This is a genomic window from Moorena sp. SIO3E8 (genome assembly GCF_010692445.1).
In the GTDB taxonomy this organism is placed as follows: Bacteria; Cyanobacteriota; Cyanobacteriia; order Cyanobacteriales; family Coleofasciculaceae; genus Moorena; species Moorena bouillonii.
In genome coordinates, this window is the sequence record NZ_JAAHHM010000011.1 from 1 (window position 1) to 89,732 (window position 89,732).

The 89,732-nt window shown below is 44.4% G+C and carries 103 protein-coding genes, 3 pseudogenes and 1 riboswitch; of the genes and pseudogenes, 62 read left to right on the forward strand and 44 right to left on the reverse strand.

Going from position 1 to position 89,732, the window contains the following annotated elements; genetic code table 11:
* Positions 1 to 435: 435 nt before the first annotated feature.
* Positions 436 to 690 carry a hypothetical protein gene (locus F6K46_RS06880; RefSeq protein ID WP_293066583.1) on the reverse strand — a complete coding sequence of 85 codons (255 nt, stop codon included), beginning with the start codon at positions 688 to 690 and terminating at the stop codon, positions 436 to 438.
* Between the two features lie 177 nt (positions 691 to 867).
* Between F6K46_RS06880 and F6K46_RS06885 the strand changes: the two genes are divergently transcribed.
* From F6K46_RS06885 to F6K46_RS06895, 3 genes are all read left to right on the forward strand, one after another.
* A complete protein-coding gene (locus F6K46_RS06885; RefSeq protein ID WP_293066580.1) occupies positions 868 to 1,218 on the forward strand; it encodes a hypothetical protein in 351 nt (116 codons plus the stop codon).
* 97 nt (positions 1,219 to 1,315) lie between these two features.
* The gene (locus F6K46_RS06890; protein WP_075902257.1) at positions 1,316 to 1,891 is read left to right on the forward strand and encodes a transposase; all 576 of its coding nucleotides are present in this window, start codon (positions 1,316 to 1,318) and stop codon (positions 1,889 to 1,891) included.
* Between the two features lie 718 nt (positions 1,892 to 2,609).
* Positions 2,610 to 2,756 carry a hypothetical protein gene (locus tag F6K46_RS06895; protein ID WP_293066578.1) on the forward strand — a complete coding sequence of 49 codons (147 nt, stop codon included), beginning with the start codon at positions 2,610 to 2,612 and terminating at the stop codon, positions 2,754 to 2,756.
* Positions 2,757 to 3,111: 355 nt separating this feature from the next.
* On the opposite strand, the gene F6K46_RS06900 is transcribed toward F6K46_RS06895, so the two are convergent.
* Positions 3,112 to 3,327 (reverse strand): hypothetical protein, encoded by a 216-nt coding sequence (locus F6K46_RS06900; RefSeq protein ID WP_293066576.1) that lies wholly within the window; start codon positions 3,325 to 3,327, stop codon positions 3,112 to 3,114.
* A gap of 531 nt (positions 3,328 to 3,858) precedes the next feature.
* Between F6K46_RS06900 and F6K46_RS06905 the strand changes: the two genes are divergently transcribed.
* The gene (locus F6K46_RS06905; RefSeq protein WP_293066574.1) at positions 3,859 to 4,299 is read left to right on the forward strand and encodes a hypothetical protein; all 441 of its coding nucleotides are present in this window, start codon (positions 3,859 to 3,861) and stop codon (positions 4,297 to 4,299) included.
* Here F6K46_RS06905 and F6K46_RS06910 read toward each other — a convergent pair.
* Positions 4,289 to 4,423 carry a hypothetical protein gene (locus tag F6K46_RS06910; protein ID WP_293066571.1) on the reverse strand — a complete coding sequence of 45 codons (135 nt, stop codon included), beginning with the start codon at positions 4,421 to 4,423 and terminating at the stop codon, positions 4,289 to 4,291. The two genes, F6K46_RS06905 and F6K46_RS06910, sit on opposite strands and share 11 nt — an antisense overlap.
* A gap of 189 nt (positions 4,424 to 4,612) precedes the next feature.
* On the opposite strand from F6K46_RS06910, the gene F6K46_RS06915 reads away from it, so the two are divergent.
* Complete coding sequence (locus tag F6K46_RS06915; protein WP_293066568.1) at positions 4,613 to 4,792, forward strand: hypothetical protein; 180 nt, start codon at positions 4,613 to 4,615, stop codon at positions 4,790 to 4,792.
* Here the strand turns inward: F6K46_RS06915 and F6K46_RS06920 are convergent.
* The 4 genes from F6K46_RS06920 to F6K46_RS06935 all read right to left on the reverse strand — a co-directional run bounded on the left by F6K46_RS06920 (position 4,770) and on the right by F6K46_RS06935 (position 9,470).
* Positions 4,770 to 5,780, reverse strand: a complete 1,011-nt coding sequence (locus F6K46_RS06920; protein ID WP_293066566.1) for a glutathione S-transferase family protein — start codon at positions 5,778 to 5,780, stop codon at positions 4,770 to 4,772. The two genes, F6K46_RS06915 and F6K46_RS06920, sit on opposite strands and share 23 nt — an antisense overlap.
* A gap of 602 nt (positions 5,781 to 6,382) precedes the next feature.
* Positions 6,383 to 6,574: a hypothetical protein gene (locus F6K46_RS06925; protein WP_293066563.1), complete on the reverse strand. Its 192-nt coding sequence runs from the start codon at positions 6,572 to 6,574 to the stop codon at positions 6,383 to 6,385.
* A 187-nt stretch (positions 6,575 to 6,761) separates the two neighbouring features.
* A complete protein-coding gene (locus F6K46_RS06930; protein ID WP_293066561.1) occupies positions 6,762 to 6,929 on the reverse strand; it encodes a hypothetical protein in 168 nt (55 codons plus the stop codon).
* Positions 6,930 to 9,470 carry a penicillin-binding protein 1A gene (locus tag F6K46_RS06935; protein WP_366510843.1) on the reverse strand — a complete coding sequence of 847 codons (2,541 nt, stop codon included), beginning with the start codon at positions 9,468 to 9,470 and terminating at the stop codon, positions 6,930 to 6,932. It lies immediately after the preceding gene.
* Between the two features lie 293 nt (positions 9,471 to 9,763).
* Between F6K46_RS06935 and F6K46_RS06940 the strand changes: the two genes are divergently transcribed.
* The gene (locus F6K46_RS06940; protein ID WP_293066558.1) at positions 9,764 to 11,380 is read left to right on the forward strand and encodes a radical SAM protein; all 1,617 of its coding nucleotides are present in this window, start codon (positions 9,764 to 9,766) and stop codon (positions 11,378 to 11,380) included.
* Positions 11,381 to 11,436: 56 nt separating this feature from the next.
* Here F6K46_RS06940 and F6K46_RS06945 read toward each other — a convergent pair whose 3' ends face one another.
* On the reverse strand, positions 11,437 to 11,595 hold the full coding sequence (locus tag F6K46_RS06945; RefSeq protein ID WP_293066555.1) for a hypothetical protein: 159 nt from the start codon (positions 11,593 to 11,595) through the stop codon (positions 11,437 to 11,439).
* Between the two features lie 97 nt (positions 11,596 to 11,692).
* On the opposite strand from F6K46_RS06945, the gene F6K46_RS06950 reads away from it, so the two are divergent.
* The gene (locus tag F6K46_RS06950) at positions 11,693 to 12,313 is read left to right on the forward strand and encodes a class I SAM-dependent methyltransferase (protein ID WP_293066552.1); all 621 of its coding nucleotides are present in this window, start codon (positions 11,693 to 11,695) and stop codon (positions 12,311 to 12,313) included.
* Positions 12,314 to 12,883: 570 nt separating this feature from the next.
* Entirely contained in the window at positions 12,884 to 13,063 is a 180-nt protein-coding gene (locus F6K46_RS06955) for a hypothetical protein (RefSeq protein ID WP_293053025.1), read from the forward strand.
* A 108-nt stretch (positions 13,064 to 13,171) separates the two neighbouring features.
* Here F6K46_RS06955 and F6K46_RS06960 read toward each other — a convergent pair whose 3' ends face one another.
* Positions 13,172 to 13,348: a hypothetical protein gene (locus tag F6K46_RS06960; protein WP_293053028.1), complete on the reverse strand. Its 177-nt coding sequence runs from the start codon at positions 13,346 to 13,348 to the stop codon at positions 13,172 to 13,174.
* Positions 13,349 to 13,604: 256 nt separating this feature from the next.
* Here F6K46_RS06960 and F6K46_RS06965 point away from each other — a divergent pair, with 256 nt between their 5' ends.
* The 5 genes from F6K46_RS06965 (at position 13,605) to F6K46_RS06985 (ending at position 16,130) form a co-directional block, all read left to right on the forward strand.
* On the forward strand, positions 13,605 to 13,961 hold the full coding sequence (locus tag F6K46_RS06965) for an SH3 domain-containing protein (protein WP_293053031.1): 357 nt from the start codon (positions 13,605 to 13,607) through the stop codon (positions 13,959 to 13,961).
* Between the two features lie 177 nt (positions 13,962 to 14,138).
* A complete protein-coding gene (locus F6K46_RS06970; RefSeq protein WP_293053034.1) occupies positions 14,139 to 14,321 on the forward strand; it encodes a hypothetical protein in 183 nt (60 codons plus the stop codon).
* 359 nt (positions 14,322 to 14,680) lie between these two features.
* On the forward strand, positions 14,681 to 14,854 hold the full coding sequence (locus F6K46_RS06975) for a hypothetical protein (protein ID WP_293053037.1): 174 nt from the start codon (positions 14,681 to 14,683) through the stop codon (positions 14,852 to 14,854).
* A 231-nt stretch (positions 14,855 to 15,085) separates the two neighbouring features.
* Positions 15,086 to 15,823 (forward strand): hypothetical protein, encoded by a 738-nt coding sequence (locus F6K46_RS06980; protein ID WP_293053040.1) that lies wholly within the window; start codon positions 15,086 to 15,088, stop codon positions 15,821 to 15,823.
* A gap of 118 nt (positions 15,824 to 15,941) precedes the next feature.
* The gene (locus F6K46_RS06985) at positions 15,942 to 16,130 is read left to right on the forward strand and encodes a hypothetical protein (protein WP_293053043.1); all 189 of its coding nucleotides are present in this window, start codon (positions 15,942 to 15,944) and stop codon (positions 16,128 to 16,130) included.
* Here F6K46_RS06985 and F6K46_RS06990 read toward each other — a convergent pair.
* Entirely contained in the window at positions 16,120 to 17,505 is a 1,386-nt protein-coding gene (locus F6K46_RS06990) for an aldehyde dehydrogenase (RefSeq protein ID WP_075903362.1), read from the reverse strand. The genes F6K46_RS06985 and F6K46_RS06990 overlap by 11 nt on opposite strands.
* Before the next feature lie 277 nt (positions 17,506 to 17,782).
* Here F6K46_RS06990 and F6K46_RS06995 point away from each other — a divergent pair, with 277 nt between their 5' ends.
* A complete protein-coding gene (locus F6K46_RS06995; protein WP_293053048.1) occupies positions 17,783 to 19,459 on the forward strand; it encodes an iron ABC transporter permease in 1,677 nt (558 codons plus the stop codon).
* Positions 19,460 to 19,506: 47 nt separating this feature from the next.
* Positions 19,507 to 19,665 (forward strand): hypothetical protein, encoded by a 159-nt coding sequence (locus tag F6K46_RS07000; RefSeq protein ID WP_158069795.1) that lies wholly within the window; start codon positions 19,507 to 19,509, stop codon positions 19,663 to 19,665.
* Here F6K46_RS07000 and F6K46_RS07005 read toward each other — a convergent pair.
* Both F6K46_RS07005 and F6K46_RS07010 read right to left on the reverse strand, forming a co-directional pair.
* Positions 19,635 to 20,690, reverse strand: a complete 1,056-nt coding sequence (locus F6K46_RS07005; protein WP_075903366.1) for a Fe(3+) ABC transporter substrate-binding protein — start codon at positions 20,688 to 20,690, stop codon at positions 19,635 to 19,637. The genes F6K46_RS07000 and F6K46_RS07005 overlap by 31 nt on opposite strands.
* 463 nt (positions 20,691 to 21,153) lie before the next feature.
* Entirely contained in the window at positions 21,154 to 21,360 is a 207-nt protein-coding gene (locus tag F6K46_RS07010) for a hypothetical protein (protein ID WP_143727810.1), read from the reverse strand.
* A 319-nt stretch (positions 21,361 to 21,679) separates the two neighbouring features.
* Between F6K46_RS07010 and F6K46_RS07015 the strand changes: the two genes are divergently transcribed.
* Complete coding sequence (locus tag F6K46_RS07015) at positions 21,680 to 21,838, forward strand: hypothetical protein (protein ID WP_158069796.1); 159 nt, start codon at positions 21,680 to 21,682, stop codon at positions 21,836 to 21,838.
* 405 nt (positions 21,839 to 22,243) lie between these two features.
* Here the strand turns inward: F6K46_RS07015 and F6K46_RS07020 are convergent, their stop codons facing one another.
* Both F6K46_RS07020 and F6K46_RS07025 read right to left on the reverse strand, forming a co-directional pair.
* The gene (locus tag F6K46_RS07020) at positions 22,244 to 22,378 is read right to left on the reverse strand and encodes a hypothetical protein (RefSeq protein WP_293053064.1); all 135 of its coding nucleotides are present in this window, start codon (positions 22,376 to 22,378) and stop codon (positions 22,244 to 22,246) included.
* 134 nt (positions 22,379 to 22,512) lie between these two features.
* Complete coding sequence (locus F6K46_RS07025; RefSeq protein ID WP_293116881.1) at positions 22,513 to 23,490, reverse strand: F510_1955 family glycosylhydrolase; 978 nt, start codon at positions 23,488 to 23,490, stop codon at positions 22,513 to 22,515.
* Positions 23,491 to 23,505: 15 nt separating this feature from the next.
* On the opposite strand from F6K46_RS07025, the gene F6K46_RS07030 reads away from it, so the two are divergent.
* The 12 genes from F6K46_RS07030 to F6K46_RS07085 all read left to right on the forward strand — a co-directional run bounded on the left by F6K46_RS07030 (position 23,506) and on the right by F6K46_RS07085 (position 35,116).
* The gene (locus tag F6K46_RS07030; protein WP_293053068.1) at positions 23,506 to 23,787 is read left to right on the forward strand and encodes a hypothetical protein; all 282 of its coding nucleotides are present in this window, start codon (positions 23,506 to 23,508) and stop codon (positions 23,785 to 23,787) included.
* 124 nt (positions 23,788 to 23,911) lie between these two features.
* Positions 23,912 to 24,202 (forward strand): type II toxin-antitoxin system RelE/ParE family toxin, encoded by a 291-nt coding sequence (locus tag F6K46_RS07035; RefSeq protein ID WP_293053070.1) that lies wholly within the window; start codon positions 23,912 to 23,914, stop codon positions 24,200 to 24,202.
* Between the two features lie 9 nt (positions 24,203 to 24,211).
* Positions 24,212 to 24,499, forward strand: a complete 288-nt coding sequence (locus F6K46_RS07040) for an addiction module antidote protein (RefSeq protein ID WP_293053072.1) — start codon at positions 24,212 to 24,214, stop codon at positions 24,497 to 24,499.
* Positions 24,500 to 24,678: 179 nt separating this feature from the next.
* On the forward strand, positions 24,679 to 24,912 hold the full coding sequence (locus tag F6K46_RS07045; protein ID WP_293053074.1) for a hypothetical protein: 234 nt from the start codon (positions 24,679 to 24,681) through the stop codon (positions 24,910 to 24,912).
* Positions 24,913 to 25,463: 551 nt separating this feature from the next.
* Complete coding sequence (locus F6K46_RS07050) at positions 25,464 to 25,679, forward strand: hypothetical protein (RefSeq protein ID WP_293053076.1); 216 nt, start codon at positions 25,464 to 25,466, stop codon at positions 25,677 to 25,679.
* 253 nt (positions 25,680 to 25,932) lie between these two features.
* Positions 25,933 to 27,285, forward strand: coding sequence for a cytochrome P450 (locus F6K46_RS07055; RefSeq protein ID WP_366664685.1), 1,353 nt, complete (start codon positions 25,933 to 25,935; stop codon positions 27,283 to 27,285).
* 274 nt (positions 27,286 to 27,559) lie between these two features.
* Positions 27,560 to 28,234 (forward strand): glutathione S-transferase family protein, encoded by a 675-nt coding sequence (locus tag F6K46_RS07060; RefSeq protein WP_293053080.1) that lies wholly within the window; start codon positions 27,560 to 27,562, stop codon positions 28,232 to 28,234.
* Positions 28,235 to 28,546: 312 nt separating this feature from the next.
* Positions 28,547 to 31,117 (forward strand): heavy metal translocating P-type ATPase, encoded by a 2,571-nt coding sequence (locus tag F6K46_RS07065; protein ID WP_293053082.1) that lies wholly within the window; start codon positions 28,547 to 28,549, stop codon positions 31,115 to 31,117.
* A 114-nt stretch (positions 31,118 to 31,231) separates the two neighbouring features.
* A complete protein-coding gene (locus F6K46_RS07070; protein WP_293053084.1) occupies positions 31,232 to 33,202 on the forward strand; it encodes a WD40 repeat domain-containing serine/threonine-protein kinase in 1,971 nt (656 codons plus the stop codon).
* A gap of 293 nt (positions 33,203 to 33,495) precedes the next feature.
* Complete coding sequence (locus F6K46_RS07075; protein ID WP_293066700.1) at positions 33,496 to 34,083, forward strand: Uma2 family endonuclease; 588 nt, start codon at positions 33,496 to 33,498, stop codon at positions 34,081 to 34,083.
* 129 nt (positions 34,084 to 34,212) lie between these two features.
* Entirely contained in the window at positions 34,213 to 35,007 is a 795-nt protein-coding gene (locus F6K46_RS07080; RefSeq protein ID WP_366510847.1) for a class I SAM-dependent methyltransferase, read from the forward strand.
* On the forward strand, positions 34,994 to 35,116 hold the full coding sequence (locus F6K46_RS07085; protein ID WP_293066697.1) for a hypothetical protein: 123 nt from the start codon (positions 34,994 to 34,996) through the stop codon (positions 35,114 to 35,116). Before F6K46_RS07080 ends, F6K46_RS07085 begins: the two co-directional genes overlap by 14 nt.
* On the opposite strand, the gene F6K46_RS07090 is transcribed toward F6K46_RS07085, so the two are convergent.
* Complete coding sequence (locus F6K46_RS07090) at positions 35,117 to 35,785, reverse strand: ATP-dependent Zn protease (protein ID WP_293066694.1); 669 nt, start codon at positions 35,783 to 35,785, stop codon at positions 35,117 to 35,119.
* A 226-nt stretch (positions 35,786 to 36,011) separates the two neighbouring features.
* Entirely contained in the window at positions 36,012 to 36,872 is an 861-nt protein-coding gene (locus F6K46_RS07095; RefSeq protein ID WP_293066691.1) for a M15 family metallopeptidase, read from the reverse strand.
* Positions 36,873 to 37,024: 152 nt separating this feature from the next.
* On the opposite strand from F6K46_RS07095, the gene F6K46_RS07100 reads away from it, so the two are divergent.
* From F6K46_RS07100 to F6K46_RS07125, 6 genes are all read left to right on the forward strand, one after another.
* Entirely contained in the window at positions 37,025 to 37,606 is a 582-nt protein-coding gene (locus F6K46_RS07100; protein ID WP_293040744.1) for a TetR/AcrR family transcriptional regulator, read from the forward strand.
* A 104-nt stretch (positions 37,607 to 37,710) separates the two neighbouring features.
* Positions 37,711 to 38,367 (forward strand): peroxiredoxin-like family protein, encoded by a 657-nt coding sequence (locus tag F6K46_RS07105; protein ID WP_293040741.1) that lies wholly within the window; start codon positions 37,711 to 37,713, stop codon positions 38,365 to 38,367.
* A gap of 179 nt (positions 38,368 to 38,546) precedes the next feature.
* Complete coding sequence (trxA, locus tag F6K46_RS07110) at positions 38,547 to 38,894, forward strand: thioredoxin (RefSeq protein ID WP_293066688.1); 348 nt, start codon at positions 38,547 to 38,549, stop codon at positions 38,892 to 38,894.
* Positions 38,895 to 39,040: 146 nt separating this feature from the next.
* Positions 39,041 to 39,640: a glutathione S-transferase N-terminal domain-containing protein gene (locus F6K46_RS07115; RefSeq protein WP_293066685.1), complete on the forward strand. Its 600-nt coding sequence runs from the start codon at positions 39,041 to 39,043 to the stop codon at positions 39,638 to 39,640.
* Positions 39,641 to 40,234: 594 nt separating this feature from the next.
* Positions 40,235 to 41,716, forward strand: a complete 1,482-nt coding sequence (locus F6K46_RS07120) for a hypothetical protein (protein WP_293066682.1) — start codon at positions 40,235 to 40,237, stop codon at positions 41,714 to 41,716.
* 161 nt (positions 41,717 to 41,877) lie between these two features.
* Positions 41,878 to 43,182, forward strand: a complete 1,305-nt coding sequence (locus F6K46_RS07125) for a pitrilysin family protein (protein ID WP_293066709.1) — start codon at positions 41,878 to 41,880, stop codon at positions 43,180 to 43,182.
* Here the strand turns inward: F6K46_RS07125 and F6K46_RS07130 are convergent.
* A complete protein-coding gene (locus tag F6K46_RS07130) occupies positions 43,119 to 43,268 on the reverse strand; it encodes a hypothetical protein (RefSeq protein ID WP_293066679.1) in 150 nt (49 codons plus the stop codon). The genes F6K46_RS07125 and F6K46_RS07130 overlap by 64 nt on opposite strands.
* 215 nt (positions 43,269 to 43,483) lie before the next feature.
* Between F6K46_RS07130 and F6K46_RS07135 the strand changes: the two genes are divergently transcribed.
* On the forward strand, positions 43,484 to 44,368 hold the full coding sequence (locus F6K46_RS07135; protein WP_293066676.1) for a fructosamine kinase family protein: 885 nt from the start codon (positions 43,484 to 43,486) through the stop codon (positions 44,366 to 44,368).
* 74 nt (positions 44,369 to 44,442) lie between these two features.
* Here F6K46_RS07135 and F6K46_RS07140 read toward each other — a convergent pair whose 3' ends face one another.
* Positions 44,443 to 44,730, reverse strand: coding sequence for a four helix bundle protein (locus tag F6K46_RS07140; RefSeq protein ID WP_293116885.1), 288 nt, complete (start codon positions 44,728 to 44,730; stop codon positions 44,443 to 44,445).
* Positions 44,731 to 44,791: 61 nt separating this feature from the next.
* Between F6K46_RS07140 and F6K46_RS07145 the strand changes: the two genes are divergently transcribed.
* On the forward strand, positions 44,792 to 44,983 hold the full coding sequence (locus F6K46_RS07145; RefSeq protein ID WP_293116888.1) for a hypothetical protein: 192 nt from the start codon (positions 44,792 to 44,794) through the stop codon (positions 44,981 to 44,983).
* A gap of 7 nt (positions 44,984 to 44,990) precedes the next feature.
* Here the strand turns inward: F6K46_RS07145 and F6K46_RS07150 are convergent, their stop codons facing one another.
* A complete protein-coding gene (locus F6K46_RS07150; protein WP_293052975.1) occupies positions 44,991 to 46,253 on the reverse strand; it encodes an ABC transporter substrate-binding protein in 1,263 nt (420 codons plus the stop codon).
* Between the two features lie 69 nt (positions 46,254 to 46,322).
* Here F6K46_RS07150 and F6K46_RS07155 point away from each other — a divergent pair, with 69 nt between their 5' ends.
* Positions 46,323 to 47,243, forward strand: a complete 921-nt coding sequence (locus F6K46_RS07155) for a hypothetical protein (protein WP_293052978.1) — start codon at positions 46,323 to 46,325, stop codon at positions 47,241 to 47,243.
* A gap of 216 nt (positions 47,244 to 47,459) precedes the next feature.
* A complete protein-coding gene (locus F6K46_RS07160) occupies positions 47,460 to 49,079 on the forward strand; it encodes an NAD(P)H-hydrate dehydratase (RefSeq protein ID WP_293052981.1) in 1,620 nt (539 codons plus the stop codon).
* Here the strand turns inward: F6K46_RS07160 and F6K46_RS07165 are convergent.
* The 3 genes and pseudogenes from F6K46_RS07165 to F6K46_RS07175 all read right to left on the reverse strand — a co-directional run.
* Positions 48,998 to 49,189, reverse strand: a complete 192-nt coding sequence (locus F6K46_RS07165) for a hypothetical protein (protein WP_293025392.1) — start codon at positions 49,187 to 49,189, stop codon at positions 48,998 to 49,000. The genes F6K46_RS07160 and F6K46_RS07165 overlap by 82 nt on opposite strands.
* Before the next feature lie 47 nt (positions 49,190 to 49,236).
* On the reverse strand, positions 49,237 to 49,656 hold the full coding sequence (locus F6K46_RS07170; protein ID WP_293025406.1) for a DUF29 family protein: 420 nt from the start codon (positions 49,654 to 49,656) through the stop codon (positions 49,237 to 49,239).
* Between the two features lie 109 nt (positions 49,657 to 49,765).
* Positions 49,766 to 50,680 (reverse strand): annotated as a pseudogene (locus F6K46_RS07175) (transposase); the annotation flags it as partial.
* A 502-nt stretch (positions 50,681 to 51,182) separates the two neighbouring features.
* On the opposite strand from F6K46_RS07175, the gene F6K46_RS07180 reads away from it, so the two are divergent.
* The 8 genes from F6K46_RS07180 to psbA (F6K46_RS07215) all read left to right on the forward strand — a co-directional run bounded on the left by F6K46_RS07180 (position 51,183) and on the right by psbA (F6K46_RS07215) (position 59,761).
* A complete protein-coding gene (locus tag F6K46_RS07180; protein WP_070393577.1) occupies positions 51,183 to 52,424 on the forward strand; it encodes a DUF3747 domain-containing protein in 1,242 nt (413 codons plus the stop codon).
* 895 nt (positions 52,425 to 53,319) lie between these two features.
* Positions 53,320 to 54,930, forward strand: coding sequence for an FG-GAP-like repeat-containing protein (locus F6K46_RS07185; protein ID WP_293053087.1), 1,611 nt, complete (start codon positions 53,320 to 53,322; stop codon positions 54,928 to 54,930).
* Between the two features lie 232 nt (positions 54,931 to 55,162).
* A complete protein-coding gene (locus F6K46_RS07190) occupies positions 55,163 to 55,348 on the forward strand; it encodes a hypothetical protein (RefSeq protein ID WP_293053090.1) in 186 nt (61 codons plus the stop codon).
* Between the two features lie 676 nt (positions 55,349 to 56,024).
* The gene (locus tag F6K46_RS07195) at positions 56,025 to 56,222 is read left to right on the forward strand and encodes a hypothetical protein (RefSeq protein WP_293053092.1); all 198 of its coding nucleotides are present in this window, start codon (positions 56,025 to 56,027) and stop codon (positions 56,220 to 56,222) included.
* 41 nt (positions 56,223 to 56,263) lie between these two features.
* Entirely contained in the window at positions 56,264 to 56,617 is a 354-nt protein-coding gene (locus F6K46_RS07200) for a histidine triad nucleotide-binding protein (RefSeq protein WP_366510659.1), read from the forward strand.
* 115 nt (positions 56,618 to 56,732) lie between these two features.
* Entirely contained in the window at positions 56,733 to 56,912 is a 180-nt protein-coding gene (locus F6K46_RS07205) for a hypothetical protein (protein WP_143727756.1), read from the forward strand.
* A 201-nt stretch (positions 56,913 to 57,113) separates the two neighbouring features.
* Positions 57,114 to 58,193, forward strand: a complete 1,080-nt coding sequence (psbA, locus tag F6K46_RS07210) for a photosystem II q(b) protein (RefSeq protein WP_070393396.1) — start codon at positions 57,114 to 57,116, stop codon at positions 58,191 to 58,193.
* Between the two features lie 488 nt (positions 58,194 to 58,681).
* A complete protein-coding gene (gene psbA / locus F6K46_RS07215; RefSeq protein ID WP_070393396.1) occupies positions 58,682 to 59,761 on the forward strand; it encodes a photosystem II q(b) protein in 1,080 nt (359 codons plus the stop codon).
* Between the two features lie 403 nt (positions 59,762 to 60,164).
* On the opposite strand, the gene F6K46_RS07220 is transcribed toward psbA (F6K46_RS07215), so the two are convergent.
* From F6K46_RS07220 to F6K46_RS07245, 6 genes are all read right to left on the reverse strand, one after another.
* The gene (locus F6K46_RS07220) at positions 60,165 to 61,271 is read right to left on the reverse strand and encodes a TRAP transporter substrate-binding protein (protein ID WP_293055627.1); all 1,107 of its coding nucleotides are present in this window, start codon (positions 61,269 to 61,271) and stop codon (positions 60,165 to 60,167) included.
* A 123-nt stretch (positions 61,272 to 61,394) separates the two neighbouring features.
* Positions 61,395 to 62,576: an RNA-guided endonuclease TnpB family protein gene (locus F6K46_RS07225; RefSeq protein WP_075902891.1), complete on the reverse strand. Its 1,182-nt coding sequence runs from the start codon at positions 62,574 to 62,576 to the stop codon at positions 61,395 to 61,397.
* The gene (locus tag F6K46_RS07230; protein ID WP_293055629.1) at positions 62,497 to 63,072 is read right to left on the reverse strand and encodes an IS607 family transposase; all 576 of its coding nucleotides are present in this window, start codon (positions 63,070 to 63,072) and stop codon (positions 62,497 to 62,499) included. Before F6K46_RS07230 ends, F6K46_RS07225 begins: the two co-directional genes overlap by 80 nt.
* Before the next feature lie 79 nt (positions 63,073 to 63,151).
* Positions 63,152 to 65,170, reverse strand: a complete 2,019-nt coding sequence (bchD, locus tag F6K46_RS07235; protein ID WP_293055633.1) for a magnesium chelatase ATPase subunit D — start codon at positions 65,168 to 65,170, stop codon at positions 63,152 to 63,154.
* Positions 65,171 to 65,405: 235 nt separating this feature from the next.
* A complete protein-coding gene (locus F6K46_RS07240; protein ID WP_293055636.1) occupies positions 65,406 to 66,215 on the reverse strand; it encodes a class I SAM-dependent methyltransferase in 810 nt (269 codons plus the stop codon).
* A 57-nt stretch (positions 66,216 to 66,272) separates the two neighbouring features.
* Positions 66,273 to 66,818, reverse strand: a complete 546-nt coding sequence (locus F6K46_RS07245; RefSeq protein WP_293055639.1) for a sterol desaturase family protein — start codon at positions 66,816 to 66,818, stop codon at positions 66,273 to 66,275.
* 171 nt (positions 66,819 to 66,989) lie between these two features.
* Between F6K46_RS07245 and F6K46_RS07250 the strand changes: the two genes are divergently transcribed.
* Positions 66,990 to 67,181, forward strand: coding sequence for a hypothetical protein (locus tag F6K46_RS07250; RefSeq protein WP_293055642.1), 192 nt, complete (start codon positions 66,990 to 66,992; stop codon positions 67,179 to 67,181).
* 62 nt (positions 67,182 to 67,243) lie between these two features.
* On the opposite strand, the gene F6K46_RS07255 is transcribed toward F6K46_RS07250, so the two are convergent.
* Positions 67,244 to 68,404: a class I SAM-dependent methyltransferase gene (locus F6K46_RS07255; RefSeq protein WP_293055645.1), complete on the reverse strand. Its 1,161-nt coding sequence runs from the start codon at positions 68,402 to 68,404 to the stop codon at positions 67,244 to 67,246.
* 131 nt (positions 68,405 to 68,535) lie between these two features.
* Between F6K46_RS07255 and F6K46_RS07260 the strand changes: the two genes are divergently transcribed.
* Positions 68,536 to 69,519: a YihY/virulence factor BrkB family protein gene (locus F6K46_RS07260; protein WP_293055648.1), complete on the forward strand. Its 984-nt coding sequence runs from the start codon at positions 68,536 to 68,538 to the stop codon at positions 69,517 to 69,519.
* Here the strand turns inward: F6K46_RS07260 and F6K46_RS07265 are convergent.
* Positions 69,472 to 69,618 (reverse strand): hypothetical protein, encoded by a 147-nt coding sequence (locus tag F6K46_RS07265; protein ID WP_293055651.1) that lies wholly within the window; start codon positions 69,616 to 69,618, stop codon positions 69,472 to 69,474. The genes F6K46_RS07260 and F6K46_RS07265 overlap by 48 nt on opposite strands.
* A 94-nt stretch (positions 69,619 to 69,712) precedes the next feature.
* A riboswitch (cobalamin riboswitch) is annotated at positions 69,713 to 69,857 on the forward strand.
* A 343-nt stretch (positions 69,858 to 70,200) separates the two neighbouring features.
* Here F6K46_RS07265 and F6K46_RS07270 point away from each other — a divergent pair.
* Entirely contained in the window at positions 70,201 to 70,887 is a 687-nt protein-coding gene (locus F6K46_RS07270; protein WP_293055654.1) for a HupE/UreJ family protein, read from the forward strand.
* A 19-nt stretch (positions 70,888 to 70,906) separates the two neighbouring features.
* Entirely contained in the window at positions 70,907 to 71,941 is a 1,035-nt protein-coding gene (gene cobW / locus F6K46_RS07275; RefSeq protein ID WP_293055657.1) for a cobalamin biosynthesis protein CobW, read from the forward strand.
* Here the strand turns inward: cobW and F6K46_RS07280 are convergent.
* From F6K46_RS07280 to F6K46_RS07290, 3 genes are read right to left on the reverse strand one after another with little or no spacing between them, the layout of a single operon-like run.
* Positions 71,915 to 72,124, reverse strand: a complete 210-nt coding sequence (locus tag F6K46_RS07280; RefSeq protein WP_293055660.1) for a hypothetical protein — start codon at positions 72,122 to 72,124, stop codon at positions 71,915 to 71,917. The genes cobW and F6K46_RS07280 overlap by 27 nt on opposite strands.
* Positions 72,125 to 72,151: 27 nt before the next feature.
* A complete protein-coding gene (locus F6K46_RS07285; protein ID WP_293055663.1) occupies positions 72,152 to 72,472 on the reverse strand; it encodes a hypothetical protein in 321 nt (106 codons plus the stop codon).
* On the reverse strand, positions 72,442 to 72,672 hold the full coding sequence (locus F6K46_RS07290; RefSeq protein WP_293055666.1) for a hypothetical protein: 231 nt from the start codon (positions 72,670 to 72,672) through the stop codon (positions 72,442 to 72,444). Before F6K46_RS07290 ends, F6K46_RS07285 begins: the two co-directional genes overlap by 31 nt.
* A gap of 77 nt (positions 72,673 to 72,749) precedes the next feature.
* On the opposite strand from F6K46_RS07290, the gene F6K46_RS07295 reads away from it, so the two are divergent.
* The 4 genes from F6K46_RS07295 to F6K46_RS07310 all read left to right on the forward strand — a co-directional run bounded on the left by F6K46_RS07295 (position 72,750) and on the right by F6K46_RS07310 (position 76,466).
* Positions 72,750 to 73,034 (forward strand): type II toxin-antitoxin system Phd/YefM family antitoxin, encoded by a 285-nt coding sequence (locus F6K46_RS07295; RefSeq protein ID WP_293055669.1) that lies wholly within the window; start codon positions 72,750 to 72,752, stop codon positions 73,032 to 73,034.
* Positions 73,035 to 73,205: 171 nt separating this feature from the next.
* Positions 73,206 to 73,604: a hypothetical protein gene (locus tag F6K46_RS07300; RefSeq protein WP_293055672.1), complete on the forward strand. Its 399-nt coding sequence runs from the start codon at positions 73,206 to 73,208 to the stop codon at positions 73,602 to 73,604.
* 41 nt (positions 73,605 to 73,645) lie between these two features.
* A complete protein-coding gene (gene lepB / locus F6K46_RS07305; RefSeq protein WP_293116892.1) occupies positions 73,646 to 76,150 on the forward strand; it encodes a signal peptidase I in 2,505 nt (834 codons plus the stop codon).
* Between the two features lie 166 nt (positions 76,151 to 76,316).
* The gene (locus F6K46_RS07310; protein WP_293063699.1) at positions 76,317 to 76,466 is read left to right on the forward strand and encodes a hypothetical protein; all 150 of its coding nucleotides are present in this window, start codon (positions 76,317 to 76,319) and stop codon (positions 76,464 to 76,466) included.
* On the opposite strand, the gene F6K46_RS07315 is transcribed toward F6K46_RS07310, so the two are convergent.
* On the reverse strand, positions 76,412 to 77,302 hold the full coding sequence (locus tag F6K46_RS07315; RefSeq protein ID WP_293063701.1) for an ABC transporter permease: 891 nt from the start codon (positions 77,300 to 77,302) through the stop codon (positions 76,412 to 76,414). The two genes, F6K46_RS07310 and F6K46_RS07315, sit on opposite strands and share 55 nt — an antisense overlap.
* Positions 77,303 to 77,595: 293 nt before the next feature.
* On the opposite strand from F6K46_RS07315, the gene F6K46_RS07320 reads away from it, so the two are divergent.
* Complete coding sequence (locus tag F6K46_RS07320) at positions 77,596 to 77,733, forward strand: hypothetical protein (protein WP_293063703.1); 138 nt, start codon at positions 77,596 to 77,598, stop codon at positions 77,731 to 77,733.
* On the opposite strand, the gene F6K46_RS07325 is transcribed toward F6K46_RS07320, so the two are convergent.
* Positions 77,707 to 78,666, reverse strand: coding sequence for an ABC transporter permease (locus F6K46_RS07325; RefSeq protein ID WP_366510795.1), 960 nt, complete (start codon positions 78,664 to 78,666; stop codon positions 77,707 to 77,709). The genes F6K46_RS07320 and F6K46_RS07325 overlap by 27 nt on opposite strands.
* On the opposite strand from F6K46_RS07325, the gene F6K46_RS07330 reads away from it, so the two are divergent.
* Positions 78,623 to 78,802, forward strand: a complete 180-nt coding sequence (locus F6K46_RS07330; RefSeq protein ID WP_293063707.1) for a hypothetical protein — start codon at positions 78,623 to 78,625, stop codon at positions 78,800 to 78,802. The two genes, F6K46_RS07325 and F6K46_RS07330, sit on opposite strands and share 44 nt — an antisense overlap.
* Positions 78,803 to 79,125: 323 nt before the next feature.
* Here F6K46_RS07330 and F6K46_RS07335 read toward each other — a convergent pair whose 3' ends face one another.
* Complete coding sequence (locus F6K46_RS07335; RefSeq protein WP_293116895.1) at positions 79,126 to 80,832, reverse strand: peptide ABC transporter substrate-binding protein; 1,707 nt, start codon at positions 80,830 to 80,832, stop codon at positions 79,126 to 79,128.
* Positions 80,833 to 81,140: 308 nt separating this feature from the next.
* Between F6K46_RS07335 and F6K46_RS07340 the strand changes: the two genes are divergently transcribed.
* Positions 81,141 to 81,353, forward strand: coding sequence for a helix-turn-helix transcriptional regulator (locus F6K46_RS07340; RefSeq protein ID WP_008185208.1), 213 nt, complete (start codon positions 81,141 to 81,143; stop codon positions 81,351 to 81,353).
* A 65-nt stretch (positions 81,354 to 81,418) separates the two neighbouring features.
* Here the strand turns inward: F6K46_RS07340 and F6K46_RS40045 are convergent, their stop codons facing one another.
* From F6K46_RS40045 to tyrS, 6 genes and pseudogenes are all read right to left on the reverse strand, one after another.
* Positions 81,419 to 81,649: a hypothetical protein gene (locus tag F6K46_RS40045; protein WP_366664687.1), complete on the reverse strand. Its 231-nt coding sequence runs from the start codon at positions 81,647 to 81,649 to the stop codon at positions 81,419 to 81,421.
* Positions 81,547 to 81,789 (reverse strand): annotated as a pseudogene (locus F6K46_RS40050) (hypothetical protein); the annotation flags it as partial. The gene F6K46_RS40045 and the pseudogene F6K46_RS40050, both read right to left, overlap by 103 nt.
* Positions 81,698 to 81,910: pseudogene (locus tag F6K46_RS40055) on the reverse strand (hypothetical protein); the annotation flags it as partial. The pseudogenes F6K46_RS40055 and F6K46_RS40050, both read right to left, overlap by 92 nt.
* The gene (locus F6K46_RS07350; protein WP_293116901.1) at positions 81,813 to 82,691 is read right to left on the reverse strand and encodes a hypothetical protein; all 879 of its coding nucleotides are present in this window, start codon (positions 82,689 to 82,691) and stop codon (positions 81,813 to 81,815) included. The pseudogene F6K46_RS40055 and the gene F6K46_RS07350, both read right to left, overlap by 98 nt.
* A complete protein-coding gene (gene pyrF, locus F6K46_RS07355; RefSeq protein ID WP_293063715.1) occupies positions 82,684 to 83,406 on the reverse strand; it encodes an orotidine-5'-phosphate decarboxylase in 723 nt (240 codons plus the stop codon). The genes F6K46_RS07350 and pyrF overlap by 8 nt, the downstream gene beginning before the upstream one ends.
* A gap of 103 nt (positions 83,407 to 83,509) precedes the next feature.
* Entirely contained in the window at positions 83,510 to 84,742 is a 1,233-nt protein-coding gene (tyrS, locus tag F6K46_RS07360; RefSeq protein ID WP_293063717.1) for a tyrosine--tRNA ligase, read from the reverse strand.
* Between the two features lie 687 nt (positions 84,743 to 85,429).
* Here tyrS and F6K46_RS07365 point away from each other — a divergent pair.
* Complete coding sequence (locus F6K46_RS07365; RefSeq protein WP_330359507.1) at positions 85,430 to 87,241, forward strand: penicillin-binding protein 1A; 1,812 nt, start codon at positions 85,430 to 85,432, stop codon at positions 87,239 to 87,241.
* 141 nt (positions 87,242 to 87,382) lie between these two features.
* On the opposite strand, the gene F6K46_RS07370 is transcribed toward F6K46_RS07365, so the two are convergent.
* Positions 87,383 to 87,706, reverse strand: coding sequence for a DUF1825 family protein (locus F6K46_RS07370; RefSeq protein ID WP_070394592.1), 324 nt, complete (start codon positions 87,704 to 87,706; stop codon positions 87,383 to 87,385).
* A gap of 117 nt (positions 87,707 to 87,823) precedes the next feature.
* Between F6K46_RS07370 and F6K46_RS07375 the strand changes: the two genes are divergently transcribed.
* From F6K46_RS07375 to F6K46_RS07390, 4 genes are read left to right on the forward strand one after another with little or no spacing between them, the layout of a single operon-like run.
* Complete coding sequence (locus F6K46_RS07375; RefSeq protein ID WP_293063719.1) at positions 87,824 to 87,976, forward strand: hypothetical protein; 153 nt, start codon at positions 87,824 to 87,826, stop codon at positions 87,974 to 87,976.
* 10 nt (positions 87,977 to 87,986) lie between these two features.
* A complete protein-coding gene (locus F6K46_RS07380; RefSeq protein ID WP_229415442.1) occupies positions 87,987 to 88,193 on the forward strand; it encodes a restriction endonuclease in 207 nt (68 codons plus the stop codon).
* A 48-nt stretch (positions 88,194 to 88,241) separates the two neighbouring features.
* Complete coding sequence (locus F6K46_RS07385; protein ID WP_330359458.1) at positions 88,242 to 88,688, forward strand: NINE protein; 447 nt, start codon at positions 88,242 to 88,244, stop codon at positions 88,686 to 88,688.
* A 5-nt stretch (positions 88,689 to 88,693) separates the two neighbouring features.
* Complete coding sequence (locus F6K46_RS07390) at positions 88,694 to 89,242, forward strand: ComEA family DNA-binding protein (RefSeq protein WP_075902943.1); 549 nt, start codon at positions 88,694 to 88,696, stop codon at positions 89,240 to 89,242.
* A 111-nt stretch (positions 89,243 to 89,353) separates the two neighbouring features.
* Here F6K46_RS07390 and F6K46_RS07395 read toward each other — a convergent pair whose 3' ends face one another.
* A complete protein-coding gene (locus tag F6K46_RS07395; protein ID WP_293063722.1) occupies positions 89,354 to 89,518 on the reverse strand; it encodes a hypothetical protein in 165 nt (54 codons plus the stop codon).
* Positions 89,519 to 89,732: the final 214 nt, after the last annotated feature.

Sequence of the window (89,732 nt, forward strand, 5' to 3'; positions counted from 1 at the left end):
AATCTAAGAAAAGAGAAGGCAGTGATAAATGAGTTCTTTTGGAGTTAGTTGCGCCGTGTACTTGGAGACTTGTTCGCACGGTGCTTAGGGGACGAAGCGGGGGTAACCCTGCTGACTTACCCAATCAAACATAGTGTTTGCTTGGGGATATAAGCCGCGCTTCCAGGTGGCAAGCTATAAGCGCGGCTTTTTGTCCAAGAATCTTATCGAAATAGCGGACATTTTTATTATTACTAATATCTTGGAAAAAGTCAAGAGTATTTTTTAAATTTTAATATTTATTTACAATTTTAAAAAATTGACTAGTTTGGGATTTTAAAAATAAAAATTAGTAATTTTGTTAGGTAATTTTTGATTTTTAATATAAACATCATAGGGTGGGCATTGCTAATGTGAATTCCGGAAGAATGGTAGGGTGGGCATTGCTGATAACTATCAAAATTGTTCCCTGATAAAATAAATGGGCAATGCCCACCAAGACCCAAGACTCGTAGGGTGGGCATTGCTGATAACTATCAAAATTGTTCGCTGATAAAATAAATGAGCAATGCCCACCAATACCCTAATGTGAATTCCGGAAGAATGGTAGGGTGGGGATTGCTGATAAATATCAAAATTGTTCGCTGATAAAATAAATGGGCAATGCCCACCAAGACCCAAAAGGCAATGGGTACCCTGGTTGGTGGGCATTGCTCAGGTGACTTTGGGCAGGTAGGCGAGTTGGAAACAGGCTTTTCCCACCCTACAAGCTACTCTGGTTGGTGGGCATTGCTCAGATCAATTCCGGCAGGATTGGGAGACCCAAGACTCGTAGGGTGGGCATTGCTGATAAGTATCAAAATTGTTCGCTTATAAAATAAATGAGCAATGCCCACCAAGACCCAAAAGGCAATGGGTACCCTGGTTGGTGGGCATTGCTCCGGTGACTTTGGGCAGGTAGGCGAGTTGGAAAAAGGCTTTTCCCACCCTACAAGCTACTCTGGTTGGTGGGCATTGCTCAGATCAATTCCGGCAGGATTGGGGGTTGGTTTCAAGCAATGCCCACCCTACAAAATGCTCTGGTTGGTGGGCATTGCTCAGATCAATTCCGGCAGGATTGGGGGTTGGTTTCAAGCAATGCCCACCCTACAAAATGCTCTGGTTGGTGGGCATTGCTCAGGTGAATTCCAGCAGGGTTGGGGGTTGGTTTCAAGCAATGCCCACCCTACAAAAGCGTAAGCTGAACCAGACAAGAATCCTAGGGTGGGTCTTGCTCAGCAAGTTCAACATTAGTTAGCCTAGAAATTAAATCCGCAATGCCCAGCAATCCACAACCATGCCCGAATATCGTCGAGCCTATGTCCCAGGTGGAACCTTTTTTCTGACTCTGGTAACCTACGACCGCACCCCTCTGTTTTCCGAACCCGAAACAATTGCTTATTTGCGTGCTGCACTTGCTAAAACTCGCACTGAGAGACCTTTTGAAATTACTGGTGCAGTTGTTTTACCTGACCATATTCATTTCTTGTGGACTCTACCCCCAGGGGATACAGCTTATTCCTACCGGGTTTCTCGGTTTAAGGTGTTGTTTACGCGATCGCTACGGGGTAAAAAATTCAAGCCACAGAATGTATCGGCATCCCGTCGTAAACACAGAGAAAGTAATGTTTGGCAGCGCCGATTTTGGGAGCATGTGATTCGAGATGAATCTGACTTCCAACAGGCTTTAGATTATATTCATTACAATCCGGTTAAGCATGGGTTGGTATCTTGTCCTCATCGGTGGGAGTATTCGAGTTTCACCAGATGGGTTGAAACAGGTCAGTATCAGATCGATTGGGGTTGTTGTTGCTGGGGGAGACAACCATTAGTTCCAGATTTTTCGGAAATTGGAGCCAAGGTTGGTGAGTGAATTATCAACGGTTGGTGGCTAGACAATCGTAGGGTGGGCATTGCTGATTGAGATCATGATTGAAAACCGATCAATGAAATGGGCAATGCCCACCAATAATGACAATCGTAGGGTGGGCATTGCTGATTGAGATCATGATTGAAGGCCGAGCAATGACATGGGCAATGCCCACCAATAATGACAATCGTAGGGTGGGCATTGCTGATTGAGATCATGATTGAAGGCCGAGCAATGACATGGGCAATGCCCACCAATAATGACAATCGTAGGGTGGGCATTGCTGATTGAGATCATGATTGAAGGCCGAGCAATGACATGGGCAATGCCCACCAATAATGACAATCGTAGGGTGGGCATTGCTGATTGAGATCATGATTGAAAACCGATCAATGACATGGGCAATGCCCAGCAATAATGACAATCGTAGGGTGGGCATTGCTGATTGAGATCATGATTGAAGGCCGAGCAATGACATGGGCAATGCCCAGCAATAATGACAATCGTAGGGTGGGCATTGCTGATTGAGATCATGATTGAAGGCCGAGCAATGACATGGGCAATGCCCACCAAGACCCAACCAGAATCGTAGGGTGGGCATTGCTGATTGAGATCATGATTGAAAACCGATCAATGACATGGGCAATGCCCACCAAGACCCAACCAGAATCGTAGGGTGGGCATTGCTGATTGAGATCATGATTGAAAACCGATCAATGACATGGGCAATGCCCACCAAGACCCAACCAGAATCGTAGGGTGGGCATTGCTGATTGAGATCATGATTGAAAACCGATCAATGAAATGGGCAATGCCCACCAATAATGACAATCGTAGGGTGGGCATTGCGGATCAAGACCATGATTGAAGGCCGAGCAATGACATGGGCAATGCCCACCAATAATGACAATCGTAGGGTGGGCAAATAGTGATGTCAATTCCGGAATGTTTGGGAGTTGGAAACCGGCCATAGGTACCCTGGTTGGTGGGCATTGCTCCGGTAAATTCCGGCAGGGTTGGGGGTTGGTTTCAAGCAATGCCCACCCTACAAAATGCATACTTTGTTGTCACCCCGTGAGGTTTCAAGCAATGCTTTGGGTGGGCAAAGTAATGGTGAATTCCGGAAGGTTTGGGAGGCATAGGTACCCTGGTTGGTGGGCATTGCTCTGGTCAATTCCGGCAGGATTGGGGGTTGGTTTCAAGGAATGCCCACCCTACAAAAGCTACAAAAGCGATCGCGTAGCGGCTCCAAAGGAGCATCGCACTACAAAATGCACCCTGGTTGGTGGGCATTGCTCCGGTAAATTCCGGCAGAGTTGGGGGTTGATTTCAAGCAATGCCCACCCTACTAAATGCTTACTGCTTGGTGGGCATTGCTCCGGTAAATTCCGGCAGGATTGGGAGTTGGTTTCAAGCAATGCCCACCCTACAAAATGCATACTTTGTTGTCACCCCGTGAAGTTTCAAGCAATGCCCACCCTACAAAAGCGTACGCACTAATCAATTCCGGAATGTTTGGAAGTTGGAAACCAGCAATGGATACCCTGGTTGGTGGGCATTGCTCTGGTAAATTCCAGCAGGGTTGGAGGTTGGTTTCAAGCAATGCCCACCCTACAAAAGCGTACGCACTCAGATCAATTCCGGCAGGATTGGGAGTTGGTTTCAAGCAATGCCCACCCTACAAAATGCGTACTACAAAATGCGTTCGCGTAGCGGCTCCAAAGGAGCATCGCACTAGAAAAATCTCCTGAGCCTGAGGGTCGAGCGAGGAAATATGGTGAAGGTAAAACAGTTCTTGAGTTTTCGGTGATGACGAAGGGAGTTAAACTAGGAAAATTTTTGGCATTGAATCGAGCTGCACCAGTTCACACTCAGGCTTTTGGTCACCTAGAGAGTCTTGAAGGTAAGTGTGGGAGGTGTGCTAAGTTGGGACAGTTTGGGAAGTTTGGGAATTCGACTAATTTCTAGTTATGAGAAATCCTAAAAAGCAGTTAACACTATTATCATGGACTCACTATATGTTTGGGGGATTTTTTGGATTTTACTCCCTGTTTATACTAATGTTGTATATCCCTTTTGGTCTGTTCATGATTGGTGCAACTGACTCAATTCCGGCAGACTTATCAGGAGAGTTATCAGAGTGGTTTAAGTTATCACGAAATGTGTCATCTGACTTGCCTGGCTATTTGCTGGTCATTTCTGGTGCCATACTTTTCATCCTTGGAGAAGTCTTTGCTTTTGCTATCATTCTCTCTGGATATATGCTCAGAAAAAGCAAGAATTATTGGTTTTCGTTTATGATAGCTTGCCTACTCTGCTGGTTCAGACCATTTGGCACACTTGTTGGAGTTTTAACGATTGTTGTTCTATCTCGGCAATCGGTAAAAAAATTATATCCTTTTAACTATTAAAAGGGAATCGGGAATCGGGAATCGGGAATCGGGAATCGGGAATCGGGAATCGGGAATCGGGAGTCGGGAGTCGGGAGTCGGGAATCGAAAGCAAGGAACAGGGAAAAATTTTTGTGTATCTCATTGTCTTGATCCAAAGCGCGAGTGGGGGTTTCCCACAAGACCGGGCTGCATCGCTACTATAAGAACCACTGTAGTTAGTATTACTATACTTGTGATTAGTGTAAGGGTGAACCGCTGAGTGCGATGGCCTTTGGCCACGCTACGCGAACGCATCCAATTCAATCAACACTATAGGGTACCTAAATAAATTGTGAGAATTTTTGTTCCCGACTCCCGACTCCCTACTCCCGACTCCCGATTCCCGATTCCCGATTCCCGATTCCCGACTCCCGACTCCCGACTCCCGACTCCCGATTCCCGATTCCCGACTCCCTACTCCCTACTCCCTACTCCCTACTCCCTACTCCCTATTCCCTACCATGAGGTTTAAGCAGGCTAGCCAAATCAGGACCACTGGGAATAATTCCACCTGGATTGAGGGGGAAAAGATTGCCGTAGTAATCGCGCTTGACATCCTCCAAGCTACAGGTATCAGCAACTCCGGGAAGCTGATACAAGTCACGCAGGTAGGGGCCTAAGTTATCGTAGTCCTGAATTCTGAAACGGTTGCACTTGAACAATCCATAATAGACCACATCAAAACGGAACAGAGTGGTAAATAGACGCACATCTGCCAGGGTTACCCTATCCCCACACAGGTATCTACTGGTCTCCAGGGCTCGATCAATCTTATCCAAGGTTGTGAATAGCTGATCGCAAGCTTTCTCATAAGCTTCTTGGGTCTGGGCAAAACCGCAGCGATAGACCCCATTATTCACCGTGTGGTAGATAGTCTCATTCCACCCATCAATGGTTTCCTTTAGTTCCTCTGGATAAAGGTCTAGGGTAGGATTAGTAGCGAACTCATTGAACTGTGAGTTCAGCATTACGATAATTTCTGCACTCTCATTGTTGACAATGGTTTTGCTATGTTTATCCCACAGCACTGGAACTGTGCAACGACCGTTGTAGCCTGTTTGTGCCAGGTCGTAAAGCTCAGGAAGCGTGTCGCAGCCTTCTTGCTGCTCATTAAATACCCAAATCCCCTGATTTGAAGAAGGAGAGGCAATGAATACCGGTATTGCCTCTTTGAGTCCCTTCAGTGCCCTTACCACGAGAGTGCGGTGCGCCCAAGGACAACCAAGTCCTACATAAAGACAGTAGCGTCCTGCTTCGGGTTGGTAAGAATTCTCTGCTTCTGTGCCAATAAAATTCCTAAACTCGCTCTTCGGGCGAATGTACTCTCCAGAATTATTCCGTGGAGCCAGCTTCGACATCATCATTTGCCAGAGAGTTGTCCAGACAAACTTTCCCAACCTGATGATTAGTGATGGTGGGAGTGACTTGCCTTTCTTCTTAGTTTCAGCAGCTCTGGTCATGATAGGAGTTTAGTAAGACATATAGCGCTACGGGCAAGGCAAAAGGCAAAAGCGATGCAGCGCGGTCTTGGGGGTTTCCCCCATGAGCGACTGCATCAAGACGGCAAAAGGCAAAAGGCAAAAGTTTTCTATAACAGCTTTTGCTGTTTGTATCAATGTCAAACACCTTAATGCGTAGTGCTATATATACGATACCAACAAATTCTGACCAGTGGCCTGATTACCCTAATAGGGCTAAAAAATAACCGTGACTTCAACAGTGTAAGTCACGGTTATTTTTGAGTCAAATCTTCCGGTTTTCCCAACCAAACTAACGTCTGTTAGGTTTCTTCTCCGATACTTTTTAGCTACCAAAGTCTACCAAGATAAACTTTAGCCCGCCAATGCAAGCTGATTCCTCAGCCAGGGGGTATCTCCCAAAGCACGAAGAAATATTCCTCGTGCGCGATTAAATTTTTAGAACCAGATCCAATGTCACTACAAAACCCTTGGTTTTCGGGAAATTTTAATTAAGACAAGGTCGTGGCACTAATATCATAGTTAAAGTATAGCAAATTACTTGAGGCTTTGGCAACCTTTGTGATACTTTTGCCTACTGTCAACTAACCCTTAGAATTATCTTCTGGATCATCGATCTTTGGTACCCAATTAGGAGTGTCTGACCCTTCCCAACCAGCAGGACGTTTAGAGTTGTACCAAGCAATCGAGCCAATCACAACTGCTGCCACAAAACCCACAACATACACTAGGGTAAACCACAAGGGAAAACTGCCTGCTTCCATCAATACATACATAGCCAGTTTAGATTTTCTCGTATTTCGGTTATCGTACCATCCAGCATGATGGCTTCGATACCGTAAGCTATAAGCTATCAGTATTCAGCTATCAGTATTCAGCTATCAGTATTCAGCTATCAGTATTCAGCTATCAGTATTCAGCTATCAGCTATCAGCTATCAGCTATCACTATTCAGCTTATGAGCTACTTCCCAGCCTCGTTCGCACAGCGTGGCCATTCGCGTAGCGTGGCCTTTTGGCCAAGGCCAAAGCCTGTGCCACAAAGCTGACGGGTGATGGCTGACGGGTGATGGCTGACGGGTGATGGCTGACCGCTGACCGCTGACCGCTGACCGCTGACGGCTAACAGCACCTACTTTCTAGCTGCTGGGGGAGCTAACGGACCTCCTGCTGGCTTGCGTTGAGGCTTAGGACGAGCCACCGGTTTAGGAGCAACTCTCGGTGCTGGTGCTGGCCTGCGCCGTGCTCGTGCTGGTGCTGTTCTGCGCCTTGCTGGTGCTGGTGAATACCTGCGCTTTGCTGGTGCTGACCGTCTCGGGGCAGTGTTTCTGGGCGTATAGCGTCTGGTAGTACTTTTACGGGGATAAGACCGTTTAGTTGTTGCTTTGCGACGGTAATACCGTTTGGGTTGAGAGCTTTTCCTAGACACCCTGACCCGATTACTACGACGCCGTGTAGAACTGGCTCTTCTGGTTGAACTACCTCGTCTTGAACTCGTTCTTCTCCTTGACCGAGTTGTGGAAGCGGTAACGGTAGTGGGAACAAATTTTTTGTTAATAACTCGTTTAGGTTTAATCGGCTGAGCTTCAATGGTAGCTTCCCGACCGGATAACTTCCTGGGGCGCTCAGTAAAGGACTCACGGTCTAAGTCTTCGATTACCTCCAACATGAACTGACGCCAGGTGGCAGCAGCAGTTGCACTAGAACCCTTGGTAGGCTTGTTATCATCATTACCTAACCAAACCCCAGCGACTAATTGGGGAATATAGCCCACAAACCAGAGGTCACGGGCATCATCCGTAGTGCCGGTTTTGCCAACTGCTGGTCGTCCAATTTGAGCCGCTGTCCCAGTACCCCCGGTAACCACACCCCTGAGCATCCAGGTCACAATGGCTGCTGTTTCTGCATCAATAGCTCGCTCACCCTCGACTTTGTGGTCGTAAATCACGTTACCGTGCTGGTCAATAATGCGGCTAATCCCATGAGCATCGTGGTGAATGCCTTGGGCAGCTAAGGTGCCATAGGAACTGGTCAGTTCTAACAGGTTTACCTCAGATGCTCCTAAGGCTAGGGAGTAGGTGGGATGGAGTTTAGATTTAATCCCCATTTTTTGAGCCAGTTTGATGATCGGCTCCCAGCCCACATCCACTAGGGTTTTAACTGCTACCACATTTATCGAAGAAATCAGGGCATCCCGCACTGAGATCGAACCCCGGAATCTCTCACTGTAGTTTTTAGGTTCGTAACCATCTACTATATATCCGGCATCCATGTAGCCTTTATAGGGAGACATCCCTGTTGCTAATGCTGCGGTATACACGAATGTTTTGAATGTAGAACCAGGCTGACGCTGAGCTTGGGTGACCCGATTGAGGTAATTATTGCTATCTAGGTCATTAAAATCCTTACCCCCAACCATAGCTTTGATCTGACCATTGCGGGGATCGACGGCAACTAGTGCAGCTTGTCCAAACCGTTGGTAACGACCATAGGTTTTCATGGTCTTTTGGACAGCAGTTTCAGCAGCATCTTGCCACTCTAAATTAATTGTAGTTTCAATAGTCAGCCCTTTCTTAGCCAGTACTTCTTTGGAAACGTATTTGGGCAATTCTTGTTGAATATATTCCGTGAAATAGAATGCTTTACGCTCCAGTCGCTTCGGTTGGCTTGGCTTAATACTCAGGGGCTCGGCCATGGCTTTGTTGGCTTCAGCCTGGGAGATGTAGCCATTTTCCAACATCCGCTGCAATACTACATCACGACGCTCTTTGGCTGCTTTTTGCCTAGAGCTATTGATTTTGCCCTCCAACAATGGCGAGTAAACACTAGGAGCTGGGGGTAATCCCGCCAGTGTTGCCATTTCTCCCAAGGTCAGGTCTTTTACCGGTTTACTAAAATAGACCCAAGCCGCATCAGCAATCCCGTAAGCACCGGAACCCAAATAGACTAGGTTTAAATAACGCTCCAGGATTTGATCTTTGCTCAAATCCTGCTCAATTTTCTGCGCCATGCGCATTTCTTTGAGTTTGCGTACGATGCTGCGTTCGTGATCAAAGTAGACAATTCTAGCAAGTTGCTGGGTAATCGTGCTACCTCCTTCTACTACTCCCCCAGCTTTGAGGTTAGCCACAGTAGCACGGAGAATACCCTGGGAATCTACCCCTTTATGCTCTTTAAAGCGTTGGTCTTCAATCGCAATGAAGGCTTCCATCAGGGTTTCGGGTATTTCCCAAATCTTGAGGGTCTCATGGCTAGCTGGCCCAATTTGCTGGATAATAGTGCTGTCGGCAGCTTTAATCGTGATCGTGTCATCTCGAACATAGGTCAAGACATCCTTAGTAGAATCTGGCAGAGAGCTTTCTAGCTTTTGCCAACCCCAACCCAATGCGATCGCACTGCCACCCACCCCTAGTCCGATCCAAAACCAGGAGCGACGATAGATTGCTTTTGGTCCAATTAGCGGTTTGATAACCGTACTAGATACACGCTTAATTCCGTTGAGAGTTTGGGCAACTACCCTCGGTCGCTTCCGCCGTCTTGGCTTTGGTGAGGGGTGCTTGCCATCATTAGACTCAACACTCTGATTCAAATCCGATTTTTTCGCCAGTTTCTTTGAGAGATTCCCAGAGTTGTGGCTATGCCGATCTTGGGGCTTCGGGGAAAATATTGACACATCAACTCCTTAGCAATACAAAAGCAGCCATAACATGTTGTCGTATAACTTGTTGTCTATTTTAGGGCTTAAAATTTTAAATTTAGTGAATCTGTAACTTTTTTCCTTCTGCTTCCCTAAAATCAGGATTTATACGTAGTAGTCATGATGTCATTGGTCATTCATTATTGGTTATTTTCCACTACTAGTTAAGCCTAGGGTGAGCGACTAATCATGACCAAAGCATAATGGAAATATTAAACTAAACGTTATTTTTTGCGATTTTTCAATCCAATACGTCCTCTTTAAACCCTGTGGTATTTTCCTCCGAACGTCTTCTGTTTACACCAGCCACTCCTGACGACCATGCCATTCCTACTATCTTTGCCTTTCCTAATCAATACAGTATAGGTATTACTAGTCTTGGCTATCAGATAGTGTGGGCATCTTTAGCCTTGCGCCCTGACTTAAGGGTCAGCCGCTTGTTCACCGATTACCATGAGCCATTACCGAGACAGCCAGAATTACTAGGTTATTCTATATCATGGGAATTGGATTATGTCAATATCTTAGGGGGATTGGAATTTTTGGAGATACCCCTATACTCAGCACAACGGGACTCTAGCCATCCCCTAGTGTTTGGTGGCGGTCCCGTGTTAACGGCTAATCCAGAACCCTTTGCTGACTTCTTTGATGTGATTTTGCTCGGAGATGGGGAAATCCTGCTAGATAATTTTATCGATGCGTATCAAGAGGTTCGGACTGCTGAACGTAATACTCAATTGCAGCATTTGGCTCAAGTCCCTGGAGTTTATATACCTAGTTTATATGACGTAACCTACCATGACCTAACGAGTGCGATCGCATCCATTAAACCAGTGTCTGATCAGATTCCTGGCACCGTCTCTAAACAGACCTATCGGGGCAATACCCTGTCTGCTTCCACAGTGGTCACCGAAAAAGCGGCTTGGGAAAACATCTACATGGTAGAAGTAGTGCGCAGTTGTCCAGAAATGTGTCGCTTTTGTCTGGCCAGTTACCTTACTTTACCATTTCGTACTCCTAGCGCGATCGATTCTTTGATTCCAGCTATAGAACGGGGATTAAAGGTAACAGACCGGATTGGCTTACTGGGAGCATCCGTCACCCAGCATCCCGAGTTTGATGTGTTGTTAGATTACCTAAATCAGCCACAATACGACCATGTGCGCTTGAGTATTGCCTCAGTGCGAACCAATACAGTTACTGAAAAGCTAGCCCAAACCCTAACTAGACGTAACACCCGTTCGATTACGATTGCAGTAGAAAGTGGCTCACAACGGTTGCGCGAGATTATTAATAAGAAGCTCACTAATGACCAAATTATCCAGGCAGCAGTGAATGCTAAAGCAGGGGGATTAAAACGTCTGAAACTCTACGGGATGGTAGGAGTTCCGGGAGAGGAAATAGCAGATGTTGAAGAAACTGTAGCGATGATGGAACAGATTAAGAAAGCAGCGCCCGGTCTAGGCTTAACCCTCGGTTGCTCTACCTTTGTGCCCAAAGCTCATACACCCTTTCAGTGGTTTGGTGTCAATCCCCAAGCCCAGAAGCGCCTCAAGTTGTTGCAGAAAAAATTGCGATCGCAAGCCATAGACTTTCGACCAGAAAGCTACAACTGGTCAGTCATTCAAGCACTCATTTCCCGAGGGGATCGTCGCTTATCCCAACTCTTAGAACTAACCAGGCATTATGGCGATTCCCTAGGCAGTTTCCGCCGTGCCTTTAAACAATTGCGAGGACAGTTACCTGAACTAGACTTCTACGTCTATACCGACTGGTCAACAGAACAAGTGTTGCCTTGGAGTCATCTGCTTGGGCCACTTCCCCAAGCCACCTTGCTCAAGCACTTAGGTGCTGCTACAGCTGTGGGGTTAGGGAATGGGGAATAGGGCCTGTGGGAGGTGTGGGAAGTGTAGAAAGTCAGTTATTTTATTAAACGGGGTACCTATTTGAGCCAAAGTTCCCGACTCCCTCGGTGCGCTTTCCGTAGGCGAATTAAATTCGCCACGGGTCGCACCGCTCCCGACTCCCTGTGCCCTTTGCTATTTATTATTAAGCATTCAGCGTGTCGCGTATCAGCTATCAGCCAAAGGCCTGTGGCCACACTACTTGAGCTCCGAACAGCTTTTGAATAAAATAAGCTGACGGCTGACGGCTGACGGCTGAATGCTTAGATTTATTACTTTTACTAATTACAACCTATGATTGAAATCTTCAATGAAATACAGAATACATGGCAGGATATAGTCCTACCTGTAGATAAAAGAAAAGATTGTTGGACAGTTAGTCAACAATTCCGTGATCATGTCAAACAGTTTTTCCCAAAAAAACAATATAACTTATTAGAGGTGGGATGTTACAAAGGTTTGACCGCAAAGCACCTAGCGGATCACTTCAATCAATATCTGGGTTTAGATGTTAACGATAGCTACCTGAGAGTAGCAAGACTAAACAATATTTTTAATTCCCATGTAAAATTCCAAAAATTTGATGTGTATACTTCTGATTGGAATCAGTTAACCTTTCCTGCTGATGTGGTTTTAATAGATGCACGTCATAAATACGAGTATATCAAACAAGATATTGATAACTGTTTAAAGCGATTTAATAATGCATTGATAATTTTTGATGATTATGGAGCATGGGAAAGCGTCTATAGGGCAGTTAATGAAGCGATCGATGACGGTAAGTTAGAGGTAGTCAAAGAAATTGGAGTTGAGAAAGGCCAACAACTATGGCCAGATCAGAATAATCCATACTCTTACACACATTTTGGCTCAGAAGGATTAATTTGCCGTAGTAGTGAAACGGTTTTAAATTAGGTTAGGTTTTGAGGGAGTAGGGAATAGGGAGTAGGGAGTAGGGAACTCAGATTAGTTGTACCTAACATTCGACTCTAGGGTCTGGGGGGGTGACATGCAAGCTAAAATCCTTACTGGGTAAGATATTCAGCTCATCTGTTACAAAAAGATACATGCTGTTTTGGACCGACCTTGGACGTAGTTATAAGGGTTTGAGCGTCCAGAACATCAAAGAAGGGTCAATTTGGGAGTTTATCTTTCCTGAAATAATTGGCATCAAAGCCTTACCTAGTAAGCTTTTCAGGGCTCATGTCACCCCCTCAGCTCTAGGGTGGAGTAATATTTGTTCTCTACTTCGTTAATTTTCAAAATAGCCCTACACCCGTTTGCCCACAGCCAACACCCAGTAAAGCTAACAATGCTGCTTCTCACTCCGTCAGGTCAAAAAGACACCGGTTAACTAGTTAAAATAACTTAACATTAATCATCCTTAACATAAAAGGTACCCTCAAGGGTACTGTTAAGCCAGAGTTAGATCTGACATTCTAGAAATGTGTTGATGAAACCTAATTGCAGCAAGAGGTAAAACCCATGCCTTACAAATATCATAAACCCTGTGTGTTCCAAGTTCCGATCAAATTAGAAGTACCCATTGTTCTCGACATCGCTGTCGCTGCTAAGCGTAAGTGCTTTGACAAATATGAGGAGATGGAGCTCATTGAGACCGAAGGTAGCGGAGATACTGAGCCAGCCGAACCGGTTGGCACTTAGTACCTTTAGGCATATTTGAAAGGAATCTTTAACGGCTGGCTTTGAATTAGTTCATAGTAATTAATCCCTGCAATACCCCTAGGCTGATCAAGCCAGGGGATTTTTTTGTCAGTCTTTTGCTGATATAGTGCTATGCCCAAGGCAAGAGGCAACAGGCAAAAGGCAAGAGTTAATTAAGTAAGAATGCAGTTGCTCATCTCCCCATCTCCCCATCTCCCCATCTCCCCATCTCCTCATCTCCCCATCTCCCCATCTCCCCATCTCCCCATCTCCCCATCTCCCCATCTCCCCATCTCCCTATTACCTATTACCTATTCCCTATTACCTATTCCCTATTACCTATTCCCTATTCTCCCCTCACAAGACCACCATAGACCAATTTCTCAATTGTCTTTACTAGCAACAGTGTTAACTATGGAAAAATAATGTTTTATTGCTGTAACCGTTAGGACTACTGATAAACTGGCACTGTCTCCAATCACTCCAACTGTTATTTCTATTTTACTAGTAAATAAGAAACATCGATGATTGGAGAAAACAAATGAAAAAAGCAATCTTATTACTAGCTACAGCTGCTGCAGTTACCGTCCCTACAACTGAGGCTTTTGCTCAGCATACTTTTCCTAGTGAGCGTTCCCACTGTCGAGCCACTCTAACTGCTAGCAACCCCAATTCTCGGATCACCTTACGTTCTGGAGCAGGAACTAATTATAGAAGCTTGGGTTATGGTTTAGTCGGTGATAATGTCTACGTCCTAACAGCAACTCCTCCAGAGCCAGATTACAAAATAGACAGGGTTGGCTATGGTTGGCACAGAGTAGGTTTTCCAGTAAGTGGTGCCAAAGGATGGATTCGCGAAGATTTACTCAAGGTTGAATGTGCTCCCATTAATGATTAAGGAGGTGGATGGGTAAAAACTAAAGGATAGCATTTATAAAAATGCTATCCTTAAAATAAATTAATCTTAATCATCCTTAACATAAAAGGTACCCTCAAGGGTACTGTAAAGCCAGAGAATTATTTGACATTATATAAATGTGTTGATTGAAATTAATTACAGCAAGAGGTAAAACCCATGCCTTACAAATACGATAAACCTTGTGTGTTCCAAGTTCCCATCAAATTAGAAGTACCCATTGTGCTTGACCTAGCTGTAGCGGCTAAGCGTCAGTGCTTTACTAAGTATGAAGAAATGGGCATCGAAGAGGCAGAAGGTAACGGAGGTGGTCGTGATAAAGCTGAAGTACCTAGCACTTAATCTCTTTAGCAATCTTTGACGGCTAGCTTTTAAATTCTGGGCATTAATTAAGTCCTATATCTCCTCTCTATCCTCCATTCTGACCTCAGGATGGAGGAATTTTTATTTTCGACATTAACCGATAATTATGCCCACCAATACCGAAGCAGATCAAAATCGTAGGGTGGGCATTGCTCAGGAAGATTAAAATTAGTGAGCCTATAAATTAAATGAGCAATGCCCACCAATACCGAGGCTAATTTATGCCATCTTATTATCAGTTTATAAAAGGTACCCTTAAGGGTACTGCCAAGCCAGAGAATTATTTGACATTATATAAATGTGTTGATTGAAATTAATTACAGCAAGAGGTTAAACCTATGCCTTACAAATACGATAAACCCTGTGTGTTCCAAGTTCCCATCAAATTAGAAGTACCCATTGTACTTGACCTAGCTGTAGCGGCTAAGCGTCAGTGCTTTACTAAGTATGAGGAAATGGGCATTGAAGAGAACGGAGTGGGTAATGAGCCAGGTGAAGTACCTGCCACTTAGTCTCTTTAGTAACTTTTGACAGGAATCTTTGACGGCTGGCTTTAAATTATTTCATAGAAATTAGTTCCTCAAATCCCCCTTGGCTTACCAAGTCAGGGGGTTTTTCTTAACCAGTCTCTTGCTAAGGTTAACTAAAAGGTACCCTTAAGGGTACCGCAACATGTTAGTAACTTATGACATCATTGGGAGAGATTAACACTACCTGCAAAACTACCTGTTGGAGGGCAAATCATGCCTGACGAAAATATCCAAGAATCGGCTTACAACTGTGAGTTTGAGATTCCGATCAATTTTTTAGTTCCCTTATCATTCAAGCCCACATTTGCGCCACAAAAGTGTACCTTTCAACTTTGCAATCACCCTGATGCTAGTGCCAGTCCGCCACCTTATGGTTTGCGTCTTGATGGACTGCTCACTGGTAATCCTAGAGATATCTATACCTTTGATTTTGAGTACAAGGGGGCAGAGGTATGGCTCGACTACACCAGCACAGGTGAGATCCACATCCACGGAAAAGCTTTCGGTGGACAAAAAGAAGGGAAGAATTACAAACCAGGAACAACTGACTACTGGGATATCGACTTTACCTACAAAGTTGTGGGACATAAAGACAACGATGCCTATGTCACGGAGAAAGCCTATGGCAAGTACAACATTGGCATGGGTAAGGGGACAATCAAGTCTAAGAAGTTCAAGTCCTTTGATTTAGTAGACTACTTCGGTAAACATGAATACTCCTTCCGGTTTGGTGATGATACGGAGCACCGGGGCTATAAAGGTATCTCTGGCTGGGGCTGGCTGAATCATAGTGGTGCCAAAGATGGTATCTATGAGCACCTAGATTACTCTGACTGGCTATTCGTTGCTAAAATTCCTAAACTATCCATGGCTAAATGGAAGATGATCTGCTGGAGTGGCTTAGCCAGTGCAGTCTGGTCTGAGGATGATCATAAGAAGTCCGATTATTAGCGATTAGTTATAGCGCCGCGCCCAGTGTGGGGAGATGGGGAGATGGGGAGATGGGGAGATGGGAAGTGTGAGAAGTGTGGGAAGTGTGGGAAGTGTGGGGAGATGGGGAGATGGGGAGATGAAGAGATGGGGAGATGGGGAGATGAAGAGATGGGGAGATGAAGAGATGGGGAGATGGGGAGATCAGCAACTGACTCCCCAAGACGGCGCTATCTCCCGACTCCCGACTCCCGACTCCCGACTCCCGACTCCCGACTCCCGACTCCCGACTCCCCGCTCCCTAAATCCAAGAATCGCTAACCACTAACAAATTTCTTGATCTGTTCCAGTTTGTCTTTGTAGGGAGCATAGCGCAACTGCAAATCCAGCCAGAAGGACTTCTTCAGCACGCTTTTTTGGTGAGAAAAGGTATCAAAACCAGCTTTACCATGATAAGCACCCATGCCACTATCACCAACTCCACCAAATGGTAAGGAAGGAACATTTAGATGCATAACTGTTTCATTCAAGCAAACAGCACCAGCAGAGGTCTGTTGCAAAACCTGCTGTTGCTTTGATTTGTCTCTGGAGAAAAAATATAGGGCTAAGGGTTTTGGTCTTTGGTTAACTATCCCAATCGCTTCATCTAAATTACTGTATTCAATCACAGGTAGAATCGGACCAAAGATTTCCTCTTCCATCACTTTATCCTCTAAGGAAATATTGTCGATGACCGTTGGAGCAATATAGCGGTCTTCTGCATTAGTTTGTCCACCAATTATAATCTCACCATCGTTGAGTAAGCTACTCAAACGCTGATAATGTTTATCACTGATAATTCGAGCATAATCTGGACTTGTGGCGGGATCATCTCCATAAAATTTATGGATACAGGCTTTGATTTCCTGGAGTAAATCAGATTTAATCTCCCGATTGACCAGCAGATAGTCTGGTGCAACGCAGGTTTGACCGGCATTGATAAACTTACCCCAAACAATTCGTTTTGCTGTAGTCTCTATCGGCACATCTGTCTCCACAATGCAGGGACTTTTACCCCCCAACTCTAGGGTGACTGGGGTTAGGTGTTTGGCAGCAGCAGTCATGATAATTCTGCCAACTTGGGTGCTGCCAGTGAATAAGATATGGTCGAATTTTTCTGCTAACAGTTCCTGACTGGTTTCTACTCCCCCTTCCACTACAGCAATATAGCTAGGGTCAAAGTTTTTCTGGATAATCTCTGCGATCGCACCAGAGGTGTGAGGGGAGATTTCAGAGGGTTTGATCACGCAACAGTTTCCGGCTGCGATCGCACCCACTAAAGGAGCAATGGCTAGAGCAAATGGATAGTTCCAGGGACTGATAATCAGTACTACTCCCAAGGGTTCGGGATAAATTTGACCCGAGCCTGGAAAATTTGCCATTGAGACCGGGACTCTTTTGGGCTTGACCCAGGATTTAATATGCTTGAGGGTGTGATCAATTTCCTGCACCAGGATAATTTCGGTAGCATAAGATTCAAATTCCGCCTTGTGCAGGTCGGCTTTCAAGCCTTCTAAAATGGCAGCATCATTTTCTAAAATAACTTGCTTGAGGCGCTTGAGTTGGGCGATCCGGAATGCCACATCTTTGGTTTTACCGGTGCTGAAAAAATTGCGCTGCTGAGCCAAAATATCTTTGACTTGACTGGTTTGTAGTTCAAGCATCTTAAAATTTAACCCCTGAACGGAAAAAAAAAATCATTTTCTTCTGGTTCAAGGTTAGCAATTATTTGATAGGATAGTTTATTGCTAAAGACTTGCAAGAGTTGAATCAATTCAGCTCCCTGAAACCATTAAGTACATGACTTACCCATTGCCCCCTAAATCCCCCAACTTTGGGGGACTTTCGTGACTTTGTCCCCCCCAGATTTGGGGGGTTAGGGGGGCAAAACCAACGAAACTTCGTAAGTCCTAAAGTAATCATTACGTCTGAAAACTCCCGATGCCACTAAAAATTTCAGCACTATTGAGCGGTAACAAACCATGGCATCGTCTGGGTTTGCCTGGTTGGACAGTCTCGGTAATTGCGATCGCACTCCTAATTTGCGCACCAGTCCTATTTGTGCTGGGCAGTATGTTCTCCGATTCTTCAGAAGTATGGAGTCATTTAGTCTCCACTGTCTTAGGCAGTTACATTGCCAACTCCGTTTGGTTAATCCTAGGTGTAGGTAGTGGAGTATTAATCCTTGGGGTTTCAACAGCATGGCTAGTAACCATGTGTCGCTTCTGGGGAAGCCGGGTGTTTGAATGGGCGCTACTACTGCCTCTGGCAGCACCAGCCTATTTACTTGCCTATACTTACACCAATATGCTGGACTTTTTTGGACCCGTACAGACCTGGCTGCGGCAGCTGTTTGGCTGGACTAGCGTGCAGGATTATTGGTTTCCCAATGTCCGGTCTCTGTGGGGTGCGATCGCAATGTTGTCTCTAGTACTCTATCCCTACGTTTACCTGATCACCAGGGTAGCGTTCCTAGAGCAATCCGTGCGTACCCTAGAAGCTGCTCGTTCCCTCGGATGCAGCCCTTGGCGTGGCTTCTTCACCGTGGCTCTACCCCTAGCTAGACCAGCGATCATGGCAGGTTTGGCCTTAGCACTGATGGAAACCCTAAGCGACTTTGGGACAGTAGAGTATTTCGGTGTCAGTACCTTCACGACAGGGATATATCGTACCTGGTTAGGTATGGGTGAGAGGTCAGCCGCTGCTCAACTAGCCGCCTGTTTGCTACTATTCATAATTGTTTTAATTCTACTAGAACGCTGGTCTCGTAAGCAATCTCGCTACTATGAGACTGGCAGTAGTTACCAACCAATCAAGCCATTTTCACTAACTGGGGGTCGAGGTATCCTCGCGCTGTTAGCCTGTTTGCTTCCTATTGCTCTTGGATTTTTAGCACCCGCAGCATTTTTGCTGCACATGACCATTAAAAATGCTGAGGAAACCTTAGATGATAATTTTTGGCAGCTAGCTACAAATAGTTTACTATTAGCCATTACAACAGCTGCCATTGCCATGGTCTTAGCATTAGTCATGGCTTATGGGCAACGTCTAGTGCCCAAACTAGGGATGCGCTTAGCAGTACGCACTGCTGCCATGGGTTACGCTATCCCTGGTTCAGTGATTGCAGTTGGTGTCTTAATGCCCTTAGGTCAGTTGGACAATACCATTGACAGCTGGATGCGGGCAACCTTTGGCTTATCCACTGGTTTACTTTTCAGTGGCACTATCATTGCTTTAGTATACGCCTATCTTGTACGCTTCCTAGCAATTTCATTTAATACCGTTGAATCCAGCCTAGGTAAGATCAAGCCTAGTTTAGATGATGCCTCTCGCAGTCTCGGTTATGGACCTACGCTGACCCTAATTAAAGTTCACGCCCCATTAATGTGGGGAGGATTGTTGACAGCAGCCATGTTAGTGTTTGTGGATGTCATGAAAGAGTTACCAGCAACTCTGATCATGCGACCGTTTAATTTTGACACCCTGGCAGTACGAGTTTACCAGTATGCCTCCGATGAACGATTAATACAGGCATCAGCACCAGCCTTAGCGATTGTTTTAGTAGGAATTATTCCAGTAATTTTATTGAGTTTAAAGATTGCTAAATCTCAGAAATAATTTTAATGCAGAATTCTAAATTCTAAATTCTAAATTCTAAATTATTCATGGTGTTGGAATCAAAAAAAAGGGAACAGGGAACAGAGAAAAGAGGAGTTTTTGCTTTCTGCGCGCTACTCCCGACTCCCTACTCCCTACTCCCTAATACGACAGTACTTCACCTAATTTACAACTGTTATACCCAACCAGCAATATCCATCAGTTGAACTGCTGTAGCACTATTGGGACCATATTGGGAAACACTGGTTGGATCTTCCTTAAAAGGAAAACCAAAGCCCGCAAGTACCGGATCAATCGGTGTTCCAGGAACCACTGGATATTCGCTATTAGCTTGAGCAAAGAAGGTCTGAGCCGTAGGGCTAGTTAGATACTCTAAGAATTTGATAGCATTTCCTGGATTAGGAGCTGTTTTCACCAAGCCGCCACCACTGATATTAATGTGGGCACCCCGGTTTTGCTGATTGGGGAAAAATACACCAACTTTCTTGAATATCGCCTGCTTGGCAGGTTCATCGGATTTAATATAGCGAGGTAGATAATAAGTATTTGCGATCGCAATATCTGCAATCCCAGCAGCAACCGCTTCAATTTGGGCTCGATCATTACCCTGAGGCTTGCGAGCAAAGTTACCCACAAAGCTCTCGACCCATGATTTTACTGCTGGTACACCCAGGCTAGCAATCAGTGACGCCACCAGAGACTGATTATAGACGTTGCTCGATGAGCGGATAGCAATGCGACCTTGCCATTTGGGATCAGCCAAATTTTCGTAGGTTGACAGATCCGCAGGGTTGACTCTGTCTTTGTTATACATAATCACCCGCGCTCGCTTAGTGAAGCCAAACCAGTGATTGTCAGGGTGTCGCAGGTTAGCGGGAATCTTGGAGTTGAGTTCCGATGAATTAACCGGGGCAAAAATACCAGCCTGGTCAGCTTTCCACAGACGACCAGCGTCAACAGTGATTAAGACATCAGCAGGGCTATTGGCTCCCTCACTTTTAATCCGTTCTATTAATGGATTTGCTTTCCCCTCAATCAGATTCACTTTAATACCAGTGATGCGGGTGAAGTTGTCGTACAAGTCATCATCCGTCTTGTAGTGACGAGAGGAGTAGACATTGACTACCTCATTCTGGGCGACTGCTCTACGAGGTTTACCCAGTTCACCCAAGGTGTAAGCCGCCATGGCTGTACCACCTGCTAGTAAGATATTTCTTCTATTGATGTTCATCAGCAACTACTACTTTCTCTCCTTAGGATTATCGCTAAACTTATGCAGTAGGTATGGTAATCCAGCACCTGAGTTACCATACCTACTGCTATCGAAATAAATTATCGATTAGTTTGGGAATTTTGTAAACTACCTTAGACGGTCGAATGCCAGATAAATCCTTTCAATTACCTGATTTGACTATATACTTGACCCTATAGTAGATGATTAGGTCAGTGTGTAGAAGAGGAACTTTACTCATTATAATAGAATATTTTTAATGGCTTATCAGAAATTTATCCAAAAATTTTTCAGAGGAATAGAGCTGAAAGTTATAGCGCTGCACCCAGGATGGAACTTCCGCCCTTAGGAAACAGGGACTGAAAAACCTTTTGAGATAAAGGGTTTAGCAATTCTTCGTGCCTGAAATTTGGCAACACCCTTACCAGCATTACTACAATTGATAAGATTTAGCGGCTACTGACTACTGAGCGAGTCGGGAGTCGGGAGTCGGAGTAAGAATGTGGGGAGTGGGGGGAGTGGTAAAAAATCCGGCGTTGCTTAATAATGGAATGATTTTAAAAGTTTTGTGCAATGGGCATCTTGCCGTAGAATGGGCATCTTGGTGGAACGGGCATCTTGGTGGAACGGGCATCTTGCCGTGGAATGGGCATCTTGGTGGAACGGGCATCTTGCCCGTTTCCTCTCCGCGCGGGCAGGATGCCCACTCTACTCCTATTCATTCAAAGATTCAGCAACACCAAAAATCCTGTGTACCTCACTCGTGATGAGAATTGCGATATCTCAAGTTTAGTTAATAACTTCGTTTATGACCGCTTGTTTTTTGTTATTTATTATTAACTGAAGTGTGTTTTATATCACCGATATGATAACGTTTATGATAACGTTTATAGTCACATTATAGGGTTTTAATTTGAGATGTGAAACTAGGATTCATGGAAAAAGCGATGCAAGGCGATATAGCATTTATAAAAATATCATGAAAACCAATGCTAATTTCTGATCACATCAAAAACTCTTTGGATCTCTTTCCTACTGCTCCCTACTCCCTACTCCCTGCTCCGAAGCTCCGAACGCGCCCCGCGTGGCCCACGGCCTCAGCTCCCTGCTCCCTTTCACCATCAATCCTATGTTTACATCTCAAATAAAAATGCTATAGCGTTTTTCCTAGCTATGAGGTACACAGAATTTTTGCCCTATTCCCTATTCCCTGTTCCCTATTCCCTGTTCCCTATTCCCTACCTATTTCGTGAGCGCTGCCCTATAACCCGTCGCCGAGTCTGAAACCACATAGAAATACCTGTAATTGCTAAGGTTAATAAACCAAAGGCATTGAGAAAGGGATAAATCATTTGTAAGTTAATGGCACCAAATTTTCCTTTGTGCAGATCCAAAAGCCAAATAAATTCACTACTTTTATCAGTAATAACTGCCACCTGAAACAAGGAACCTGTAATCACAGTCAACAACACTGGCAATACCATAATTGGGGCAAACCAAGCGTGCAATTGACGTAAACGGAATCTATTAATAGTCATAGTAATTATCAATTATCAGGGCACTTTAAGTACAAATATCTGGGTTGTAGGGAGCAGGGAGCAGGGAGCAGGGAGCAGGGAGCAGGGAGCAGGGAGCAGGTAATAGGCAAGAGGCAAGAGGCAATAGGGAAAAAATAATGTGTAGGTCATAGCTATGATAAACGCTATATTATAGTCTTATAATAGTAAGATAAATTCTATAGGGTACCTAAATCAATTGTGATAATTTTTGATTCCCTACTCCCTACTCCCTACTCCCTACTCCCTTTGTTATAGTAATAGTATTAGAATAATGGTTGCCAAGTTTTGCCGCTATCTTTAGATTGTAAAATTCCATTCTGATCATTAGCAGCGTATAAAAAATCGGGATTAGACGGGGCGATCGCCATATACAAAAATAAGTCTCCTGTTTCTGCGCTTATGGCTTCCCAAGTCTTACCCCCATCGGTACTTTTAAAGAATCCTCCGGAATCTTCTGAAAGGATGTGAAATCCATAAATTACTGTTTTTTCTGCTTCGGATTTCAGAGCCAGACTAGCAACGAGGGACTCTTGAGAATTGGGGACTAAAATCCAGCTTTTTCCACCATCCCTACTCTCAAATAATCCCAGAGTTGTAGCGGCAAACACGTGCTCAGGATTGCGCGGGTCAACTACTAAGTTATGGGGATTATCCTCCAGTCCCTGCGCTGGTAATTGATTCCAGGTTTTGCCACCATCCTTTGAAACCAACAAGCCTTGTTTTCCAGAAACCGCCCATCCATAAATTACTTTGGGATTAGCTGGTGCGATCGCTAAAGTCAGAAAATCTACCCCCAGCAGGGATTGGAGCTGCCAATGTTGCCCTTGATTGTAGCTAGTCAGAAAACCGAGCTTGCCTCCTGATGGTGGATGTAAGCTAGCATACAAGCGTCCGCTATCCTTGGGATGAGCCACAAAGCTGGTGAAATTAGAACGAGTTTTGCCAACTTGCAGCCATTTCCCTGCCTCAGAACGCTGCAATAGGCCATGATGGGTGGCTACGTAGAGGATTTCTGGATTCTCTGGACTAACAGCCATAGCGTGAATATTAGTTTTCTGCCACCACTTCTCAGGAGCATCACTAAGAATAACGTTGTTATTAGTGACATTATTGGTCACTCCGGTTATGGTTGACTGAGTGATATTGGTTTTAATTGTGGTGGGTTGACAACCCATCACCGTAATAGCGACAATACTGTAAATAAACCAATTTTTAACCATATCGTTTATCTCTACATTCATCTATACATCAATTGCTTGATTGAAGCGGGTACAAGTGGCACTACCACCAGTAATCCTAAGATGAATTCTGCCAATCCAAGGAGTGGACTGGTAATTTCAAATCTGGTAGTTAACGTTTTACTATCCACTGTTGCTGCTTCGGAAACTGTAGCGGTTGCCACAGGAGGAGTTATTGGTACTGATACAGATTCTAGACCAAGCCGGTTTGATGATGATGGCGTAGTTGCTGCTTCTAGGGTTTGTTTAGCTATGGTTGTTGGTGAGAATATCCGGTTTGGGCAAACAAAGGTTTTTTAATGTATTATAGGTCTGGTTTATAACTCCATGATTTGGGAGTTGTGCGTCAGGAGTGGCGAGCTACAATATCTTACAATATTAGTTAGACATCCGTTGTCTTTTTGTATCCCTTAGGATACAAGCCATGATCGAAATCCGCCAGACCGAAGCTTATTCCAAGTGGTTCAGTGGCTTGCGCGATCGACAAGCGAGGGCACGTATTGATATTCGTATTCGTCGTTTGTCGATGGGCAATCCCGGTGATGTGAAACCAGTGGGAAGAGGAGTTTCGGAACTGCGTATTGACTATGGACCTGGCTACCGGGTGTATTTCTTGCAGCGTGGGAGTACCTTGATAATCCTCCTTGCAGGTGGTGACAAGCGCACCCAAGACCGGGACATCAAGACAGCCCTAGATCTAGCACAAAAGTTATAGGAGATGGTCATGACCAACATCAAAACCCATCCCTGGGATGTGGCAGAACATCTGGAGACAAAAGAAGATATGGCTGCCTATCTCGAAGCTGCTCTTGAAGATGGGGATCCTGCCTTGGTAGTGGCTGCTCTACGGGATATTGCTCGTTCCAAAGCAATGACACAAATTGCTCGCGAAACGGGTCTCGGCCATGAAAGTATTGATCAGGCGTTGTCGATGGAAAGTAATCCAGAGTTAGCAACTGTTCTAAAGGTAATACAGGCACTTGGTCTACGGTTGCGGGCTACTCCGATATGAAGTATTGCATTTTTGTTGTTGTGTCTTTTGACTAAGTTAGAACGTTTCTTCCTAGACCAATTGGTAACCAAGTTACTCAGAAAAGATTTCAAAATTAAGAATTATATCCAGTAGGCATTTCAAAATAAGATGGGTTTACCCTGGATCAAGCAACAGATAATCAGTCTTGACCCTGCAGCTTGCCTATTTCAATGGAAACCACCACTCAAGATATGCGTTCGCGTAGTGTCGGCGAAGCCGAATCGCTTCCATTGCCCCCTGGTAACGTCTGTTTACCCATTATCGGTGAGACCATCAGCTTTTTAACGGATCGAAATTTCCACAAAAAGCGGTTAGACAAGTATGGGCGCATCTACAAAACCCACATTTTTGGTAGCAGTAGAGTGGGCATCCTGCCCGCTCGCAAATATTGATAACAGGCAAGATGCCCGTTCCACCAAGATGCCCATAGCACCTATCGGGTCAAACCGTAAAAATGGGATGCACTCAACCGGGATTGATGATCGTGATATTTTTGGCATCATGGAAATAACTCCTTTTTAGGAGGGAGGAAAGCTGCGCTGGTAGTGGTTAACAGTTATGACCAGCGCAGCTATTAGTTTCAGTCGTTACCTTCTATACTATACATAACTCTTCAAAAAAATGCAAGGGTTAATTAAAATTGGTTACATTTTTTTACAACCATTTTTTTAGCCATTTATGAACTCAATTATGTATACTATTTATAGTAATTTATATTGGATATTTTTTATATAGCAGACAATAGTTAAGTTTTAAAAAACGGTTTATATGATAGAACATCTAAGCTTTTTTTGAGTTAAATTGGATATTAATCAGTTATCATAAAAAACTCACACTCTATCTCCAAAATCCGGACTTACTGCTCCCTTTACTAAAGTACATCGCCGAATGGATAAATGCTTTAAAATAGTTAACTATCAATATAATTCAATAAATAATCATCATGAATTGGAGAGAATACATTGATTCCAATCCCAACATTTTATTAGGTAAGCCAGTCCTTGCTCACGTGTTTGAGATTGGTGAAGAAGAAGATTTTGACGAGGAAATTATACTAACTCGTGAGAATCTGGCTCTGATGAATTTTCGCCATGGAACGTTCCGCCAATGTCAAACCTGGTGCAGGTATCTCAATCGAAATGATTCGGCACCACCTTGATGAATAATTATGGTATATAACTCCATGATTGAATAGTTTTGTGTCAGGAGTGGTGACATCAAGACAGCCCTAGATCTAGCACAAGAGTTATATAGCAATCCGTGTAGGAATTGAGAGAATTTTGATGCCATATTCCCTACTCCCTACTCCCTACTCCCTGTTCCCTGTTCCCTGTTCCCTTCCAGTAGGCATTTCAAAATAAAATGGGTTTACCCTGGATCAGGCAAGAGATAATAAGTCTTGATCCTGTAGCTTGCTTATTTCCATGGAAACCACCACTCAAGATATGCGTTCGCTTCCATTGCCCCCTGGTAATGTCTGTTTACCCATTATCGGTGAGACCATCAGCTTTTTAACCGATCGAAATTTCCACAAAAAGCGGTCAGAAAAGTATGGGCGCATCTACAAAACCCACATTTTTGGTAGTCCTGCGGTGACGATGAATACTGCAGAAGCGAATCAATTTCTGTTTACGAATGAAAATCAGTATGTTGCTTCTATCTGGCCCAAAAGCACGCAAATCTTACTTGGAGCCGCCTCACTGGCCAACCAAACTGGAGTTTTCCACCAAAAGCGCCGCAAGTTAATGTCCCAGGCGTTTCAACCGAGAGCATTAGCGAGTTATATTCCCACCATGGCCAACATTACTAGCAATTATCTCAAGAAATGGGAACAGATGGGAACTTTAACCTGGTATCCTGAACTGCGGGACTATACCTTTGATATCGCTAGTACCTTGCTGATGGGAACTGATGGCGGTTCCGAAACCCCTCTGGCTCAACTATTTAATAACTTTTCTGAGGGAGTGTTCAGTATCCCGCTCTCTCTACCTTGGACAAGGTTTGGTAAAGCTTTGCGTGCTCGTCAAGGATTGCTGACCTATATCGAAACCATTGTCCAACAGCGACAGCAACAGAAAAATCCCGGAGAGGACGCCTTAGGATTATTGTTAAAAGCCGAGGATGACCAGGGGAATTCCTTGAGTTTGGATGAAATCAAAGACCAAGTGCTTCTGTTGTTGTGGGCAGGTCACGAAACCTTAACCTCTGCGATCGCATCCTTTTGTCTGTTGACAGCGCAGCATCCAGATGTTGTTGCCCATCTCCGTGCTGAACAACAGCAGTTTTCTGGTTCAGAACCCCTAACCATGGAACATCTCAAGCAGATGACCTATCTAGAGCAAGTGCTCAAAGAAGTGCTGCGCATACTTCCTCCGGTTAGTGGTCTGTTTCGGAAGGTTATTCAGTCTTTTGAATTTAACGGTTACTTGATTCCTCAAGGTTGGACTGTACTGTGCCAAATTACCGAAACCCACAAAAATCAGGAAATTTATCAAGATCATCAACGCTTTGACCCAGATCGGTTTGGCCGAGATAGGACAGAAGATAAACAAAAAACCTTTGGATATATCCCCTTTGGAGGTGGTTTACGGGAATGTTTAGGCAGGGAGTTTGCCAAATTAGAAATGAAGATTTTCGCGGCTCAATTGCTCCGGGATTATGACTGGAAACTAGTGCCAGGTCAAGATTTAGAAATGGTGGTGATTCCAACTCCCCATCCCCGGGATGGACTTAAGGTTAATTTTAGCCGTAGAGTAGGTTCTTAAGTAGATTAGCTAGTGTAGGAAAAGCCAAACTAATAGGAGTTACGGAAGTTTACCTGAGCAAGCTCTATATCTATAACGCTTTGTAGGATAGGCGAAGAAACTAAGAGTGTAGTGAGTCTCTTAGTTTCTATACCTTTGCACTAGCTATTTGTTTTAGTTTAAATACTATCAAACAATGTTCACAACTCACTTTACCTTGTAAGAAGCAACCGCAACCCTTTTTTTCGGTCAATTTAAGCTAAACTTCAAAGGTAAACTTCCGGATAACTAATCGATGCTAAAATTCTACTACAATACCCTCTCGCCGAATGTTCGTCGTGTCTGGCTCACATTACTAGAAAAAAACCTTCCCTTTGAAACAGTATTAATTAAATTAGATGGCGATCAATTTCAAGCAGAGTTTTTAGAAATTAACCCCTTTCATCACATTCCAGTTCTGGAAGATAACGGCTTGCGGTTAGTAGAATCCTTGGCAATTATGGACTACTTAGAAGCCAAATATCCCACACCTGCCCTGCTGCCAAGTTCACCAGAGGCATTAGCCAAGGTACGCATGGTACAATTGTTGACTGCTAATGAGCTATTTTCCCCAGTAGTTCAACTAATCTGTCAAAAGGAAGATTCACCACAATTTAAAGTAGCCAAGCGGAAGCTAGATACAGTACTCAAATTTTTATCAGACTTGCTAGGAAACAGCCCTTACTTTGCTTCGGACCAGTTAACCTTAGGAGATATCGTTGCTGGAGCAGCAATATCGTTATTGCCGAAGTTAAAGATTAATCTTACTGATTATCCTAACATGGATCAGTGGTTTAAAAGATTGATGCAACGGGAACCATGGCAGAAAACAGACATGAGTCCAGAGGATTTTGAAGAATTCAAGCGGCGAATCAAAGTTCTGGTAAAACTCCGTGCTCGTGAACTGATTGGGGGAAATAAAACACAGTAAACTCAGCTTGCGATAGGGTATAGCGCTATGGGCAAGTCAGAAGTCAGAAGTCAGAAGTCAGAAGTAAGTTATGACTAAGTTTTGGAGTTTAGGAATGTCAAACACCTTAATGCGTAGTGCTATATGAGCTATCAGCTATCAGCCATTGGCCAAGCTACACCGAACAGCTTTTGAATAAGATAAGCTGACGGCTGACCACTGACCACTGACCACTGACTGCTGACCGCTGATAGCTTACCCACTAAAACTCATCCCCTTGACTCTCCACTAAACTAGAGCGTTTATCCTTTAACCGTAGGGTTACAGGAAATCATGAAACAACAAAACTTTCGTTTACAAGGAATGAGCTGCGCTGGTTGCGCCAGACGCATAGAAACCCTGATTCAAAGGGTTCCAGGTGTAGTAGAGTGCAGGGTCAATTTTGGTACAGAAGAAGCTAGTATTACCTACAATACCGAGGAAAGTAACCCCCACAAAACTAACCAGCAACTAACCAAACTGATTCAACAGACAGTGAGTGATGCTGGCTACCAAGCTTTCCCAATCGAGGATATCAGTGATCAGCCTGATGATCTCGAATCGCAACGTCAATCCGAAACCCTTGACCTAAAACGAAAATTCATTGTCGGTGCCGTGCTTAGTACTGTCTTAGTGATTGGTTCACTACCGATGATGACAGGATTATCTATCCCCTGGATTCCATCTTGGTTACATCTCCCTTGGTTACAGCTAGTATTAACCACACCGGTTCTGTTTTGGTGTGGACAGTCTTTTTTGATTGGAGCATGGAAAGCCTGGAAACACAAAACAGCAGATATGAATACCCTCGTCACCCTTGGGACTAGTGCTGCTTATGTCTATTCTCTGTTTCCCACTGTGTTACCCCCGGTTGTTTTGAAATCTTTCCTACCCCAAGGGGTAACTCTTCCTGTGTACTATGAAACCACTGCTGTAGTGATTACCCTGATTTTGCTAGGGCGATTGCTAGAACACCGGGCTAAAGGACAGACATCTCAAGCAATTCGTAAGTTGATGGGATTACAAGCTAAAACCGCTCGTGTGATTCGCCATGGTCAAGCCCAGGATATTCCCTTGGCCCAGGTGCAAGTTGGGGATGTGGTCTTAGTGCGTCCAGGAGAAACTATTCCGGTAGACGGCATAGTTATGGAAGGGGCTTCTAGTGTGGATGAAGCCATGGTCACAGGAGAAAGTGTTGCGGTCAAGAAACACCCGGGGGATGAAGTGATTGGAGCAACGATTAATAAAACCGGTAGCTTCCAGTTCCAAGCGACTCGGGTCGGGAAAGATACCGTACTGGCACAGATTGTTAAGTTAGTACACCAGGCTCAAGGGTCTAAAGCACCCATTGAAACCTTAGCGGATCAGGTGACAGGGTGGTTTGTGCCGGTAGTGATTGCGATCGCAATAATCACTTTTGGAGTTTGGTGGATAACCACGGGAAATCCTACCCTAGCCATGATTAATATGGTGGCAGTGTTAGTGATTGCTTGTCCCTGTGCTTTAGGTCTAGCTACTCCAACCGCAGTGATGGTAGGGACGGGTAAAGGTGCAGAAAACGGGATTTTAATAAAAAATGCCGAGAGTCTGGAATTGATTCATCAACTGCAAACTATCGTGCTAGATAAAACCGGAACCCTAACGGAAGGGAAACCTACGGTAACGGATTTTATTACAGTTGGAGGCATCTATGACTCTTCGTCAGAACTGGGCAGCTTTACCGGCAGCAATGAAATCAACTTGCTGCAACTAGCAGCAGTGGTAGAAAGTCATTCGGAACATCCCTTAGCTGAAGCAGTAGTGCGCTATGCCCAATCTCAGGGAATAGGATTGCAGTTACCAACACCAGAGAATTTTACCGCTGTTGCTGGCAGTGGGGTACAGGCAATGGTTGATCACAATCATCCCCTGTTATCTCCCGAACCAGCAGGGGGTGGGCTTACAGCAAGTTTCGCCCCCCTAGCCCCCCAATTCTGCGGTGCGACCCGTGGCGAATTTAATTCGCCTACGGAAAGCGCACCGGAAGGGGAAATTGAGTTAAAGTCCCCCAGAATTGGGGGATTTAGGGGGCTTGCAGCTGGTGGTAGTGAGGTCAATTCATCTGAAAACAGCTGTAAGGGCAAGAGATTGGTGCAGATTGGGACAAAACGATGGATGGAAGAATTAGGGATTGACACAGATGTGACAGTGCAACCGAATCGGTCTTTAGCAGACTATCAGGGGGATTGGGAGGCGAGCCGTAAGACGGTAGTTTGGATCGCAGTTGATGGTAAAATTGAGGGGATTTTGGGTATTGCTGATGCCCTCAAACCCGCTTCAGCTGAGGTGGTGAAATCCTTGAAGCGGTTGGGATTAGAGGTAGTAATGCTAACGGGAGATAATCAACAAACTGCTGATGCGATCGCATACGAGGTTGGCATCCATCGGGTATTTGCTCAAGTCCGACCAGATCAAAAAGCTAGCATGATCTCTACTCTCCAAAAAGAAGGCAAAACTGTAGCAATGGTAGGGGATGGGATTAATGATGCCCCAGCTCTGGCTCAAGCAGACGTGGGAATTGCCATTGGCACAGGTACTGATGTTGCGATCGCAGCCTCTGACCTTACCCTAATCTCGGGAGATTTACAAGGTATCATTACAGCCATTCAACTAAGTCGTGCTACCTTCCGCACTATTCGCACTAACCTCTTTTTTGCCTTTATCTACAATGTACTAGGAATTCCGATTGCGGCTGGTGTGTTATTCCCGATCTTTGGCTGGTTACTCAATCCCATTATTGCTGGTGCAGCGATGGCATTTAGTTCAGTATCTGTGGTAACTAATGCGTTGCGATTACGGAATTTTAAACCTATTTCTGGGTTATGAGACACTGTTATTGGTGGGTTACGGCGGATAGGTCGGTTAAAAGGTGAGCTTTTACAGTATTCGCCGCCTAACCCACCCTACCCTTGGATGTAAGTAATCTAACCAGCTGTTTGTGTGAGCTACTGTCTCAATCCCAACTGCCCTAAGCCTTACAATCCTGATGGCAACAAGTTTTGCCAAACTTGCGGCACTAAACTCTTGTTAGGACAGCAATACCGAGCTATTAAGCTGATTGCAGCAGGAGGCTTTGGCAGAACCCTTTTGGCCATCGACGAGGGAAAAGCCTCTAAATCCTACTGTGTGATTAAGCAATTTTACCCCCAAGGTAATAATCTTGGTAATAATCAAGCTAACAATCAAGCTAACAATCATCCTACCAGAGCTGCTCGATTATTTCACCAGGAAGCCTTGCGCTTGGAACAGTTGGGCAAACACCCCCAGATTCCTGAACTCTTCGCCCATTTTCAACAAGATTATCACTGGTACATTGTGCAGGAATTTATCCATGGGCAAAATTTAGCTCAAGAGTTAGCAGCAACTGAACCATTCCGAGAAGGTCAGATTCGTAGACTCCTGAGTCAGTTGTTACCAGTGCTCAACTTTATCCACCAAGGTAAGGTGATTCATCGGGATATCAAGCCAGAGAATATCATTCGTCGTGCTACCATCCCCCCAGGTGCTGGCGTTGGGATTATAACTCCCCCAGACCTGGTATTGGTAGATTTTGGTGCAGCCAAGTATGCCACAGCCACTACCTTAGCCAAAACTGGAACAACTATTGGTAGTGCTGGTTATGCGGCCCCGGAACAAATCTTTGGTAAAGCAGTATTTGCCAGTGACATCTATAGTTTAGGGGTCACCTGCATTCATTTGTTGACCCAAACTCAGCCATTTAATTTATACGATCCGATGGAAAATGGCTTTGTCTGGCGGGATTTTTTGGTCCATAATCCCGTCAGTAGACAATTGAGTCGGATTCTCGACAAAATGATTCAGAGTTCCATCAAGCTCAGGTATCAATCCGCGATTGCAGTGATGGACGATTTAGGAATCACCCAAGAAACCGAAGCTGGTCTTACCTGGGAGCCATTCCGCCGTAATCAACTAACTCCCCAATCTACTGGTAAAACTGGTAAAACTGGTAAAACTAATGTAACAAGCAACTCTCGGCCACCAAGAGGTAATCCCAGGATTATCGTTTTTGCAGCAACCACTCTCAAAGGTCATTCCGATGAAATTTATTCTGTAGCCTTTAGCCCTGATGGACGTACCCTAGCCAGTGGGTGTAGAGACAAAACTATCAAGTTATGGGAATTGAACACAGCCTGGGAAATCCTTACCTTTGGAGGTTGGTTTTCTAAGCATTCCGCTGAAGTGCGTGCTTTGGCATTTAGTCCTCAGGGAAAGACTGTTGCTAGCGGTAGCGCTGACGAGACCATCAAACTTTGGAATGTCCGTAATGGTAAAGAGATTTTCACCTTCACAGGGCATTCCGGTGACGTGAATTCCATTGCCTTTCACCCCCAAGGATACGACCTTGCCAGTGCCAGTAGTGATGGCACCATTAAGCTTTGGGATGTTCGTACCCTTACGCAGCTCACTACTCTGACCGGACATTCATCATTGATTCATTCAATAGCCTTTAGCCGAGATGGCAACATCCTTGCCAGTGGTAGTGCTGACGCTACCATCAAGCTGTGGGGTGCCTTAAGTGGTCAGGAAATGCACACCTTTGAAGGGCATTCAGACCAGGTGCTTGCGATCGCGTTCACTCCCAATGGACAGACCCTAGCCAGTGCTAGTGCTGACGGTACTATCAAGCTTTGGGATATTAGCACTGCCCAGGAAATTACCACCCTTAACGGACATAATGGTTGTGTTTATGCGATCGCATTTGACCGTCGTGGCCAAATACTCGCTAGTGGTAGTGCAGATACTACTATAAAGCTATGGGATGTTGATACAACTCAAGAAATTGGCACTCTCAACGGTCATTCAGACACCATTCATGCTCTTGCTTTTGGTCCGAATAACAGAACTCTTGCCAGTGGTAGTTTCGACAACACCATCAAGATTTGGCGCTAGGTAGCTAGCTTTCTTCAGGCAAAAGGCAAAAGGCAAAAGGCAAAAGGCAAAAGGCAAAAGGCAAAAGGCAAAAGGCAAAAGGCAAAAGGCAAAAGGCAAAAGGCAAAAGGCAAAAGGCAAAAGGCAAAAGGCAAAAGGCAAAAGGCAAAAGGCAAAAGGCAAAAGGCAAAAGGCAAAAGGCAAAAGGCAAAAGGCAAAAGGCAAAAGGCAAAAGGCAATCGGATGATTAAGAAATTATAATTATAAATTATACTTACTGTAAACAGAATAACAAAGGAAAATTTTAAAGGCCGATGCAACTAAAAGCTCAACAAAACTATTATTCTCCAGAAGACTATTTAAAACTAGAAGAAACAGCAGAATACAAGAGTGAATATCGGGATGGAGAAATTATACCAATGACTGGTGGCACTACCAATCATAATCAAATTGCCCTTAATATTGCTACCCTTTTCAAACTTGGTTTAAAGGGCAAACATTACAAAATTTATATTGGTGATGTGCGTTTGTGGATACCTCGTTACCGTCAGTATACCTATCCAGATGTTATGGTGATTCAGGGCGAACCGGTTTACACAGGTAAGGGGACAACTACAGTAATGAACCCAATGTTAATTGTCGAAGTTTTATCAAACTCTACTAAAAACTATGACCAAGGTGATAAGTTTTTATACTATCGTTCCATCTCAGAGTTCAAAGAATATATTCTAATCGAACAAAGTGAGTATCGTCTACTGCAATATAATAAAACTGCTACCAATCAATGGCAGTTCACTGAGTATGAATCAGAAAATTCCGTTATTTCTATAAATTCCTTAGAGTTAAGCGTTTCTTTTCCAGATATTTACGAGGGAGTAAATTTTAAACTTACTCAAGATTAATTTTTTGGTTAATCATTAAACAGGCAACAGGCAACAGGCAACAGGCAACAGGCAACAGGCAACAGGCAACAGAGAACAGGTAAAAAATCCTCTGTACCTGATTAATATCAAAACCACTATAAGAATCAATTGCCTTCAACCCTTCAACCTTCAACCCTTCAACCTTCAACCCTTCAACCTTCAACCCTTCAACCTTCAACTTTCAACCTTCAACCCGTCAACCTTCAACTTTCAACCTTCACCCAAACAACCTTCACCCAAACAACCTTCAACCCTTCAAACTTCAACCCTTCAACCTTCAACCCTTCAACCTTGATAATGACTAGTAATTTTTTTAGCACAAAAGAAAAGTTCTTTGATCTGTGGGCACCAAACTACGACATCCTGTTCACCACAGTATTTTATCAGGCACTCCATAAACGACTGTTAGAGTTTGTAGAACTCACAGATCAGCCCAATGTATTAGACCTTGGCTGTGGTACAGGTCGTTTACTGAATCGTCTTGCTCAAGAGTTTCCCAATCTTCGAGGCACTGGGGTAGATTTATCTACTAAAATGCTCGCTCAAGCCCGACAAAAAAACCAGCATCGGCAGCGCATAATCTATAGAAAAGGCAATGCTGAATCTCTCCCCTTTGCTGACAGGGAATTTGAAGCAGTATTTAATACCATCAGCTTTTTACACTACCTCAATCCTCAACAAGTTTTTTCAGAAGTTAGCCGGGTCTTGGAACCCAAAGGACATTATTACCTAGTAGACTATACTGTTAGAAAGCGAAAAAAGTCTTTACCAATTTCTCCTAACCAGATTCGTTTCTATAGCCGACAGCAACGGGAAGAATTTGGCGAGGTAGCTGGTTTGTCATGCTTAGGACATCACCATCTCCTCGGACCCGTTGTGCTAAGTATCTTTGGTAAACATTAATAAGTATTATCTCTCTCGACACCTCCCACACCTCCAATACATTCCAAAACTCCCACTCTTTCCCTACTCCCTACTCCCTGCTCCCTACTCCCTAACCAAAGCGCTATAGTTACTGAATCACCTCACAGCACTCTGCCACAGATGCCCGTTTTTCCATAGCAGCCACCAGTGCTTCATAAGATTCCCAGTGTTCACTAATCATATTAGTCGCCTGACGCTCAGCCCATCGTGCTTTAACTGAGTACTCACTAGCAGAAAAACCTAACCCTTCCAAAGCCTCTCGGAGTTTTTCGCAGTCTTCTGCTCCGCCCTCAACATTCTCATAGACTATAGTTTCCGCAGCAATGCCTGCCATCCAAACTGTGCAAAATCGATCTAAGGTTAATCGCATTTCCCGAAGACTAGAAGCCTTAGCAGATAATGCTTCAGTATCAAAGGTCACACCACCATTACCCAGTTGTCCCTGCTTCAAAGCTTCCCAAGCACTTAAGGTGTAACCAGTGATTGGAATACCAAGTAAGTAAGCCACCAGAAAATGACCCGCTTCATGGCGAATTATACGTCCGCGATGTTCAGGATTGGTACTCGCCAATACATCTAACAGCAGCGTTAACCCTTTCCCTTTGAAACTGAAGCCATCTAAGGTAACAAGACTCAAGACACCAAAAGTAGTTACCGCAGGGATTGCCGGAGAAATATTCAACAGTGGTCCTAGCAAAACCGAAAGGGTCATGCCAAAAACACCAATAGCAATTAAATTCAGCGCAATTTGTTGCATTTGTTCTTGGTTACTTGTTAGTTAGTTATTAATTATACTTGGTTAATTGTTAATTATTAATTGCCATTTTTACTGTCGATCCATCCAAGTATCCAAGCCTTTCAACCAGCTAACCTTGGCCAAAAGGCCACGCCATCGCGTTCAACCAGCTAACCTTCAACCAGCTAACCTTCAACCAGCTAACCTTGGCCAAAAGGCCACGCCATCGCGTTCAACCAGCTAACCTTCATACTTCATCCTCAAAGTTTGGTGTATCCGATGGAGGAGAAGGAGCAGGAGTAGGTTTCTTACCTTTGTAGAACGTTTCCAAGCTCTTGGTATCTCCCACAAACCTCCAGTGCCAAGGCTCATAACTAATTCCTTGGGGATTGTCTCTAGGAAAAGACAACTCAAAGCTGTAGAAAGCCGCATTCTTTTCCAACCACTTAAAGGCTGCCGTATTCTCAAACTCAGGATTAAGGTTAGTAGCTGGTGTCATGCCATCCCCAATATCGATCGCATAACCAGTGTGATGCTCACTGTAGCCAGGAGGAGCACTTACTTCAGCCCGTTTACTAGCCACCTGTCCTCGCTGTTCCTTTACTTGAAAAAACAGGTACTTTTGCTGTTCCACAGAACGGAAACCGGAAATTGGCACTAGGATTATCCCCTGTCTTCTTGCTGCTGCTGCCATTGCTTTGTATTTCCGAGCTGCTGCAGCCTCCAGTTTGATCCGGCCATCACGGGTAATTGGTTGCAGTTGTGAGCTTAGGACTTCAGAGTAGGGTAAGTGTCCCAGAATGTTATTACCATCATTCCCCCTAGTGTTTAGACTAGCTTGTGGATTCTGTGAACTAGCTTCTGTCTCACTTTGAGTCGATGTTGCTTCACCAGACTTGGACTGAGCTTCAGGAGTTGGTTCCATTGGAATCAGGCTAAAGGCGATTCCTCCTATTGCTAATAGTCCAATAATGAGTAAGGTAACCTGCCAACGAGACCGGGGTTTAATATCCTGTCTATCCCTTACTGCCTCGGGAATATCATCTACTGGTACCTCTGTTACCTCAGAAAGGTTTGCTGGTTCGCCCGGGAGACCTGCGTTATTCAATAGTCCACTCCTGCACTGACATCCAAATTATTACATTTATTTATTACATACTTATAGTTACTGAAAATCCCAGCAGTGTCAGCGGATCAACTGGATTACTTGACCAATCGTTCCAGAATTGTTATCGTAAAGATACGAGTTCAGCAACGGTAATGGCAAGGCACAAAACCTTTGACCCAGAAGATGTCCTAGAAAAAGCCATGGAAACCTTTTGGCTTTATGGCTATGAAGGAACCTCAATGCAGGACTTGGTCAAAACCATGGGGATTAACCGAGGCAGTCTATACGACACCTTTGGTGACAAACGTTCCCTATTCCTCGCTGCGATCGCTCATTACAACGATACCTGTGTAAAAAATGCGATCGCATCCCTAGAAGCCCCCACAGCCTCAAAGCAAGCCATTATCGACTTTTTCTACAACCTCATCGAAGGGGCTGTAGACGATAAAGACCATCGAGGCTGCTTGCTCACCAACACCGCTGTTGAACTGTGTCCCCACGATCCACAGACTAAATCCCGGATTACTGCTAATTTGCGCTCAGTGGATAACGCTTTTAAAAAAGCCTTATCCACAGCAAGGGAGCAAGGGGAAATCACAACCAACCATGACCTTCAGGCATTAGCCCAATATTTCACCAGTAGTATACAAGGGTTGCGGGTTATCTCCAAAGTCAACCCAGACCCAGAAACCCTAAGAGCTATTGTCAAGGTCATACTTTCCGTTCTCGATTGAGAGAGTAAATTGACAGAGTAAATTGAGAGAGTAAATTGACAGAGTAAATTTTTTTGCTCTTAATTGGAACGATTGTTCAAATATCATCTAACCAGGAGGAAATCATGACCTTAACCCAAGACTTGATTAACCTAAATACCCAGCTTCGCGCTAAGCAACCAGAAGAAGCCAAAGCCATCATGGCAAAAGCAGGGGAAGACCTCGCTAATTCTGGCATTGTAGACAATAGCCTCAATGTTGGCGACAAAGTCCCTAACTTTACCCTGCCTAATGCCGTCGGTAAACCTGTAGAATTGCAAGACCTACTAGCCACCGGAGCCGTAGTCATTTCCTTCTACCGGGGTCAGTGGTGTCCTTACTGCAACCTAGAATTACGAGCATTGCAGCAATTCTTACCAGAAATTCAGAAATTAGGTGCAACCCTAGTCGCTATTTCCCCTCAAACTCCCGATAATTCCCTATCCACTACAGAGAAAAACCACCTAACCTTTGAAGTACTAAGCGATGTTGGGAATAAGATTGCCAAAGAGTTTGGTCTAGTCTTCACCGTACCAGAAGAACTCCGACCAGTTTATCAAAGCTTTGGCATTGATTTACCTGCCCACAACGGCGATGAAACCTTTGAATTACCCATTGCCGCCACCTATGTGATTAATTCCGATGGAACCATCACCCATGCCTTCGTTGATCTAGATTACACCAAGCGACTTGACCCAGAAGAGATTGTCAGCGCATTACAAACCCTGGCTGTAGCCGTATAAGTAGCTCAATAAAAATCGTAAGCATTAGCTGACGGCTGAATGCTTACGACACAGCAGCAATTCTTGATATCAAACTACTTAGTGCCAGCCTGTCTTCATACAGCAAATCAATAATGCTGAATTCATCAATATTTCAGTCAACAGTCAACAATCATTCCTAGTTTAGGAGAAATTGAACTATGTCAGAAACAGCAAAATATATAACCCTAAATGACGATAACTTTGAAACCGAAGTCCTCAACAGCTCCATTCCAGTCATAGTAGATTTTTGGGCACCATGGTGTGGTCCTTGTCGGGTAATGAATCCAATCGTCACTGAATTAGCCACAGAATTTGATGGAGTTGTCAAAGTAGGCAAATTAAATGTTGATGACTACGAACAACTAGCCAGCAACTATCACATTGAAGCAATTCCTTCCCTATTGTTCTTCAACCAAGGTAAAGTAGTTGAGCGGTTGGAAGGTCTTGTGCGTAAAGCGACTCTGGTTGACAAAATTAATGCCCTAACTAATCTCATTTCTGTTTAAGGAGGTAACATAGGATTATCGGATAATGGGTAATGGTTAATAGTTTAAAGGTAATAGCTAATTGTCCATTAGCCATTACCTTTAGGGAGTCAAAATTTGTGGCAAGCACTTAGATAACTTCAGGGATAAATTGATATAAAATAATCATGATTGACCTATATACCTTTTCCACGCCTAACGGACGTAAACCTGCTATCATGCTCGAAGAATTAGGACTTCCCTACACCGTTCACACAATTAACATAGCAAAGGGAGAACAGTTTACTCCCGAATATGTAGCAATCAATCCCAATAGTAAAATTCCTGCTATCCTTGACCAGGATACTGGTATAAAAGTTTTCGAGTCAGGAGCAATCCTAATTTATTTAGCAGAAAAGACAGGCAAGTTGTTGCCAACGGATACAGCAGCAAGAATACAAGTGATTGAATGGTTGATGTTCCAGATGGCAAGCGTTGGACCAATGTTTGGTCAACTGAGTCACTTCCGACGCTTTGCCCCAGAACAGATTCCCTATGCTATTGATCGCTATGAAAAAGAAACCCTACGTCTGTTTGGTGTCTTAGATCAGCAATTAGCAAAACAGGAATTCATTGTTGGAGATTACTCCATTGCCGACATAGCTACCTATCCTTGGGTAGCTGCCTATGAGTATTTGGGAGTCACCCTAGATAACCATCCCCACCTCAAACTTTGGGTCGAGACAATGCAGCAGCGACCCGCTGTGGAAAGGGGCATGGCAGTTTAAAGGTTTGTTGAAAGTTGAAAGTTGAAAGTTGAAAGTTGAAAGTTGAAAGTTAAAAGTTGAAAGTTCAACCTTGGCCTTTCGGCCACGCGTTCGCGTTCAACCTTCAACGTTATTAATCCTAGGTGGGCAGTGCCTATCAAGCCTATTAACAGCTGATCTGATCTGTCTGGTGCACTGCCCACCCTACATGAACTTACTGAAACTCAAGGATCTACTTTGATTGAACAATTTAAAAGTAATAATTCTGAGTTAAAACTCTTTGAAATAGGGGATGATAAGAGCTACTTTATAAAGTAACTATAAAGAGCTCAAATCCCTTGACAGATATGGATTTCAGGGAACAGGGCTAAACCGAGGCCGAATTCTTGAAAGCCTTGCAGCGCCATGGTTATAGCTTCGTTTACCAATCAGCTCTGAGAACTGTGATAATTAAGCGAATTTCGTTTAAAATTAAGAGCTGATAAACTTTGCTTACAAATATTACAAAACTTAGGTGTTTTTTATTACGCTGTAGATGTAGTAAAGCTCAAAAAAATCAAGTTTTTAGGCTAATTGATATTTCTTTTCACAGAGAAAAAAAGTCAGGAGTGAATCATGGTTACTTTCGCGGATTTAGGCACTTTCACCAGGAATTTCATCAGCCGCAATGGGGAGTTTAGGCTCTTAGACCGCACTGATGTGTTTAAGTTTAGGGTCTCAAACAACGGTCAAATTAAACTCAATCTATACAATATTAGTGCTGGTGATAATGCTAACTTCAGACTCTACCGGAACACTAAGAATAATGGCATCTTGGACTTTGGCAAGCAAAAGGTGGCTAGCTTTTTACAGGGTAGCAATGCTAACGATGTGATCAACTACAGTGCTAGCAGTGGGACTTACTTTGCCCAGGTCAGACCCTACGCTTCTGGTAGCAATGGCATTGTTTCCGATGATTTAGAGTTACCTGAAAGTACTACCACTACTGGAATTACTGCAACTACTAAACCAAATACCTATCAGCCCTTGAGCCCGAACCAAGTCTTTTCCCTCAACAGCAATCCAGACGCAGACCACGTTATTTACCTTGACTTTGATGGTCATACTACCACAAATACCCCATGGAACCAGAACTTCGGGAATTCCATTGTGACCCCTGCCTATGACACGGATGGGAATACTTCAAATTTCTCCACTGCTGAGACAGAGACCATTTGGCGCATTTGGCAACGGGTGGCCGAAGACTTTAGTCCCTTTAATGTCAATGTGACTACTGCCCAACCGTCCGATGACCAACTCAAAAAAACTAGTAATAGTGATTCCCAATGGGGCATTCGCGTTGTGATTGGGGGAGATGGTTCCTGGTTTCAAGAAGGTACCGGTGGTGTGGGTTATATTAATTCATTCAACTGGAACAGTGATACCCCCACCTTTGTTTTTTCAGAGAATCGCGCTGGAGGCAGTGAGAAAGCGGTGGCTGAAACTATTAGCCATGAGGTAGCTCATACCTTGGGTCTTACACATGACGGTAATTTAACCAACGAGTACTACAATGGTCATGGCAATGGCAGTGTCGAAACAGGGTGGGCTCCTATTATGGGAGAGGGCAACGATAGAAATCTAACTCAATGGAGCAAGGGTGAGTATATCGGTGCCAGCAACCAAGAAGATGACCTAGACATCATCACTGGGCAAAATGGTTTTGGCTATCGCCTGGACGATTATAGTAACCAGCTAACCAGTGCAGCAGCGCTATCGATCAATGATGGTCAGGTGGAAACTTATGGCATTATTGAACAGAATAACGACATTGACTGGTTCACGTTCAATTCAACAACGGGCAACATAGCCCTAGATATTCAGCCTTTTGAGCGAGGACCTAATTTAGACATTCTGGCTAGGCTATATAATGCTTCCGGTCAACTGATTAGCTCTTCTAATCCCATCGGTTCTCTGTCCGCTAGCTTTAATCTTAACCTCTATCCAGGACAGTATTATCTAAGCATTGATGGTACTGGCCAAGGAAACTTAGTTACCGGATATAGTGATTACGGCAGCTTAGGACAATACTCTATTACTGGCGGCGTTGCTGAATAATGGAATGATTTTAATGGAGATGGGAAGTGTGGTGTTATCGTGGCTAATCCCGATTCCCGATTCCCGATGCCCGATTCCCGATTCCCTTTGCTATATCAAAAACCCTATATCAAACGGAAAGATTACTATTAATAAATAGTGGTCAATCAGTGATTAATTTAATGACTTCCAGTTTGCTCAATACTCCCTCCCTGAATGCTCCGACTGTTGAGAAGCTACCGAATGGGTTAACCATTGTGGCGGAGCAGATGCCTGTTGACGCTGTCAATCTGAATGTTTGGATTAATGTGGGTTCAGCAGTGGAATCAGATCAGATTAATGGTATGGCTCATTTTCTGGAGCATATGGTGTTTAAGGGCACACCAAAATTGCAAAGTGGTGAGTTTGAGCGGCTGATTGAGCAACGGGGTGCGGTAACCAATGCGGCTACAAGTCAGGATTACACTCACTATTACATCACTACAGCTCCTAAAGATTTTGCCCAGCTGGCACCATTACAGCTAGAGGTGGTACTCAATCCTAGTATTCCTGATCATGGCTTTGAAAAGGAGCGCATGGTAGTTTTGGAAGAAATTCGCCGTTCCCAGGATAATCCCCGCCGCCGCACCCATAGATGGGCAATGGAAACTACCTTTGACCAGTTACCCTATCGACGTCCTGTGCTTGGACCTGCCTCGGTGATTGAACAACTCCAGCCTCAGCAGATGCGTGACTTTCACGGTAGGTGGTATCAACCAGGGTCTATGACTGCCGCAGTGGTGGGGAATTTGCCAGTAACGGAATTAATTGAAATTGTCAGCAATGGATTTAGTCAAGCACAGCCAAGGGCAATAGAACATAGAACAAACCTTCCCCCTGAACCAGCTTTCGAGAAGATTGTCCGTCGGGAGTATGTGGATGAGTCTTTACAACAAGCGCGGCTGGTGATGGTGTGGCGGGTGCCTGGTATACCTGAGTTGAAGGAAACCTATGCTTTGGATGTGCTGGCAGGAATTTTAGGACGAGGTCGTATGTCCAGGTTGTTTAGGGATTTGCGAGAAGAACGGCAACTGGTTACTCAAATTGGGGTTAGTAATATCACTCAGCGGCTGCAAGGGGTGTTTTACATTTCTGCTAAACTCCCAGCTGAGAATTTGGCAGAGGTGGAGAATGCGATCGCAAACCATATCCATCGCTGTCAGACAGAATTGGTATCAGACTCAGAGATTGCTCGGATTCGGACCAAAGTCGCCAATCAGTTTATCTTTAGTAATGAGAAACCAAGCGCTCGCACCAGTTTATATGGTTACTATTACTCCCAACTAGGGGATTTAGAACCAGCACTGAATTACCCTAGTCATATTAAATCAGTTACTGCTGTTGATATCCAAAAGGCTGCACAGCAGTATCTGTCTCCCCATGCTTATGGTATTGTGATCGCAAAGGGAACAGGGAACGGGGAACAGGGAACAGGGAACAGGGAGTAGGGAATCGGGAATCGGGAATCGGGAATCGGGAGTCGGGAATCGGGAGTAGGGAATCGGGAGTCGGGAAAAAATTCTGTGTACCTCATAGCTATGATAAACGCTATGGTGGTGATTTGGTTTTGAGTTGCTTTTACAGTCAACCGTCAACGGTCAAAACATTGCTTTTTTGCTCAATTGTTGCTGGATTTAAAATTATCTATATATCGTTTACCATACTTATGAGGTAGACAGGATTTTTTCCCAGTTCCCTGTTCCCTGCTCCCTGCTCCCTGCTCCCTACTCCCTACTCCCTACTCCCTCTATGTGGAAAGAAATTGCTGACCAGATCAGCCAAGTCACCGGTGAAACCTTTGAGATTAACCAGCGCCAATCTGTTGGTGGTGGCTGTATTAATCAGGGTTATGCTCTGGTCGGTAAGACTAATAAGTATTTTGTTAAACTCAATTCTGCTTCTCAAGTCTATATGTTTGAGGCCGAAGCCCTCGGTCTCAAGCAGATGGTGGCAACCCAAACCATCCGAATCCCGAAACCAATTTGCTATGGCACTGCCGTGGATTGTTCTTATATTGTCTTGGAGTGGCTAGACCTTGGTGGCGGTAACAGTACCGAGTCTTGGGTAAAAATGGGACATCAGTTAGCAGCCATGCATCAGGCTGCTACTCCCCAACCTCCAAGCGAGATGGGTAAGTTTGGTTGGAATCAAAATAATACGATTGGTTCGACACCACAAGTTAATCAATGGATGTCGGATTGGGTAGAGTTTTTTGTGGAGTATCGCCTGGGTTATCAGTTTCAGCTAGCACGGCGTCGCAGTGGTCATTTCCCGAAACAAGACCAATTACTGGCAGAAGTTCCTAAATTACTGGATCATCAGCCTCAACCTTCCTTAGTACATGGTGATTTATGGGGTGGTAATGCAGCTATTACCATGGCGGGAGAACCAGTAATTTTTGACCCAGCTACTTATGTAGGCGATCGCGAAGTTGATATTGCCATGACGGAATTGTTTGGTGGTTTCCCAGCAGCATTTTATCGAGGCTATAACGAGGTGTGGCCCTTAGAGCAAGGTTACAAACGGCGGAAAAACCTCTATAACCTTTACCACATCCTCAATCATTTTAATCTGTTTGGTAGTGGTTATGAATCCCAAGCTAACCGGATGATTGATCAGATTTTGAGAGATTAATTCAGCTTGGAATAGGGAACAGGGAACGGGGAACAGGGAACAGGGGATAGGGAATAGGAAATAGAGAACAGAAATCAGGTTTCCAGCTTTTTAATAAGAGCAATAATCATTCGACTCTCTTCTCGAAGCAAAGAACTAATCAAGTCTAGATCTTTTTGATTAGATAATCCTACTCTTTGAGATAAAAGAATATGTGTTTGTAATTCGTTAATTGATCCTTGGGCAATGTTCAAAAATCTGATATATTCAGGTGTTGATCGTCTTCCGTACCCCTCTGCTATATTAGCTGGAATAGATGCTGCAGCTCTTCTTATTTGTTGCACCATACCATATAACTCGTCTTTAGGAAAGAGTTTAGTCAAAAAGTAAGCATTCAGGTGATGGGGTTGACAAAAAGGGAAGGATGAGTAGTAGTGTAGAACCATGGAAATCAAACCGCCAGCTATCCCAAATAGCTTTGAAGCTCTGGAACTGCTGCCCCAATCAGTTCTGTCTTCCGACACTCCTGACTCCCGACTCCCGACTCCCGGCTCCCGACTCCCGACTCCCGACTCCCGACTCTCGACTCCCGACTCCCGACTCCCGACTCCCGACTCCCGACTCCCGACTCCCTAAAACTTAGTTAATAATCACCTGATCGAATCTCTTCATTAGCTGCTTCTTGGGCTTTCTTCATAGCACTTTCTAAGGATTGCTCACCCAGTAAGGTACTCAGAAATTGATTATCGAAATGGGTTTGAATGGTTGGCAAGGTTTCCCCAGCCTGCCAAATGGTTGCATAGGCGGCTCCTTTAATAAAAGGAGCATAGAGGGGATTGTTTTTATAGCCTAGTTCCGATAACACAGATACCCGAGAAGGTAGTACTAGTCCCGCTTTTCCCCAAGCTTTCATTCCTTCTTTGCCGGTAAGATAGGAAATGAGTTCCCAAGCTGCTTCTTTATGTTGAGCTTGTTTATTCATAACATAAGCAACGGTATAAGCCATTGTTCCTTTTTTACTACCTAAGGAGGGAACTTCAGCGGTGGCGAATTTAATTTTAGGAAATGTGTCTTTGAGATAAGGAATAGCCCAGCTACCTTCAATTACCATTGCGGTTTTACCCTGACCAAACATTTCGCTACCAGAACTAGCGCCAATGTCTGAGGGTAAGGCAGCAGACTGGTAGTTTCGGTATAGGTCAATGACAGTTTGAAGACTTTTAAAAGTTTTAGGAGTGGCAAAGGTAGCGTAGCCGTTTTTGTCAACTAACTTACCGCCAAAGGCTTTAATTAAAAAATAGAGACGAGCCAGTTCCTGATTAATTCCTAAACCATAGCGCTCATTCCTACCATCGCGATTATTGTCAATGGTTAGTTTTTGGGAATAATCCCGTAATTCTTGCCAAGTTTGGGGTGGTTGAGTTAAATTAGCTTGTTTGAATAATTGCTTATTGTAAAAAAGGGCAAGGGTGGAAAAATCTTTAGGCAATCCGTAGATGATTCCATTATATTGGAATGCTTTAAACAGAGAGGGTTCAAAGTCACCTACATCAAAATTATCAGTGCGCTTAATGTAGTCATCCAAAGGCTCCAAAACATCATGACTCATTAGTAATGGGGCTTCATAGGCATCTAAATAAAAGATATCTGGAGCTGCATCACCAATTAATCGGGTTTTGATCACATCCATGTATTGACCAGTGATGACTTCAAGCTTAACCTTTACCTTGGGATGTTTAGCTTCAAATTCTTTTAGTACTTGCTCTAGTAATTGTTTTTCAGTAGGGCTGCTTTGCCAACCACCGAGAGTGACGGTGGTTACTCCATCTAGGTTACTGCTTTGACAGGCTATAATGCAGAGAATTATCAGCGGTAAGATTACCCATTTTGACAGGATTTTATTCATTTGTTGAGGGTTGACGGGTACATTGAAATTGATATAGCCTATTCATCTTACTAGAGAGCAAGACCGATTATGATCAGAGTGTCTGACCAATTTAGAAATCCTCAAACACTGATTAAGGTAAGTGGTTGGCTACTGTTACTACTGACTGGGCAAACATTGATGGTGGCTCTTACCCCAGCTAGTGCCCAAACGTCACCAGAACCGAGATTTTTTGGGGAGCCTCTACCAACTATGACGCCATCTTCTCTACCATCGGTTAACACTCCCCCTTTATTTTTGCCGACCGCCTCACCCAACCGGTCAAGGAATAGACTTAATCCACCTGAGTTAAACGTTAACGACACTAATCCATCAATAACTAATCCATCAATAACTAATCCATCAAGACCCATCGCTAATCTCTATCGAGTTGATGTGGTGGGTGATAGTTATTGGTTGTTATCCCAAGTACAAGACATTGAACCACAAGCGTTTGTGCGCGAGGGAGAGGGGGTGATTCAAGCGGGGACATTTATGGATCGCTACAATGCTCAGTCCCGTCTTCGGGCTTTGGAAGCTTTGGGAATTCTAGGCCGAATCACAACCATTGAACCACAAGCATTGGATGATGGTGGTGCCACAAATCTGAGGAACATACCAACTTTTTCATCCGATGGCTCGATCACCTATGGCTCCCGTTTGGTGTATCCAGAAACAGGATTAGATTTGGCGAATCGTGGTGCTGTGAGTTCTGGTTCTAATCCAGAGGATTCAAGAGAATCCAGGGGTAGGAGCTATTTTGTGGCTATTCCTGGAAATGCTCAGAGGTTACCAGAGATGGTAACGGAATTGGTTAAAATTGGGATTGCCCAGGATTTAGTGATCCAACGAGATGCCCCCAGAGGTAAACATGTTGCTGTTGGTCCGTTTAAAAAGCGGGGGGAGGCAGAACGTTGGAGTAATCGTTTGCGCTCTGCTGGTTGGGATGCACGGGTGTATTTTAGTCGGTAGGGGCAGAATTAAGAATTAAGAATTAAGAATTAAGAATTAAGAATTAAGAATGAAGAAGGCAAAAGGCAAAAGGCAAAAGGCAAAAGGCAAAAGGCAAAAGGCAAAAGGCAAAAGGCAAAAGGCAGAATTATAAATTATAAATTATAAATTATACATTCTACATTCAATAATTCTAAATTCTAAATTCTAAATTATACATTACCCAATTAACAATTGATGCAGTCTGACAATCGGCGAGAAATAATTGAACAAGTGGTGGTAACTGCTGAGCAGATGCGTGAGATTGAAGGGCGCATCTTTGAGGCGGGGATGCCTGTAGCAGCTTTGATGGAAAAGGTGGCAGGATTGATTACTGGCTCTATTCAAACCCTTTATCCCTGGGCTGAGAATAGGCGAGTGGGTGTGTTAGTTGGTCCTGGTCATAATGGGGGCGATGGGTTAGTTGTTGCTCGTGAACTTTATTTACAGGGGTATGAGATCCACATTTACCTTCCTTTTTCTAAACTGAAGGAATTGACTAACTACCATGCTCAGTATGCGGTTAGCTTGGGGATTCCTTTTTATGAAGAGATTGAACCACTGTATGAGTGTGACCTGATTATTGATGGTTTGTTCGGATTTGGACTGACGCGATCGCGAAGCGTGGCCTACGGCCAATCGCTTTCTGGTAGTATCGCTGAGGCGGTTGAGCTGTTGAATCAATGGTCACAACCGGTGGTGAGTATTGATTTACCTTCGGGATTACATACTGATACTGGGGAAGTTTTGGGCATCGCGGTTCGGGCTACCCGGACATTGTGCTTAGGGTTGTGGAAGTTGGCGTTTCTCCAAGACCAAGGGTTGGATTATATTGGTGAAGCTGAGTTAATTGATTTTGGTATTCCCCTCAAGGATATTTGGTCAATTTTAGGTGAGCCACCAGATTTGCTCAGAGTGACAAAAACTGTTGCGAAACATTTTTTACCTTTACCTCGCCCTAAGGTAACTCATAAGTACCAACAGGGCAATCTGTTGCTGATTTGTGGCTCCAAACAGTATTCAGGGGCAGCAATTTTGGCGGGATTAGGGGCTCGGGCTAGTGGGGTGGGGATGCTTTCCATGGCAGTACCGGAGTCTATCAAATTGCTAGTGGTCAGTCACTTGCCAGAAGCAGTGGTAATTGGTTGCCCAGAAACGACGGCGGGTGCTATAGCATTTTTGCCTGAGTTAGTGTTAGAGAAGTTACACCAACCCTCTGGTAGCTATCACGCTTCAAATCAGACTTATAATGCGATCGCATGTGGTCCTGGTTTAACAAAGGATGCTAAGGATATAGTGCAAGGGGTTTTAGCTGCCCAATCCCCAATCGTCTTGGATGCGGATAGTTTAAATATCCTGGCGGAACTGATCACTATTCCCACTTTGTTGAAGCGTCCAGGCCAGACAGTGTTAACGCCTCATCTTGGAGAGTTCCGACGTTTATTTCCTGATTCCGCAGAACTGTTACCGGATCGAGTCAAGGCGGTGCGGAAGGCATCCCAACTGAGTCGGTCTGTGGTGTTGTTAAAAGGAGCCAGGAGTGCGATCGCAAATCCTATGGGCTCGGTTTGGCTGATTCCTGAAAGTACACCAGCTCTAGCCCGAGGGGGGAGTGGCGATGTCCTCACGGGATTAGTGGGAGGCTTATTGGCTCAGCCAGTTCTGTCTGAGCATCCTTTGGAGGCAATAGTGGCAACGGCAGCCTGGTGGCATGCCCAAGCAGGAATTTTAGCGGCTCAGGAGCGGAGTGAGTTGGGGGTCGATGGGGTAACCTTGGCGGAGTTTTTGATGACAGTGGTGAGAGGGAATAGGGAGTAGGGAATAGGGAACAGGGAATAGGGAACAGGCAAGAGGCAAGAGGCAAGAGGCAAGAGGCAAGAGGGAAAACTAATCTGACTCCCCATCTCCCCATCTCCCCATCTCCCCATCTCCCCACACTCCCTGCTCCCTGCTCCCTACTCCCTACTCCCTCTTGTTAACAAATTAAACCTAGAGCTTTCTCTTTAATTTTATCTTCGTCAATCTTTTCTTTGAGTTCACTATCTGTATATCTGCCTTCTAAGGCTTCTAATGCTGCTTTTTTGAGGGCTGTCTCAAAGGCATCGGTTAAAATTTCTAATAATTCCTCTTGATTGGCATAATATCCCCCTGATTTTCGCCGTTTGTTCACTCGTTTAATATTTTTGCTGGCATTATAAATAGAAAATTCCCAAGAGCGGGTAGTGCGTTTTTCTACTTCTTGTTTGATTAAATGTAATAATAATATGACTGCATAGCTATAAATTTTATTTAGTTTATCCTCCCTTGACATTTCTTCTAGTTCATCAACAATTTCTAAGGCTTTATGATAGTTTCTTTCTTCAATGAGTTGACGTAATAAGGTTAATTCTTCCATGTCCTAAGTTAATGGGAGTAGGGAATCGGGAATCCGGAGTAGGGAATCGGGATATCAATTTTTTGAATCGCTGATAAATTAGTAATGGGTGATGTGTTAGTGACAGCTCCTACACTGAACCTGAAAGGTCAGTGTAGGCTTCCCAGCCAATCCGGCTATTGCTTAGGAGACGCTGGGCTTTAAGAACGGACTGCCCTTCCGCTCTGTTTCTTATATTGATGGCCGCATTATGATCGCGTTCGCGTAGCGTCGCCTTCGGCGAATCCAAACTGCATCCACAATGGGGGCAATCGTGCCAACGGACATGCAACTTTTTAGGAACCTTTTTCCCACAATTGGAACAATTTTGTGAAGTATTATGGGCGCTTACTGGAACCGCCAACAAGCCAGCATTCTCGGCTTTACTTGTTAGGATTGTCAGGAAGCACGACCACCCGGCGTCCAACACAGATTTAGCCAATCGGGATTTAGCCAGTCCCTTAACATTTAACTTTTCGTGAGCGACTACGTCATACTTTGACAGCAAATAATTGGCAGTTTTGAAGTGGAAGTCTTTCCGTTTATCCGCAACTTTTTTATGCTGTAACCCAAGTTGCTTAATAGCCTTGAGCCTATTGTTGCTACCTTTCTTCCGTCGGGATACCCGTTTTTGGATAACCTTTAATCTTTTCTGGGACTTTCGGTAATATTGCGGGATTTCTATTGTCTCCCCTTCGGAAGTGGTCAAGAACTCTTTAAGTCCAACATCAATACCAACTATTGAGTCAGGATTAATATCAGGCTTAACTTTCGGCGAAGCCGACGCTGCGCGAACGGGAACTGTCTTGTCTTCTAGGGACAAAACCAAATAGTAGCCATCACATTTTTTTGTAATAGATGCCGTCTTGATCTTGAACCCATCAGGAATAGGGCGATGTAGTACAACCTTGACCTTACCTATTTTTGGGAGGCTGATCAGATTGCCTTCTAGGCACCCTTCTTTCATTTGAGGGTAAGTAAACGTACGGTAGCGGTGATATTTTTTGATCCGGTTCTGAAGACGAGTCGGTGGGGCGACTCACCGGCTTAGTTTAATCAACCACCAGGTTTTCACCTGGTGCTATACAGGTCATTCCTGCTGATAAGTAGGTTTGCACAGGTTAAATGTTGCACTCACCCTCATTTTCTCGGTAGCCAGTGTTGGGACAATCCGCCTGGGGATGAAACGGGCAAGATGCCCGTTCCACGCCTGATGCCCATTCCACCCACCAGGTCAAACAGTTTTTAGGAGATGCACCCTGCTCCTTTTACTCATCCGACCCCGTGCAGTTAAAGCGCCTAATAGCTGATAGCTGATAGCTGATAGCTGATAGCTTATGTATCCTTAGCTACTTTTGCTCAAATTTCATGAATCAAAAATAAAACTTAAACCATTAGAACCAGAAACATTTAATCTAAAAGTTAATCATTATAGCTTGAAGCAGTTGTCTTAAAATTGACAAATCTTAAAAGCTCAGTACAGATGCTGAAAGAGAGAGGTAAGTAGCATGAAAAATTCTTTAAGACAAAAATTACCACAAAAACTAGCCACCTTCGCCACCGTTGCCCTAGCCACTGCCTTCTCAGCAATCAGTCTTGGCAACCAAACCTCCGCCGCTACCTTCGAGCAAAAACAAGTTGAACAAGGCAAGTTTATTGCTGTAGCTCAACCCTTTGGGGCTAATTCTCATCAACTGCTGATCATAGAACAAAAATCCAACAAGCGAGCCTGTTGGAGCGAAAGTGGTACTAACCCAGTGATCGTAGACCCACTGCTGTTGAACTTTGACTTTACTGGCATTTGCGGACGCAGTACTGATAGCAATGGCTATTCCATGCGCATGGCTGGTGAAGACTTAGGACTCGATTACATCCTCAGCATTGTTGAGCGTAATGGTGAACTGTTGCTAGTGGGTAAGCACCGTCTTGATCGTAAAGCTCCTGAAGTCATCATCGGCAGAACTGGTGGTATTAGCCAGGGCTTTATGAAAATTTTTCTGCAGCCCGGTTGGGAATTTGCCAAGAGAATGTTCAATGGCAAAGAGCTAGGTCACGTCTACCTTGCTACTAATTCACCCCTAGGTAACACAGGAAGTAGTGATCCATCCGACCTTCCCCCACTTCCGCCACGGGAAACTTCTAAATTTCGGGATATTACTAATGATGTCTATGCCTCAGAAATTGAAAAAGCTGTAGCAATGGGATTTATTGCTGGATTTCAGGACAATACCTTCAGACCTCAAGGGTTTCTAACCAGAGAACAACTCGTGTCTATGGTCATTGAAGGCTTAGGTAAACTGCCAGGTGCTAATATTACTGTCCCCACTCAAGCATCAGGGCGGCCCTATCAGGATGTTGAGGCTGGGCGCTGGAGTGCTGCCAAAATTCAATGGGCGAGGGACAACAACATTGTTAGTGGCTATCCTGATGGCACCTTTCGACCAAATAAGTCCGTAACTCGCGCCGAATTGATGGCAGTACAAAAAAAAGCTGCTGAATTTGCCAAAAGCCTCCAAGGGCAGCCAGGGGTACTCGTTTCTAATGGGTCAGTCACACAATTTTCCGACACTGAAGGTCACTGGGCTGTCGCTCTGATTTCTGAAATGTCTGGCTACTGCCAAGTGGCATCTCCCCTAAACGAAAGGGGTAACGCTTTCTTCCCCAATTCTGAAGCACGCCGGAACTATGCCGCTGCTGCTACTCTGCGTATGCTCAACTGTGTGCAGCAGCCCATTACTCAGAATCAGTAGGACATTAGCCTTTAAGAAGGCAGCAAGAAACGCCTGTTGCTCACAAGATCAAGTAAACAACGTCAGGTATCAGCTAATGCGCTACGGGCATTAGCTGATAGGTGATAGCTGATAGCTTACATCAGCCCATTCTAGCGTTTTTCGCAGTTATGAGGTACATTTTTCATTGACGTTGATTCCCTATCTTGATGTAGCAAATCGCTATTAAATTTTCCCTGTTACCATATCCGCTATTCCCTAAAATCTATAAATTGTGTACCTCATAGCTATGATAATTTATAGATATCAATTCCGGTAGCCTGGGATTTAACACAAACTCAATTGAACACAGCCGTAAAGTCTATAGTGTTTTGCTACCTTCCTGAACTCTGGCTCTTGGCCGTTTTCCTTCTCTTGTCACCAACCTATAGAGATCTAAACGAGAGATCTAAACGTGAAGACTATTAAAGAATCCGGAAAAAAAACTGTAAAGATTTAATAAAGTAAGTAATTTTATAGTGACATTTACTCATAATTATGTCATCTATAGTAATGGTTATTTGTGCTTATCAATCACAAGTCATAGAATTACTATAAAAATCTAATTTTAGCTATTGTTCAATCATAAGCAATATAGTGAGTTAAGTGAAAGTGAACAAGATTTCGATTACAAAAAGTTTCAGCTCCAATCTAGGAATTTGTAGTTAGCAATCCGTGTCGTAAGTGTGATAATTTTTGTCCCCATATCTGCTGTTCACTACTCCCTAATCCCTACTCCCTAATCCCTACTCCCTTTGCTATAGACTATAAACTCCAATACTGATTTTCCATAACCCCAAAAACTACTCTGATCTCTTTTATACTGTTCCCTATTCCCTGTTCCCTATTCCCTAAAAAGTAGAGGATAATAGTAATTATGCCAAAATTTGAGGCAGAAGACACAACTAGGCTGAGTCTAGAGAACTACATAGTTTTTGAGAGTGACATTGCTTCCGGTGGCCAAGCTATCGAGATTTCCAAAACCAATACTACTGAACCAGGATTCATTCGTTTAACCTGGACAGAAGCTGACGGTCCTGCTGGTAACTATAATTTTAATATTGCCCATTTTGATGAAGCAGATGGCCGATCTACCCTGACACTTCGTGTCAACAATATCCCAATTAGTAGATATATTTTCAATAAAAACCCAGCAGAACAGGGCAATCCACCCATAGACACACCCAGCTCTAGTAATTATATCGGGTTGACTGGTTCTATATTTGATGGTTTATCCAATCCTAATCCCGTCTTTGAAAACGTAACACTGGCTCCAGGGGATCAGATTGAAATCTCTGCTGTGGCGGATAGTTTGGGGAATCAAACCGATGAACTAGCACGGATCGACGTTATTGAAATAACACCAGCACCGTTAGCTGATCCAGTTATTAATGTTCCTGAACTGACCATTATCCCTACTAATGGCACATTAGCCGAAACTGTGCCAAAAAGTGGTGGTATTACCATCAGCCGCACCGGAGACATTAGTCAAAGCCTAGAGGTAACTTACACGGTCAGTGGCACCGCTAGCCCCTCAGATTACAAGCCCATCCTAACTGGTACCGTTACTATTCCAGAAGGTCAGCAGTCAGTAGATCTCAAGCTTACCCCAATCGCCGATGGTCTAGTAGAAGGGGAAGAAACTGTCATTATTACCCTTGAGAATAGTCCCAACTATCAAGTAGGTCAGACTCCCAGTGCCACTTTCACCATTACCGACAATGACCAATCCACGATCACCGAGAGTGTGACTATTTTCTGGCGTAATCAGGAGACCGGAGTCAATGGTGCTTGGCTGATGGATGGTCTCGACTTAGCTCAAGCCGTGACAATTCCTTCACCAACAGAACCAGCCGACAGTCCCTGGCAGATGCAGGGTGCAGGGGATTTCAACAGTGATCAACAACAGGATATTCTCTGGCGTAATACCTCTACTGGTGAAACTGGCATCTGGTTGATGGCAGGATCGGTGTTTGAGAATTCAGTGTCCATAACCCCAACTCCAGACCTGGACTGGGAAATTCGTGGCACCGAAGATTTTAACAGTGATCAACAACAGGATATTCTCTGGCGCAATACCTCCACTGGGGAAAATAAAGTCTGGTTAATGAATGGCACCACTGTGGCTGAGGAGGTGTTGATTCAATCGGAAGCAGTCACTAGTATTTGGGAAATGAGGGCAGCGGGAGACTTGGATGGAGATGGTGATGGGGATATTATTTGGCGCAATACTCAAGAGCAAACTATTTACTATTGGAGGATGGAAGGGACTCAGTACATTGAATCAGTGTTGATCTCCTCACCAATCAGTAGTGGTCAGGAGGTAATCCATGGCACCCTCGACATCGATGATAATGGTTTCGATGATATCCTCTGGCGCAATCTCGACGATGGACAAAATAGTGTCTGGCTGATGAATGCCAATGGGTTCGATCGCCTGGAGAAGCTTGATCCACTAACCGATACCAGTTGGCAAAGTTATGTGTGAAATACGTAATTTAAAATACAAAATTTCAATTACCTAATTTAAAATTACCTAAGTATTTAGCCAAGGACAATCAGCTAACGCCCTTAGGGCGTTAGCTGATTGCTTATATATAGAAACCTTATATAGCGTTTGTATTTGATATGTAAACGTAGGAGGTATTTTTTTTTATAAAATAAAACTACGTATCTCTTTCCCCTCCTGGGAGCAGTAGGGGTGGGTTACTCTTGCTAGCATGCCTATTCCCTTTTGCCTATTCCCTTTTGCCTATTGCCTATTGCCTATTGCCTATTGCCTATTGCCTATTCCCTTTTGCCTTTTGCGTTTTGCCTATTGCCTATTGCCTATTGCCTATTGCCTATTGCCTATTGCCTATTGCCTATTGCCTATTGCCTATTGCCTATTGCCTATTGCCTTTTAGGGAAAGAAGTTTGTTTACAACCTGAAGGGGTGACGAAATAGCCTGAAAAGCTTTAAATGTAAAGCTTTCACCATTTTGTGCTAAAAAAAAGATAGGTCTCTTTTGTTCAACAAGACCTACCTATTGACAATGTTACCTGTATTCTACNAGGCTAAAAAGCTTTTACAACAGATGCATCAACGATGTCAATCTTTCAAGCTCACTAAGAAATTATTTGAATTATTTATTGAATATCGATTATTTACTATGCCTAATTTAGGCACTTATGAGGCTTTCTCTATTATCATTTAGGAGTAGTATAGAACAGGACCGATAATGACTCCACCAATACGAATGGAGCATTAGATTGAGGGCATTAGCCCCTCGCTCTAAGTGTAGGGGCTGATGGTAATGATTAAGCTAAAACGCATTTAAAATATGTTTGGACAAGGCAAAAGGCAAAAGGCAAAAGGCAAAAGGCAAAAGGCAAAAGGCAAAAAGTTTCTGGAATATATTTTTTATTTTTATTGAAGATATATACAGTTTCAAATCAAAATAATTTATTGAAAAAAATAGTAACAAATTATTTTTTTATGTTAAATTAACATCATATAAACGATTATTTATAGCAACATTATAGATATAGACATTCTAAATATTTTGTGAACCATAACGCTGGCATTATGGTCGCACAAGGATGAAAGTTCTTTCCATTGTCTTGATCGGCTTTCTTGCCTATTGCCTATTGCCTATTGCCTATTGCCTATTGCCTATTGCCTATTGCCTATTGCCTATTGCCTATTGCCTATTGCCTATTGCCTATTGCCTCTTGCCTCTTGCCTTTCCCAAGCGCGACTATGTTGACAACTCAAATAACAATGCTATAGCTAGCTGACATTTTATGTCACAATTGCATCTGATCTAGTAAACATAGTAATGGCAGCTGCTATGAGCGAAACCATCTTTAGCAAGATTATCCGGCGAGAAATTCCAGCGGATATTGTTTATGAAGACGATTTAGCCCTTGCCTTCAAGGATATTAACCCTCAGGCACCAGTTCATATTCTGGTAATTCCCAAGAAGCCCATTCCTCAACTGGCAGCAGCTCAGTCTGAAGATCAAGCCCTGATGGGACACCTGCTCTTAACTGCTAAGCAAGTTGCTGAGCAAGCCGGTTTGACCAATGGCTATCGACTGGTGATTAATAATGGTGCTGATGGTGGTCAAACGGTTGATCACCTGCATTTGCACATTTTGGGTCAACGCCAAATGAAGTGGCCTCCTGGCTGAGGTTTTTGTTAATGCTCAGTGTTGATTGCTTAGTCCTAAGTAGGTTTCTAAGTTAGGACTTAGGCAAAGAACCAGGCTCAGGCTTTATATATATAGAGGCGTTCGTTCGCGTAGCGTGGCCTACGGCCAATGGAGCGCCTTTACTTTTATGCGATTGACCTTTGGTCACGCTAATGGCAAAGCCCGACGCTGCGCGAACGCGAACGCTATTTTGTATGCGATCGCGTTTGGTCACGCTAATGGCAAAGCCCGACGCTGCGCGAACGCGAACGCTATTTTGCTTTACCTATTTTGATCTTTATATCACATTAAGCTTTATTTGTCAATACTTACGTAATATAAGTCTCACTTATTTACATTATTTAATAACCTGAGGGTAAATTACTCCCAAAAGCCTTTACAAAACTAAATATATTGCTTAATATAAATACATGAAGGCGCACACAAGCCGGACGAACCTCGAAAAGTTCATATTCATACCCGCAATCATAAGAACATGACTACTGTATTACAACAGAGCAACACCTCTGTGTGGTCTCAGTTCTGCAATTGGGTTACCTCCACCAACAACCGCCTCTATGTAGGTTGGTTTGGTGTATTAATGATCCCAACCCTGCTAGCTGCTACCACCTGCTTCATCATTGCTTTCATCGCTGCTCCTCCTGTGGACATCGATGGTATCCGCGAGCCCGTTGCTGGTTCTCTGATGTATGGCAACAACATCATCTCTGGTGCTGTTGTTCCTTCTTCTAACGCCATTGGCCTACACTTCTACCCAATCTGGGAAGCTGCTTCATTAGATGAGTGGCTTTACAACGGTGGTCCTTACCAGTTGGTAGTGTTCCACTTCCTGATTGGTGTATTTGCCTACATGGGTCGTGAGTGGGAACTGAGCTACCGCTTAGGTATGCGTCCTTGGATCTGCGTCGCTTACAGCGCACCCGTTGCAGCTGCTAGCGCCGTGTTCCTGATCTACCCAATCGGACAAGGTTCTTTCTCCGATGGTATGCCTCTAGGTATCAGCGGAACCTTCAACTTCATGTTCGTGTTCCAAGCTGAGCACAACATCCTAATGCACCCGTTCCACATGCTAGGTGTAGCCGGTGTATTCGGTGGTTCCTTGTTCTCTGCAATGCACGGTTCTTTGGTGACCTCCTCCTTAGTGCGTGAGACTACTGAAACTGAGTCTCAGAACTATGGTTATAAGTTCGGTCAAGAGGAAGAAACTTACAACATCGTGGCAGCTCACGGCTACTTCGGTCGTTTAATCTTCCAATACGCTTCCTTCAACAACAGCCGTTCCTTGCACTTCTTCTTAGGTGCATGGCCTGTAATCGGCATCTGGTTTACTGCACTGGGCATCAGCACCATGGCATTTAACCTCAACGGTTTCAACTTCAACCAGAGCATCATCGACTCACAAGGTCACGTGATCAACACCTGGGCTGACGTACTAAACCGTGCCAACTTAGGTTTCGAGGTAATGCACGAGCGTAACGCTCACAACTTCCCTCTAGACCTAGCTGCGGCTGAAGCTACTCCTGTAGCTTTGACTGCTCCAGCGATCAACGGCTAATTTCAACTTGGCTTAATCTACTTGAATAAAAAAAGCGCTCTCCAGATGGAGAGCGCTTTTTTGTTTGTCTGTCATTAATCATTGCTTCTTTGTCAAGACCCTTTTACCTGTGGTTTAATCATTAATCGCAAAAACCCGATGGGGAAGTCCTAGTAGCGAGCGATCGCATTTGATCTGTTTGCGATTGACCTTTGGTCACACTTTAGGCAAAGCCCGACGCTGCGCGAACGCGCCCCGCGTGGCCTACGGCCAAACGCGAACGCTATTTTTGTTTCACTATTTTTGTTTGCTATTAACACATTTATCTTAATTTGTCAATAATTAGCTAATATAATTTTTACTTATTTACATTATTTAATAAACTGAGGGACAATTACTCGCAAAACCCTTTACAAAACTAAACATATTACTTAACATAAGTACATGAAGGCACACACAAGCCGGACGAACCTCGATAACTTCATATTCATACCCGCAATCATTAGAACATGACTACTGTATTACAGCAGAGCAACACCTCTGTGTGGTCTCAGTTCTGCAATTGGGTCACCTCTACCAACAACCGCCTCTATGTAGGCTGGTTTGGTGTATTAATGATCCCAACCCTGCTAGCTGCTACCACCTGCTTCATCATTGCATTCATCGCTGCTCCTCCTGTGGACATCGATGGTATCCGCGAGCCCGTTGCTGGTTCTCTGATGTATGGCAACAACATCATCTCTGGTGCTGTTGTTCCTTCTTCTAACGCCATTGGCCTACACTTCTACCCAATCTGGGAAGCTGCTTCATTAGATGAGTGGCTTTACAACGGTGGTCCTTACCAGTTGGTAGTGTTCCACTTCCTGATTGGTGTATTCGCCTACATGGGTCGTGAGTGGGAACTAAGCTACCGTTTAGGTATGCGTCCTTGGATCTGCGTAGCTTACAGCGCACCCGTTGCAGCTGCTAGCGCCGTATTCTTGATCTACCCAATTGGACAAGGTTCTTTCTCCGATGGTATGCCTCTAGGTATCAGCGGAACCTTCAACTTCATGTTCGTGTTCCAAGCTGAGCACAACATCCTAATGCACCCCTTCCACATGCTAGGTGTAGCTGGTGTATTCGGTGGTTCCTTGTTCTCTGCAATGCACGGTTCTTTGGTAACCTCCTCCTTAGTACGTGAGACTACTGAAACTGAGTCTCAGAACTATGGTTACAAGTTCGGTCAAGAGGAAGAAACTTACAACATCGTTGCAGCTCACGGCTACTTCGGTCGTTTAATCTTCCAATACGCTTCCTTCAACAACAGCCGTTCCTTGCACTTCTTCTTAGGTGCATGGCCTGTAATCGGCATCTGGTTTACTGCACTGGGCATCAGCACCATGGCATTTAACCTCAATGGTTTCAACTTCAACCAGAGCATCATCGACTCACAAGGTCACGTGATCAACACCTGGGCTGATGTACTAAACCGCGCCAACCTAGGTTTCGAGGTAATGCACGAGCGTAACGCTCACAACTTCCCTCTAGACCTAGCTGCGGCTGAAGCTACTCCTGTAGCTTTGACTGCTCCAGCGATCAACGGCTAATAAGATCGTAATCTGATCACCCCTAGGGGAGTACAAAGGTACCCCCTAACAGCGCTCTCCAAAAAGGGAGCGCTTTTTTATTTGCTGGCAAAGCACCAATCGCTTTTCCAAAAAAAAATAAGAGAGCCGTCTTCGAGACTCTCTAGGTCATCAGGGTGCATCTATCTACTGCTCTCAATATAACAAATTTAGCGAGGGGTGTCACCCCTCATTTAATAATTTTCCAAGCAGCTGACCCTAGGTATGTTCATATTTCAATTTTTCCCAAAAAAATAAGAGAGCCGTCAAAAAGACTCTCTGGATCATCAGGGTGCATCTATCTACTGATCTCAATATAACAAATTCAGCGAGGGGTGTCACCCCTCATAAATAAAATTTGGTAATTTAAGATGGCGATAGTGCTCTAGGTTCGAGAAAAGGCGAAATTAGCAAAACTCAATTCATTTGTGCCATTCCACTTGTAAACTTGGTTGCGAAACCCCTTCCACTGTTCATAAACCTTCTTAAACTTGGGATCTTTGCTAGCATCTTCCTCAAATAACTCGAATGATGCTTTCTCAGCCGCCTGCAAAATGTCTTGAGAGTAAGGAGTCAGCTTAGTACCTGCTTTAATCAAGCGTTCCAATGCCGCTCCATTCAAAGCATCATACTGAGCTGCCATATTGATATTGGCGTACCTGGCGGCATCTTTAAAAATTTCCTGATAGTCCTTGGGCAACTTATCCCAAGCTTTTTTATTAACCTGCACCTCTAGGGTTGGTCCGGGTTCCCACCAGCCTGGATAATAATAGAACTTAGCTGCTTTGTACAAGCCCAGCTTCTCATCATCATAGGGACCAACCCATTCAGCAGCATCAATGGCTCCCCGGTCTAGGGCAAGGAAAATTTCACCCCCAGGTAATACTTGGACATTCACCCCCAAGCGCTCCATCACTTTACCTCCCAATCCAGGGATACGCATTTTTAATCCCTTCAGGTCACCTACAGAATTAATTTGTTTCTTGAACCAACCTCCCATCTGAGCACTGGTGTTACCCGCTGGAAAATTAATCACCCCAAAGTCAGCATAGAGTTCCTGCATCAATTCCAAGCCACCACCGTGGTACAACCAAGCATTTTGTTGTGGAGCAGTTAGACCAAAGGGTACACTAGTGCCGAATGCTAGGGCAGGATTTTTGCCAACGTAGTAGTAACTAGCGGTATGACCACACTCAACGGTTCCCTGTTGGACGGCATCGAGAACCTCTAATCCTGGTACAATTTCACCAGCAGCAAAGGGGGTAATCTGGAAACGCCCATTGGTCATTGCACTGACCCGCTTACAGACAGTATCAGCTCCTCCGTAGATAGTATCCAGGGATTTTGGCCAGCTGGTGACCATTTTCCATCTAACCATAGGCTGACTGCCGGACTGAGCAACGGGTCCTGTACTAGCTTGATTACAGGAGGCTAAGGCAGCTGTACTGGCTGCACCAATCGCAGCGTTACTAAAAAATTTTCGGCGTTTCATGGTTGTTGATTCAAGAGTGGGTCATGTTTTGCGCAAGTTCTATCAAGTTTAGTAACTAGACACCCTTTAGCCGATCCGCTGTTCCCTTTGCTATTTAGCGAGATGTCATATCAGCGGATACATTTAACCAGGCAATTCCCGGCAAAACCCGGAAGCCGTGTACAGCACGTCGGTTATCGACGAGGAGGTATCCCTCAAAGCTTTTAGGTAAATCCCAAAAGCGCCATTATGATCACGGTCAATGGTGTGGCCACAATTTGGGCATTTAAATCGTTTAGAACTGCCTAACTTGCTGTGAATGTGGCCACATTTAGTACAAGTCTTGGATGTGTATTCTTCAGTGACGTCTACTACAAAACAGCCTCTTTTGGCTGCCTGATGCTTCAATGTCATCTTGAATCGATAATGTGCCCAAGACATCATTTTTCTAACGGTCTTGCTTCTTATTTTCCTCTTGGTTTTACTCACCATTTGAGATGTCTCAAATTTGGGAAGGTAAATAACTTGATACTCAGAAGTGAGGAAACAGGCAACCTTTTTGTGAGCTTCGTCTATAAGATTGCGAATTTTTACTCTCATTCGCTGAGCGGCCTTCCTGATCTTGAATCTTTTTCTTTTATTTTTAGATCCCTTAGCTAGAGAGGCGCGAGATATTAGATTATCTAAGTGGCAACAAAGGCGGTAAACTCGTCCAATGTCTCCTGAACCTATATCTAAAAACCTCTGGCCGTCAAATCCAGTCAAAAATGTCCTTACTCCAGGATCTAAAGCAATACTTCTATCTGGCAGAGAAGGTTTAGCAGGTTTTTCGTCTATGGCAAAAGTAATAAACCAACGTCCTCGATCAATAACCAGAGTAGGGTCATGAAGGATCTTTTCTGGCATTGATTCGCTACTATGAAAAACCCTACCTTTCGTCTCTTTTGGGTAAAAAGTCCCTTTCCTGAAGTTAACCTTATTGAACCTGATCGATTGAACTGGATCTGAAAACTTCCTAAACTTAGCTTCTCCGTCTACCTTCTTGGCTGCTTTATGAGCTTCAAATGCTTGAAATATTGCCGATTCCCTGGGGCTGTAAGGTGTTTTACTAACCCATTCAGGGACCTCTGACATTATTTTCTTTCTAAGGTCGTATTTCCCTATTTTTGTGGTTTTCAGAGTTGCGATAGCCTGATTGTAACACCATCTCGCGGCATTAATCCAAGTTCTCCATTTTAGCTTTAATTCAGTTTCCGGGTAGACTCGGATCTTCTTTGATAACTGACTTGTATTTCCTGAGTCCATAGAGTCTACAACTGAAGACATGGACGATGGCAAGGATGTCTTCCACCATCTCTCGTTCTGGAGATAGATTTGACTGGTCGAGAACCACGATTCTGCAACCGTTCTGTTCACAAATCCATTCGATAAGCTCGAATCCAAATCTTGCCATCCGGTCTTTGTGAGCGACCACAATTTCGCTGACGTCTCTTGACAAAACTCGTCCCAATAAGGCTTTAAGACCTTTTCTGCGGTAGTTGAGTCCTGTACCGATATCTTTGATGACTTCCGCGTTCGGGAACTTCCCTTGAAGGAACGCCGCTTGCCTTTCGAGGTCTTCTTTTTGTCTTCTGGTAGAGACTCTAGCGTAAATAATTGTTGGTTTGTTCTTGACTTCTCCAAGCACTGAATCGACATCATAACGTCGCTGGTTACTTGGGGTTCTAATGGTTTTGATTTTGCCCTCCTGCTCCCAGTACCTGAGTGTTCGTTCAGATACTCCGAGGATTTCGCGGGCTTTCCTGGGTGGGACATACCTCATAGTCTGAGTTGGTGCGATTCTTTATATATACTAACAGAGACTGCCGGGAACTGCCGGAGATTGCCTTAAAAAGATACTTCTATCTTTGGCCGATCGCATTCTTAGTCATAGCTGCGATCGCTTTATCTGTAGCTTTCGGTAAATGATAATACTTACCACCTGCTTGTTTGGCCAATTCCTTAGCAAAACCAGTAGAAACAAACTTACTCTCGGTATCAATTACTAATAATTGAACCCCATTAGCTCGAATTCGAGCGGCAATTTCCAACAATTCCCCTTTAATATCTGGCTTTTCGCCTTCTGGTAGAGGTTCTCCCAAGGAACGAGCTAAGGGAATATTGCCCCGACCATCAGTAATTGCGACAATTACCACTTGACCAATATCCCCAGACAATTGAGCATTCATGCCCACATGCACCGCCTGAGTCAATCCATGAGCTAAAGGGGAACCGCCACCACAAGGTAATCGCTCCAAACGCCGCTTTGCTAAAGCAATGGAACGGGTAGGGGGTAACAGCACATCGGCTTGTTCTCCCCGGAAGGGAATCAGGGAAACTTGGTCACGGTTTTCATAAGCTTCCGTCAGAAGCTGCATCACTGCTCCTTTAGCAGATTGCATCCGGTTTAGAGCCATAGACCCTGACGCATCTACTACAAAAACTACCAAGGAGCCAGCTTTTCGGGCTAACCGCTTGGATCGTAAATCCCCTTGTTCGATAATCACCCGACGGTTAGGATGACGTTGCCTACGAGCTTTTTGATAGGGTGCAGCAGCTCTGAGGGTGGCATCTACAGCAATCCGCCTTACTTTCCCCTTGGGTAGTATCGGTTTGACATACCGACCCCGGTCTTCTGAAAAGATAATGCTACGGTTTCCGGACTTACCTTGCCGTTGTGCCATCTGGGCAAAGTAGAGCACACTAGGGTCAAGGATCACCCCTTCTGGGTCAAAGAGAAACTCTTCCGGGATACTTGGAGCTTCCTGTTCTTGCTCCTCTGAGTCATTGTCGTCCTCCTTGTCTTCCTCTTGGTCTTGTTCTTCCTGAGATTGATCTTGTGGGGGTGGGGGAGGAGGAGGTGGTGGGGCTTCTTCTGGTGGTGTTTCTACCATAGTCGCACGGGGGACAATTACCAATTCCACCGCCCGACGCAAATCCTCGGAATTAACTGTCTGACGACCATCTAAGGCTGCTGCAGCTTTTGCAACTCGAACGGCAAACAGTTCTGCACGATGACCTTGGACACCACCTCGGATGGCTTCATTGACCAGATAGGTAATTTGGTCATGGGTAATCTCAACATCCTTGAGCCACTCTCGGGCTAGAATAATATCCGTCTTGAGGGTATCGAGATCCTCCTGGTATTCCTCCAGAAAGTGCTGGGGAGAGTTAGCGTATGCGATCGCTTGTTCTACTGCCTCCACCCGTTGCTCTAAGGCCAAAACACCGTCAGCAGAGAGGGTTATGGCAATTCTGTCCAATAAATGTTCCCGCAATGGTCCCTCGTCGGGATTGTAGGTGGCAATTAAAATTGGTTTGCAGGGATGTTGGAAACTAATCCCCTCTCGCTCAATTAGGTTCCGCCCTTCCGTTAAAACACTCAGTAGCTGGTTAGCAATTTGGTCATCAAGGAGGTTAATGTCATCCACATACAACACACCCCGATGAGCTTGGGCAAGTAATCCCGGTTGAAAGACCGGTTCCCCTTGTTTGACAGATTGTTCCACATCCACTGAACCCAGGAGCCGGTCTTCGGTCACTCCTAGAGGAATTTGCACGAAGGGAGCTGGGATGATTTCGGTATCTGGAGAACCGTCAACCTGTAACTGTTCCTGTAACTGTTCCTGTAACTGTTCCTGTAACGCTTCCTCTGGAGTACAGTTACTCAAGGAACCTTTAACCACTTCAATTGGGGGGAGCAAGGTGTGGATTGCCCGTGCCATCACTGATTTAGCTGTGCCACGGCGTCCTGCGATCGCAACGCCTCCTAATCCAGGGTCAATAGCAGCGAGGAGGAGGGCGAGTTTAATGGCTTCTTGACCCACCACGGCGGTGAGGGGAAAGCTAGGGTTGGCCGGTTTTGTGGTCAGTGCGGGCATAGAGCAACTATTGTCAAACTTCCCTGAATCAAATCATAGTAGTCTAATAGTACTCTTTTACGACTCCCTATGGTTTATTTAGCCCGATGGGAAATTCTTGAGGGCGAGTTTTTCAAAACACTATCCGCCCTATCTAGGTATCCGTATAGGAATTGTGATAATTGTTGTTTCCTACTCCCTACTCCCTGCTACCTGCTCCCTTTCCTATAGCTGATAGCTTACAGTTGAGCTAAAGCTAAGTAGCTGGGTTTTTTTGCAACATTGCACTGATATATACTACTCGTCCGTCAACGAATCGGTTGTATAATTCTGTGCCTTTTACACTCGCAAAGGTTTTTACCATATCCAGTAGAAACCAAGGAACATAGCGTTGCATAATACTAAGCTTCAGGTGGTCAGTTAAATTAAGAGCATTGACGACGTTGCCTGTAATATTAGTCGAACGTATTAACTCTAAATCACACTCTGAAAGCTGTTCCTTGAATTCGTCAAGCTCCGTTCGCTCTCGATAGTCGGCTAAACAGAGATACCCACCAGGTCTGAGCACCCTTTTAACTTCCTGTAGAAATGTCGAAAGGTTAGGATAGTGATGGCAAGACTCAACATTTAATACGATATCAAAGGATTTGTCGGGGAAAGGCAATTGTTCAGCATCTCCCTGTTTAAAGGCTAAATTGGGAACTTTATGATTTTTGTTACAGAGATTGACTGCACTATCGGATAAATCAAGACCAGTCATTGAGCTGACATTCTGAGTGCGTGCAATCCACTCGCTACCTCCTCCTCTGCCAGATCCAATTTCTAGGATATCCCTACCGGTAAGTTCTACCGAACCTAATGTGTGGGCATAAAGATGAATAAAGTAACGGTTTTTTTCATCTTCTGGTAAAAGGTTCAGCTCGTCTTTAGGATTATCATAGCCATAGTTCATAAAGAACCATTCGCTAGTGGGGAATCGCCAAGCTAAGAAATTATATATAGCTTTCCAGATTATTTTCTTTATTACCGGAAATCGGCTTTCAAAGAAATTAAATAAATTGATCATGGTTATCTTCCATCCTGTTGATTAGCCAATAATCTTTGTTGGCTTTATTGTTTGGCTTTATTGTGAGGTTATGCTTTTTAAGTTTTTTATGGCTTGATAAGTCCCAAATAAACGATCCATAAGATGACCTGCAATTAGTCCACCGAAAGCATAATTCTTACTCTTCATGAATCTTGTCTTGTCATAACTATGATGAATTTTATGTAATAGTCTGTCTTTCTTAAACCAAGAGTATCGACTTAACCAAGACTCTTTATTGCCATACTCAGCATGAAGATAATATAGGGTTAGCATATTTACTACGGCATCAATACAAAAAGTCCATTCTACCCAACTACTGAATAGTAAATGATATACGCTCAAGGAGCTTATGAAAAACAATCCCCATGTAAAATGTTCACTAATCGCCCAATAGTAATCTGATCTTGAATACATATTATATTCTATCCGATGATGAGAATTGAGATGAATTTTATATAAAGGGATGCCTAAAACGTTTTGATGTAACAAAAAGTGAGTAAACCACGCTACAAATAAATTGCAGAGACGAGCAACAACCACCACCCCTAAAAAAATAATAGGATTAAATTCAATAGACAGCACGCTAGGTTTCTCTCTTTACAAAATTGGACGCTATTTCAGAGCCTAGATTTTCGGTTTGCAGAATAACAGAATTTTTAACAAATAAATTATTATCAATTTATAAGTGCCAATCACCGTTTCGCAACCTAGATCTAAACTCTGCTCTGAACAAGACTAACATATCTCAAACAAATGTCTACTAGATCCTCTCGTCATCCTCAGCTAAAACAGCATTTTCGTAAGCATATGCGCTACGCGCAGGCTACGCCAACAGCTATCAGCGGTCAGCGGTCAGCGGTCAGTGGTCAGCTATCATGCAGACGTAACTCAGCATTATTCAAATGGTTACCTGCCTGTTGTAAGCATATGCGCTTAGCCCATTAGCTGACGGCTGAATGCTGACCAATCAATTCAAAATTAATCTAGAAATCTAGGTCTGACCAAAATTATTGTATAGACTGGTGATCCTCGGGTAATTCTAAAACCACCCGATAGGCCGTCGAATCGTATGATGATTTGTTCATGGTACCCGCTGTTGCCGCAAAAAGTATCCGGAATGTGCGCCAGATTTGTTCATTTGACTTGTCGATAATATCTGCTTTTTTTTCCATCCAGCGCTCATACATTCCCTTAGCCCAAAGATAATAGTTGCGACGGTCGTTATAGATGGCTTGGATCTCAAATGGTGATTCTTTAACAGCATCGATAAATTCCGGCATATACACCATCCGAAAGGTTCCTGGCCAGATATACTTGGTAATAAAACTGTGCGTGCCAAATGACTCTTTGTGTGAGGCAAAGTCGAGATATACTCGTCCGCCTGGTTTAAGGTAGTTCAAGAGACGCTCCATCACGCGAGGATAATCTGACAAATCTTCCATTACCCCCATCATGACTATGCCATCATATTTATGGCTGGGTTGGAATGAGAAAAAGTCTTGATACTTGACCTCTGCCTCAAAGTTATTTTTTTCAATTAAATCTTCTACATACTGTTTTTGGTGGTTGGATAAGGTAATTCCAGTCACACGGATATTTCGGCGTGCGGCAAAACGCAGGAAACCGCCCCAGCCAGAGCCAATATCCAGTACTGAATCATTCGGTTTGAGATTTAAGGATTGAAAGGCAAAGTCCAACTTGCGTTCAGCTCCAACCTCTAGGCTATCCTCATCTTTCTCATATATCCCAGGAGTATAAGTATTGTAATCGCTATCCATGGCGAACAATTGGATATTATTGGAGTCATAATGCTTCGAGATCCAATCTGGATTGCATTTTTCCCGCCCAAGTAAGATGGGCTTGAGTCGCCGACCTATCTTTAGCAAAATATGCTGATCGGATAACAGCTTCTGGAACGACATGGCCTTGATTAAGTTCCCTTCGAAATCAATATCACCCTTGATGTAAGCTTCCACTATCAGTAATTGGTCTAAAGACATGAAAGCTTTTCGACCAGCTGGATTTTTGATGTATATATCCAAGATCGGTTTCTCTTCTCCAATAGTGGTGAGTGACCCATCTTCCAAATGAATTACAAAGCTAATTGGTAGTTTCCCACGTTTGGATAAGGAAGAGACGAAGTTGCTTACAAATTGATTTCCAATCATGGGTAACTTAAGATTTTATTGGTTTTTATCCAATTACCTTACCCCACTACGTGTCAGCTATCATGCTTAACTACGATCAATTGTCAATCTACAATATTCTCAGACATTGTCCGGCATTTCCAACTGGAAGCATGCCGATTAACCCGCGCCCAGGAGTGATGGTGATGAATCCCAAGGCTATTTTAGGACTGCTTAAGGAAACATTTAAAGAATGGCAGGAGGATAAAGCATCTCGACTAGCAGCAGCATTATCCTATTACATGATTTTTTCCCTAGCGCCAGTGTTAATTATTGCGATCGCAATTGTGGGGTCTATTTTTGGGGAAGAGGCGGCTAAAGGCGAGATTGTAGGGCAAATCCAAGGATTGGTTGGCGAACAGGGAGCACAGTTTATTCAGACAGCCATTACTAATGCCAATCGGCCCGATGCTAGTGGGGGGTTGGCTTCCTTGATTAGTATTGTGGTGCTGTTGTTCGGTGCATCTGGGGTATTTGGCGAACTCCAAGATGCCTTGAATACGATTTGGGATGTGAAGCTGAAACCAGGACAGGGCATCTGGGGTATTTTGAAAAAACGGATTCTTTCGTTTCTGACTGTGCTGGGTGTAGGACTTTTTCTGCTCTTGTCCGCTGTTATCAGTACTGTCTTATCAGCTTTGAGGTCTTATGAGAGCGAATTTCTCAAGGAGCTGGGTTTACTCTGGCTCTACCAACTTGACTTTGTCTGGACAATTCTGGACTTGCTGGTGTCCTTTGGTATCCTTAGCCTGATGTTTGCTCTGGTTTACAAGTACTTGCCAGATGTGAAAATTGCCTGGAAGGATGTCTGGGTGGGAGCAATTATCACTACCTTACTGTTCAACTTGGGTAAATGGCTATTGTCATGGTATCTCGGCAGAAGCAGTTTTTCCTCAAGTTACGGTGCTGCTGGTTCTCTGGTGGTTTTATTGGCTTGGGTCTACTATTCCTCTCAAATTATCTTTTTGGGAGCTGAATTTACCCAAGTTTACGCTAAGAGATTTGGTTCAAAAATCGTTCCCGATGACCATGCTACCCCTATCCCAGCACTAGGGCAGCTCCCTAGTGTTGAGGAAAGGGATAACCCAAGATCGTAAGAACAGTGAACAGGGAACAGGGAACAGGGAATAGGGAATAGGGAATAGGGAATAGGGAATAGGGAATAGGGAATAGGTAAAAAATCCTATGTACCTCATTAAAATAAAAACCGCTTTAATTAATTAAGATTAATTAATCGTAATTAATATCTTAATTAATATTTAATAAATAATATAGGTCAGATTGTGCTAAAGTAGCTAAAGTTCCATCGGTTCTGGTGAAGAGCACTCACCAGAGGTAACGGGGAAAGTCCGGTGCAAGTCCGGCGCTGTCCCGCAGCTGTGATGAGGTCTGTGACCTCTAAGTCAGAATGCCCGCCAATGGTTTCAGTTGTTAAATCCGTCTGCGAGGTACAGATGATGTCTGATGTAGCATTTAAAAAAAAATTAGTCAGTAGGCAACCACATTTCCCAGTAACGTTTGTGATTCTCTTTTTGAAAACTAGTGGTTGAGTAAAAAGTATTTAATAGGTTTGATCTGTAAGTTTTATCCTAAGCTATAAGCTATAAGCTATCAGCTATAAGCTATCAGCTATCAGCTATCAGCTATCAGCTCAGTTTAAATGTGCTACAAGACTACTTTATCTTTTTTCAAGATAGTCTTAGAAAGCCTAGTCTGTCAAGGTAATTAACACTAAACTGGGCCAATTTTTTGATCAGTCATTGACCAGCATTTCCCAGATGTCTAAGAGCAAATTTTCCGCGAACAATCGGTCTTATACCTCCCGTTATCAAAACCAGAAACTTGGCTTTAATGCTATAGCTTTGTTGGTATGGATGGGGATTTTAAGTACAGCACAACAAGCCATGGCTCACCATCCCTTTGGTGGCGAGACACCTGATAATTTCATCACAGGATTTTTGTCTGGATTAGGTCATCCCGTGATTGGTTTCGATCATCTCGCCTTTGTGATTGCTGTTGGCTTAATTGCAGCTGGATTTACCAGTGGTTTCCTGATTCCTGGTGCTTTTGTCCTCACCACCCTAGTCGGGACAGGTATTCACTTGCTGGGAATGGACTTGCCAATACCAGAGATTGCGATCGCTACTTCAGTCCTGCTCTTTGGTGGACTACTGTTGAGTGCCAAAATTCCCAATATATCCATAGTGCTAGGGTTAGCCAGCTTAGCTGGTATTTTTCATGGCTATGCCTATGGTGAAGCAATTGTAGGTGCTGAAATTAGTCCACTCTTGGCTTACCTGATTGGCTTCAGTGTGATTCAGTATGGTATCGCCATCCTAGCCCTAGCACTGAGTAAGACGTTGATCAAACAATTGAGAAATCAACCCTTCCCACTGATGCGAATTTTAGGCTTTGGGATCTGCTCAGTAGGAGTAGTTTTCCTATCCTCTGCAATTTTTGGATAAGAAGAATTAAGAATTTAAAATGGCTGCAAAAATTCCTGTTACAGTTGTTACCGGATTCCTCGGTAGTGGCAAAACTACTCTCGTGCGTCACCTGCTTCAAAATAATCAGGGCAGGCGCATTGCTGTAATTGTTAATGAATTTGGGGAAGTAGGTATTGATGGAGAACTATTGCGTTCCTGTCAGATTTGTGATGAAGACGATGACGCCAATAATAATATTTTAGAACTAGCGAATGGTTGTCTGTGTTGCACGGTTCAGGAGGAATTTTTACCGACAATCCAAGAATTGCTGAAGCGTCGTGACAAAATTGATAATATCCTGATAGAAACGTCAGGATTAGCGTTGCCTAAACCTCTAGTTCAAGCCTTTCGTTGGCCAGAAATTCGCACGGGCGCTACGGTGGATGGGGTGGTGACTGTCGTAGACTGCGATGCCTTAGCCGCTGGTACTTTAGTCAGCGATATCAATGCTTTAGAAGCCCAACGTCAGGCTGACCCAACCTTGGAACATGAAACTCCCATCGAGGAATTGTTTGAAGACCAGCTAGCTTGTGCTGATATGGTGCTGTTGACTAAAGTGGATTTAGTGGATAGTCCTACTCAAACCAAAGTAAACAATTGGTTGCAACAGCAGTTACCAAGTAGTGTGAAAGTCGTTCCTTGTCAGGAGGGAGACATTAGTCCTGATTTACTACTAGGATTTAATGCCGGAGTGGAAGATAATTTAGAATCACGTCCTAGCCATCATGATCATGAAGAGGATCATGACCATGATGATGATATTAATTCAGTTAATTTGATTTTAGATCAGGCATTTGAGCCACAGGTAATCAAGACAAAATTACGACAATTGGTGCAACAGCAAGAGATTTATCGCATTAAGGGATTTGTGAATGTTGCTAATAAACCCATGCGGATGGTGATACAAGGAGTAGGCGATCGCATTGAGAGTTTCTTTGACCGTGCTTGGCAAGCTGATGAAAAGCGTCAGACTCGCTTGGTGTTGATTGGGCAAGGGTTGGAGCAGTTACGAATTCAGGAGGTATTTGGGTAATAAAGGGAATCGGGAATAGGGAGTAGGGAATCGGGAATCGGGAATCGGGAATCGGGCATTGCTGAGGGGCGGGATCAACATCGGTGGGGTGGGCATCCTGCCTGCCGGGGAATTGTAACAGGCAAGATGCCTGTTCCACCAAGATGCCCATTCCACCAAGATGGCGGAAGATGAAACAGGCAAGATGCCTGTTCCACCAAGATGCCTGTTCTACCAAGATGCCGGAAGATGAAACAGGCAAGATGCCTGTTCCACCAAGATGCCTGTTCTACCAAGATGGCGGAAGATGAAACAGGCAAGATGCCTGTTCCACCAAGATGCCTGTTCTACCAAGATGCCGGAACATGAAACAGGCAAGATGCCTGTTCCACTAAGATGGCCATTCCACCAAGATGGCGGAACATGAAACAGGCAAGATGCCTGTTCCACCAAGATGCCTGTTCTACCAAGATGCCGGAAGATGAAACAGGCAAGATGCCTGTTCCACCAAGATGCCTGTTCTACCAAGATGCCGGAAGATGAAACAGGCAAGATGCCTGTTCCACCAAGATTCCCATTCCACCAAGATGGCGGAAGATGAAACAGGCAAGATGCCTGTTCCACCAACATGCCTGTTCTACCAAGATGCCGGAAGATGAAACAGGCAAGATGCCTGTTCCACTAAGATGGCCATTCCACCAAGATGGCGGAAGATGAAACAGGCAAGATGCCTGTTCCACCAAGATTCCCATTCCACCGATCAGATTACGGTGCAGTTTCCATGTGAGGTATCTACAATAATGATCTACAACTCAGCCTCAGTGAAACGATGTTAAGTCGGGAAACTACCTATTCTCAAGCAAGAGCTAACCTAGCTAGCATACTAGATCAGGTTTACGATGAACGCCAAATTATGGTAATCAAGCGTCGTAACCAGAAAAATGTCGCGTTAATTGCTGAAGATGAATTGTCCAGCATCTTAGAAACTATTTATTTGTTGCGATCGCCAGAAAATGCCAAGCACCTGTTTAGGGCTTTGGAATGGGCAGAGTCAGAAGAAGCTACTCCTCAAAGTTTGGAAGAATTAAAAGAAGAATTGGGTATTGAGTCGTGACAAGGGTAAGAAAGACGGCATTACTTTGTCACAGAGTTGACATTCAGTCAATCTCTTACTAATCTAGCTACTATACAGCCAATACTCCCATTTTTAGTGCATTGATGGTGCTCATGGCTGAAAAGGGATAGACGAATCGCTTTACCGTGAGCGGCTAAGGAGAAATTAGTTATGAGTGGCGATCGCAATATTCAAGCTGGTAGGGATTACAGTGAAACAGTAGTTAGAAACCACCGTCACACCAACTTCAGGGACCAAGGTGCTTACGTCGAGGGCGATTACTACAATAATAACCCAGAGCAAAAACAAAACCTCGCGGAAGCTGCGGCAGAGATTCAACAATTACTAGAGACCTTAGACAAAACTTACCCTACCGATACTACCACTGGAAAGATGAAGGTGGCAGTAGCAGCAGTTGAGCAGATTGACACTAACCCTACTTTGAGTAATAGAGTACTCAGTGCCTTGAAAGCTGGGGGTGTAAGTGCTTTTGAGCAACTGCTGAACCATCCGGCTGCTAGTTTTGTTATCGGTGCGTTGCAAGATTGGCAGCAAACTCAGCAGTCTTAACACCAGACTACACCTCGATCACCCTAGCTTGATTGACAGTCGTGACTGAAGAACCAAAGGGGCAAGAGCCTGAAAATAAGACAGGAGGTAATTACCGCGAGACTGATTTTGCTGACCACGGTGTGTATGTCGAGGGTGATTACATTAATAATCGGGAGCAGCCAAGACCTGAGGCAGCTCCCCTTTGGAGAGAATTACAACGCAAGCTAATTGGATGGCTCGACCGTGATCAGTATGCTGCTAGTTGCATTCGCAAAAAGTTACTAGAAGCAGTCAAGCGGGAGGTAACCACTCGACTCCAAGATTCTCTCCACCAAAACGAGTTAGAGATGAATCTGTATCTGGAATTACCCATGGAGGAGAGCAAGGGGGCGGTAGAGCGTGATCAGCGACAGAAAGTAATTCCCCTACCGCCTCAAACCTCAGCAATGGAGGTATTTGAACGGCCAGATGTGAAAGGTCGGTTACTAATTTTAGGGGAACCGGGGTCTGGAAAAACGACCACTTTACTAAGACTAGCCGAGGATTTAGTTAGGCAAGCAGAACAGAATAATGCTGCACCGATCCCCATCATCTTCGAGCTTTCTGCCTGGAAAAATGATCAGCAACCCCTTGATAAATGGTTAGTGGCTCAACTCAAAGACAATTACAGTATTGACGAAAAAATCAGCCAACAATGGCTGGAAAACCATCAACTACTGCCCCTTCTCGATGGTTTAGACGAGTTAGGCATAGCCGGTCAACGGCTGTGCGTCACCAAAATTAATCAGTTTTTCAAGCAAGACATCCAACGCCGTGGGGTGGTTTGCTGTCGCCTGGAAGAATATCAGCAGGGAAGAGTCAAACTGCGTAAACTTAATGGGGCTTATTGCTTGCAGTCCCCCAAAGATATCCACATCCAAAATTATCTCCAGCGCTTAGATAAACAGGAACTGTGGCAAGTGCTATCCAGTGATGCCCAGATGAGACAACTGGCAGATAAACCCCTGTTTTTAAACGTGATGGTGACAGCATACCAGGGGCAGCCGATTACCAATAAAGCACAACTGTGGTCAGCCTATGTGGAGGAGCGCTTAAAGTTACCCCTTGATCAGCAAAAATATCCCAAGGGAGTTCCTTATGGGGATGAGCATACTAGACATTGGTTGACTTATATAGCTCGGCAATTAGTAGCAGATTCAACCACTGAATTTTTAATTGAAAATATGCAGTTATATTGGTTGAATAAGGGTGGAGAAAGACTTGCTTTTAGATTAATTTCTGGGCTGATATTAGGGCTGATATTAGGGCTGATATTAGGGTTGATATTAGGGTTGATATTAGGGCTGATTTATGGGTTAATTTTAGGGCTGATTTATGGGCTATTTTTAGAGAATTTCAAATACTACGAACTAACTGCTGAAGCTTTTATTATAAATTGGTATGGTGTGAAATATGGTCTGACATATGGGCTGATATTAGGGCTGATTTATGGGCTAATATATGGGCTGATATATGGGCTGATATTAGGGTTGATTTATGGGCTGATTTTAGGACTAATTTATGGGCTGATTTATGGGTTAATTTTTGGGTTAAGTTCTGGGCTGATTTATGGGCTGATTTATGGGCTAAGAACAGAAATTAAAGCTAAGGTACAACCTAATCAAGGTATCAAAGAATCGTTTAAAAAAACGTTTATTATTCCCCTGTTTGCTTTTCCGGCTTGGGCATTAATTTATCCGCTTTTCTTCATCGTTACAGGAGCTAACCTTGATTTGACTAGCGCTTTAACAATGGGTTTACTTATAGGCTTGGTTTCGGCACTAGCAAGTGGGGGTCAAGACTGGATACCGCACTTGACCCTGAGGCTAATTTTGTGGCAAAGGGGAGCAATTCCTTGGAACTATGCCAGGTTCCTCAGTTATGCCGCACAACGGCGCTTGATCCAGCAAGTGGGAGGCCGTTACCGTTTTCTTCATGATGCCCTGCGTCAGCATTTTGTGGGCAATAAACCTGTTCCTCCCCCCCTGATTGAAGGTTCTAAAAATACTGGGCTGGGCTATATTCTGTTGGGATTTTCTCTGTTTGTTTTTATAATTCTTAGTAGCAGCATCTATAGGGTTGACAGTGGGCTAAAATCAACGGTAGTACCAGTAGTCCAGAGCGGTGATGTGGTTCTCACGGATAGAGTCACCCGTAATTGGCGGAAATTCCACCACGGAGATGTGATTCACTTTCGGGTTACCAAGAATTTGGCGAAGCAAGGCTTTAATGGTAAGAAGTACATTATGATGCGGATTGTGGCGTTACCTGGGGAAACGTTTGCCATTAAGCAAGGAGAGGTTTATGTCAATGGTCAACGGCTGCAAACTGACTACATTCAAGGAATTCCTATCCAAGATGACGACGAAGTAGAGAGAGAAATCCCTTCTTGTTGCTATTTAGTTTTGGGTGAAAATCCAGATGATCAGGATAAGTTGTTGATGGACTTGGTGGCTAGGGAGCAAATTGATGGTCAAGTCTTATTCCGTCTCTTTCCTCTTAGGCGATTTGGTAGGGTGGATTAATTATATTTGTTGCTATAAAAGCTTTTTAGTCAGCTATTCCCTACTCCCTACTCGGCGTTGCTGATTTTGGGTATCATTTCGCCCCCCTAGCCCCCCAATTTTGGGGGGAAAAAGAGTTTCAAAGTCCCCCAAAATTGGGGGATTTAGGGGGCTTTAGCAAAACCAAATGATCGCGCTTCATACTTTAATTGATCAACGCCTAAAAACTGTTGTAGTCGGCTATTCCCGATTCCCGATTCCCGATTCCCGATTCCCGATTCCCTACTTCCTCCTAGTTTGCGGATCCAAAGCATCCCTCAATCCATCCCCAATATAATTAATACTAAGCACTGTTAAAAAAATCGCTAATCCCGGAAAAATTGCCATATGAGGCGCTATTTCAATATAATTTTGGGCATCAAATAGCATCCGTCCCCAGGTCGGAACATCAGGGGGAAACCCTAAGCCTAAAAAACTCAAGGTAGACTCAATAATAATCGCATTTCCCACCGCCAAGGTAGCTGCAACAATTACCGGACTAAGCACATTAGGAAGAATATGAGCCCAAATCAAGCGACGAGGTTTAGCACCAATGGAGCGAGCTGCGGTCACAAAATCCATCTCCCGCACTGTCAAAAAACTAGCTCGTACTAATCGCGCCACCGACATCCAATTCAAGCAACCAATTACTAGCACTATTAATATAAAAACACCCAACTCTGGCCCAGCCAGGTGCCGCATGACATCGCGGAATAAATAAATCACTAACAGTAACAACGGTAGCTGAGGTAATGCTAAAAATAAATCCGTCAGGCGCATCAGGAAGGTATCGATTACTCCTCCATAGAAACCAGATAACGCTCCAATTAACGTTCCCAAAGAAATCGCCACTACCATCGCCGCAATTCCCACCGTTAAAGAGATGCGTCCCCCCCACAATACCCGAGCCAGTTGATCCTGCCCTAAATCATTAGTACCAAAAGGATGTGCCCAACTCGGTGGCGCACTGGATAGACTAAAGTCAATTTTGTCAATAGGTGTTTTATCAATGAATGGCCCTAAAACAATGGTAATCACCATGATTAGAAGTACAATAGACCCGATTACAGCCATTCGGTCTTGGCGAAACCGACGCCATCCATCTCCACCAAAAAACTTCCACAGAACACTCATTTCGATACATCAGTTGTCAATTGGATAAGGTAAAAAGTCTTGGGTTTTAGGGAGCAGGGAGCAGTGAAGAGGCAAGAGGCAAGAGGCAAGAGGCAAGAGGCAAGAGGCAAGAGGAAAAAAATTATCTGTACCTCATAGCTATGATAAACGCTATCATGAATTGTGATATAGCGTTTCTAGGATTTATGAGGTACGGTTATCAACCTCAAAGTCCCCCTTATCAAGGGGGATTTAGGGGGATCCCTTTGTACCTCATGGCATAGCGATGCAGCGCGGTCTTGGGGGTTTCCCCCATGAGCGACTGCATCAAGACAGATAATTGCGATAATTTTTGTTACCTACTCCCTACTCCCTACTCCCTACTCCCTACTCCCTACTCCCTACTCCCTACTCCCTACTCCCTACTATGTTATCTGAACTCTCGGATCTAGAATGCCATAAAGGATATCAGCGACTAGATTGAAGACCACAATTAAAATAGCGTAGATAAAGGTAATGGCCATCACTACTGGTGTATCGTTTCGATAGATAGAATCAATCAGCAAGGCACCAATTCCAGGAACCCGAAACACTTGTTCAGTGATTAAAGCACCAGTAAATACAGTAGGAATATCTAGGGCGACTAAGGTAACAACAGGAATCAGAGCATTCCGTAAGATATGGCGATTGACCACTACAAATTGATGTAATCCCTTGGCGTAAGCAGTACGCACGTAGTCTTGATTTAGCTGTTCGAGTATGGATGAACGAATAAAACGCATCAATACTGCTGCTTGAAATAAGCCTAATACTACGATGGGCATGATAGACTGCTTGAATTGGATAACAAAACTATTCCAATCTGTTACCTTAAGGGTGCTGTCGTAGATAAAAGGTAGCCAATTTAGCTGGACACTAAACAAAATAATGAACAGCAAACCAGTGAAAAAGGTTGGTAGAGAAAATCCTAGAAAGGCTAGGGTGGTGACAATTTGATCAAAGATTGAGTAACGTTTTAGTGCCGAAATTATTCCTAAGGGAAACGCCAGCAATACAGCAAAAATATAAGCGGAACCTACTACCCATAAGGTAGTAGGTAAGCGCTGGAGCATTAGGGCACTAACAGGACTACGGCTAGTGAAGGAATATCCCATATCCCCTTGGATAAATGACCACGCCCATTTAATATACCGAATCGGGATGGGTTGGTCTAAACCAAGGGAGCGACGAATATTCTCCCGCACTTCCGGAGTAATCGAAGGATTAGTCGCAAATTCCCCCATCGGGTCTCCAGGTGCTAAAGCCAAGATACCGAATACTACGATACTGATCGCAATCAAGGTGGGAATAGAAACTAAAAGACGATTAATTAAGTATCGCGTCATTGAAATTGATGATAGCGGTTTTCAATTTGGTAGGGAACAGGGAATCGGGAATCGGGAATCGGGAATCGGGAATCGGGAATCGGGAATCGGGGAAAAATCTTGTCTACCTCATAACTCTGGAAAACGCTATAGTTAATTGAAACTTGAATCTTAAATCTTGAATCTTGTTAATTAACTAATAAGCAATGAGTACTAATATCATGTCAGAAGAATTACCATTAATAAAAATCTCCCCATCTCCCCATCTCCCCATCTCCCCATCTCCCCACACTCCCGTTAATTATGGTTATTCAAGCAGAGTTGATATAGCATTTGTATTTGAGATGTAAACTGAGACGATATTTTTTTATTTTCCTATAAAACTCTGGAGCTCTTGCCCCTGTTGCCTTTTGCCTCTTGCCTCTTGCCTTTTTCGGCAATCGATAACTTTACAACCCAGATACAAACGCTATATAACTATCACTTCCGCTTCCAATCCATAATATTCCAAGTATTGCGATCCCATGGTGTTAAGTCATAACCCTCCAGCTGATTGCTAAACCCAGCTGGGTCAGCCCGATGGACAATGGGCAAAACTACCACATCATCTTTAACCAGTAAGTCATTCATTTGGATAAAGATTTTCCGACGTTTTTCTGGGTCTAACTCCTTTGTAGACTGCTGCCAAAGCTGATCGTATTTCGGATTACAGTAGCGAGCGACATTTTGCCTAGACCATTGATTAGCTTTCTGGGAAATTTCATCACAGGTATAAGTTTTCAGATACGCACCAGGGTCGGGGCTATCATTCCCTGTGGTGTACATTTGTAGGTCAGCATAAAAGTGTTGGTTAGTATCGGTGTTGGCTGGATCACCAGAGAAATAAATACTGGCATCAATACTCTTGAGTTCTACCCCAACTCCAATCGAGGTTAGGGTCTGTTTGACAATTTCCTGGGTCTTCTGGCGCACGGGATTGACCGAAGTCTGAAACAACACGGTCATCTCCACCCCATCTTTATCCCGAATCCCGTTACCATTGGTATCTTTCCAGCCTGCTTCCTCCAACAAGGCTACCGCTTTTTTAGGGTTAAATTCATAGGTAGTATTGGGGGAATTATATTGCTCTGGTAACACTAAGAAATTCCCTGTAGCTTTGCCCGTTGGTCCATAAAGCTGTTGAGCAATGGTTTCCCGGTCTAGGGCTAGGTTAAAAGCCTGACGCACCCGCTTGTCTTTGAAGAACGAATGGGGGAATTTGACACTAGACCGTTCTCCAGAGGGGGCTTGTTGATTGGGGTCGGTTTGATTCATTAAAATCCGTTCTACCAACGCCCCAAAGATAGCCACGACTTTACCTTTACCCCCTGCTTCCAGTCGCTTCAACACAGGTGCTTCCACTTGCAAATTGTAGGCATAATCGCCATCGCCCGTTTGTAAGACTGCTCTAGCAGCAGAGGTAGCATCACCACCGCCTTTTAGTTCTACTCGCTCGAAATAGGGTTTATCCGCTTCTCGGAAATTAGGGTTAGGCTGATAAACTACCGTATCCCCTGGCTTAAATTCTACGACCTGATAGGGACCGGTTCCTACAGGCATCAAGTTGGCTGGCGCTTGTCGTGCATTAGCACCATTGAAATCTTGATATAAATGCCGTGGCAAAATAATGCCATCACTACCGGAAAAGACTAAAAACCAAGCTGGATTAACATCCTTGAAGTTGACTTTGACTGTGTAGTCGTCTATTGCTTCAACGGTTTTAATAGTTTTATAGGTATTAGCACTAGTCGAACCTACGGCTGGATTGGTGATGAATTCGTAAGTGAACACCACATCACCAGCGGTGAAAGGGGTGCCATCAGACCACTTTACATTGCGCTTTAGTTTCCAAGTCACTGACTTACCATCAGCCGCAATTCCACCATTCTCTACCGTAGGGACTTCTGCTGCCAAAAACAGAACCATCTCCCCATTTTTGTCATAACTAGTCAGGGGTTCGAGGGTAATCCGACTGGCTTCGGAATCCTTGTAACCATTGGAAAGATGGGGATTGAGGATAGTGGGTGCTTGCCAGTACAGGAGCTTCAAAGTACTGTCTTGATTGGACTGTAAAAGGCCACTATCAGGAGAATTACAGCCAGTTAAACACAAAATACTCAATAGAATCAGGATATAGTATCTAGTCAAAAATCGTCCCACCAACTTTTCTCGCTAACATACATTTGCTGCAATTGTTGCAATTTTGCCTCAAAACGTACACCTTTGACTAGACCAAGCAATTTTACCCACTCGGGATTTATAGTTGATTTGAGATACGGTGGTTACGGGGAATTTTTGGCTAAGTATTGTTAATATAAGTAATATTGCCTTGATGTTTTGTTACATCAGGTTTTTTGATGCGATCGCCCTGAGATAATTCTATGGTTTAAGGGCGATCGCATCTCATAGTTTACGCGATTGAACTATTAAACTATAAAATTAATCAATTGTCAAGTATGGGTTTAGTCAGACTGAAAGTACGAGAACTAGCACAGGAAAAGGGCTGGACACTTAAGGAAGTTTCTGACCGTTCCGGAGTGATTTACAGCACTGTAAGACACTATGCCCGCTGTCCTGGTCTAAAAACAATTGACTATACTTCTATGGATAAATTAGCCAGGACGTTTGATGTGATGGTTCAGGACTTAGTAGAAATTTTAGAAGAGTAAAGGAAACCAGCGCTAAAGTCTTAAATCTTTCTAAACGTAAGCTATCAGCTATCAGCTATCAGCTATCAGCTCATGCGCAATCGGTGCTTTTGAATAAAATAAGCTGTTCCCGTAGCGTGGCCAACGGCCAACGGCTGACCACTGACCGCTGACCACTGACCGCTGACCACTGACCGCTGACCACTGACCGCTGACCACTGACCGCTGACCACTGACCGCTGACCACTGACCGCTGACCACTGACCGCTGACCACTGACCGCTGACCACTGACCGCTGACCACTGACCGCTGACCACTGACCGCTGACCACTGACCGCTGACCACTGACCGCTGACCACTGACCGCTGACCACTGACCGCTGACCACTGACCGCTGACCACTGACCGCTGACCACTGACCGCTGACCGCTGACCGCTGACCACTGACGGCTGACCACTAACTGCTGAATGCGTAGCCATCTTAAGGAGCGGAATTGACGGGATTCTGTTCAAAGGCTCGAATTGTGCCAGCACGACAATCCCGCAGCCAAGTCTTAACCGCTTGACCAATAACACCATTAGTGCTTTCCCGTGGCGGTGTGGGAAGTTTGCCTTCTGAAACAGAACCAATACGGGAAAAAATCATCACTAAGCGCCAGCCATCAGAGCTTTTGGTCAAAAATAGCCAGTGATAATTCTGAAGCTCTACAGCTTTATCCTTGAAATACTTGCGCTCTAGGGTAGTTAGAAAGATTTGTTGAAGTGCTTCGCTATCCGTTGGGTTAGGTACAGTGGTCGATTGAAACGACTTAAGGGGCAGAGGTTCAAACTCTGGCTTTCCTGCCACGATTACATAACTGAAGTTGTCCACAGTGGAGTCTGAGCGCCGCGCCCTCTGAATCACTCGATTGGCATAGCTAGGTAAATCTTTAAGCAATAGGGAGGTTAACGTTTCCACCTCTACCGAACAGGTTTGACCGGGTGAAGGTTGAAGGTTGACAGGTTGAAGGTTGGCAGGTTGAAGGTTGACAGATTGAAGGTTGACAGGTTGAAGGTTGATAGGTTGAAAGTTGATAGGTTGAAAGTTGATAGGTTGGAGGTGGTTTGGTTGTTGGGCTTTGGCGTTCGAGTAGGGTAGGTTCAACAGTAGACCTCTTTCAAAAGTAGTTTTCTGATAGTGTTTTCGTGAATTCTTGTCCACTGTTCCCTGTTCCCTGTTCCCTGTTCCCAACTTCTGAAACAAGTGTAGTTGAAAGTTTTCCGGAAAACCTTTCAGGTTAAACTTGCTAAGGTTCAACCCATTAATCTGTAATCCCAAGTAAGCAATTAGAAGTAATCCCGTCAGCTGAAAGCTATACACCAGTAACAGCTAATTCCTCACAAATCCTATTCCAGGCAGCGACTGGGTCGTCAGCAGCGGTAATTGGTCGCCCTATGACTAGGTAATCTGCACCGGCTTGTAGAGCAGCTACTGGGGTCATTGTCCTTCGTTGATCACCTTGTTCGTACCATTGGGGGCGTACTCCTGGACAAACCAGGAGAAAATCATCACCACACACCTGTCTTAGCTGTGATACTTCCATGGGGGAGCACACTGCCCCATTCAAACCTGACTCTTGAGCGAGTAGTGCCATTTGTAAGACAAATTCAGGCAACTCGATCGGAATTTTCAGGTCAAAGGCCAAATCCCGGGAATTGAGACTGGTGAGTAGAGTAATACCAATTAACTTTGGGGGGGGACATCCCGCTGTCAAAGCTCCCTCAACTGCCGCTTCAGCCGCTCGTTTAAGAGCATTGCGACCAGCAACGGCATGAATGGTGATTAAGTCCACACCATAGGCGGCTGCAACCCTTGTTGCTCCAGCTACCGTATTGGGGATATCGTGAAATTTAAGATCCAGAAATATCCGCTTTTGCCGATGTTTGAGAGCATGAATAATCTCATGACCATTGCTCACAAACAGTTCCAGCCCTACTTTCCAAAAGCTAACCTCAGGCAACTGTTCCACTAATGCGATCGCATCTTCTTTGCTCGGCACATCCAAAGGAACAATAATCCGATCTTCAACTTTCAACCTCCTAACCTCCTAACCTCCTAACCTTCTAACCTACTAACCTACTAACCTACTAACCTTCTAACCTCCTAACCTCCTAACCTTCTAACCTTCATTGATACCTTCAACTAACTAAACGGGCAAACTTCTTTTTCCCCACCTGCAAAACCTTTCCCAGCAATTGATCAGGGGAATCAAAGGTCTGGTCAACCGCTGAAATGCGATCGCCATCCAACTTAACACCTCCCCCTTGAATCTGTCGCCTTCCTTCGCCACTACTTTGGCACAAACCCGACTCTTTAAGGATATAGAACAACTTAGCGGGAAACTCCACAGAAGACAATGAAAACTCTGGCACAGAATCCCCCGTACCAGTAGTGCTACCCTTTACTAAGTTTAGTGCTGCCTGCTGAGCTTCTTTTGCCGCTGCTTCACCGTGATATTGGGTCACAATAGTCAGAGCCAATTGCTTTTGCTGCTCCCGTGGCTGTGCTGGAAGCTGATCCAATGGCACATTAGTCAACAGCTCAAAATATTGCTTCAATAGATGATCTGGTGTCCCCTCCAGCTTCGAGTACATGGTCAGGGGATCATCTGACAAGCCAACATAATTCCCCAAAGACTTGGACATTTTCTGTATCCCATCCGTCCCAATCAAAATTGGCAGCAGTAAGCCGAACTGGGGAGATTGCCCAAAATGCCGTTGTAAATCCCGTCCCAAGGCAATATTAAACTTTTGGTCAGTTCCCCCTAACTCCACATCAGCCTTGACTGCCACAGAATCATAGCCCTGCATCAATGGGTAGAGAAACTCATGGAGGAAAATAGGATTTTGTTTTTGATAGCGTTCAGCAAACCCTTCCTTAGCCAGCATTTGCCCTACGGTCATAGTGGCTAACAACTCAATAATCTCAGACAAATCCAACTGGTTAAGCCACTCAGAGTTATAGCGAATTTCTAGCCGTCCTGGGGTATCAAAATCTAGAATAGGGCGCACCTGTGACAGATAAGTTTCAGCATTTTCCTTGACCTGAGCTGGTGTCAACTGGCGACGCACCTCAGACTTGCCAGTAGGGTCACCGATTCTAGCAGTAAAGTCACCAATAATTAAGACAGCGGTATGACCAGCATCTTGGAATGCCCGTAGCTTTCTGACTGGGATACTATGACCTACGTGGAGATCGGCACCGGTTGGGTCTATACCTAACTTGACCCGTAAGGGACGCTCAGCTTGCTTGAGCCGAATAGCTAGATTTTCACTCGGGTCCTGAGAATCCGGTTGTAGGGGAAAAATTTCACTGGTACCTCTGTCTAGCCAAGCTAGCTCATTAGAAAGGGGAATTTCAAAATTTGACATTGGTTGGGACTATGGTTGGGAATTCACTATGTTAGTACATATGGTTTAAATTTATTCTAAGGATCCGCAGCCAGACCGACACTTGCCATGGGCCATGTCTAAATGCCGCTAACTATTATACAAAACGCTGTTGAGAACCGTTACGAGATGCCGGTTAAGCCCACTCTTCTTGATGCAGTCGCTGGTAACATAGCGATTAAATGCCCCATTTAGCCTCTGTAGAGTTCAATCGGTGGATGCATCTACCACAGGGACTGCATCAAGACTGGAAATGACGGTCTTAGAATACAAAATGGAATTGGGTAGAATTAGCTTTAATTCAAAAATTATTTATCGCTACAGTAGTTGAAGCTGAAGTTGAAGCTTACTTATAGGGCTTGACACTTATCCATAACCTCCTGGCATTATTAAGAAATTCGATGCTCAAGACTTGTAAGTAATCCTGCTCTGCCCACCAATCCTTGGAATTGTCTTATAGAAAGATACTTAGAGAAAGTAAAAAAAACACACCTTGCACAGCCCCTAGCTTACATGTCTGTTCTTTAGTAAGGAAATGAAATCACCGTGTCATCTAGCACTATTCCACAACCACAAGATCGGAAAAATCGGAAAAAAAAGCCTTCACAAGTATTGCAGTTTGTGCAAGGGGTGGCTCAGGTAACTGGGGGGACTATCCTCGGGGTTACCATGTTAGCTAGCTCGATTGTAGCTGGTGGACTTGTGGGCTTAGCGACTAGCTTCCGTAACCTGCCAGATGTGCGGATGCTCCGGAACTACACACCGACAGAAACAACTTACATTTACGATGTCAAGGGTAGACCCCTAGTTAGCCTTCATGGGGAAGCGAATCGAGAAGTGGTTGAATTTGGCCAAATCAACCCTGAACTCAAGCGTGCTGTACTAGCTATAGAAGACAGTCGCTTCTTTATGCACTATGGGGTTAACCCCAATAGCGTCGGTCGTGCTTTCTTAGCTAACTGGAGGCAGGGGACAGTAGTAGAGGGGGGTTCTACGATCACCATGCAGTTGGTGAAAAACCTGTTTCTGACTCGGCAACGCACCTTTAGCCGCAAAATTACTGAAGCTGTACTCGCTATCCGAGTTGAGCAAATCTTCTCTAAAGACGAGATTATGGAATTGTACCTCAATCAAATTTATTGGGGTCACAATAACTATGGCATTGAAACAGCTGCCCGCAGCTACTTTGTTAAGCCAGCCTCTGAGCTATCCTTAGCCGAGTCAGCGATGTTGGCAGGGCTAATCCAGTCCCCAGAAGAATACAGTCCCTTCAGCAACTACTCTAAAGCTAAAGAGCGACAAGCCGTGGTCTTAAGGCGGATGCGGGATTTGGGATGGATTACAGCAGCCCAAGAAAAACAAGCTAAGGAACAGCCCCTGTTAATTGGCAAAAGTACTTCCTGGACAACCAGTAAATTGCCTTTCGTCACAGAAGCTGCTGTGGTGGAGTTAAAAGAGCGATTTGGTCAGGAGGCGGTCACCAAGGGCGGAATGCGAGTTCAGACCACGGTTGACTACGACTTCCAAAAGATGGCAGAAAAGACCGTTAATCGTGCTCATTACACCCTGCGTCGCCGTGGACTTTACGATAATCAGGTGGCATTAGCCGCCGTTGACCCCCGTACCCATTTTGTGAAAGCGATAGTTGGGGGGTACAGCTATGAAAAGAGCAAGTTCAACCGTGCTACTCAAGCTCGACGTCAGCCAGGGTCATCCTTTAAGCCATTTGTTTACTATACTGCCTTTTCCACAGGTAAATATTCTCCCCATTCCACTGTTTACGATACCCCCGTCCGCTATCGAGATGGTAGAGGCTATTACAGACCCAAAAACTATGGTGGTGGCTACTCTGGTGCCATGAGCATTCGCACCGCAATTGTTCAATCGAGCAATGTGCCAGCGGTGAAGATTGGCAGGAGAGTGGGACTGGATAAAGTCGTTGATGTGGTTAAGACCCTTGGGATTAAGAGTCCCATGCAACCAGTGCTATCGTTACCCCTAGGGTCAGTTGGGGTAACACCATTGGAAATGGCAGGAGCCTATGCTACCTTTGCCAATAATGGCTGGCACTCTGACACTACATTAATTGTCCGAGTGACCGATAGTAAAGGCAATGTGCTGCTAGATAATACCCCTAAGCCTAAGCTGGTGCTAGATCAATGGGCGGTTGCTTCCCTTAACCATACCCTAACCGGTGTCATTAACGGAGGTACCGGAAAATCTGCCCACATCGGGCGTCAGGCGGCAGGTAAAACGGGAACAACCTCTTCAGAGCGAGATGTATGGTTTGTGGGATATGTACCCCAGATGGCTACCGCAGTTTGGATTGGTCGAGACAACAACCGACCCCTTGGACGAGGGGTAACAGGTGGTGGCTATGCCGCACCGATCTGGCGGAGTTTTATGATTCAGGCTTTGCGGAGGGAGCCAGCGAGATACTTCCCTCGACCCTCAAAATTTAAGCGTCCTCGATCTAAATAAATTCTAGATAAATTACGGATATCAGCCGTCATGATTGGCGGCTCCCTACTGACGCACTATAGGCATTCAGCCGAAGACCCTCAGTTATCAGCTGTCTTGGGGGATGTCGATGTATCCCCACCTCCACCAAAGGCTAACCTACTACGATTGCTTCTCTACGTCTGACTTCATCCGCTCCAATGTCATGTTCATCTGGTCAAACATCTGCTGAGGGGTGATCCCAAACTGACCTAACTGAGTATTGAGCTGCTCTATGGTCATCTGAGCCATGAAGTCATCAGATAATTCGAAGCGCTTCATAAAAATGCGATAGCGCTCCATCATCTGTTCCATCTGATCGATGAAAATCTTTTTGCCTTCACGGTCAAACTTGCCATAGTCGTTGCCCAATTTAATCAGGTCTTGGTAATCTTCAAACAGCTGTTTTGCCTCTTTTTGGACAATTTCCGAATCAAAAAAACCCATTGCTCTTACCTGTCAACCGGTTTGGTTGTAATCAATCGCCGCTTCTAGTCACATTTTAATGTAGCGTTAAACCTGGACAAAATTCGGTTTTCCGTATTAGTCCGTTGTTCGCGTAGCGTGGCCAATAGGCCAAGGTTTAAGGTTAGACCGTTGAAGGTTAGTCCGTTGAAGGTTAGACCGTTGAAGGTTAAAGCCTTAACAACTCAAAGCCAGATGTATAACTGGCAAGCTGTAACCTGTAACCGGCAACTGGCAAGCTGTAACCTATAACCTGTAACCTGTGAACCTTGGCCAAAAGGCCACGCGATCGCTGAAAGCGGGACTTCGTCCATCGCGTTCAACCTTCAACCTGCCAACTTTCAACCTGCCAACTTTCAACTTTCAACCTGCCAACTTTCAACTTTCAACCTGCCAACCTTCAACCTGCCAACCTTCAACCTGCCAACCTTCAACCTTCAACCTTCAACCTATAACCTATAATCTGTAACCTCTAACTTCCCAGTCCGAGATAAGTAATTATTATAGGAACATAGGATTGACAGTTTTTGGATCTCCACCAAGCTATTCAACGCGGGTCAAAGCAAGTATGTTGAGCAAGCCAAAAAGCCGCAAAGTCGCTTCCCTACTGGCATTGAGTGGGGTAGTGATCCCCGTTTGTGGATTACACAAATTTTATCTCGGACAACCCTTTTGGGGAGTAATGTACTTACTCCTGTGTTGGACACCTATTCCTCGAATTGCCAGTGCTATAGAGGGGGTGTGGTATTTACTACAAAGTCAAGATCAGTTTGACCTCAATTTTAACCTCGGTATTGAGTCTACAGTATCTTCCTCAGAGAATTCCGAAGCTGGTATTGACCCAGCCAAGGTAGGGGAAATTGCCGATGCCCTAAGACAGCTAGACAGCCTACGTCAGGAGGGACTAGTGTCTGAGTATGAATTTGAACAAAAACGTCGTCAATTACTTGACCTAATTGCTTGAGTTTCATGGCAATTTTTGATTGGCTATCACCCAAGACTCGACAAACCCCGAATCAGCAATCAATTCAGCAGAGGCTAAAGCGTGACCCCTACTATCGGCTACAATCTACAGAAGAAATTGCTGTAGCTGCTAAATTGGGGCTCACCATTGATGTCAATCAAGCTGGTGTGGATGATTGGCTGAGATTGCCAGGGATATCTATCCATCAGGCGCGGACGCTTTTTGAACTGACCAGCAGTGGTGTGCAATTTTGCTGCTTAGAAGATTTGGCAGCTGCCCTAGGTTGGTCCGTACAACGTCTGACACCGTTGCAACCAATTTTGAGGTTTTGTTACTACGATCCTGAGAGTTTAGTTACCCCTGAGCTAGTCAACCCTAACACCGCATCTCTAGAACAGTTGACGAAAATTCCAGCAGTGGACTTGTTTTTAGCTAGAGCGATCCTGCAAAATCGCTTTGATGGTGGCCCATACCGTAATTTAGCTGACCTTCAACGACGCCTTGAGCTTAATCCTCAGCTGACATCTGAGTTAATGTACTATTTAATCTTTTGAAATTAATAGTTTGGTAAGCATTCAGCCGTCAGCTATCAGCTATCAGCTAATGCGCTACTGTTCGCGCAGCACCTCAAGTAGCGCAATCGGTGCTAAAGGTCTGTGGCCACGCTATGGGAACAGTTTATGCCCATAGCGTACGTTACTAATGGTGCTTTTGAATAAAAAAGCTGACGGCTGACGGCTGTTCGCGTAGCGTGGCCAAAGGCCTTTAGCTGAATGCTTACATAGTTTGAGCTTACTAGTTTGAGTCCTATCCAGTTGATTACTTATCATTCTTGGTTGAGAGTCAATTAAAACTAGAAACTAGAAACTAGAAACTAGAAACTGGAAACTTGTCAGTGGCGAAGTCAGAACTGACAACTGATAGCTGATAGCTGATAGCTGATAGCTGATAGCTGATAGCTGATAGCTGATAGCTGATAGCTGATAGCTGATAGCTGATAGCTGATAGCTGATAGCTGATAGCTGATAGCTGATAGCTGATAGC

Excerpts from the sequence above, each read along its gene's own strand:
- F6K46_RS06880 (WP_293066583.1), bottom strand. The coding sequence starts at position 690 with ATGCCCACCAACCAGGGTACCCATTGCCTTTTGGGTCTTGGTGGGCAT.
- F6K46_RS06885 (WP_293066580.1), top strand. The coding sequence starts at position 868 with ATGCCCACCAAGACCCAAAAGGCAATGGGTACCCTGGTTGGTGGGCAT.
- F6K46_RS06890 (WP_075902257.1), top strand. The coding sequence starts at position 1,316 with ATGCCCGAATATCGTCGAGCCTATGTCCCAGGTGGAACCTTTTTTCTG.
- F6K46_RS06895 (WP_293066578.1), top strand. The coding sequence starts at position 2,610 with ATGGGCAATGCCCACCAAGACCCAACCAGAATCGTAGGGTGGGCATTG.
- F6K46_RS06900 (WP_293066576.1), bottom strand. The coding sequence starts at position 3,327 with ATGCATTTTGTAGGGTGGGCATTGCTTGAAACCAACTCCCAATCCTGC.
- F6K46_RS06905 (WP_293066574.1), top strand. The coding sequence starts at position 3,859 with ATGAGAAATCCTAAAAAGCAGTTAACACTATTATCATGGACTCACTAT.
- F6K46_RS06910 (WP_293066571.1), bottom strand. The coding sequence starts at position 4,423 with ATGAGATACACAAAAATTTTTCCCTGTTCCTTGCTTTCGATTCCCGAC.
- F6K46_RS06920 (WP_293066566.1), bottom strand. The coding sequence starts at position 5,780 with ATGACCAGAGCTGCTGAAACTAAGAAGAAAGGCAAGTCACTCCCACCA.
- F6K46_RS06925 (WP_293066563.1), bottom strand. The coding sequence starts at position 6,574 with ATGTATGTATTGATGGAAGCAGGCAGTTTTCCCTTGTGGTTTACCCTA.
- F6K46_RS06950 (WP_293066552.1), top strand. The coding sequence starts at position 11,693 with ATGATTGAAATCTTCAATGAAATACAGAATACATGGCAGGATATAGTC.
- F6K46_RS06955 (WP_293053025.1), top strand. The coding sequence starts at position 12,884 with ATGCCTTACAAATATCATAAACCCTGTGTGTTCCAAGTTCCGATCAAA.
- F6K46_RS06960 (WP_293053028.1), bottom strand. The coding sequence starts at position 13,348 with ATGGGGAGATGGGGAGATGGGGAGATGGGGAGATGGGGAGATGGGGAG.
- F6K46_RS06965 (WP_293053031.1), top strand. The coding sequence starts at position 13,605 with ATGAAAAAAGCAATCTTATTACTAGCTACAGCTGCTGCAGTTACCGTC.
- F6K46_RS06970 (WP_293053034.1), top strand. The coding sequence starts at position 14,139 with ATGCCTTACAAATACGATAAACCTTGTGTGTTCCAAGTTCCCATCAAA.
- F6K46_RS06975 (WP_293053037.1), top strand. The coding sequence starts at position 14,681 with ATGCCTTACAAATACGATAAACCCTGTGTGTTCCAAGTTCCCATCAAA.
- F6K46_RS06980 (WP_293053040.1), top strand. The coding sequence starts at position 15,086 with ATGCCTGACGAAAATATCCAAGAATCGGCTTACAACTGTGAGTTTGAG.
- F6K46_RS06985 (WP_293053043.1), top strand. The coding sequence starts at position 15,942 with ATGAAGAGATGGGGAGATGGGGAGATGAAGAGATGGGGAGATGAAGAG.
- F6K46_RS06990 (WP_075903362.1), bottom strand. The coding sequence starts at position 17,505 with ATGCTTGAACTACAAACCAGTCAAGTCAAAGATATTTTGGCTCAGCAG.
- F6K46_RS06995 (WP_293053048.1), top strand. The coding sequence starts at position 17,783 with ATGCCACTAAAAATTTCAGCACTATTGAGCGGTAACAAACCATGGCAT.
- F6K46_RS07000 (WP_158069795.1), top strand. The coding sequence starts at position 19,507 with ATGGTGTTGGAATCAAAAAAAAGGGAACAGGGAACAGAGAAAAGAGGA.
- F6K46_RS07005 (WP_075903366.1), bottom strand. The coding sequence starts at position 20,690 with ATGAACATCAATAGAAGAAATATCTTACTAGCAGGTGGTACAGCCATG.
- F6K46_RS07010 (WP_143727810.1), bottom strand. The coding sequence starts at position 21,360 with ATGCCCGTTCCACCAAGATGCCCATTCCACGGCAAGATGCCCGTTCCA.
- F6K46_RS07015 (WP_158069796.1), top strand. The coding sequence starts at position 21,680 with ATGCTAATTTCTGATCACATCAAAAACTCTTTGGATCTCTTTCCTACT.
- F6K46_RS07020 (WP_293053064.1), bottom strand. The coding sequence starts at position 22,378 with ATGACCTACACATTATTTTTTCCCTATTGCCTCTTGCCTCTTGCCTAT.
- F6K46_RS07025 (WP_293116881.1), bottom strand. The coding sequence starts at position 23,490 with ATGAATGTAGAGATAAACGATATGGTTAAAAATTGGTTTATTTACAGT.
- F6K46_RS07035 (WP_293053070.1), top strand. The coding sequence starts at position 23,912 with ATGATCGAAATCCGCCAGACCGAAGCTTATTCCAAGTGGTTCAGTGGC.
- F6K46_RS07040 (WP_293053072.1), top strand. The coding sequence starts at position 24,212 with ATGACCAACATCAAAACCCATCCCTGGGATGTGGCAGAACATCTGGAG.
- F6K46_RS07050 (WP_293053076.1), top strand. The coding sequence starts at position 25,464 with ATGAATTGGAGAGAATACATTGATTCCAATCCCAACATTTTATTAGGT.
- F6K46_RS07060 (WP_293053080.1), top strand. The coding sequence starts at position 27,560 with ATGCTAAAATTCTACTACAATACCCTCTCGCCGAATGTTCGTCGTGTC.
- F6K46_RS07065 (WP_293053082.1), top strand. The coding sequence starts at position 28,547 with ATGAAACAACAAAACTTTCGTTTACAAGGAATGAGCTGCGCTGGTTGC.
- F6K46_RS07075 (WP_293066700.1), top strand. The coding sequence starts at position 33,496 with ATGCAACTAAAAGCTCAACAAAACTATTATTCTCCAGAAGACTATTTA.
- F6K46_RS07090 (WP_293066694.1), bottom strand. The coding sequence starts at position 35,785 with ATGCAACAAATTGCGCTGAATTTAATTGCTATTGGTGTTTTTGGCATG.
- F6K46_RS07100 (WP_293040744.1), top strand. The coding sequence starts at position 37,025 with ATGGCAAGGCACAAAACCTTTGACCCAGAAGATGTCCTAGAAAAAGCC.
- F6K46_RS07105 (WP_293040741.1), top strand. The coding sequence starts at position 37,711 with ATGACCTTAACCCAAGACTTGATTAACCTAAATACCCAGCTTCGCGCT.
- trxA (WP_293066688.1), top strand. The coding sequence starts at position 38,547 with ATGTCAGAAACAGCAAAATATATAACCCTAAATGACGATAACTTTGAA.
- F6K46_RS07115 (WP_293066685.1), top strand. The coding sequence starts at position 39,041 with ATGATTGACCTATATACCTTTTCCACGCCTAACGGACGTAAACCTGCT.
- F6K46_RS07120 (WP_293066682.1), top strand. The coding sequence starts at position 40,235 with ATGGTTACTTTCGCGGATTTAGGCACTTTCACCAGGAATTTCATCAGC.
- F6K46_RS07125 (WP_293066709.1), top strand. The coding sequence starts at position 41,878 with ATGACTTCCAGTTTGCTCAATACTCCCTCCCTGAATGCTCCGACTGTT.
- F6K46_RS07130 (WP_293066679.1), bottom strand. The coding sequence starts at position 43,268 with ATGAGGTACACAGAATTTTTTCCCGACTCCCGATTCCCTACTCCCGAT.
- F6K46_RS07135 (WP_293066676.1), top strand. The coding sequence starts at position 43,484 with ATGTGGAAAGAAATTGCTGACCAGATCAGCCAAGTCACCGGTGAAACC.
- F6K46_RS07145 (WP_293116888.1), top strand. The coding sequence starts at position 44,792 with ATGGAAATCAAACCGCCAGCTATCCCAAATAGCTTTGAAGCTCTGGAA.
- F6K46_RS07150 (WP_293052975.1), bottom strand. The coding sequence starts at position 46,253 with ATGAATAAAATCCTGTCAAAATGGGTAATCTTACCGCTGATAATTCTC.
- F6K46_RS07155 (WP_293052978.1), top strand. The coding sequence starts at position 46,323 with ATGATCAGAGTGTCTGACCAATTTAGAAATCCTCAAACACTGATTAAG.
- F6K46_RS07160 (WP_293052981.1), top strand. The coding sequence starts at position 47,460 with ATGCAGTCTGACAATCGGCGAGAAATAATTGAACAAGTGGTGGTAACT.
- F6K46_RS07165 (WP_293025392.1), bottom strand. The coding sequence starts at position 49,189 with ATGGGGAGATGGGGAGATGGGGAGATGGGGAGTCAGATTAGTTTTCCC.
- F6K46_RS07170 (WP_293025406.1), bottom strand. The coding sequence starts at position 49,656 with ATGGAAGAATTAACCTTATTACGTCAACTCATTGAAGAAAGAAACTAT.
- F6K46_RS07180 (WP_070393577.1), top strand. The coding sequence starts at position 51,183 with ATGAAAAATTCTTTAAGACAAAAATTACCACAAAAACTAGCCACCTTC.
- F6K46_RS07185 (WP_293053087.1), top strand. The coding sequence starts at position 53,320 with ATGCCAAAATTTGAGGCAGAAGACACAACTAGGCTGAGTCTAGAGAAC.
- F6K46_RS07190 (WP_293053090.1), top strand. The coding sequence starts at position 55,163 with ATGCCTATTCCCTTTTGCCTATTCCCTTTTGCCTATTGCCTATTGCCT.
- F6K46_RS07195 (WP_293053092.1), top strand. The coding sequence starts at position 56,025 with ATGAAAGTTCTTTCCATTGTCTTGATCGGCTTTCTTGCCTATTGCCTA.
- F6K46_RS07200 (WP_366510659.1), top strand. The coding sequence starts at position 56,264 with ATGGCAGCTGCTATGAGCGAAACCATCTTTAGCAAGATTATCCGGCGA.
- psbA (WP_070393396.1), top strand. The coding sequence starts at position 57,114 with ATGACTACTGTATTACAACAGAGCAACACCTCTGTGTGGTCTCAGTTC.
- psbA (WP_070393396.1), top strand. The coding sequence starts at position 58,682 with ATGACTACTGTATTACAGCAGAGCAACACCTCTGTGTGGTCTCAGTTC.
- F6K46_RS07220 (WP_293055627.1), bottom strand. The coding sequence starts at position 61,271 with ATGAAACGCCGAAAATTTTTTAGTAACGCTGCGATTGGTGCAGCCAGT.
- F6K46_RS07225 (WP_075902891.1), bottom strand. The coding sequence starts at position 62,576 with ATGTCTTCAGTTGTAGACTCTATGGACTCAGGAAATACAAGTCAGTTA.
- F6K46_RS07230 (WP_293055629.1), bottom strand. The coding sequence starts at position 63,072 with ATGAGGTATGTCCCACCCAGGAAAGCCCGCGAAATCCTCGGAGTATCT.
- bchD (WP_293055633.1), bottom strand. The coding sequence starts at position 65,170 with ATGCCCGCACTGACCACAAAACCGGCCAACCCTAGCTTTCCCCTCACC.
- F6K46_RS07240 (WP_293055636.1), bottom strand. The coding sequence starts at position 66,215 with ATGATCAATTTATTTAATTTCTTTGAAAGCCGATTTCCGGTAATAAAG.
- F6K46_RS07250 (WP_293055642.1), top strand. The coding sequence starts at position 66,990 with ATGTCTACTAGATCCTCTCGTCATCCTCAGCTAAAACAGCATTTTCGT.
- F6K46_RS07255 (WP_293055645.1), bottom strand. The coding sequence starts at position 68,404 with ATGATTGGAAATCAATTTGTAAGCAACTTCGTCTCTTCCTTATCCAAA.
- F6K46_RS07260 (WP_293055648.1), top strand. The coding sequence starts at position 68,536 with ATGCCGATTAACCCGCGCCCAGGAGTGATGGTGATGAATCCCAAGGCT.
- F6K46_RS07265 (WP_293055651.1), bottom strand. The coding sequence starts at position 69,618 with ATGAGGTACATAGGATTTTTTACCTATTCCCTATTCCCTATTCCCTAT.
- F6K46_RS07270 (WP_293055654.1), top strand. The coding sequence starts at position 70,201 with ATGTCTAAGAGCAAATTTTCCGCGAACAATCGGTCTTATACCTCCCGT.
- cobW (WP_293055657.1), top strand. The coding sequence starts at position 70,907 with ATGGCTGCAAAAATTCCTGTTACAGTTGTTACCGGATTCCTCGGTAGT.
- F6K46_RS07290 (WP_293055666.1), bottom strand. The coding sequence starts at position 72,672 with ATGGGAATCTTGGTGGAACAGGCATCTTGCCTGTTTCATCTTCCGCCA.
- F6K46_RS07295 (WP_293055669.1), top strand. The coding sequence starts at position 72,750 with ATGTTAAGTCGGGAAACTACCTATTCTCAAGCAAGAGCTAACCTAGCT.
- F6K46_RS07300 (WP_293055672.1), top strand. The coding sequence starts at position 73,206 with ATGAGTGGCGATCGCAATATTCAAGCTGGTAGGGATTACAGTGAAACA.
- F6K46_RS07310 (WP_293063699.1), top strand. The coding sequence starts at position 76,317 with ATGATCGCGCTTCATACTTTAATTGATCAACGCCTAAAAACTGTTGTA.
- F6K46_RS07315 (WP_293063701.1), bottom strand. The coding sequence starts at position 77,302 with ATGAGTGTTCTGTGGAAGTTTTTTGGTGGAGATGGATGGCGTCGGTTT.
- F6K46_RS07320 (WP_293063703.1), top strand. The coding sequence starts at position 77,596 with ATGAGCGACTGCATCAAGACAGATAATTGCGATAATTTTTGTTACCTA.
- F6K46_RS07325 (WP_366510795.1), bottom strand. The coding sequence starts at position 78,666 with ATGACGCGATACTTAATTAATCGTCTTTTAGTTTCTATTCCCACCTTG.
- F6K46_RS07340 (WP_008185208.1), top strand. The coding sequence starts at position 81,141 with ATGGGTTTAGTCAGACTGAAAGTACGAGAACTAGCACAGGAAAAGGGC.
- tyrS (WP_293063717.1), bottom strand. The coding sequence starts at position 84,742 with ATGTCAAATTTTGAAATTCCCCTTTCTAATGAGCTAGCTTGGCTAGAC.
- F6K46_RS07365 (WP_330359507.1), top strand. The coding sequence starts at position 85,430 with ATGTTAGCTAGCTCGATTGTAGCTGGTGGACTTGTGGGCTTAGCGACT.
- F6K46_RS07370 (WP_070394592.1), bottom strand. The coding sequence starts at position 87,706 with ATGGGTTTTTTTGATTCGGAAATTGTCCAAAAAGAGGCAAAACAGCTG.
- F6K46_RS07390 (WP_075902943.1), top strand. The coding sequence starts at position 88,694 with ATGGCAATTTTTGATTGGCTATCACCCAAGACTCGACAAACCCCGAAT.
- F6K46_RS07395 (WP_293063722.1), bottom strand. The coding sequence starts at position 89,518 with ATGATAAGTAATCAACTGGATAGGACTCAAACTAGTAAGCTCAAACTA.